Genomic DNA, 114387 nt, shown 5'->3' on the forward strand with positions numbered 1-114387 from the left:
CCCGTCGAGGAGCGCGGTGAGGGCGGCGAGCCGTACGTCGATGTCCTGGTCACGGGTCTCGACCAGGCCGTCGGTGTAGAGGACCAGGGAGTCGCCCGGCCGGAAGGGGACCTCCACGGTCTCGAACGGGACGCCGCCGACGCCGAGCGGCGCGCCGGTCGGCAGGTCGAGGAGGCGGGGCAGGCCGCCGGCGGGGACGAGCACGGGCGGCGGATGCCCGGCGTTGGAGATGCGGCAGGTGGCGCTGTCCGGGTCGTACACGGCGTACAGGCAGGTGGCCATCTCGTTCAGACCGGCGACCGTGCGGTCCAGCTCGGTGAGCACCACCGACGGCGCGAGGCCGAGCCCGGCGAGGGTACGGGCCGCGGTGCGCACCTGCCCCATGGTCGCGGCGGCGTTGATGCCGCTGCCCATGACGTCGCCCACCACCAGGGCGGTCCTGTCGCCTCCGGGGCCTTCGGCCCGCGTGCCACCGGGCAGCGGGATGGCGTCGAACCAGTCCCCGCCGACCTCGACCGCCGCCGAGGCGGGCTGGTAGCGGTAGGCGGCGTCGAGGCCGTGCAGCCGGGTCGGGCCCTGCGGCAGCAGGTGCCGCTGGAGGGCGAGCGCGGTCCGCTGCTGATGCCGGTACCAGCGCGCGTTGTCGATGGCGACCGCCGCGCGGGCGGCGAGCTCCACGGCGAGCAGCACGTCGTCCCGGTCGAACGGCACGGGGTTGCGCGCCCGCTTCAGGTCGAGCACGCCGAGCACCACCCCGCGGGCGCGCAGCGGCACCGCGAGATACGAGTGGACGCCCGCCTGGCGCAGCAGCCCGGCGGCGGTCGCATCGCGGGCGATGTGCGCCAGATCGGCGTCGGTGACGTGCGCGACGAGCACCGGGCGGCCGGTGCGCGCGCATCGGGTGACCAGCCGCTCGGCACCGTACCGAGCGGGATTCCCGACCGGGTCGGCGGCCTCGCGGGCCGGGGTCGGGTACGCGGTCTCCACGGCGAGCGCCTGGAACACGGCCGGCCCCGAGGTGCCCGTCCCGCCCGGCCGGGGACCGGTGAGGACGTCCTCCAGGACGTCGACCGCAGCGATGTCGGCGAACTCGGGCACCACAAGCTCCGCCAGCTCGTGCGCGGTCAGATCCAGGTCGAGGGTGGTGCCGACCCGCTCGGAGGCGTCCGCGATCACCGCGAGCCGGTTCCTGGCGCGGGTCGCCGCCCGCTCCGCCCGGTACTGCTCGGTGACGTCCACGACGGCGGCGGCGACCCCGACGACCCGCCGCCCGGTGGTCTCCAGGCGGTAGAGGGACACCGACCAGACCGCCTCGGTCTCGTCCGCGTCAGGGCGGTCAGGGCGGTCAGGGTGGCCGGGATGGCCGGGGCGGTCCGGTCGGTCCGGACCCCGTGCCACGTCCTGATCCGCGTCCCGCACGGTGTCCTGCACGGCGTCCCGCACCGCGCCGCGCACCGGGCCCCGCACCCGGCGGGACAGCACCGGCACCCCGGTCTCCAGGACCTCGCGCAGCGCCCGTTCCACGGCGGGGGCGTCGGGCGACGGCACCGCCTGGCCGAAGCCGTGCCCCAGATGCCCGGTGGCGGGCAGTCCGGTGATCCGTTCCAGGGCGGGGTTGACCAGGACGAACCTGAGGTCCAGGTCGAGCACGGCCAGGCCGATGGGGGAGTGGGCGACAAGGCGTGAGGAGAGCGCGAGGTCCTGCTCCACCCGGCGCACGGTCGCCCGGTCGGTGGCGAGCCCCAGCGCGTACGCCTGCCCCTGGTCGTCCTCCAGACGCGTGTTGCGGAACTCGACGGGGATCGTCCGCCCGTCCCGGTGCCTGATCGGAAAGACCCCGGCCCACGGTCCGCCGCCGCCCATCACCCCGGCGAACAGGGCGAGCACCTCGTCCCGGTGCGCCTCGGCGACCAGCAGGCTCACGGCCGGGCGGCCCAGCGCCTCGGCCGCCGAATAGCCGAACACGGTCTCCGCCTGCGGGCTCCACAGCACGATCCGGCCGCGGGCGTCGAGCACCACGGCGGCCACCCCGAGCACGTCGAGGAGTCCACCGGGCTCCATGGCGAACGCGCCGCTCACCGGAGCCGGGCCGCTCACCGGGGCCGGGCCGGCCGGCAGGTCCGCCGTGCTCATCCGGACCGCATCCCTCCTCCGCGTCGTCGCTCAGGGCCTGTCCGGGCCTGAAGTCTTCCGTGGTTTCCTCCATCATCCCGGCGGGGCATCCATCGCGCGACGCGTACGGCGCGCCGGGAGCGGGCGGGCGGCGCAGAGTGGGGTCGTGGACGTCGAGCTGATCACCCAGGAGCTGTACGGGCTGAAGCCCGCCGAGTTCGCCGCGGCGCGGGACGCGTACGTCGCCGAGGCACGCCGCCGGAAGGAGCCGGAGACGGCGAAGGCGATCGCGGCGCTGCGCCGGCCGGTGCTCGCGGCCTGGGCGGCGAACCTGCTGGCCCGGGAGCGGCCGGAGGAGGCGGAACGGTTCCTCGCCCTGGGCGAGACCCTCCGGGTGGCCCACCGCATGCTCGACGGCGAACGCCTCCGCGAGGCCGCCCGCAAGCAGCACCAGCTCGTCGCCACCCTCGCCCGCACGGCGGCCGACCTCGCCGCCGAGGCCGGTCAGCCGGTCAGCGACCCCGTGCTCCGCGAACTCGAACAGACCCTCCACGGCGTCCTCGCCCGCCCCGAGGTCGCCCGCGAATGGGCCCGGGGCCGCCTGGTCAAGGTCCCCGACGCCGCCGTCGACTTCACCGCCGTCGCCCCGGAGGAGGGCGCGATGCCCGCCCCGGGGCGGACACGGGAGGCCCGGCGCGAGGTGGAGCGGGAAGCGGAACGCGAGGCCGAACAGGAAGCGGAACGGCAGGCGGAGCGGGAAGCGGCCCGGAAGTCCGCCCGAGACGCGGCCCGGAAGGCCCGGGACGCTGCGGCGGCGCGGGTCGGGCAGGCGGAGGCGGAGGTCCGCCGCCTGGAGAACGCCCTGGAGACGGCGCGACGGGAGTCCACGCGCGCGGCGGAGGAGCTGGCCGCCCTGCCGGACCCCGACGAGGGGGAGACCTGATCCGAACCCCCGTCAACAACCACAGGGCGTACGCGATAGGTTCACGATGCTTTCACAACTGGAACGCCAGCGAGGAATCATGAGCCAGCAGTACCCCGGGCCGCAGCAGCCTTCCCACCCCTCCCAGCCGCCCGCCCCGTGGGGTCCGCCGCCGCCCCCGAAGAAGCGCCTGTCCACCGGCGCGATCATCGGCCTGTCGATCGGCGGCGTGTTCGCCTTCCTGGTGGTCCTCGGCGCCGCGGTGGGAGATCCGAAGCAGGACGACGGCAAGCCGGCCGCCAAGGAGGTGACGGCGAGCCCGACCACCACCCGCGCGCCCGCGCCCACGACCCCGCCCGCCACGACCACGGCACCGGCCACTCCCGCTCCCACCGCCACTCCCAGCAAGAAGCCGGAGACGGGGAAGCTGCCCAGCTTCGTCGGCAAGGGGCTCCAGTCCGCCCAGGACGAGGCCCAGTCCCTCGGCTTCTACGGACTCCGCTCGCACGACGCCCTCGGCCGGGACCGCCTCCAGGTCCTCGACCGCAACTGGAAGGTCTGCTCCCAGACCCCCGCCCCCGGCACCCACCCCACCGACGTCGTCATCGACTTCGGGACGGTCAAGCTGGAGGAGACCTGCCCCAAGAAGGACGTGGCGGCGCAGCCCGAGGCCGAAGCGGGCGGCACCATGCCGGACTTCAAGGGCAAGTCGGTGAACGTGGCCCGCGCCGCGCTCCCCGACAACGCGAGCATCACGGTCACCGACGCCGCCCAGGGCCGGATGGTCCTCATGGAGTCCAACTGGAAGGTGTGCACGCAGACCCCGGCGGCCGGAACGAGGATCGACGGCCGGCCGATCACCTTCAAGGCCGTGAAGTTCGAGGAGTCCTGCCCGTAAGGAGGCGGTGGGCGGGCGCCGCCGGATATTCGGTGGCGTCAATTCCCGTACGGACTACGGTGGGAACCACACAGCACCTCCCGGTGCGCAGGTCAACGGCTACTTCCTTCCAAGAAATCACGCCGTGGACCGCTTTCGATCTCGGGAGGCGCACAGCGCCGGGGTGCCCGGTGCGCAGGCGGGGGATACTTCCACTGTTAATGGGGCGGTCGCGGGTTCGAGTCCCGCCCGGCGCTTCGGGCGCCGGTAGCTCAGTCGGTAGAGCACCTTGGCTCCCCCGCCGATCAGATCTCGGGCACCCCGGCGCTGCCGTCGCCTTCCCTCCCATCCGCGAGGGGATTCCCCATGGCCCGCTTCAACGCGCGCGGCACCCGTCCGTCCGCCGCCTCGCCCGTGACCACCACGGGAGAGCGCACCCGGACGCACGAGGGTGCGAGCGCGCACCTCCGCGACGCGAAGAGCGAGCTGTTCCTGCTCGCCGTCGCCAACACCGTCGGCACCGACACCTTCTACGAGAAGGCCGGCGCCCGCGACGACCGCTACACCGCGCTCGTGCGGCGGCTCGCCGTCGAGGACCCGGCCTGGACCGCGGGCCTGCTGCGCTGGCTGCGCGGCGAGGGCAACATGCGGACCGCCTCGCTCGTCGGCGCCGCCGAGTTCGTCAAGGCACGGCTCGACGCGGGCTGCCCGACCCCGACGGCCCCCACCGGCGCCGGCGCCGACACCGACGTGTGGTCGAACCGCACCGTCGTCGCCTCCGTCCTGCGCCGCGCCGACGAGCCCGGCGAACTGCTCGGCTACTGGACCGCCCGGCACGGCCGCGCCCTCCCGAAGCCGGTGAAGCGCGGTGTCGCCGACGCCGTCCGCCGCCTGTACGACGAGCGCTCGCTGCTCAAGTACGACACCGAGTCCCGGGGTTACCGCTTCGGCGACGTCCTGGAGCTGGTCCACGCCGCTCCCGACCCGGCCAAGCCGTGGCAGGGCGAGCTGTTCCGGCACGCCATCGACCGCCGCCACGGCCGCGACGCCACCGTCCCCGAGCCCCTGGAGACCCTCGCCCTCCGCGCCCGCCTCATGGCGCTCCCCGTCACCGACCGGCGCGCCGTCCTCGCCGACCCCGCGCGCCGCGCCGAGCTCGCCCGTGCGGGCATGACCTGGGAGGCCCTGGCCGGCTGGCTGCAGGGCCCGATGGACGCGGCCGCCTGGGAGGCGGTCATTCCGTCCATGGGCCTGATGGCCCTCGTCCGCAACCTCCGGAACTTCGACAAGGCAGGCGTCTCCGACACCGTCGCCGAGCGGATCGCGGCCCGCCTCGCCGACCCCGACGAGGTCCGTGCCTCCCGTATGTTCCCGTTCCGGTTCTGGGCGGCGTACAAGGCGGCGCCCTCGCTGCGCTGGGGCCACGCCCTGGAGAAGGCCCTCGGGCACTCCCTCTCCGCCGTGCCCGCGCTCGGCGGCCGGACGCTGATCCTCATCGACCGCAGCCCCAGCATGTTCCCGGGCTACGGCTACTCGACCCCGAACCGCTCCGACATCAGCCTCGCCGAGCAGGCCGCCGTGTTCGGCGCCGCCCTCACGGTGCGCGCCGAGAACCCCACGCTCGTCGAGTTCGGGCAGCAGGCGCGCAAGGTGGACGTGCGGCGCGGGGACAGCGTGCTGCGCCTGGTCGACCGGTTCGGGCAGATCGGCGGCACCGACATCCCCTCGGCGGTCCGGCGGTTCTACGCCCGCCACGACCGGGTCGTGATCGTCACCGACGAGCAGACCCGGCCCGGCTGGCTCCCGTCGAACTGCCACGGCTACGGCGGCATGCCCGAGACCCCGATCGACGACCTGATCCCGAAGGACGTCCCCGTCTACATGTGGAACATGGCCGGTTACCGCGAGGCCGCGATGCCCTCCGGCGGCGCCGACCGCCACGCCCTCGGCGGTCTCACCGACGCCGCCTTCCGCATGATCCCGCTGCTCGACGCCGGCCGTGACGCCCAATGGCCCTGGGAGTAGCGGGGCGCAGGCGGGCGTCGGGGGAGCGGTCTCAGTAGCGGAGGGCGCCCGCGATGTGGCCCGCGCCCGCCAGTACCTCGTCCGGTACGAAGCGCACCTCGGCGCCCGTCTCCAGGGCCTGCTCGACGATCTCGTCGACCATGTCGTCGCGGGTGTCAGCCGTCGCGGCCTCGGCCGGTTCGAGGTGCCCGCCCTCGTCCCGGACCACCGTCCGGTAGTGCTCCTCGACGGCGAGCAGCCGGATGCGGCCGTCCTTCACGGCCTGCCACACCTCGTCGATGCCGCCCGCGAACTCGCGGCGGCCGCGCGCGGTGTCCAGCTCGGCGACGATCGTCGCCGTCGCGGCCGCCTCGCGTGCCGTGCGCAGCGGCTCGACGGCCTCGTGCACCGCGGAGTCCGGGCCGGCCGCGAGACCGCCGCGCTCGATCGTGAACATGTCGCGCGACAGCGGCCCGAGCTCGGACAGCGCGGCGAGCGCGGCCGACGACCCGATCACGTACAGCGGACGCGACTCGGACGCGAGGACCGTCCGCGTCCGCTCGTACGCCTCACGCAGGAACTGCCGGGTCGCCTCGTCCTGGAAGGTGCTGGGGACGTCGCCGATCTGCTCCTTGCGCTCGACGTCCGGGTCCTCCAGGCTGCGGGTCAGCGGGAAGCCGTCGGCGGTGTGCTCGTCGGTGCGTTCCGGGTCGCCGTTCCACAGCGACACCCGGTCGGCGGACACGGCGAGCGCCCAGTACGGCTGCTCGGCGGCGTGCGCGGCCACCAGGTTGCGGGTGAGGAAGGTGTCGGCCAGGACCACCCGCTCGGGCACGGCGCGCGCCACCGACCACACATGGTGCTCACCCTCGGCCACGAAGATCACCAGACCGTCCTCCGCGTGGCGGAGGTCGACCTCGCCCACCGCCCGGCGCAGCCGGTCGACGAGCTCCCTCCGCCGCTCGCGCGAGATCGCGGGGTCGTCCTGCACCGCCTTCTCCGCCTCGGCGAGCAGATTGCGCAGCCGCACCGGGTCCTGGGCGTTGTCCGGCTCCCGGCGATACGTCGGCATCAGGAGCGAGACGGCGGGGTACGGGCGCGGCTGCCGCAGCTTCGCGAGCACGTCCGGGGTGAGCACGGGGTCCATGACATGACCTTCCTGACGCTGTGCGGCGGCGGGGCGGACGGGTCGGGCCACGCGTGCTTCCTGGACCGCGCGGCCGGGTCCGCGCACTGGACGCGGCCACCTCCGTCGCCCCGGTCGGGCGCTCCGCCGGTCCGGCGGGAGCACCCGGCACGTGGGCGCGAAAGGGGCCCACAGAGGACCATCCTGGCGCCAAGCCCGCCGTTCCGCGACTCGTCGCTCACGCCGCGCACACCGTCAGCGGCCTGTGAACGCCCAGGACTCGATGTCGCGATAGCGGATCGGTCCCGGCCCGCGGCCGAAGTTGCTGCCCACCAGATGCAGCCGCGCGGCCGGCCAGCGGCGGCCGGTGAACCCGGCGAGCGCGGCCGCCGTCCCGGTCACCGGCCCGGTGTCCCCACGCCGGGCGCGCGCCAGGGTCAGATGCGGGTTGAGCGGCCGGTCCTCGAACGGGATCCCGCACGCCTTGACCACCGCCCGTACGTCGGCGGCCAGCAGGCGCAGCCCCGCCACGTCCCCGTCGACACCGCTCCACAGCACCCGCTCGTCGAAGTGCCCGCCGCCGCTCAGACCCAGTTCGAGCGGCGGGCGAGAGGCGGCCAGCTCGGCCAGCGGCGCCCGCAGCGGCGGTACGGCGTCCACCGGCAGCTCGCCGAGGAACGCCAGGGTGATGTGCCAGTCCTCGATGCGGTTCCAGCGCAGGGAGGGGTACGCCTCCAGGGCGGGGCGCAGCTCCCGCGCGAGCTCGTCCTTCGCGTCGTCGGGCGGGGCGAGGGCGATGAACACGCGGGTGGTCGCGGCGGGGGCCTCGCCGACGGGCGCCCGGCCGGTCGCGTCGAGGGGCGCGTCGGTCGTCACGTCGCGGGGCTCGTCCAGAGGCAGATCACTCACGCCGCTCTTCGTACCTCATCCGGGGGTGTTCGGTCACCTTCGAACACCTCCGGACCCGGACACCCGGCCGCGCGTTTCGGCGGGCGCCGGCGCCGACCACGCCGAACCGGTCGCCGTCCTCGTACCGCCGGGCTGGCACCCCGTCGAGGAACTTCCGATGGAGGCGGCTGCCGGTGTGCCCCTGGCACGGCAGCACCTTCCGGCTCGTCGACGCGAGGCTCGTCGACGGACGCCTCGAAGCCCGGCTCCGCACCCCGTGAGCCGCGCCGCGGTGTCACAATCCCGGCCGCCGTCTCGTCGTACTGCCGAATCCGGAACAAGGAACCGCGACACGTCCGGTCAGTACGACGCACCCGCACAGAGGAGACCTCGCATGCCGGCAGCCGGGAACACCCGCCACACCGAGACGCTCGCCCGCTTCCACGCCGCCGTGAACAGCGGCGACATCGACGTCATCGCGAAGGCGATCGACGAGTTCGTCGCGCCCGACGTGGACTTCGTCGCACCGGTACCGATGGGCGCGACCGGTCCCGAGGCCCTGAAGCGGGTGTGGGAGGCCCTGCTCAAGGCCTTTCCCGACATCCACGTGACCCTTGAGGACACGGTCGCGGAGGGCGACAGGGTGGCCGCCAGGAACACGGTGACCGGCACGCACCTGGGCCCGTACCAGGGGCTGCCGCCCACCGGGAGGAGCGTCCGCTACGGCGAGATGTTCATGTTCCGCTTCGAGGACGGCCGGATCGCCGAGCTGAGGGGCGTCGTCGACGTCCTCACCCTGCTGCGCCAGCTCGGCGCCGGACCGGCCTGACGCAGGCGGGGTGCCTCGCGCGCTTGCCTCGGCACCGGTACGCGTGATCGGATGGGCGCAGCATCGCGTGCCGGTGACGGTCTGCGTCAGGCATGGAGGTGCGGAATCGAAGGGATCGCCACCTGTGGCTCCCCACGACATCTTCCGTAGTACGAGCGACGCCGGCGAAGCCGACCGGGACGACCGGGTCCTCGCCCTCCGCCGGGAACTCCACCGGGCCCATGAGGAACTCGCCCGCCGCATCCGTGAGATCAGGACACACATCGGCGGCCGCCGGCTCACCGACGACGTCCTGCTGACCCACTGCCTGGCCTTCTGCACCGCCCTGACGAACCATCACGAGGGCGAGGACCGGGGCATGTTCGCCCAACTGCTCCGCGAGCGCCCCGAGCTCGCCCCGACCATCGACAAGCTCGTCGAGGACCACACCCTCATCACCGGGATCCTCGCCCGGGTCCGCACCCTCGCCGACACCGCCGCCGGGACGCCCGATCCCGATCTGGAGGCGATCGGAGGGGAGTTGGACGGCCTTGGGGCGATCATGGAGTCCCACTTCCGCTACGAGGAACGCGCGATCGGCGCGGCCCTCGACGGCGCCGTCCCGGACACGGACTGGCCCGGGGCCGTCTTCGGCTTCCAGGCGGCGTCCCCGCGGTGACCGGGCGGGGGAGCCGGGTGTGGTTCCTCCCGCAGGGGTCCGGCCGGGCCGGTGGACCGGCCCGGCCGGGCGCCCGCCCGGGTGCCCGGCCGCGGGTGCCGCTCGCGCCCGAGAAATCCCGTGCGGTCCGGAGCCCCGCTGTTAGACTGGTGGACCCTGATCTTTCGACGAGGAGCACAGACATGGTGGTGGACGACGACATCTCCGGGTGATACCCGGACCCGGCAGACCACCGGCCCGCGTACCGACGCGCACGCCGGAGTGGTCTCTTCGTCGTCCCCCTTTCTTCCCTGTCTTCCCGAGGGCTGACAGGCAGGCCCGCCTCCCCCGAGCGTCACCGCCGGGGTCGAGGCGGCGCCCGCCCGCCCCCCGTACCGAGAGGTCGCCAGCATGTCCGGTGCTTCCGTCGTCTGCTCCAACCTGTCCTTCTCCTGGCCCGACGACACCCCCGTCTTCCAGGACCTGTCCTTCACCCTCGGCACCGGCCGCACCGGACTCGTCGCCCCCAACGGCAGCGGCAAGAGCACCCTGCTCAGGCTGGTCGCCGGCGAACTGCGCCCCACCGGGGGCGGCGTCCTCGTCGACGGCACCCTCGGCCACCTGCCGCAGAGCCTTCCGCTCACCACCGGCCTGACCGTCGCGCAGGTGCTCGGCGTCGACGCGATCATCCGGGCCATCGACGCCGTCGAGGCCGGGGACGTCGACGAGCGGCACTTCACCACCATCGGCGACGACTGGGACATCGAGGAGCGCACCCACGCGCAGCTCGACCGACTCGGCCTCGGCGGCCTCGCCCTCGACCGCGTCCTCGACACCCTCAGCGGCGGCCAGATCATCTCCCTCGGCCTCGCCGCCCAGCTCTTGCGGCGCCCCGACGTGCTGCTCCTCGACGAGCCCACCAACAACCTCGACCTCGACGCCCGGCACAAGCTCTACGACGTCCTCGACGCCTTCGACGGCTGTCTGTTCCTCGTCAGCCACGACCGCGCCCTGCTCGACCGGGTCGACCGCATCGCCGAACTCGACCGGGGACAACTCCACCTCTACGGTGGCACGTTCACCGCGTACGAGGAGGCCGTACGGGCCGAGCGCGAGGTCGCCGAGAAGAACGTCCGCAACGCCGAACAGGAACTCAAGCGCGAGAAGCGGGAGATGCAGCAGGCCCGCGAACGCGCCGAACGGCGCCAGAGCAACGCCGCGCGCAACCTCAAGAACGCCGGACTGCCCCGGATCTTCGCCGGCACCATGAAGCGCGGTGCCGAGGAGTCCGCCGGGCGGGCCGGACAGCTGCACGCGGCCCGCGTCGGCGAGGCGAAGTCCCGCCTGGACGAGGCCGAGCGCGCCCTCCGCCCGGAGCAGCGCCTCACCCTCGACCTGCCCGACACCCGGGTGCCCGCCGGCCGCACCCTCTTCCACGGCGAGGAGCTCCGCGTCCGCCTCGGCGACCGCGAGGTCTTCGCCGCCCCCGGTGTCGACCTCGACATCCGCGGCCCCGAACGCATCGCCCTGACGGGTCCCAACGGCGCCGGCAAGAGCACCCTGCTGCGTCTCCTCGACGGCGCCCTCGACCCCGACGGCGGCAGGATCACCCGCGCCGACGGCCGCGTCGCGTACCTCTCCCAGCGCCTCGACCTGCTCGACCCGGACCGCAGCGTCGCCGAGAACTTCGCCGCCCACGCCCCCGAACGCCCCGAGGCCGAGCGGATGAACCTGCTGGCCCGGTTCCTCTTCCGCGGCGCCCGCGCCCACCTGCCCGTCGGCGTCCTCTCCGGCGGCGAACGCCTCCGCGCCACCCTGGCCTGCGTCCTGTGCGCCGACCCCGCCCCCCACCTCCTGCTCCTCGACGAGCCGACCAACAACCTCGACCTGGACAGCGTCGCCCAGCTGGAGGGAGCCCTGAACTCCTACCAGGGCGCCTTCCTCGTGGTCAGCCACGACGAGCGCTTCCTGCGCGAGATCGGCGTCGACCGCCGGCTGCGCCTGGCCGACGGCGAGCTCAAGGAGACGGCCGCGCCGGGGAAGTAGCAGCCGTCCCACGTCACCGCCCCTTGGGCCGTCCGGGTGGCCGGCCGCGCGTGTTCGTTCGGAGGCTTCGGCGTTCTCGGGGCCGTCTTCTACGGTCGCCCGGAGGCAGAAAGGAACCCGATGAGCGCCATCAGCCTCGGTCAGGCCACCGTTCTCGGCATCGTCGAGGGCATCACCGAATTCCTGCCCATCTCCTCCACCGGGCATCTGAAGATCGCCGAGGGGCTGATGGGCATCCCGGTCGACGACCCGGCGGTGGTCGGCTTCTCGGCGGTGATCCAGGTCGGCGCGATCGCCGCCGTCCTCGTCTACTTCTTCAAGGACATCGTCCGCATCGCCACCGCCTGGGTGCGCGGCCTCGCGGACAAGGAGGAGCGCTACCACCACGACTACAAGTTCGCCTGGTGGATCATCTTCGCGACGATCCCCATCGTGGTGGTGGGCCTGGCGGCCAAGCCGCTGATCGACGGCCCGCTCGCCTCCCTGTGGGTGGTCGCCGCCTCGCTCATCGTCGGCAGTGGGGTGATGTGGGCGGCCGACCGGATGGGCCGGCACAAGCGCGGCGAGGACGACACGGACCTCAGGGACGCGATGCTGGTGGGCGGTTCGCAGATCCTCGCCCTGCTCTTCCCCGGCTTCTCGCGCTCCGGCGCCACGATGTCCACCGCCCTGATGCTGGACCTCGACCGGGTCGCCGCCACCCGTCTGTCCTTCTTCCTCGGCATCCCCGCGCTCACCGGCGCCGGTGTCTACGAACTCAAGGACGCCGTCGGCACCGGCGCGGGCACCGGCCCGCTGATCGTCGGCACGGCCGTCTCCTTCGTGGTGGCGTACGCGTCGATCGCCTGGCTGCTGAAGTACGTGGCCCAGCACTCCTTCAACGCGTTCGTGATCTACCGCCTGGTGGTGGGCGTCCTCCTCCTGGGCCTCCTGACGACGGGCGTCCTCTCCGCCTGAGCCTCCGGCCGGCGGGCCCCCGCGGCGGAGCTGCGGGGGTTCTTCGACGGGGCGTTCGGGGCGCTCGGGAGGGTGCTGCACGGACAGCAGGTCGCGCCGGAGAGCACCGCGTTCGGGCTCCGCACCGAGCTCAACTGGACGGCCGCGCGCTGACGACGGTCGCGACGGGCCCGAGGAAGCGGATGTGCGGGCGCCCGTCCGGGTCCGGACGGGAGACGTCGGCGCGCACGCCGTAGACCTCGGCGATCAGCTCCTTCGTCAGCACCTGCGCCGGCGGGCCGCTCGCCACCACCCGGCCCGCCCGCAGCACCACCAGATGGTCGCAGTACATCGCCGCCAGGTTCAGATCGTGCAGCGCGATCACGCTGGTCAGGCCGAGCCCGCCGAGCAGGGCGAGCAGGTCCAACTGGTGCTGGATGTCCAGGTGGTTGGTGGGCTCGTCGAGCAGCAGTTCACGCGGCTCCTGGGCGAGCGCCCGGGCGATCTGCACGCGCTGGCGCTCACCGCCCGACAACGTGCGCCACGCCCGGTCCGCCCGGTCGGCGAGCCCGGTGCGGGCCAGCGCCGAGCGTACCGCCGTCTCGTCGCCCGCCGAGGCCGGCGCCCACGCCCGGCGGTGCGGGACGCGCCCGAGCCGTACGACCTCCGACACCGTCAGATCGACCTGTGTGTCGGCGTGCTGCTCGACGGTGGCGAGCCGCCGCGCGACGGCCCCGCGGGGCAGCCCGGCCAGCGGATCGCCGTCAAGCGTCACCACCCCGGCGTCCGGCGCGAGCACCCCCGCGAGGATCCGCAGCAGCGTGGACTTCCCCGAACCGTTCGGCCCGAGCAGCCCGGTGACCTCCCCGGGGCGGGGCGCCAGGCCCACCCCGTCGAGCAGCACGGCACCGCCGGCCGTCCGCGACACCCCCTCGGCCCGCAGTCCCTGCCCCGTCACCGGGTCGCCCCCCTCGCCCGGTACAGGACGAGGACGAACGCCGGCACACCCACCAGCGAGGTCACCACGCCCACCGGCACCTCCTGCGGATCGAGCACGGTACGGGCCAGGGTGTCCGCCCACACCAGGAAGACCGCCCCCGCGAGCGCCGTCAGCGGCAGCAGGCGCGCATGCCCGGGCCCGGCGAGCATGCGTACGGCGTGCGGCAGGACCAGGCCGACGAAGCCGATCGCCCCGGCCGACGAGACCAGCGCGGCCGTCAGGAGCGCCGTCACGCACAGCAGCACCACCCGGGTCCGGGCCACCGAGACGCCGAGCGAGGCCGCCGCGTCCTCGCCGAACGCGAAGGCGTCCAGGGTTCGCGCGTACCCGCCGCAGATCAGCAGCGCCGCGGCGAGCACGGCCGCGCAGACCACGACATCCGTCCACCCCGCCCCCGTCAGCGAGCCCAGCAGCCAGAACAGCACGCCCCGTGTCGTCTCCGCGTCCGCCGCCGTCATCACGACGAACGACGTCAGCGCGGAGAAGAGCTGCATCGCGGCCACCCCGGCGAGCACCACCCGGTCCGTCGACCCGCCGAGGACATGGCTGAGGAACAGCACCAGCGCGAAGGAGAGCACCGCGCCCACGAACGCACCGCCGGTCACCGACACGGCGCCCCCGCCCACCCCGAGGACGACGACCGCGACCGCGCCCGTCGACGCGCCCGAGGACACCCCGAGCACGAAGGGATCGGCGAGCGGATTGCGCAGCAGCGACTGCATCACCGCGCCGCAGACGGCAAGTCCCGCACCGCACACGGCGGCGAGCAGCGTACGGGGCAGGCGCAGGTTCCAGACGATGCCGTCCCGGATCGGGCTCAGAACCGCCGTGTCCCCCGTGCCCAGATGTGTGACGAGCACCGACCACACATCGGCCACGGAGATGTCCGCCGGGCCGATCGTGATCGCGGCGGCCACCGACACGCACAGCAGCGCCAGCCCGCCCGTTCCCGAGAGGACGGCGACGCGGCTCACTTGGCGAGCCCGTACGCCCGCAACGCCGCCGCGACCTTCTCGACGCCCTCGACCGTCCGCACGGTCGGGTTCATCGCCTGGCCGCTGAGGATCACGTACCGCTTCCCCTTCACCGCCGTCATGTTCTTCGTGACCGGATGCGACTCCAGGAACTCGATCTTCTTCGCGGCACTCTCCGCCGACTGCGCCTTCCGCGTCAGATCGGCGATCACCAGCACATCGGGATCGCGGTCGGCGACCGTCTCCCAATTGATCTGCGGCCACTCCTCCTTGGTGTCGTCGAAGACGTTCCGCACCCCGAGGGTGGTGCTGACGATCCCGGGCGCGCCGCAGCACCCGGCCATGTACGGACCCTGCGAGTCCGAGAACCAGTAGAGGACGGACGCGCCGCCGAAGTCCGCGCCGGCGCGGGCCTTCACCACGCGTGCCTTCAGCTCGCCGATCAGCTTCTCGCCGCGCTCCGGCACGCCGAACACCCGCGCCAGGTCACGGATCTCCCGGTACACCGTCTCCATCGTCAGCGGCCGGGTCCGGACGCCGTCGCCGTCCCCGCTGTTGTCCTTGTCGACGCAGTCGGTGGGGGAGAGATACGTGGGGACGCCCAGCTGGGCGAAGCGCTCGCGCGGCGCCACGCCGCCCTTGCCGAGGGTGTAGAGGAAGGAGGCGCTGACGAAGTCCGGCTCGGTGTCGAGCACGTTCTCGAAGGAGGGGTAGCGGTCGGCGAGCCGGGGTACGGAGGCGTTCGCCTTCTCCAGGCCCTTCAGGACCGGGTCCGTCCAGGTCGCCGTGCCCACCATCCGGTCGGCGAGGCCGAGCGACAGCAGGATCTCGGCCGAACCCTGGTCGAGCGCCACGGCCCGGCGCGGCGGCGCGGTGAAGGTGACCCGCTGCCCGCAGTTCTCCAGGGTGACCGGATAGCCGGCCTTGGCATCCCCCTTGGCGGAAGAGCCGGACGATCCGGCGGACCCGGACGGTCCGGGGGCGGCCGGGTCGCCGGTGCCGCAGCCGGCGGCCAGCACGGCCCCGGTCACGAGCAGCACGGCGGAACGAAGGGCACGGGCGGGGAGTGCGAGGGGCACGCGGGAATCCTCTGCGTCCACGGCTCATACGCGGAGCCTGTCGTAGGTCATCCCCGGACGACGTCGGTACCGTGCCGGGGCCGCCAGCAGGTCTTCGGACTCGGGGTCACTCGGACGGAACGCCTTCCCGGGTCGTACGCCGTACGTCGCACGTCATGCGTGACCGCACGTGACGCGGCTGCCCCAGTGGCCGATGCCCCGCCCGTCACCCTCACCGCTGCGCGTCAGCTCCGGATTCCCACCGGATTCCCTGACCCGTGCACAGGACGGCCGCTCACGCGGAGTCCGTGCGGAGGTACGACTGGCCCGGGCAAACTACCACAGGGCGATCATGGTCCGGGCGGCCGGTCCGCCCCGTCCGGCCCCGCCCCGCCGAGCCCCGGAGCGCCCCACACCGGGAACCACCGCTCCATGTCCGGCTCCAGTGCCAGGTCGCCCGCGAGCAGCGCCCTGACCTGCAACTCCAGCGCGTTGTCGCGGGTCTCGGCACGATCCGGACGCGGTGCGAAGGGATAGAAGGTGCCGCGCTTGTAGAGGTAGACGAGCGCCAGGTCGCGCGCCCGGTGTTCGCCGGCCCCGGGCGCGCGGAACGCGGTCAGGGAGCAGAGCAGATTCGGCCCGAAGCCCGCCTCCTCAAGCAGCGAATTGACCGCGTGCAGGTCGTTGACCAGCGTGATCAGGTCCTCGGCGGGGCGGCGGACGGTGAGCCAGGTGTAGCCGTACGCGTCCGGGGTGTACGTCACGGGCGCCGTGCCGCCCGTCGCGCCGGGCGGCCCCGCCGCCCCCGCCGCGTCGAGCAGCTCCCGTACCTCCTCCTTCAACCGCGCGAAGGCCCCGCCCTCCACCGCCGCGAAACACACCGACCCCGCGCCCGTCGGCACGAAGCCGGTGCCCGCCTGGAGGGTGAGGGCCGCGGCCGGAAGCCCGAAGAGCCGGTCGAGATCCGGCCGTACCGGCCGGCTGCGCCCGAGGATGCTGTCGAGGAGTCCCACCGCCGTGCCGCCTCCCGCCTCACGCCTCGCCGAGCTGCGCCGAGATCCGCGCCAGCTGTTCGAGCCGCTGCTCCAGGGTGGGGTGGCTGGAGAGCAGCCGGCTCAGGCTCTCCTTCGAGGAGAACGCCGGCGCGAACCAGAAGGCGTTGTACGGCTCCGCCTTGCGCAGGTCCTTCGTCGGGATCCGGGCCATCTCGCCGCTCACCTTGGTGAGCGCGGACGCCAGCGCCGACGGGCGGCCGGTGAGCAGTGCGGCGGCCCGGTCCGCGGCCAGCTCGCGGTAGCGGGAGAGCACCCGGGTGAGGAGGAAGCTCACGATGTACACGGCCGCGCTGACGACCGGCACGAGGAGCACGGCGACGCCCATCGCGCTGTCCCGGCTGCGCCCGAGGCCGCTGTAGAGCGCGACGCGGGTCATCACCCCGGCGAGGACACCGAGGAAGGAGGCGATCGTCATGACCGCGACGTCGCGGTGCGCCACGTGCGACATCTCGTGCGCGAGGACCCCCTCCAGCTCCTCCGGCTCCAGGCGCCGCAGCAGGCCCGTCGTCACGCAGACCAGCGCGGTCTTCTCGCCGCGCCCGGTGGCGAACGCGTTCGGCACGTCGCTCTCCGCGATCGCCACCTTCGGCTTCGGCATGTCGGCGAGCGCGCAGATCCGGTCGACGGTGCCGTGCAGCTCCGGTGCCTGCTCGCGGGTCACCTCGCGCGCGCCCATGCCGAGCGCGGCGATCTTGTCGCTGAACCAGAACTGCCCGACGAACAGCGCGCCCGTGATCAGCAGGATGATCGGCCAGGACCCGCGCAGCAGCACGAGCAGGACGCCGACGAACACCACGTAGAGGAGGCCGATCAGGAACATCGTCGTCGCCATGCGCGTCGCGAGCCCCCGGTCGGGGGCGTAGCGCGAGCGGGACGAGGACCGTGTTCTGGCCATGCGCGCACCCTCTTCCCGGAGCGGACGGAACCGGCCGTGCCCGAGCCGGGCCGGCCTTCCGCCCCTCTCCTGCCAGTGTGCTCCCCCGCCCGCGGGAACGGCCGCCCCGCCCGTACGTGGACGCGCACGACTCGTGGGGGCGCCGTGTTTCGGCCGTCCGGCAGTTTCCGCACGTCGCTTTCGCCGTACCGGAGACGGGGCGGCCGGGTCCGCGCTACCGTGGTGGTGGGCCCGGCCTCGCACCTCCCCCGTGTGCGACGGCCGGGCCCACCTGTGTCGCGTGCGACCGGGACGGCCGGTGTCAGTGCCAGGGGTTACGGTCGCGGGCATGGTCGAAGACGATGCCCTCCGCGCCACCCGCGAGGCCTACGACACCGCCGCACCCGTGTACGCGGAGCTGTTCCGGGATTCGCTGCGGGACAGTCCGCTGGACCGCGCGATGCTGAGCGCCTTCGCCGAGGCGGTCGGCGCCGGCGGAGGACACGTGGCGGACCTCGGTTGCGGGCCCGGACACGTCACCGCTCATCTCGCGGAGGCGGGGCTGGCGGCGTTCGGTGTGGACGCCTCGCCCGCGATGATCGGGCTGGCCCGGGAGGCCCATCCGGGGCTTCGGTTCGAGGTGGGGTCGATGAGCGCGCTCGACCTCGCCGACGGCGCCCTCGGCGGCATCCTGTCGCGGTGGTCCATCATCCACACGCCGCCGCGGGAAGTCCCCGCCGTTCTCGCCGAGTTCCACCGCGTGCTGGCCCCGGGGGGCCACCTCCTCCTCGGCTTCTGGGCCACCGACGATTCCGCCCCGGCCCTGGTCTCCGACCACGCGGTCGCACCCGCCTACCGCTGGTCGCCCGACCGACTCGCCGAGATGCTCCGCGAGTCCGGGATCGCGGAGGTCGCCCGCATGGTGCGGGCGCCCCAGCCCACCGACCGGCGCCAGTTCCCGGAGGTCCATCTGCTCGCCCGTAAGAACTAGGCCGTGTCTTTCGGGCTCGCCCCGGATCGGCCTGGGCCCGGTTACCCGTCCGCGCCGCCGCCCATGAGCACCCACGCCTCGCCGGGCCGCCGGGGGCGGCTGTGGACCAGGCGCAGGCGCGGCACGGCCCGCTCGTCCTCCGCCTCGACGAGGACGTGGCCCCGCGCGTGCAGCCGGTGGGTGCGGGCCCGGACGCCGTCGCGGCGGGTGACCGCCTCCTCGTCCAGGCGCAGGTCGAGACGGACCGCGGCCTCGGGGACCGCGCCGCCGTAGATCGGGCCGAGGCGCTGGACGCGTGCCACGAAGGCGGCGGCCTCGCCCGTGAGGCCGATGGGGAGCGCGCCCGCGTCCTGCGGCGGGATGAACCAGGTGTCGTACACGACGCCCGGCGGGTCCAGTTCCTTCAGGCGGTACTCCAGCCCGTCCCGGCCCGGCTCCTGTCGCCCCATCGGGTCCCTCGCTCTCCGTGTCGTGATGCCCACCACGACAATGACGCGCCGACGCCCGCGCGCGAGCCCCGGCCGGGGGCGCACAGGCGCACGTCGCGGCGCCCGGGGTGCGTGCGCCCGCCGACCGGGACCGGCCCGGGCCCCTGCCGGGCCATTGCCTTCGCTTCAGCTCATTGCAACAGTGCTTCTCTCTCGTTGCGTTCGACGGCAGCGTCATTGCATCAATTTCCTGCTCTTGACCTGGTGTTGCGTGGTTTCGATGATTGACCGATCTCTGAACGCAACGTAGCTTTCGGGATGTTCAAACACGTCATGTCGCGAGCTGAGGAGTGGCCATGAGTGAATCCCCGCAGACCTTCACGACGCCTACGACGCGTCAGCCGGGCTGTCCCTTCGACCCGCCGGCCGAGCTGACCGAGGCCCGTCGCCAGGGCCCCATCAGCCCCTTCACCCACATCGGCGGCAAGGCCGGCTGGCTCGTCACCGGCCACGACCTGGTCCGGTCCGTCCTGGCCGATCCGCGGTTCAGCGCGCGCAAGGACCTCCTGAACGTGGTCGACTTCGAGATCCCGCCGGCGCCGCCCGGCGAGTTCCTGCTGATGGACGATCCGGAGCACAGCCGCTACCGCAAGCCGCTGGTGAGCCGGTTCACCGCACGCCGGATGCGGCTGCTGAGCGAGCGCATCGAGCAGATCACCGCCGAGTGCCTGGACGCGATGGAGGCGGCCGGGCCGACGGCGGACCTCGTGACCGCGTTCGGCAAGCCCATCCCCACGATCGTCATCTGCGAGATCCTCGGCGTCCCGTACGAGGACCGCGCCTCCTTCCAGGAGCAGATCGACACCTTCATGGGCGGGGAGACCAGCGACGAGGACCTGATCGCCGCGTACACGGCGACCCAGGAGTACCTCGCGGAGCTCGTCGCCGCCAAGCGCGCGCACCCCACCGACGACGTGCTCAGCGAGCTCACCGAGACCGACCTGACCGACGAGGAGCTGAAGGGGATCTCGCTGATCCTCCTCGCCGCCGGGTTCGACACCACCGCGAACATGCTCTCCCTCGGCACCTTCGCCCTGCTCCAGCACCCGGACCAGCTCGCCGCGCTGCGCGAGGACCCGACGCTGATCGACCAGGCGGTGGAGGAACTCCTCCGCTACCTCAGCGTCGCCAAGTCCTTCATGCGGACGGCCCTGGAGGACGTCGAGCTCGGCGGGCAGACCGTCAAGGCCGGCACGACCGTGCTCCTCGCGTACAACACCGCCAACCGCGACCCCGAGCGCTTCGCCGACCCCCACGTCCTCGACATCCGCCGCAAGCCCGTCCCCGGCGGCCACCTCGCCTTCGGCCACGGCATCCACCTCTGCCTCGGCCAGCAGCTCGCCCGCATCGAGATGCGGGCCGCCTTCACCGCCCTCCTCGACCGCTTCCCGACCCTGCGCCTCGCCGTCCCCGCCGAAGAGGTCGTACTGCGCCCGGAGACGGCCGACATCTACGGCGTGAAGAGCCTCCCGGTCACCTGGGACGTCTGACCGGGCACCCCGCCCAGCGGCCCCCCCCGTGGCACAGTGGCCGTATGTGCGGCCGATACGCCTCCACCCGGAGTCCCCAGGACCTGACCCGGCTCTTCGACGTGACCGAGTGGCGCCCCGAGGAGACGCTCGCGCCCAGCTGGAACGTCGCGCCCACCGACCCCGTGTACGCCGTCCTCGAACGGACCGCCCGCCACGGCGGCGACGAGGGGGAGGTGCGGCGCGAGCTGAGGGCGCTGCGCTGGGGGCTCGTACCGTCGTGGGCGAAGGACGCCAAGGGCGGGGCGCGGATGATCAACGCGCGGGTGGAGACCGTGCACGAGAAGCCCGCGTACCGGAAGGCCTTCGCCAAGCGGCGCTGTCTGCTGCCCGCCGACGGCTTCTACGAGTGGGACCCCGTCAAGGACGAGAAGACCGGAAAGGTCCGCAAACAGCCGTACTTCATCCACCCCGCGGACGACACGGTGATGGCGCTCGCGGGCCTCTACGAGTACTGGCGCGACCCCGACGTCGCGGACGACGACGACCCCGGCGCCTGGCTCATGACCTGCACCGTCATCACCACCGAGGCCACCGACGAGGCCGGCCGGGTGCACCCCCGCATGCCGCTCGCCCTCACCCCCGACCACTACGACACCTGGCTCGACCCGCACCACCAGGACACCCACGACCTGCGCGCCCTGCTCACCAGCCCCGCCGACGGGCGCCTCGACGCACTCGCCGTCTCCCCGGCCGTCAACAACGTCCGCAACAACGGCCCGCACCTCCTCGACCCGGCCGGCTGACCGACCCTCAGACCCGCGGCCGATCGGCCCGATGATCCATGTCACTGCCCCGGGACCTTCAGACCGCGGCCCCGCACCCCGTAGCGTGACGGAGACGAACCGGCCGCTCGCCGAGTGCGACGCGGGTGCGCCCACGGCCACGAGGTGAAGGGATCACGGATGTTCCGCAAGGTGCTGGTGGCCAACCGCGGGGAGATCGCGATTCGCGCGTTCCGCGCCGGCTACGAACTGGGGGCGCGCACCGTCGCCGTCTTCCCGCACGAGGACCGCAACTCGCTGCACCGGCTGAAGGCCGACGAGGCGTACGAGATCGGGGAGCCCGGGCATCCCGTACGGGCCTACCTCTCCGTGGAGGAGATCATCCGGGCGGCCCGGAAGGCCGGCGCCGACGCCGTCTACCCGGGCTACGGCTTCCTCTCCGAGAACCCCGAACTCGCCCGCGCCTGCGAGGAGGCGGGCATCACGTTCGTCGGGCCGTCCGTGCAGACCCTGGAGCTGACCGGCAACAAGGCCCGCGCCGTCGCCGCCGCCCGCGCGGCCGGCGTACCCGTGCTCGGCTCCTCCGCGCCCTCCACCGACGTCGACGAACTCGTCGCCGCCGCCGAGGAGATCGGCTTCCCGGTCTTCGTCAAGGCCGTCGCCGGCGGCGGTGGCCGCGGCATGCGCCGCGTCGAGGACCGTGCCGCGCTGCGCGAGTCCATCGAGGCGGCGGCCCGCGAGGCCGAGTCCGCGTTCGGCGACGCCACCGTCTTCCTGGAGAAGGCCGTCGTCGACCCCCGCCACATCGAGGTGCAGATCCTCGCCGACGGCGAGGGCGACGTCATCCACCTCTACGAGCGCGACTGCTCGGTCCAGCGCCGCCACCAGAAGGTCATCGAGCTCGCGCCCGCCCCGAACCTCGACCCGGCCGTCCGGCAGCGCATCTGCGAGGACGCCGTCCGCTTCGCCCGCACCATCGGCTACCGCAACGCGGGCACCGTCGAGTTCCTCCTCGACCGCGAGGGCAACCACGTCTTCATCGAGATGAACCCGCGCATCCAGGTCGAGCACACGGTGACCGAGGAGGTCACCGACATCGACCTCGTACAGGCGCAGCTCCGCATCGCCGCCGGCGAGACCCTCGCCGACCTCGGCCTCGCCCAGGAGTCGGTGGTGCTGCGCGGCGCCGCCCTGCAGTGCCGGATCACCACCGAGGACCCCGCCAACGGCTTCCGCCCCGACACCGGCATGATCAGCGCCTACCGCTCGCCGGGCGGCTCCGGCATCCGCCTCGACGGCGGCACCACCCACGCCGGCACCGAGGTCAGCGCCCACTTCGACTCCATGCTGGTCAAACTGACCTGCCGGGGCCGGGACTTCCGCGCCGCCGTCGGCCGCGCCCGGCGCGCCGTCGCCGAGTTCCGCATCCGCGGCGTCTCCACCAACATCCCCTTCCTGCAGGCCGTCCTCGACGACCCGGACTTCCAGGCCGGGCAGGTCACCACCGCCTTCATCGAGCAGCGCCCGCACCTGCTCACCGCCCGCCACTCCGCCGACCGCGGCACCAAGCTCCTCACGTACCTCGCCGACATCACCGTCAACAAGCCGCACGGCCCCCGGCCCGAGTTGATCGCCCCGACCGCCAAGCTGCCCCGGCTCCCCGCCGGCACACAGGCCGGAGGATCCCGACCCGGCGCCCCGGCCGCGCCGCCCGCCGGCTCCAAGCAGCGGCTCACCGCCCTCGGCCCCGAGGGCTTCGCCCGCGGCCTGCGCGAGTCGCCGACCATCGGCGTCACCGACACCACCTTCCGCGACGCCCACCAGTCGCTCCTCGCCACCCGGGTGCGCACCAAGGACCTGCTCGCCGTCGCCCCCGCCGTCGCACACACCCTGCCGCAGCTGCTCTCCCTCGAATGCTGGGGCGGCGCCACCTACGACGTCGCGCTCCGCTTCCTCGCCGAGGACCCCTGGGAGCGGCTCGCCGCCCTGCGCGAAGCCGTACCGAACATCTGCCTGCAGATGCTCCTCCGCGGCCGCAACACCGTGGGCTACACCCCGTACCCCACCGAGGTGACCGACGCCTTCGTGCAGGAGGCCGCCGCCACCGGCATCGACATCTTCCGCATCTTCGACGCGCTCAACGACGTACGGCAGATGCGGCCCGCCATCGACGCCGTGCGCGAGACCGGCACCGCCGTCGCCGAGGTCGCGCTCTGCTACACCGCCGACCTCTCCGACCCGTCGGAGCGCCTCTACACCCTCGACTACTACCTGCGGCTCGCCGAGCAGATCGTCGAGGCCGGCGCCCACGTCCTGGCCGTCAAGGACATGGCCGGTCTCCTGCGCGCCCCCGCCGCGGCCACCCTGGTCTCCGCGCTGCGCCGGGAGTTCGACCTGCCGGTGCACCTGCACACCCACGACACGGCGGGCGGCCAGCTCGCCACGTACCTCGCGGCGATCCAGGCCGGGGCCGACGCCGTCGACGGCGCCGTGGCCTCCATGGCCGGCACCACCTCGCAGCCCTCGCTGTCCGCGATCGTCGCCGCGACCGACCACTCCGACCGGCCCACCGGACTCGACCTGCAGGCCGTCGGCGACCTGGAGCCGTACTGGGAGACCGTCCGCCGGATCTACGCCCCCTTCGAGGCCGGCCTCGACGCGCCGACCGGGCGCGTCTACCACCACGAGATCCCCGGCGGCCAGCTCTCCAACCTGCGCACCCAGGCCGTCGCCCTCGGCCTCGGCGACCGCTTCGAGGACGTCGAGACCACCTACGCCGCCGCCGACCGGATGCTCGGCCGGCTCGTCAAGGTCACCCCCTCCTCCAAGGTCGTCGGCGACCTCGCCCTGCACCTCGTCGGCGCCGGCGTCGCCCCCGAGGACTTCGAGGCGGCACCCGAGCGCTTCGACATCCCCGACTCCGTCGTCGGCTTCCTCCACGGAGAACTCGGCACCCCGCCCGGCGGCTGGCCGGAACCCTTCCGCACCAAGGCCCTCCAGGGCCGCGCCGGACCCAAGCCCATGCAGGACCTCGGCGCCGACGACCGCGAGGGCCTCGCCAAGGACCGCCGCGCCACGCTCAACCGCCTGCTGTTCCCCGGCCCCACCAAGGCGTACGAGGCACACCGCCAGGCGTACGGCGACACCAGCGTCCTCGACAGCAAGGACTTCTTCTACGGGCTGCGCCCCGGCAAGGAGTACGCCGTCGACTTCGGCCCCGGCGTGCGCCTGCTCATCGGGCTCGAGGCGATCGGCGAGGCCGACGAACGCGGCATGCGCACCGTCCTGTCCACCCTGAACGGACAGCTCCGCCCCATCCAGGTCCGCGACCAGGCCGCCGCGGCCGACCTCCCGGTCACCGAGAAGGCCGACCGCGCCAACCCCGCCCATGTGGCGGCCCCGTTCGCGGGCGTCGTCACCCTGGCCGTCGCCGAGGGCGACGAGGTCGAGGCCGGGGCGACCGTCGCCACCATCGAGGCCATGAAGATGGAGGCCTCCATCACCGCCCCGAGGAGCGGCCGGGTGTCCCGGCTCGCCATCACCCGCATCCAGCAGGTGGAGGGCGGCGACCTGCTCGTCGAACTCGCCTGACCGGGGCGCTCCTACCCGGCCGCGCGCAGCGAAAGCACGTACGTCGCGGTCAGCGCGACGCCCGGGTCCTCGTCCCCGGCAAGGTCCGCCAGGGCGCGGGAGGTCGTGTCGCCGGGGACGCCCGCGAGGGCCTGGGTCAGACGGCGGCGCGTGGACGGGTCGGGGCCGCCGCGGGACAGGCGGTCGAGGAGCCCGGTCGCGATCCGGTCCGCCACGCCCGGATCGGCCGCCAACGTGCTCAGGGCGTCGGCCGCGTCCCCGTCGTTGCGCCCCTCGACGACCATGTCGACCAGCGTCGGGACCGCGTCGGCGTCCCCCCGCGCGCCGAGGGCCAGGGCCGCGTACCCGCGCACCACGACGTCCTGGTGGCCGAGCGCGCCCGCCAGCAGCTCGCTCGCCGTGTCGCCCGGGAGCTCCGCCAGGGAGCGGACGGCCCGCTTCCGTACGGCGGCGGAGGGCGCGCCCAGGCCCTGCGCGAGGAGCACCGCACCCCGCTCCCCGCCCGACTGGGCCAGCGCCCAGCGCAGCGCCCCGGCCACGTTCGGATCCGGCTCGCCGAGCACGGCCTCGACCAGTGCCTCCACCGGTACGGGCACCTCCTCGACCGCCGAGAACGCCGCGCGCTGCCGCGCCCCCGGGCTCGGCGACCGCAGCGCCTGCAACAACGCGACGGTCTGCAGCACGTCCTCCCAGCCGGCGGGCTCCGCGGCGCCGATCCGGCGCAGCCGGGTGAGGAGTTCCGTCTCCGCCGCGATCCGCTCCTCGGTCCGGCGGACAAGGTCCGCGACGAGTTCCGCCGGCGCGAAGCCGGGGTCGTCGAGCGCCCGCCCGACATCGCGCAGCGAAAGCCCCAGGGACCGCAGGCTCTCGATGTGGAAGACCCGCCGGATGTTCTCGTCGGAGTACTCCCGGTAGCCCGTGCCGCTGCGCCCCGTCGGCCGCACCAGGCCCAGCGACTCGTAATGCCGCAGCATCCGCGCGCTGACCCCCGAGCGTCGCGCGACCTCACCGATCCGCACGGCCTACCGCCCCTCCTCGCCTGCCACGCCCAGGGCCACGACCCGCTTCGCCTCCTCGATCGCGAACTCGAAACCGGCGTCCGGGTCCCGCCACAACCGCTCCGTGGCCAGCGCGTGCGTCCGCACGTGCGGGTCCGGATGCGTCGTCGCGGCGCCCACGGCCGGCAGCATCACCTCCCCGAGCGCGATCAGGGCCCGGCTCAGGCTCAGCCGCGTCTCGCGCGCGCCGCGCCCGAGCTGCCCCGCCAACACTACGGCCAGCGCGCCCTCCTCACCCTGAGGCACGAGCACCACCGCCGCCCGCCAGGCGCAGCGCGCCACCTCGTCGTCGGCGTCGGCGAGCAGCGCGGGCGTGATCACCGGCCAGGCCCGCCGGTCCCCGATCTTGGACAGCGTGTGCAGCGCCTGGCTCCGCGCCCGCGCCCGCCCCGAGCGGACCTCGGCCACGAGCAGCGGGACCGTCGCCGACGCCGCGTGCCGGGTGAGCGCCCACGTCAGCATCTCCCGCACCTGGAACTCGGGCTCCACCGCACACCGTTCGACGAGCGCGCCGACGTACGCCGGGTCCGGGGTCGTGCCGATCGCGAGCGCCGCTCTCAGGCGCATGGACGCGCCCGCGTGCTCCAGTCCGCGCAGCACCGCCCGGTCCGGGTTGTTCGTGGTCATCAGGCCACCTCCCGCACCGCAGTGAAGACCTTGTCACCGTGTCAAGGTCAAGCGGAGCCGGGACCGTCGCGGGAACCGCCGAGGGGGTGGGCGGACTCTGGATGGGAGTAGACCCTCCGACAAAGGAAGACCCCGTGATCACGCTGACCAAGGAAGACGGCCCGGCAGACCTCGACGGTCCATCGGCAGCGGCTACGACCAGACCGGCCACGGCGCCGGCCACGACGCCCGGCAAGGTCAGGCAGGGCGACGAGCACGCCCTGACGCGCCTCGCGGTCAGCACGTGGGCGTGACGGTCCGGCGAGAGGTACGGGGGTCGGGGTGAGCCGGGTGCTCTATGACGAGCAGTCGTGGAATCCGCTGGCGCGGACGGTCCGGCTGACCGAGGACGGACTGCGCAGGGGAGGCCGGACCACGGCCCTGGGCGAGCTGAACCTCGCGGCCATGGCCGAGGCGTATCAGCGCGGCCGCTGGCTCGGCGGCGGAGGCGCCGAACGCCCGCTGGACCGGCTGCCCCAGGGCGCCGGCGCGGTCCCGGTCACCCGGGTGACCGGCACCAGCAAGCCGGTGAAGGTCCGCCGGGCGGCCGAGTTCGCCCGCGAACTGGGCGAACTGGCCCTGCGGCACAGCGGCGGTCCGGAGGGCGTGGGCGCCCTCGCGAGCCGCGCCTGGGCCGAAGGCGTACCGCTGTGGATCGCCCGGCGGCACACGCAGGGTCCCGCCGGGCCGATCACCGTCGCCGTGGACCGGCGGCTCGTGCGCGTCGACGTGTGGGGGCCACGCGCTCCGGTCGTACGGATCCGGGCGCCGCGCGGCTTCCACCGCGACGAGGCAGACCCGGCCAAGGGCCTGCGCCTGACCGTCGGCGAGGCCACGGCCGGTCTCGCCCTGCGGAAGAGGCTCCGCAAGTCGAGGAGTTCGGTGGACGTCCGGCTGCCGGGCGGCCCGCACTGGACGCTGCGCCGCGACGGCTCGGCGAGTTCCTGGCTGCTGCGCGACGACCGGCGCGTCGCCCTGCTGACCCGGCCCCCGCGCCGCCCCGCCGTCGAACCGGGCTCGCTGCTGCTGCCCCTCGCCCCGGTCCGGTACGAGAGCACCGACCCGCTGGACGCCGTCATGGCCCAGGTCTTCGCCGTCGCCTTCGGCCTCGGCGACACCACCGGTCTGGCCCGCTTCCGCTCCGAACGGCGGGTCGCGGACGGCGCCGAGCCGGTCGTCACCGACGCCGACTGGGACCGCTCCTGGTTCAGCAACCTGGGCAGCGGCAGCGACGACAACGAGCCCGGCGGAGGCGACGGCTGGGGCTCGGACGGCGGCGACGGCGCAGGAGGAGACGGCGGCGGAGACGGCGGGGGCGGCGGCGACTAGGGCCGCACACCGGCCCGTCCGGCCAGGCGCCGCGTCAGGCGAGGTGGTCGGCGATCAGCGCCGCGAACTCCTCCTCACCGAGCACCCGCGTGCCGAGCTGCTCGGCCTTGGCGAGCTTCGACCCGGCGCCCTCGCCCGCGACGAGGATGGTCGTCTTCTTCGACACGCTTCCGGAGGCCGTCCCGCCCGCACGCTCGATGAGCTCGTTCATCTCGTTGCGATTGCGGCCGGCCAGCCGCCCGTGCATACCGCCCGTGACGACGACCGCCTCGCCCGCGAGCGGCTTGCCCTTCGACTCGTCCGCGCCGTCGGCCTCGGGCTCGACCATGTTCACCCCGGCCGCGACCAGCTTGTCGATCACCGGACCCAGGGCGGCTATGTGGGCCGCGATCTTCGGGGCGTTGGCACCGGGAAGCTTCTTCACCTCCGCCAACTCCTCCGGGGTCGCCGCCCGGACGGCCTCCATCGTGCCGAAGTGCCGGGCGATCTCCCGCGACAGCGTCCGCCCGGTCCGCACCACCCCGAGCGCGCAGAACACCCGGTGCAGCGGCTGCTCCTTCGCCTGCGCGAGCCGGCCGAGCAGCGACTCGGCGCGCTTGTCGCTGCCGGTGGCTTCGGCGAGCTGGTCGCGGGTGAGGAAGAACAGATCGGCCACGTCGTCCACGAGACCGGCCTCGACCAGCGCCTCCAGATAGGTCACGCCCAGGCCGTCGATGTCGAGCTGGTCACGGCCCACCGCGTACCGCAGCGCGGGCAGCCGCCCGCACCCGCCGCTCGCCCCGCCCGCGCACTCCCAGCGCTCGCCGGACGTGTCGATGTCCCCGCCGCATCCCGGGCACACCTCGGGCAGCACGATGTCGGTCTCCTCGCCGGTGCGCAGCGCCACCACCGGCGCCTCCACACGCGGGATGACGTCCCCCGCCTTGTACAGCACGACCGTGTCGCCCACCTTCAGGCCGGTGTTCCGGATGAAGGCCGGGTTGTGCAGCGTCGCGTACGTGACGGTGCTGCCGTCCACCTCGACGGGCTCCAGCACGGCGCGCGGCGCGATGTGCCCGGTGCGGCCGATGTTCCACTCCACGGCGAGCAGCCTGGTCCGCGCCTCCACCGGCGGCAGCTTGTACGCGATGGCCCAGTGCGGGTGGCGCGTACCGGAACCGGCGGCGTCCTGCTCGGCGTGGTCGTTCGCCTTGATCACCACCCCGTCGATCCCGAACGGCAGGTCCGCCCGCGCCCGCTGTATCTCCTCGACCCGCGCCTGCGCCTCGGCGAGCGTGCCGTACACGCGCAGCCCGATGTCGGTGGCCGTCGTCGTCTGCACGCCCAGGGCCGCGACCCGCGCCATGACGGCCTCGTGGCTCGCGCCCGCCCCCGCGACGAAAGCGGAACCGTCCAGCTCCACCGCCCCGTACGCGAAGAAGGTCGTCTCGATGGTGTAGGGCCGGTCCTTGGCCCGCAGCGTGCCGGCCGTGCCGTTGCGCGGGTTGGAGAAGGGCTTCGCGTTGTGCGCGGCCCGAATCTCGTTCGCCCGCTCGAACTGCTCGCGGGTCAGCAGCACTTCACCTCGTATCTCCACGGTCGCCCCGCCCGGCACCTCGGTCGGCAGACCCACGATCGAACCGATCGCATGGCTCAGGTCCTCGCCCTGCGCACCGTCCCCACGTCCCACGAGCTGCACGAGCCGCCCGTCCCGGTACCGCGCCGCCATCGCCGCCCCGTCGAGCTTCGGCTCCACCGCGTACCCGCCCGCCACCGGACGGTCGATCCGGCGGGCCAGCGAGGCGTCCCACTTCACCAGCCCCTCGGCGTCGAAGACGTTGTCCAGCGACAGCATGGCCACGGTGTGCGCCACCTCGCCCGCCGGCGCCACGCCCCCGCCGACCTTCCCGGTCGGCGAGTCCGCACGCACCTGATCGGGGTGCGCCAGCTCGTACCCGGCGATGCCGCGGGCCAGCGCGTCGTAGGAAGCGTCGTCGAGCGTCGTCTCCCCGTCCGCGTAGTAGGCGGCGCTCGCGGCGAGGGCCTGCTCGACCGCACGGTCGTAGGCGGCGCGGTCGGTCAGCGAAAGGGCGGGTACGGCAGTCGTCGTCATGCCTTCGATACTGACGCAGGGGTCTGACAACGGGCTCCCGGCCGGGGACGGGGGCACCCCCGCCCGGCTGTCCGGGCGGCGGTGGCGCCAGTGCGCCGCGGCGCCGAACCGGGCGTGCGTCCGTACCCGAAGTCTCCGTACGACGACTGCCCGTCGGGCGCGGCAGACGTCACCGCGTCAGCCCACGGGCTCCGGCAGCTCCAGCAGTTCCGCGCAGGCCTGTTCGCAGTCGCGGCAGGCCTCCGCGCAGATCCGGCAGTGCTCGTGCCGGTCCCCGTGCCGCTCGCACTCGTCGGCGCACGCGGCGCACACGGTGCGGCAGGCGACGAGCACGGACCGGACGACGTCGCCGTTCCGGACGGTCAGCCGGGTCAGGACGGCCGCCGTGGCCGTGCACAGGTCCGCGCAGTCGAGGTCCGTACGGACGGCCGCGGCCAGGGAGCGGATCTCGCTCTCGGCGAGGCAGGCGTCGGCGCACGCCGTGGACGCCTGGGCGCAGGCCATGCATCGCTCGACGCACCGGCTCAGGGCGTCGGCGTCGGCCGGCGCGATGGGGCCGACGGGATGGATGTTGAGCATGCCGCGAACGGCGGTCTCCATGACACACCTCCACTGGACGGCGAATCCCCGCCCTGGGCCTTCCCCGCTCCGTGCGCCTACCCGGCCCGACCGCCGCCACGCACGGGCCGCCGCACCTCCTGCCCGCCGGTGCGGCCGGTCATTCGTGCGGCAGGAGGACGACCGGCGCCGGGCTGTGGTGGAGGACACCGTGGGCCACGCTGCCGATGTGGGTGCTCAGCGGGGAGCGGCGGATGCGACGGCCGATGACCACGAGGGAGGCGTGTGCGGCGGTGCGGACGAGTTCGGGGCCGGCCGAGCCGAGCACCACGCGGTCGGTCACGGGGACGCCCGGGTACCTGGCGCGCCAGGGGAGGAGCTGGTCGTCGAGCGAGCGCTGGATCTCGGGGGTCACGGCCGGCCGGACGTCCGGGACCATCGACGGGCCGAGCCCGGCGAAGGGCGGCAGCTGCTGGACGTACGTCACGTGCAGCGGGCTGCCGCGACGCGCGGCCTCCTCGAAGGCGAACCCCAGCAGGCCCTCGGCCGGCTGACGCACGTCCACGCCGACCGACACCGGGCCGTCCGGCGGCGCCGGCGGGTCTCCCGCGCGGACCAGGACGACGGGCCGCTCGACCAGGCCCGCCACCGTCATGCCGACCGAGCCCAGGAAGTATCCGGCCACGGCGCCGAGCGCGCGTGAGCCGAGGACCAGCAGGTCGGCGTCGTCGGCGGCGGTGACCAGGCCGGGCACGGCGTCGCCGGGCAGCAGCTCGGTCGTGACCGACAGGCCCGGCCGCCGTTCGCGCAGGGCCGCCGACGTACGGGCGAGCAGATCCTCGGCCCAGGACTCGACGGGCTCGCGCGCCACGAAGGGCACGAGGGCGTCCGGCGACGGCACCAGCACATGCACCAGACGCACCGCCGCGCCGCGCAGCACCGCCTCGTCCGCCGCCCACGCGGCGGCGGACTCCGCCTGCTCCGTACCGTCCAAGCCGACCACGATGCTCCGCGTCACGTCCGGTCACCTCCTGTGGACCCACTCCTTCCATCATTCGCGCCACCACCGCCACGGGCCACCGGGGCCGACCGGCCCTATCCCTCGTGCCCGGCCGGTGCGAGGGTGGCAGCGTGGAGGTGGCGGCAGACCACCTCACGCGGCGGAAGGCGGTGGGCGCGATGGGATCGCCTCTGGGGACGGAGCCCCCGGTCACAGCACCTCTGGTGGTGGGAGTCGACGGTTCCGACGCCAGTCTCGCGGCGCTCGACTGGGCCGTCGACGAGGCCGCGCGCCACCGGCTGCCCCTCCGGGTCGTCCATGCCTCGCTCTGGGAGCGGTACGAGGGCGTGGAGCCGGCCGACTCCACGCACCGCCCCTCCGGGCAGGTGCTCGCCGAGAGCATCGTCGCCGCCGCGGCCGACCGCGCCCGGCTCCGCGCGCCCGGGGTCGCCGTCACCACCGACGTCCTCGCCGAGGACCCGGCGGGCGCCCTGCTCCGGGAGGGCCAGGACGCCACGCTCCTCGTCGTCGGCTCCCGGGGACGCGGCGCGTTCAAGGACCTGCTCCTCGGCTCCGTGGGCCTCGTCGTGGCGGCCCGCTCGGCCGGGCCGGTCGTCGTCGTCCGCGGTGACCGGTACGCCCTGGACAGCCGCCACGGACGGGTGCTGCTCGGCGTCGGAGAGCACGACGTGGACTCGCCGGCCGTGCGGTTCGCCTTCCGGGAGGCGGCCGTACGCGGTGCCGAGCTCGACGTCGTACGGACCTGGCAGCACCGCTCCCACGAACCGGCCGCCCACCCGCTGCTCACCGGCGAGGGCGGCGTGCTGGCCGAGCACGAGGCCTCCGACCTGCTCGACAAGGCGCTCGACGCGGTGGCCCGCGAACACCCGGACGTCCGGCTCCGCAGGACCACGGCCGAGGGCCATGCCCACCGCGTCCTCACCGAACGGTCCGCGGCCGCCGACCTGCTGGTCGTCGGTGCGCGTCGCCGTGACGGGCTCGTCGGCCTGGAACTCGGCAGGGTCGCCCACCGCGCCCTGCACCACGCGGCGTGCCCCGTCGCCGTCGTACCGCAGCGGCGACCGCACACCGCCGAGGAGTCACTGGACTGAGCCTCGGCAGTCCGCTCCCGGACGCACCACCGCGGAGGGACGAGGAGGGAGAACCATGAGCGGCGACAGAGAGACGGAGAACGGGCAACCCGCCCGGCCGGAGCTCGGCAACGTCGTGGTCGGCATCGACGGTTCCCCGGCCGCGCGGACGGCCGCGCTCTGGGCCGCCGCCGAGGCCGCCCGCCGCGGCCGCACCCTGCATCTGGTGCACGCGGCCGACACCGACCGGCGTGCCCTGTTCGCCGACGCGGAGACGATCCAGACGGTGCGCGAGGTCGGCCGTGACCTGCTGACCGACACCGCCGAGGCGGTGCGGGAACGATTCCCCGACCTCTCCGTGAGCCGGGAGCTCGGCCGCCAGGAACCGGTCTCCGGGCTGCTCGCGGCCGCCGGGCGGAACGGGACGATCGTCGTCGGTCACCGCGGACTCGGCGGATTCGCCACGCTGATGCTCGGCTCCGTCGGCCTGGGCGTGGCGGCCCGCGCCGACGTGCCCGTGATCGTCGTACGCGGGGAGGACGAGCGCCCCGAGACGGGTACGGTCCTCGCGGCCGTGCACGACCCCTCGGACCTGGGGTGGCTGCTGCTCGCCGCCGCCGAGGCCGAGGCCCGCAAGGCGTCCCTGCGGCTGGAGAGCGTGTGGAACGTGTTCGCCCACGTCGGCAGGGTCGCCACCATGCTGGACGACCTCGACGGGATCGCCCGGCGCCGGGTCCGGGAGGCGAAGGAGCTGGCCGACCGCGTCCGGCGGGCCCACCCCGGCCTGAACGTCACGCACCACGTGGAGACGGGCACGAGCACCCCCGGAATCCTGATCGAGGCGAGCCGCGGCGCCGACCTGCTCGTGATGGGCCGCGGCGGCCGGCCGCTCGGCCTCGGGCCCGCGCTCGGGAGGGTCGCGCACGCCCTGATCCACCACGCCCACTGCCCGGTCGAGATCGTCCCGCACACCTTCCCGGCCTCGGGCCCGGGCCCCACGGCCACGGACCACGACGACGGTCCGGCCTAGCGTTCAGTCCGTCGCCGGCCGCCGGCCCGCCGTCCCCGTCCGCGCCTCGATCCGGTGCCGGACGACCGTCGTCAGGACCGTGAGCCGCGTCGACGCCGTGGGCACCGGCGGCACCGGGTCCGTGATGCGGCGGGCCTCCTCCGGGAGCGCGGCGAGATCGGACTCGAAGCGGGCCCGGGCGGCGGCCGGTGTGTCGGGCGGATCGATCCGCAGACCGCCCCGCATCACCGTGCGCAGCAGGGGCTCCGTGCCCTCGGGCGGCTCCTCGTTCGCCAGGCCGATGACATCGCGAAGCCCGGGGCCGCGGAAGACCTGCTTGGGTCCGGGGGCCGTCACCTTCGCCGCGGACAGCTTCATCACCGGCCGCCCGTCGTACTCGACGAGCTTGTACGCCGCGTCCAGATACGGGGCGTCGGCGGCCGTGCCCACCTTCGACCCCACCGCGTACGCGTCGATCGGCGCCCCCTCCCGTACGAGCCGGTCGACGGCGTACTCGTCCAGGCCGCCGCTCGCGATGATCCGCACCTCGCCGAGCCCCGCCGCGTCCAGCGCGGCCCGCGCCCGGGCCGCCTGCGCCCCCAGGTCACCGCTGTCGAGCCGGATCCCGCACCCGGCGCCGAGGCCCAGGTCGGCGAAGATCCGGGCGGCCGTCGCCACCCCGCGATCGGTGTCGTACGTGTCGACGAGGAAGGTCACCGGACCCGGATGCGTGCGGGCGAAGGCCCGGAACGCCGCCTCCTCGGAGGGGAAGGCCTCGACGTACGAGTGGGCCATCGTGCCCGCCGCCGGGATGCCCCAGCGGTGGGCGGCGGCGACGTTGCTGGTGCCGGCGAAGCCGACGAGCCCGCACAGCCGCGCCACCCGCAGACCGGCCTCCGGCCCGTGCGTCCGGCGCAGCGAGAAGTCCACCAGCGGCCGCCCGGCCCCGGCGAGCACGCACCGGGCCGCCTTGGACGCGATCGCCGTCTGGTGCACCACGAGGGACAGCAGGTGCGTCTCGACGAGCTGTGCCTGCGGCAGCGGCGCGGTCACCTCCAGGAGCGGTTCGCCCGCGAACACCAGCCGCCCCTCGGGCACGGCACGCACCTCGCCGTCGAAGGAGAGACCGCGCAGCGGCTCCAGGTCCGCCACGGGCCGCCGCAGCACCTCGGCGAACTCCTCGACGTCGGCGCGGCCCACCCGGTAGCGGGAGAGGAGCTCCAGGACCGGTTCGAGACCGGCCGCGACGAGGAAGCCCCGGCCCGGCGGCAGGTCGCGCACGAAGAGGCTGAACGTGGCCGGCGCCCGCATGTCCTCCCGCAGGTAGGACAGCGCCATGGTGACCTCGTACAGGTCGGTGGACGTCACCTCGGACATGTATCGAGGATGCGCGGCCGGCCGGCGCCGCGCACGGCGACGGGTCGGCGAGCGGCATCCCGGGGCCGGCCTACCCGCCAGGCCGCGCGGTCAGCTCGCTCCGTACGTCCACCACACCCTCCACGGTCCGGGCGAGCCGCGCCGCCATGGGAATGAGCGCGCTGTCGCGGACCTCGCCGGAGAGGGTGACGACGCCCGCGTCGACGCGGACGGCGACCCGGTCGCGGGAGAGCGGGAAGAGGTGCTCGACGACGTCCCTGCGGACCTCCGCGGCCAGCTCCTCGTCCGTGCGCAGGAAGACCTTGAGGAGGTCGGCGCGGCTCACGATCCCCAGGATCGTGCCGTGCTCGTCGACGACCGGCAGCCGCTTCACCCGGTGGGCGGCCATCAGGCGGGCGGCGCGGGGGAGCGAGGCCTCGGGGCCCACGGTGACGGCGGGGGAGGTCATCAGGTCCTTCGCCCGGCGCGATCCGGCCTTGGCGGTGGCCTCAAGGCGGTGCAGCTGCTCGACGAGGCCGAGGCGGTGGTCGCGGAACTCCTCCTTGAGGAGCAGATCCGCCTCCGAGACGATGCCGACGACCCGGCCCTCGCCCGCGAGGACGGGCACGGCGGTGATCTTCCACCGCTCCATGGCGGCGACGATCTCCTTGAAGTCCGCGTCCGACTGCACGGCGACGACCCTTCTGGTCATCACGTCGGCCACGGTGAACGGCTGCGTGGTCATGGCACTCTCCTCACCGGCCGAGCGGTCGACGCCGGGGCAGGGGAAACGACGGAGCTGGGAAAGCGACGGAGCTGGGAATGCGACGGGGCGGGGAACGGTGGGGCAGCGGGGCCTCAGGGCGGTCAGCGGATCAGGACGGCCTCCCCGGAGCGCGGCACGACGGCCGTCCAGCCCAGCTCGCGGTCGATGCGCTCGCGCAGCGCCTCGGAGGCGGCCGGCTCGCCGTGCACCAGGTAGGTGGTGTGCGGGGCGGGCGCGCCGCGCAGCCAGCCGAGGATCTGCTCCGCGTCGGCGTGCGCCGAGAAGTGCGGCACGTCGGCGACCTCGGCGCGCACGGGTACGTACTGGCCGAACATCTTCAGGGCGCGCGCCCCGTCCACCAGGTCCCGCGCCCGGCTGCCCGCCGCGGCGAATCCGACCACGACGACCGAGTTGCGCGGGTCGGGCAGGAGCCGGCGCAGATGGTGCAGGACACGGCCGCCGGTGGCCATGCCGGCCGAGGAGACGATGACGGCGGGGCCGGGCACGCTGTTGATCTCGATGGACTCCTGCACGGTCCGTGCGGCGAGGAACGGGGCCGGGCTCAGCGCCGCCGCTCCCGCGGCCAGGATCTCCGGCCGCAGCTCGGCGGACCGCTCGCGCACCGCGTCCTGGTACACGTCGAGCGCGGCCAGGGCCATCGGACTGTCCACGTACACGGGTACGGACCGGGGCAGGACACCCGTCTCGCGCAGCCGGGTCAGCTCGTGCAGGACCACCTCGGTCCGGTCGATCGCGAAGGCCGGTACGACGACGGTGCCGCCCCGCGCCACGGTACGGGAGATCACGTCCGCGAAGGCCGAGCGGCCCGACTCCTGGTCGTGGTGGCGGTCGCCGTACGTCGACTCCATGAGCAGCACGTCCGCGCCCGAGAACGGCTCCGGCGGCAGCAGCAGCGGATGCCCCGGACGCCCGAGGTCCCCGGACACGGCGAGGCTGTGCCCGTCCTCCAGGGTCAGCCGGGCCCAGGCCGAACCGAGGATGTGGCCGGCGTGGTGCAGCGTCAGCCGGTTGCCGCCGGTGATCTCCACGTCCGCGCCGACCGGGACCGGGTCGAGGAAGGCCAGCGTCTTGTCGACGTCGGTGTCGTCGTACAGCGGCTTGGCCGGACGGTGCTTGGACCAGCCGTGCTCGTTGGCGTGCCGGGCCGCCTCCGTCTGCAGCCGGGCGCTGTCGCGCAGCACGATCTCGGCGAGGCGCGCGGTGTGCGGGCTGGTGAGGATCGGGCCCCGGAAGCCCTGCCGGACCAGTCGGGGCAGATAGCCGCAGTGGTCCAGGTGCGCATGGGTGACCACGACGGCGTCGATGTCGGCGGCGTCGCGCGCGAACCGCTCCCAGTTGCGCCGGCGCAGCTGGGCGAAGCCCTGGAAGAGCCCGCAGTCGACGAGGATCCGCGCCCGGTCGCTCTCCACCAGGAACTTGCTGCCGGTGACCGTGCCCACCCCGCCCAGGAAGCTGAGCAGGGCCGGCCGCGGCGAGCCGCTCCGGGAGCCGGAGTCCGAGTCGGACCCGGACTCGGTGAAGGCGCCGGTGGCGGTGTCGGCGGGGGCGCCGGCGGGGGCGGGCTTCGGGGCTGCGGTGGACATGGCCGGAACTCCTCGGGGTCGGAAGGTGGCAGGCGACGCACCGTGCGTCAGGTGAACGACAGGACCTCGTCGACCGGGCGGCGCGGCGTGGCCCGGCCACGGGGGCCGTAGCCCAGGCGGATGACCATGTGCACGAAGCCGGTGGTGGAGCCGGGGTCACGGGCGACGGAGCGCAGTTCCGGCCATTCGAGGGGCTGGGACATGAGGGAGGTCGACAGCCCGTCGAGGGTGGCGCGGAGCAGGACCCGCTGCATGGCCTGCCCGGCCTTCAGCCAGTCCGCCGGGGTGTCCTCGACCGTGCCGAGGAGCACGATCTGCGGGCTCCTCTCGAAGCGCGCCGACTCGCGGCCCGGGACGGGCCGGTGGTCGCCGAAGTCGCGCACCGGGGAGGTCACGTCGTACTGCCGGGGGCCGAGCGCGTACGAGGGGATGCCCTCGGTCCGGAGGTCCGCACCGCCCGCGTGCGCACCGCCCGTGTGCGCGCCCTCCGTCTTCTCGCCGCCGGCGCGCTCGCCGTCCGAGGCCTTGCCGTCCGGGGCCTCGCGGTCCGTGCCCTCGTCCTCCAGGCCGGTGCGCACCCACGCCTTGATCTCGCCGCGCACGTCCGGGGCGGCGGCCTCGAAGCGCGCCGAGTCCTGGACGAGGTCGAGCACCGTGTCGGCGTGCCAGGCACCCGGCACCACCAGGCGGCAGCCCTCCAGGAACGCGGCCGAGCGGAGTCCGTCGAGGATCTCCGGCGGGACGCGTTCGTCGGTGAACGGGAACCGGCTGGTGTGCCGTTCCCGGAGCGCGGGACGGAGCGCGGCCAGTTCGTCGTCGTGCTCGATGACCGTGGCGGCGATCCGCACGTCGGCGAGGTGCCAGGGATCGCCCGGGTCGGGCAGCAGCCGCACGACGGCGTGCCGTCCCCGATGGGCGGCGGCCACCCGCAGGTTGAAGAGGGCGGCGCCGCAGCCGAGGTGGAGCGCGCGGTGGTTCGGGTCCTCGGCCGGCATGGCCCGCGCGGGATCCCCGTACAGCTCGACGGTCCCGGTGTCCGTCCGGTGGACGAATCTCCACGGCTGCGCGTTGTGCATCGACGGTGCGGTGACGGCGTCCTCGATCAGCGACGTCATGAGCGCGCGGGTCGGAGCGGTGGTGGACACGGTTCCTCCTGACGGTGAGGCCACCGAAGAACGTCGGCGTCGGGAGCGGGCGGGCCGGGGGCGGGCGGCGGCAGGGGACCCGTCGTCCGCCTCATCACCGTGCCTCCTCCACGGGCATTCGGCCAACGGGCGGTGCCGTGCCACCACGGTCCGTCGCCGGGCCCCCTTCCCGGGAGGGCCGAACGGTCCCCGGGACACGGACCGAGAGGGCCCTGTCCTGGCCCCGCCGGCCCTCCGGCCGCCCGCCCGGCGCGTGCCACGGTGGAAACGTCGACCTTCGCGCTCCAGGAGGACCACCATGGACGGAACCACCGACCGCCCGGGATCGGCCCCCGGCCCCCGCTCGGGCTCCGGTCCCGGTCCCGGTCCCGGACGGATCGTCGTCGGTGTGGACGGATCGCCGTCCGCGGACGCGGCGGCCGCCTGGGCCGCGCGGGAAGCCGAGCTGTGGCACACCGGTCTGTGCGTCGTGCACGCCACGGACACCAGCGCCCTCTACCTGCGCCCGGAGGAGACGGAACGGATCCGCCGCACCGGACGGGAGCTCCTCGACCGGGTGGCCGCGACGGTCACGGCGCGCCACCCCGAGGTGCCCGTCGTCACGGAGCTCGACGACGGAACGGCCCCTGCCGCGCTGCGCGCCGCGGCGGCGCTGACCGGCATGATCGTCGTCGGGCACCGCGGTCTCGGCGGGTTCTCCTCCCTGGTGCTCGGCTCGGTCGGACTCGAACTCGCGGGCGCCGCCACCGCCCCGGTGGTCGTGATCCGCGACGGCGAGCAGCCGCGTCGGCCGGCCGCCTCGGACAACGCCGCCGGGCCCGCCGGGCCCGCCGGGCCCGCCGAAGTCGCCGAACCCGTCGAGGCCGGTGCCGTCCTCGCGGCCGTCCGGGACGTGAACGACGAGGGCTGCGCGCGGGCGGCGGCCCGCGAGGCCCTGCTGCGCAAGGTGCCGCTGCGCCTGCTCCACGTATGGAGCACCACGCCCTACCTGGGCGGCCTCCGCACCCCCGCCGTCGAAGCGCAGGTGCGGCCCCTGACCGGGATGGCGGCCTCGCTCCGGGCGGAGTTCCCGGACCTCACGGTGGACACCGCCGGCGAGAAGGGCCGCAGTGTCGCCGGAGCGCTCGTCGAGGCGTCACGGCACGCCGACCTCCTGGTCGTCGGCGGCCGGCGGGCCCCGGGCTATCTCGGTCCGACGCTCGGCAGGACGACGCTCGGCCTGCTGCAGCACGCCCACTGCCCCGTGGAACTCATCCCCCGGCACGGTTCCGAAACCGGCCCCGGCGCCGCCCTCGGAGCCGTACTGGAACAGGCACGCGCCCACGGCAGCACCTCATGACCGTGACGACCCGGCCGGGCGCCGGTGCGGGCGCCTCGGCATGAATGCCCCGGGCATCCGGATTACGGTGAAGGCGGGCGTGACGGGCACGACGGGCGGTCCGCACGACCGACCGGACCGGACCGGAGGTGCCGATGGGCCGCGAGGACAGTGCCGCGCCGGACGCCCGCGAGCACGGTGCCGCGCCGGACGCCCGTGCGCGGCTGCCCCGGCTGCGGCTCGACGAACTCCTCGACGAGCTCCAGTCCCGGATCGACGAGGTCCGGGGCACGCGTGACCGGCTGAACGGACTGCTCGAAGCCGTCATGTCGGTCGGGCGTGAGCTCGACCTGCCGCACGTGCTGCGCGGCATCGTGGAGGCGGCTGTCACCCTGGTCGACGCCGAGTACGGCGCCCTGGGCGTGATCGGCGACGACCGGAGGCTGTCCGCGTTCCTGCCCGTCGGCATCGACGATGAACTGCGGGAGCGGATCGGCACGCTGCCGTCCGGGCACGGCATCCTGGGCGAGCTGATCCGCCGTCCCGAGCCGCTGCGGCTCTCGGAGCTGTCGGAGCACCCCGCCGCGTACGGCTTCCCGCCCCACCACCCGCCGATGCACTCGTTCCTGGGCGTGCCGATCCGGGTCCGCGACGAGGTGTTCGGCAATCTCTACCTCACCGAGAAACGGGGCGGGGCGGACTTCGACGCCGAGGACGAGGCCGTCGTCACCACCCTCGCCGTCGCCGCCGGCATCGCCATCGAGAACGCGCGGCTGTACGAGGAGGGCCGGCTGCGGCAGCGCTGGCTGGCCGCCGGCTCCGACGTCACCAGCGCCCTGCTGTCCGGCGCGGCCGAGACCGAGGTCCTCGACGGCCTCCTGGAGCGGGCGGTGGACATCTCCGGAGCCGACCTCGGGCTCTTCCAACTCATCGGCGGAAAAGGAGAGCTGACGGGCACGCTGGCCGTCGGTCACGGCGCCGGTGCCCATCGCGGCTTCGTACGGTCCGAGGTCGACGGGACCCTCGCGGGCGCCGCGCTCCACGGGGGCGGCGACGGTCTCGTCACCCTGTCCGACGTCGCGAGCGACGCCCGGATCACCGTGCGGCCCGAACGCTGGGACGGCTTCGGCCCGGCGGTGGCCGTCACCGTCGGCACCGAGCAGCGCCTCAGCGGCGTGCTGATCCTGGCCCGGCGCACCGGCCGGCCGGTCTTCAGCGGGGCCGAGATCGGTGCCCTGCCAGGCTTCGCCGGACAGGTGGCGCTCGCCCTGGAACTCGCCGACCGGCGCCGTTCCGCCGAACAGGTGAGTCTTCTGGAGGACCGCGACCGGATCGCCCGCGACCTGCACGACCTGGCCATCCAGCGGCTGTTCGCCACGGGGATGACGCTGCAGAGCGCCCGCCGCTTCGTCGAGCACCCGGAGGCGGTGGACCGGCTGTCCCGAGCGGTCGACGACCTGGACGCCACCATCAAGATCATCCGCTCGACCATCTTCGGCCTCCGCGAGCGCGACCCCGCCGGCCGGACCCCGAAACTCCGCGAGCGCGTCGTCCGGGCCGTCGAGGCGGCCGCCGGCACCCTCGGCTTCGCCCCCGCGCTGCGCATGGAGGGTCTGCTCGACACCGAGGTGCCGGACGCGACGGCGGACGAGGTCCTCGCGGTCGTCGGCGAGGCCCTCACCAACGTCGCCCGCCACGCCCGCGCCCGCCATGCCGAGGTCGCGGTCGTCGCCGAGGGCGGCACGCTCGCCGTGACGGTGAGCGACGACGGCATCGGCATCCCGCCCGGCGGCTCCCGCAGCGGCCTGCGCAACCTCGCCGAACGCGCCGCCCGCCTGGGCGGCGAGCTCACGATCCACGCCCGCCCGGAACCGGGCCGCGGCACCGTCCTCGACTGGCGCGTCCCGCTCCGGAAGGCCGAGAAGACCTAGTCGGCGCCGCCCCAGGTGCCGGACCGCCGGTCCACGGCCTCACCCCCATGCCCGTGTCCGTGTCCGTGCCCGTGCCCGTGCCCGGGTCCGTGATCCTGCTCGTTCTGGTGCTCGCGGTCGCGGTCATGGTCGTGCTCGCGCTCGTGCGCCTCGGCGGCGATCACGGCGGCCTGTACCCGCCGCTCCACCCCCAGCTTCCCCAGCAGCCGCGAGATGTGGTTCTTGACCGTCTTCTCCGAGAGGTAGAGCCGCCCCGCGATCTGCCGGTTGGTGAGCCCCTCGCCGATCAGATCGAGTACGGAGCGTTCCCGCTCGGACAGGCCGGCGAGCCGTTCGTCCTCCGCGGGCCTGGCCGTCTCGGGGGCGCGCAGCGAGTCCATCAGGCGCGCGGTGGTCGCCGGGTCGAGCATCGACTGGCCGGTCGCCACGGTCCGGATCGCCGCGACCAGGTCCGAGCCCTTGATCTGCTTCAGCACATAGCCGGCGGCGCCGGCCATGATCGCGTCGATCAACGCGTCCTCGTCGTCGAACGAGGTGAGCATCAGGCACGCGAGCCCCGGCATCCGCGAGCGCAGCTCACGGCACACGGTGATCCCGTCGCCGTCCGGCAGCCGCACGTCGAGCACGGCCACGTCCGGCCGCAGCGCCGGACCCCTGGCCACGGCCTGGTCGGCCGTCCCGGCCTCACCGACCACCTGGAGATCGGGCTCGTCGTCGATCAGGTCCCGCAGCCCCCGGCGGACGACCTCGTGGTCGTCCACGAGGAACACACGGGTCGCCGTCGTGGCCGCCGCCGGCTGATCGCTCATGGGTGCCCCCTGCGCTCGCTGGGTTCCTTGCCCGCTCCTACAGGCTTCCACCTTTCCCAAGGATGTGCTGTCAGGCGAGGAAGGCGGCGGCCCGTTCGCCAGGGGCGGAGGATGTCACGACGGGTGATGTGACATGGGTCACATCACCCGACTGTCACGTCCGGCGAGGGCCGGCTGTCCCATGAGCGTCACCGGCACCGAGGCCGGTGCGCGACCCAGGGAGTACGTGATGGACAACGGCCACCGCATCGTCGTTCTCGGCGCCGGCTACACCGGCATGTTCACGGCCATCCGGCTGGCGCACCGGACCCGCCGCGACGGTGTGAGCATCACCCTTGTGAACCCTTCGAGCCGCTTCGTCGAGCGGCTGCGGATGCACCAGATCGCCGCCGGGCAGGAACTGCCCCACCACCGGATCGCCGACCTGCTCGACGGCACCGGCGTCACCTTCGTGCAGGGCGCCGCCACCGTCATCGACGCCGACGCGCGCCGCGTCACCCTCGACGGCGCGGCCGCCTCCCTCCCGTACGACACGCTCGTGTACGCGCTGGGCAGCGCGACCGACACCGGCAAGGTCCCCGGCGCCGAGACCCACGCGTACACCCTCGACAGCCCCGAGACCGCCGGACGTCTCGCCGCGCGGCTCGCGGAGGTCGCCGCGGCCGGCGGCACCGTCACCGTCTGCGGTGCCGGGCTGACCGGGATCGAGGCGGCCGCGGAGATCGCCGAGGCCCGTCCGGGGCTGAAGGTCACCCTGGTCGGCACCGAGGAGCCGGGCGCCATGATGGGGGAGAAGGCCCGCGCCTACCTGCACCGCGCGCTCGACCGCCTCGGCGTCACCCGCGAGACCGGCGTCCGGGTCGCCAAGGTGCTGCCCGCGGCCGTCGAGCTCGCGGACGGGCGGACGCTCCGCTCCGACGTCTGCCTGTGGACCGCGGGCGTCAAGGTCTCCCCGCTGGCCGCCGACGCCGGGATCGCCACCGACGCCCACGGGCTGATCCTCACCGACGCCACGCTGCGCTCGGTCTCCCACCCGGAGATCCACGCCGTGGGCGACGCGGCGGCCGTACGGCTCGCCTACGGGCAGCTGCACGGCTCCTGCCAGAGCGGGCTGCCGACCGCGCAGTACACCGCCGACACGATCGCGCGGCTGGTGCGCGGCAAGTCCGTGAAGCCGTTCCGCTTCGGCTACTTCCACCAGCCGGTCAGCCTGGGCCGGCGGGACGCCGTCATCCAGTTCACCAAGGCCGACTTCACCCCGGCGGGCATGCGCCTCACCGGGCGCGGCGCCGTCGCGTACAAGGAACTGGTCAGCGGCAGCCCGCTGTTCGCGTACCGCTGCAGCAAGCGCGTGAACGTCTCCACCATCGTCTCCAAGGGCGGCCGCGCCACCCGCGAGCCCGCGGCGTGAACGCCACCGGGAGCACCGCCGCCGGCGCCGTCGCCGCGGACCGGTCCTTGCCGCCCGCGGCGCCGCACTGCCAGCATGACCCGGTGATCGACAACGGCGCCGGGCAGGACCAGGACCAGGACCAGGACCGGAACATGGACCAGGGTCAGGGTCAGGGCCAGGGTCAGGACCCGTATCTCGCGCACCGCAGGCTGCTGTTCGCCACCGCCTATCGCATGCTGGGGAGCGTCGGCGACGCGGAGGACGTGCTGCAGGACGCCTGGCTGAAGTGGAGCACCGTCGACCGCGGCACGGTCGACCATCCCAAGGCGTATCTGGTGCGCACGGTCACCAACCTCTCCCTGAACCGCCTCACCTCCGCGCGCGCCGCCCGCGAGACCTATGTCGGCCCGTGGCTCCCCGAACCCCTGCTGACGTCCCCGGACATCGCCTCGGAGGCCGAAGTGGCCGACTCCGTCTCGACCGCCATGCTCGTGGTCCTGGAAACCCTCAGCCCCGTCGAGCGCGCCGTGTTCCTGCTCCGGGAGGTCTTCGGCTACTCACACGCGGAGATCGCCGAGACCCTCGAACGGCCCGAGGCCACGGTCCGTCAGATCGCCCACCGCGCCCGTGCGCACGTCCAGGCCCGCCGCCCCCGCTTCGACGCCGACCCCGACCGGCGGCGACGGGTCACCGACCGGTTCCTGGCGGCCTGCTCGGGCGGCGACCTGAACGCCATGATGGAACTGCTCGCCCCCGACGTGACCGCCTGGTCCGACGGCGGCGGCAAGGTCACCGCCGCCCGCCGCCCGCTGTACGGCATCGACCACGTGGCCCGCTGGCTCCTGGGCTTCCTGGCCAAGCCCGAGCTCGCCGAACTGCGCATGGAGCCCGCCGTCGTCAACGGCGAGCTCGGCGTCCTGGCCACGCTCGGCGGACACACCGTCGGCGCCCTCTCCTTCGACATCGCCGACGACCGCATCCACCACCTGCGCTTCCAGGTCAATCCCGACAAGCTCGGCGGGCTGACTCCGGAGAACGGTCTGACCGCTCTCTGAGGCGCCGGAACGCCGCCCCGCCGGAGGGGAGCAGCAGCGCGGTCGAGGCCTTGGCCGTCACCGACCAGGCGGACAGCGTGCGGGCGACCCGCTCGGGTGCGGTGCGGGTGAGGCGGTAGGTGGCGGAGACGGGGTTGAAGACCGCGCAGCAGAAGACGAGGCCGAGCTCGACGCCGATCCGACGGGCAGGCCTTCCTGCCCCACGCCCGGGAGCTGCTGCGTGTCGCCGACCGGGCCGTCGCCTCCGTGCGCACCGACCGGCGTCCGCTGCGCGTCGACGCGATCAACTCGCGCGGCGCGGCGTCGGGGCTGCTGCGCGGATTCCACCGCACGCACCCCGACATCGAGCTCGACGTCGTGATGCTGTTCGACGTCGACACGGCCGTCGCCGCCATCCGGTCCGGCACGATCGACGCGTCCTTCCGCGCCGTCGCCGCGCCCGGCCGCTCCCTGCCCGAGGACATCGCGTCCGTACGCGTCCTCGACGAGCCGCTCCAGCTGCTCACCGGCCCCGCCCACGCACTGGCCGCCGCCCGTTCGGTGCCGCTCGCCGAGCTGGCCGGCCACCGCATCTGGATGCCCGACCCGACCGCCGTCCACCCGCACTCGCTCCTCTGGCACCGCGACAATCCGCACCCGGCCCTGCCCGCCCTGCGTGCCCATCCCGCGACGACGGCACCAGGGCACGACGCCCCGGGCACGTGGGTGCCGGACTGGGTGCTGCCGTAGTGATGTGGAAAGCCCCGAACCCGCCCTCGCCGCCTCGGATCTGCACGTGGTGATGTGCCGTGCGCTGTGCGCCTTTACCTGTACGCGGTGCTGAGCTGCGCTGTTCAGAGGGGAATCGAACCCCCGCGTTGCCCTTCACGCGCCAAGAAAGGGGCCGGAAAACCGCCGGCCCTCGGTGTGTGCACGCCTCCGAAGCAGCTACCTGCTCCACATCGTTCCGGTCTGCCGGACCGCTCAGTCCAGCAGATCGACCTCCCAGTTCGTGCGCTGGATCCGCACGTCGACCTCGCGGATCTCCCGGGCGAGCGCGTCCGCCTGGGCGCGCAGGTCGGCGACCGGAAGCGCGGAGAGCATCAGCAGCTCGGACCGGAGCTGGCGGCCGTATCCCCGCTCGCCCTTGCCGGCCGCCGCGTCCGCCGCCGCGGTGACCACGGAGTGGCGCAGCCGCAGGACGTCCCGGCGCGCGAGCGCGTCGGTGAGGGTGCCGTCCGGGCCCATCTCCACGGTGGCGTTGGTCCGGTTGATCCGCCGGATCAGCGATTCCAGGGCCTCCAGCACCTCACCGGCCTCGGCAAGCAGCTGGGCCGCGTCCTCGGCGGGTGTCTCGCCCTCCTGGTACCTGGCGTTGTCGACGACGCGCGCCCGCAGCTGTTCCACGCGGCGCGTCGCCTCCGCACGTTCCGCCAGCGCCTCGGCAAGCTTCACGGTCCCCGCCTCCCCTTTCGCATGAGCCCGCCCGAGTATACGAGCGTGAACCGGCTCCCAACCTGAAGGGGGTTCCGACGGCTATCGAACTCGCATGCGAATTCGGTTATGATCACCCCAGCAAGGCCGTAGCGCAGAGGTCGTCGCGCCCACGCATCGAGCTGGAGGACGTCGGTTCGAATCCGACCGGTCTTGCGCCTACTTGATGTCGGCGTCACCGAGGGCGCCGACGACGTGAAGGTCGAAGCGGAACGCCGGTCCCCGGCGCCAGACCGGTGGAGTGGTGATGGCCCAGCCGACAACGCCCGTACGCTGCCCGGCGATCGAGCACCCCGACCTGCCTCCGGCCGACCCCGCGCTGTTCGCGCCGCTGCTCGACCGCCTCGCGGACGAGCGCGCGGTCACCGGCGACGAGAACTTCCCGCTCGGCACCCTGCGCGCCGACGGCCGGGTCGACCTGTGCAAGCAGGGTCTGGGGCCCGGCGGCGCCGCCCGCCTCGTCCCCGCGGCCCTCGCCTCCCCGCACGCCGCGCATCTGCTGCTCGGCACCAACTCCCTCGGCGACGAGGGCGTACGCACCCTGGCCGCGGCCCTCGCCGACACGCGCCGCACCGGCGCCGCTCACCGGGTACACACCCTCTACCTCGGCTGCAACCGCATCGGCCCGGCCGGAGTCACCGCCCTCGCCGAGGCGCTCGCCGACGACACCACCGTCCGCGCCCTGTGGCTCAAGCGGAACCCCGTCGGCCCGGCCGGCGCCCGCACCCTCGCCGGGCTGCTGCGGCGCAACACCGCGCTGCGCACCCTCGACCTGGTCAACTCCGGCATCGGAGCGGAGGGTGTACGCGTCCTCCTCGACGCCCTCCTGGACCGCGCCGCCCCGCTCGAACGCCTCTTCCTCGGCGGCAACGGCCTCTCCGCCGCCGACGCCCCGCTGCTTGCCGCGCTCGTCCGCGACGCCGGGGTCCGGGAGCTGTACGTCCCGGCCAACCACCTCGGCGACGCCGGCACCGCGGTCCTCGCCGCCGCGACCGACGCCACCCGCCCCGTCCGGCTCGGCCTCGGCGGCAACGGCATCGGCCCGGCCGGCGCCCGGGCCCTCGCGGACGCCCTCGACGGCATCGACACCCTCGACCTCGGCCGCACCATGTCCGAGCGCAGCCTCGGCGCCCCCGGCAACACCACCGGCGACGACGGCGCCCACGCGCTCGCCGCGGCCCTGCCCGGCAGCCCGCTGCGCCGCCTCGAACTACGTCACACCGGCCTCACCGGCCGCGGTGCGAAGACCCTGCTCGCCGCGCTCGACGACGCCCACCGCCTCGAATACGTGGGCCTCGGCCCCGGCCTGCCCCGCCGGGTCAAGCGCTCCTTCACCGAGCGGCTCCGCCCGTCCCGCCCCACCCACCCCGACCTGCGCGCGATCGGCAGCCTCTACCGATGACCCCGCCCATGCCCCTGCCGCCCGGGGCCCTCTCGCCCGCCGACGCCTCCGCCTGGACCCGGATCCGGCGCTTCGCCGTGCCCGGCTGGATGATCGAACGCGCCACCGAGGCCCGGCTCGCCGGGGACTGGCGGGCGGCCTGCGCCGCGGCCGCCGTCGACGTCCCCGACGACCTCGACCCCGAGCGCGTCGCCGAACGGCACGGCCCCGAGGTCGCCGCCCGACTGGCCGACGACCTGCGCCACTTCGCCCCCGACCTGCTGCGCTGGCACTTTCCGCGCACCCTGGGCGGCCACACCACGTTCGCCGTCGGCCGACGGGTCGTTCTCGCCGGCTACGGAACAGACGGACCCGTCCTGTCCGTCACCAACCTGCCGATGCTGGAAGGACCGCAGCGGCTCCGCCTCGACCTGGGTCCGGCCCGCCGGGCCGACACCCTCCACGGGGTGACGTACCTCCAGGAGGACTGGACCGCCGCCCGCCGCTTCTGGGACGCCCGCCGTTCCGCCGAACTGCGCCTGAGCGCCGGTCCGGTCGCCACCGGCAGGCTGCCCTTCCTGCACCCGGACGGCACCCCGCTCACTTCGGACGAACTGCCCGACACGGACCCGGGCCCGAGCGCCGACCCGGCCACCCGCGCAGAGTGGATCGCCGTTCTGCACTCCCGAGGGGAGCACGTCGAGGCCTACGCCGCCGCCGGACTCGACCTCGACCGCACGCCCGTGCCCCCGAGGACCCGGTCCCGGTACACCTACCCGGAGCTCGACGTCGCCGGGCTCGTGACGCACGGCGCCCTGGACCTCAGCCGCCTCGCTCCCGAACTCCGCCTGCTGTGGAACGCCGGACGGGGTACGAGCTTCCGCCTGCCCGTGCACTGGCGCGGCGAACTGTGGACCACCCTCGACGTCACGGACGCCGACGCCCCGGTCGTACGGATCGCGGGCCGCGAGCGCGGCCAGGACGACGCCGTCCCGTTCCTGCCCTCGTACATCCGGCAGCACCTCCCCGACATCCAACTGCTGCGCGAGGGACGGATCCGGCCCGAGGCGCTGCACCCGCTGGTGACCGCCGCGCTGTTCCCCGAAGCGGCACCCGCCACCGGCCCGGCCGGCCCGCGCGCGGCCGAACCGGTTCGGGTCCGCTGCGGCGGTGTCTGGCACGAGGTCGTCTCCAGGGACGGGGTCCTTGACGTCCCGCACACGCGAGAGGAGCAGCAGCGCGAACAGGCCCTGCGCGCCTTCGGCGGCACCATCTCCGGCTGTTTCGCCACCCAACTGGCCTGGACGACGGGTGAGGGGCGGCTGCCCCGGGCCCTGCAGGCCCAGCGGCGCGAGCTGTTCGAGTACGTCCAGCACGGCGACATCCCCGCGGTCATGGCCCTCCTCGACGCCGGCTGGGACCCGCACGTCCGCGACCGCCGGGGGCGCGGCCTGCTGCACCTCCTGCACCTGCTCGACCACCGGGAGCTGCTGCCGCGGCTGCTGGCCGCCGGGCTCGACCTGAACGCGCGCGACAGGGCGGGGGTCACGCCGCTCCAGGTCGCCGTCGCCCAGCAGGGCTCGCCCGCGCTGGTGCGGGACCTCCTGGACGCCGGTGCCCGTATCGACGTCGTCGACGAGATGGGACTCTCCCTCGCCCAGGTGATCCGCCAATACCAGCGGAGGGACCTGGCCTTCCTGCGCCGCCGTGTGCTGAAGGAGTATCCGGGGCTGGGCTCCGACTGGTTCGAGGGCTACATGGACGAGCGGAGCAGGGACGAGGATCCGGGCTGGGACGAGGAGCCCGAGCCGGACCAGCACCAGGACCAGGACGAGGACCAGGACCAGGACCTGGACCGGGGGCAGGCTCAGGAACCGGATCCGTTCGGCGACGCCGACCCCTTCGACAAGGACGAGGACGCCTCCGTATGACCACCGCCTCCACCGCGCCCCGCGCCGGCTCCGTCCCCGCCCCGCTCGCCGCGGCCGACGCCCTCAACGCGCGCCTCCGCGTCACCCGCACCGAGGCCTCCGGCAACCCGCAACTGGAAGCCCTCGCCCTGGCCGTGACGGCCAATCAGCCCGTGCTGCTCTGGGGCGAGCCCGGCATCGGCAAGTCCGCCGGCATGCGGCAGCTCGCCGACGCCCTCGGCGTCGAACTCGAGACCGTCGTCGCCAGCGTCCACGAGCCCTCCGACTTCGCCGGACTGCCGATCGTCGGAGACGACCCGGCCACCACCGGCGTGCCGATGGCCCCGCCGGACTGGGCCGTCCGGCTCGCCGAGACCGGCCACGGCCTGCTCTTCTTCGACGAGCTCTCCTCGGCGCCGCCCGCCGTGCAGGCCGCCCTGCTGCGGGTCGTCCTCGAACGCCGCGTCGGCAGCCTCACCCTGCCCGAGTCGGTACGTGTCGTCGCCGCCGCCAACCCGCCCTCCAGCGCCGCCGACGGCTGGCACCTCAGCCCGCCGCTCGCCAACCGCTTCGTCCACCTCGACTGGACCCACGACCCGCGCACCGTCGCCCGCGGCATGGCGGGCACCTGGCCCGAGACCGCCCTGCCGACCGTCGACCCGGCGCGTGTCTCCGGCGCCGTCGCCCGCGCCCGCGGTGTGATCTCCGGCTTCCTCACCGCCCGCCCCGGCCTCGTGCACCACCTGCCGAAGGAGGCCGAGGGCCGAGGTCGCGCCTGGCCGTCCCCGCGCTCCTGGGAGGCGGCGCTGCGGCTGCTCGCCACCGGGTACGCGTCCGGCGCCGGGCAGCAGGCCACGGCGGCCGCCGTCATCGGCGCCGTCGGCGAGGCCGCCGGCATCGAGCTGCTCTCGTACCTGGAGAACCTCGACCTGCCCGACCCCGACAAGGTCCTCGCCGACCCGTCCGCCTTCGCGCTGCCCGAACGCGGCGACCGCCAACTGGCCTTCCTCATCGCCGTCGTCGCCGCCGTGCAGAGCGAACCCACCCGCCCGCGCTGGGAGGCCGGCTGGGAGGTCCTCGCCAAGGCCGTCGACGCGGGAGTCCCCGACGTCGCCGCCCGCGCCGCCCGCGACCTCGCCGTCATGCGCGAGCCCGACTGGCCCATCCCGCCCGGCATCGACGCCTTCCTGGAACTCCTCCAGCTCGCCGGCGCCCTGCCCGGCGCGCGCTGACCGGCGCCGACGACGTGACCGCGACCCGTGGGGGAGCTGCCGTACCGGACGAAGCCGTACCGGAGCTCGACCGCGCCAAGCTGCTCGCCGCGCGCTACAAGGCCGCCGAGGCCCGCCCGTATCTCGCCTCCGCCCTCTACGCCCTGACGATCGTTCCCAGCCGCGCGGTCCGCACCATGGCCGTCGACCGGCACTGGCGCTGCTACGTCTCACCCGCCTTCGTCGAGGCCACCACCATCGAGGAACTGGCCGGTGTGTGGATCCACGAGTCGGCCCACCTCCTGCGCGACCACCACGGCCGGGCGGAGCGACTGCCCGCGGCCGACCAGCGCGACCGGCTGCGGATCAACATCGCCCAGGACTGCGAGATCAACGACGACCTGCTCGCCGACGGACTGCGCCTGCCCGAAGGGCGCATGGAGCCACGCCTCTTCGGCCTGCCCGTCGGCGGACTCTTCGAGGAGTACGTGCCGGGGATCCCCGCCACCCCGCCACACGCGCTCGACTGCGGCTCCGGCGCGCACGGCGTCCCGGCCCCCTGGGACCTCGGGCAGGGCGGCGCCGACGCCGCCGGCGGGCTCAGCCCCGTCGAGGCCGAGGCCCTGCGCCGCCAGACCGCCGAGGCGATCCGCGCCCACCAGCGCTCCCGCGGCTCGGTCCCGGGCGGCTGGCGCCGCTGGGCCGAACAGACCCTCGAACCGGTCGTCGACTGGCGCAAGGCGCTCACCGGAGCCGTCCGCGAGGCCGCCGCGTGGGCGGGCGGCGCGGTCGACTACACCTACCGGCGCCCCTCGCGCCGTACCCCCGCGCTCGGCGGCCGGGTCGTGCTGCCCAGCCTGCGCCGTCCGCTGCCGCGGGTCGCCGTCGTCGTCGACACGTCCGGCTCGATGGGCGACGACGACCTCGCCTCGGCCCTCGCGGAGGTCACGGGTGTGCTGCGCGAGGTCGGCATCGGCGGCAACCGGGTCGCCGTCCTCGCCTGCGACGCCGACGTGCAGGCCGTCGCCCGGGTCACCGCCGTCGACCAGGTCGAACTCGCCGGCGGTGGCGGCACCGACATGACCGTCGGCATCCGCGCCGCACTCGCCGCGCCCGAGCCCCCGCAGATCGTGGTCGTCCTGACCGACGGTTACACGCCCTGGCCAGAGGAGCCCGTCGGCTGCCGGCTGATCGTCGCCCTGATCGGACCGGCCGCGCCCGAGCCCCCGGCCTGGGCGGAGACCGTACGGATCACCCCGGGCTGACCGTCGGCCGACGGTCAGTCGAGGCAGAACTCGTTGCCCTCGATGTCCTGCATGTTGATGCACGACTCGTTCACTCCGTCGGCGTGCAGCACGCGCAGGCACGTCGCGCCGAGCGCGACCAGGCGGTCGCACTCGGCCTGGAGCGTCGCCAGGCGCTCCTCACCCACGAGCCCGGTACCGACCCGTACGTCGAGATGCACCCGGTTCTTGACCACCTTGCCCTCGGGCACGCGCTGGAACAGCACCCGCGGGCCCACACCGGTGGGATCGCTGCACGCGAAATACCGGGTCTCGTCCTCGGTCGGCCCGGAGGCGTTGAACGCGTCCCACGAGGCGAACCCCTCCGGCGGCGGGGGAAGGACGTATCCCAGCACCTCACACCAGAAGGCGGCGAGGCGCTGCGGTTCCGCGCAGTCGACGGTGACCTGGAATTCCTTGATCGATGCCATCCGCGCACCGTAGCAGCGGGGACTCGGTCGCTCATTCTGTTTTCCGACACCCGAACGGGTGCGCGATCATGGGCGGATGGACGCTCGTTTCCTCGGCATCGCCGAGCTGACCGAAACCCCGTCGACGGCCGTCGTGATCGACGTCATGCGCGCGTATACGGTGGCCGCCTGGGCCTTCGCCCGGGGCGCGGAGAGGATCGTCCTCGCCCAGTCGCTGAACGACGCCCTGGCGCTCAAGGCCCGCCACCCCGAGTGGGTGGCCCTCAAGGACGGCGCCCCGGCGCCCGGCTTCGACGCCGTCAACTCCCCGGCCCTGCTGCGCTCCGCCGACCTCGGCGGACGCACCGTCGTGCAGAAGACCACGGCGGGCACGGTCGGCGCCCTCGCGGTCAAGGACGCGTCACTCGTGCTGTGCGCCGCCTTCGTGGTGGCCGAGGCGACGGCCCGGCTGCTGCGGGCCCGCGAGTGCGCCGGCGTCACCTTCGTGGTCACCGGCGAGGACGGCCGCGCCGAGGAAGACCTCGCCTGCGCCCAGTACATCGCCCGGCGAACCACCGGCCCCGGCCCGGACCCGGCCGACTTCCTCCGCCGAGCCCGCGAGTCGCGCGCCGCCGCCGAACTGGCACAGGGCATCCGCGAGGGCGCCCACCCCGACGACGTCGCCCTCTGCCTCGAACTCGACCGCTTCCCCTTCGCCATGGCGGCGGCCCAGGAGGACGGCCTCACGGTCCTGCGCCCGTACGCCGTGCCGACCTGATCGGCATGAGGGGGTGCGGGACAAATCGGCGTTCAGACAAGGGAGTTGCCGAGGTACTGCGATACGTTGGAGGCGTGACCGACATCGAATCGCGTATCGACACGTCCCGGCCGCACACCGCCCGGATCTGGAACTACTGGACCGGCGGGAAGGACAACTATCCGGTCGACCGGGAGGCGGGGGACCGGATTCGGGAGTTGCATCCCGGGATCGGGGAGTACGCGAAGGCGGACCGGCTGTTTCTGGGGCGGGCCGTGCGGTATCTGGCCGGGGAGCGGGGGATCCGGCAGTTCCTGGACATCGGGACGGGGCTGCCGAGCTCCGACAACACGCACGAGGTCGCCCAGCGCATCGCGCCCGAGGCACGGGTCGTGTACGTGGACAACGACCCGCTCGTCCTCGCGCACGCCCGGGCCCTGCTCGTCGGAACGCCCGAGGGGCGCACCGACTACCTGGACGCCGACCTGCGGGACGTCGACACGATCCTGGGCGCCGCGGCGAAGACGCTGGACCTCTCGCAGCCGGTCGCGCTGATGCTGCTCGGGGTCGTCATCTTCGTGGAGGACGACGAGGAGTCGTACGCGATCGTCCGCCGCCTCATGGACGCGCTCGCCCCCGGCAGCCATCTCGTCCTGTCCCACACGGTCACCCACCCCGACATGCCGGACGTCGACGCGGCGGTGGCGTTCTGGAACGAACACGGCACCCCGAGGCTCACCCAGCGCACCCCCGAGGCGATCGCGCGCTACTTCGACGGCCTGGAGCTGCTCGACCCCGGGGTGGTGTCCTGCTCGGCGTGGCGGCCGGAGACGGCGGCGCCGGACGTCGCGATGTACGCGGGCGTCGGACGCAGGTGATGCTCCGGCGCCGTTGATGACGTGCTCGAACTGGCCGTTGCCGCCGAGCGAGACGGTGAGCAGGCCGTGGAACCTCACGCCGGGCTTCACCGGGGCCTTGAAGCCGTGGTCCTGACGGATCGTCGGGTCGAGGTCGTGGTAGCAGTAGCTGCCGAGGCCCCAGCCCTCGTGGGTGGTGACGGAGTCGTCGACGCGGCGCCTGCGGCGCGAGACCACCCGGCCGCGGGCCGGGGCCCGCGTCTCGGGTGGGGGCAGGGGGTCAGCCGTTCTGCGCCCGGTGGGCGCGGATGATGTCGGCGTACCGCCGGCCGCTCGTCTTCACGGTCCGGCGCTGGGTGGCGTAGTCGACGTGGACGAGCCCGAAGCGCTTGTCGTAGCCGTAGGCCCACTCGAAGTTGTCGAGCAGGGACCAGGCGTAGTACCCGGCCAGCGGGGCGCCCTTGCGCAGCGCGCGGGCGCAGGCCGAGAGGTGCTGCTCCAGGTAGCGGGTGCGGTCCGGGTCGTGCACCTCGCCGTCGGGGCCGACGATGTCGGGGAAGGCCGAGCCGTTCTCGGTGACGTACATCCTCCGCACGCCGTAGTCCTGGGTGAGGCGGAGCAGGAAGGCCTCCAGGCCGCCGGCGTCGATCTGCCAGTCCATACCGGTGCGCGGCACGTCGGGCAGGCGCACGGCACGGGCGTGGGGGACGGGCCCGGCCGGGTCGTCGGCGACGGTCTCGGGGAAGTAGTAGTTGAGGCCGTGCCAGTCGAGCGGGGCCGAGATCAGCTCCAGGTCGCCGGGCTGCTCCGGCAGCTCCACCCCGTACAGCTCGCGCATGTCGGCGGGGAAGCCGCGCCCGTACACCGGGTCGAGCCACCAGCGGTTGCTGTGCCCGTCGGCGCGGCGGGCGGCGGCGATGTCCTCGGGGCGGGTGGAGGCCGGGGTGATGGTGGAGTGGTTGGTGACCAGGCCGACCTGGGCGCCGGGGGCGGCGGCGCGGACCGCCGCGGTGGCGAGACCGTGGCCGAGGAGCAGGTGGTACGAGGCGCGGACGGCGGCCGTCAGGTCCGTGAGGCCCGGCGCCATCCGGCCCTCCAGGTGCCCGATCCAGGCCGAGCAGAGCGGCTCGTTGAGGGTGGCCCACCGGGTGACCCGGTCGCCGAGTCGGCCCGCGACGACGCCGGCGTGGTCGGCGAGGCGCTCGGCGGTCTCGCGGACCGTCCAGCCGCCGCGGTCCTGCAGCGCCTGCGGCAGGTCCCAGTGGTAGAGGGTGACGTTGGGGGTGATGCCGGCGTCGAGGAGGCCGTCGACGAGCCGGTCGTAGAAGTCGAGCCCGGCCCGGTTGACGGGTCCGTCGCCGCCCGGGACGACGCGGGGCCAGGCGACGGACATCCGGTACGTGTCGGTGCCGAGCTCCTTCATCAGGGCGATGTCCTCGGGCCAGCGGTGGTAGTGGTCGCAGGCCGTGTCGCCGTGGTCGCCGTTGTCGATCGCGCCGGGGACGCGGGAGAAGGTGTCCCAGATGGAGGGGGCGCGGCCGTCCTCGGCGACGGCGCCCTCGATCTGGTAGGCGGAGGTGGCCGTGCCCCAGGTGAAGCCGGCGGGGAAGGCCGCCAGGTCGAGCGTGCCGTGGTCGGTGGAGTGGGAGTCTGACAACGGGAACCTCTTCGTGACGAGCGGCCGGGGGCCGGCGACGGGAGCGTCGGACGCTGCGGGGCGGGTCACTTGACCGCGCCCGCGGTCAGGCCGGCGACGAGATAGCGCTGCAGGAGCAGGAACCCGGCGACGACGGGCACGCTCACCACGAGGGAGGCGGCCATCACCTGGTTCCAGTAGACGTCGTTCTGCGAGGCGTAGCCCTGGAGGCCGACGGCGAGGGTGCGGGTGGTGTCGTTGGTCATGACGGAGGCGAAGAGGACCTCGCCCCAGGCGGTCATGAAGGCGTAGACGGCGACGGCGACGATGCCGGGCAGGGCGGCGGGCACGATCACCCGGAAGAGCGCCCCGACCGGGCCGCAGCCGTCGACCTTGGCGGCCTCGTCGAGCTCGCGGGGGATCGAGTCGAAGTATCCCGTGAGCATCCAGAGGGAGAAGGGCAGCGAGAAGGTCAGATAGGTGAGGATCAGGCCCTCGCGCGAGCCGAAGAGGGCGATGCCGGTGGCGTTGCCGATGTTGACGTAGATGAGGAAGAGCGGCAGCAGGAAGAGGATGCCGGGGAACATCTGCGTCGACAGGACGGTGACGGTGAAGACGCGCTTGCCCCGGAAGTCGTAACGGCTGACGGCGTACGCGGCGAAGATCGCCACGGCCACGGAGAGGACGGTCGCCGCGCCCGCCACGGCCAGGGAGTTCAGGAAGTAGTCGGCGAGCGGGACGGTGTCCCAGATGTCGAGGTACGGGCGGAGCGTGAGCCCGGACGGGATCCACTCGAACCTGCCCGACACGTCCTCCAGGGGCTTCAGGGAGCTGGAGATCATCACGTACAGCGGCAGCAGCACGAAGCCGGTGAGCAGGGTGAGGAAGATCCGCCGGGTCCAGAGGAAGGAGCGGGGGGCGGCCATGGGGGAGCGGGGGGCGCGCTCAGGCATCGGAGGCCTTCCTTCCCCGGGTGGTGAGCAGGAGGTAGCCGCCCGTGACGAGGAGCAGGAAGAGCAGGAGCAGCACGGACATCGCCGATCCGGTGCCGAAGTTCCACGTGAGGAAGGACGACTGGTAGATGTGCAGGGAGATCAGGTCCGCCGCTTCGGGCGCCGCCTTGCCGAAGAGCACGAAGGGCGTGTTGAAGTCGTTGAAGGTCCACAGGAAGAGGACCAGGACGAGGACCTGGTTGACCTGGCGCAGGGACGGCAGGGTGATGTGGCGGATCTGCTTCCACACGCCGGCCCCGTCGAGGGCGGCCGCCTCGTACATGTCCCGGGGGATGTTCTGCAGACCGGCCATGACGGTCAGGAAGGCGAAGGGCCAGCCCTTCCACACGGAGACGGTGAGCAGGGCCCAGAAGCTGTTGTCGCCGAGGAGCCAGAAGGCGGGGCTGTCGCCGATGCCGAGCTGGTCGTGTAGCACGTGGTTGATCAGGCCGTTGTCCCGCTGGAACATGAACGCCCAGGTGATGACGGCGGCGTAGACCGGCAGGGCGTAGGGGACGAGGAAGAGGGTCCGCAGGAGGCCGCGGCCGCGGAAGTTCTCCTGGAGGAAGACGGCGGCGGCCGTGCCGAGGAACCAGCACAGGGCGACCGACGCCAGGGTGAACAGGCAGGTGGTGAAGAAGGACCTCAGCAGGTCCTGGCCGACGGGCGCGTCGAAGTCGATCGAGACGCGGTAGTTGTCGAGGCCGGCCCAGGGCGCGGACGACCAGTCCCGGATGAAGAACTGGGTGAGCTCCTTGAAGCTCATGCCGATGCCCATGAGCATCGGGACGAGGTGGACGAGGAGTTCGAGGACGAGCGCGGGGAGCAGCAGCAGGTACGGGAGGGCGATGCGGCGGCGCCCGGAGCGGCGCTGTGCGGGCGCCGCTCCGGGTCCGGCCGTGCGCACCGCGCGCTCACGTGGCCGAGTGACGGCGGTCTGGGTCATGTCCGGTGCTGCCTACTTCTTCGGCATCTGCTGCTGGGCCTTGTCGAGCTTGGCCTTCACGGACTCGGTGGTGACGGGCCGGCCGGCGGCGGCGTCGGCGAAGAGGTCCTTCACGGCGGTGCCGACGACGGTCTCGAACTGTGACTCCTCGGGGACCTGCGGCAGGGCGGAGGCGCTCTTGGCGAGCGTCTCGCGGATGACCGCGAGCGAGGCCGTGTTGAAGGCGGGGTCCTCCTGCGCGGCCTTGACCGGGGGGATGGAGCCGTAGGTCTTGTTGAGGAGGACCTGCTCCTCGTCGCTGGTCATGAACTTCACGAACTTCAGCGCGCCGTCGAGGTTCTTGGTGTTCTTGAAGACGGAGATGTTGATGCCGGCGACCATGGAGTTGGTCTGGGCGCCCTGGCCGGGGGTGCCGGAGGCGACGGGGGCCGGGACGACGCCCCACTGGTCCTCGGACATGCCCTGGGCGGCGAAGGTCTGCTGGGGGGTCTGCCACAGGACCATGCCGGTGCGGTTCTTGGCGAAGTCGGACAGCGACTGGTTCTGGGCGTACTCGGCGTTGCCGGGCGCGACGATCCTGGCGCCGGCCATCAGGTCGACGTACTGCTTGACGGCGGCGACGGCCCCCTCGGAGGTGAAGTCGGCCTTGCCGTCGGGGGTGAAGAAGTCGGCGCCGTGCTGCTTGCCGAGCACGAAGACCTGGTGGATGTTGTTGGACAGGTTGGCGCCCTCGACGCCGATGCCCCACCTGCCGTCCTTGCTGAGCTTCCTGCCGGCGGCCTCGACCTCGGCCCAGGTGGTCGGCGGCTTCGCTATGCCCGCGTCGGCGAACATCTTCTTGTTGTAGTAGAGCGCGTAGGCCATGGAGTAGAGCGGGACGGCGGCCGGGTCCTTGCCCGGGGCGCCGGTGGCGCCGAGGGCGGAGTCGACGAAGCGCTCCTTGCCGCCGATCGTGCCGAGGTTCTTCGCGTCCCAGGGCAGCAGGGCGCCGGTGGACTGGAGCGAGGAACTCCAGGTGTTGCCGATGTTGAGGACGTCGGGGCCCTGGCCGGAGGTGGTGGCGGTGAGGATCCGGTTGAGCAGGTCGGACCAGGGGATGACCTCCAGCTTGACCTTGATGCCGGTCTGCTTCTCGAACTTGTCGAGCTCGGGCTGGAGGACCTTCTTGTCGGCCTCCAGGCTGGTGCCCTGGTTCGTGGCCCAGTAGGTGAGCGTCTTCGGCTGGGAGTTGGAGCCGCCCGAACCGTCGGCGGTGCCGCCGCCGCAGGCGGTGGCGGCGAGGACGAGGGCGAGCGTGACGGCACCGGTGACGGCGGCTCTGCTTGTGCGCATGGCTCCAGGGCCCTTTCAGGGACGACGGGAGGTCCGACACCGCGGGCGGTCCCGGCCGCCTCCGGTGACGGGGCTTAATTTAGGATGTGAGTTAAACCTCATGAGAAGGTCGCGTCAAGGCCTGGAATGCGGGTATGTTGCACCGAAGGACTTCAGAGACGGGAACCCACGTGCACGCGACAAGTGGCCGTACGGTGCGTGACCTGCGGCGCGAGAACCGCACCGCCGTACTGCGGAGGCTGTACTTCGACGGACCGATGAGCCGCCTCATGCTCGCGCCCGCGACCGGGCTCAGCTCCGGCTCCGTCAGCAACGTGGTCTCCGAACTCGTCGCCGAGGGACTCGTCGAGGAGGCCGGCAGCGTCGACTCGGCCGGCGGACGCCCCCAGACCCTGCTCCGGATCAGCCCCGACAGCGGCCGCATGATCGGCGTCGACGTCGGCGAGACCCGCGTCCGCGTCGAGCTCTTCGATCTCACCCTCGCCGAACTCGCCCGTACGGACCGGGCGTTGCCCAGTCGCGGGCCGCGCACCTCCCGCTACGACGTGGACCTGGTCGTCGCCCATGTCCGCGACGGCATCGCGGAGGTGCTGCGGGAGGCCGACGTGGCCCCCGACCGGCTCCTCGGCGTGGGCGTCGGCGTCCCCGGCATCGTCGCCCACACCGCCGACGACGGTGCCGTCGTCCACGGACAGACCGTCGGCTGGGACGCCGTCCCCTTCGAACGCCTCCTGCGCCGGACCGTGGACCTCCCCGCCACCGTCCCCTACCGGATCGACAACGGCGCCAAGACCCTCGGCCAGGCCGAGATGCGGTTCGGCGCCGGGCGCGGCGCCCGCAGCGCCGTCACCGTCCTCTTCGGCTCCGGCGTCGGCGCCTGTGTCGTCACCGACCCCCTCGGAGCCGGGCGCGCCCTCGAATGGGGCCACCTCACCGTCGACGTCCGGGGGCGCCGCTGCCGCTGCGGCGCCCGGGGCTGCCTGGAGGCGTACGCGGGAGCCGAGGCCCTGCTCGCCCGCTGGCGCGAGGCGGGCGGTACCCCGCCGGCGGACGCCGACGAGGAGACCGCCCTCACCGCCCTGCTCGCCGCCGCCCACCCCGCCGACCCGGACACCGCCCCCGATGCCACCGCCCTCGCCGTCCTCGAAGAGACCGCCGAGTACCTCGGCGCGGGCTTCGCCGACCTCATCAACCTCTTCCAGCCCGAACGGATCCTCGTCGGCGGCTGGGCCGGTCTCCAGCTCGGCGCCCGCTTCCTCGACACCGTCACCCGGTACGCGACCGAGTACGCCCTGCGCCATCCCGCGAGCCGCACCAGCGTGGGCCTCGGCACCCTGGGCCCCGAGGCGGTCACGGTCGGCGCGGCCCTTCTGCCGCTGGACGACTTCTTCGCCCGGGGCGGCCGCCGCCCCGAGACCACCCCGACCGTGCCGGCGCCCGCCTGGCGGACGGCGCTCGCGGACCGCGTCACCCCCTGACACCGCGGGCGAGGCCGAGGGCGTCGACGCCGGGCGCGCCCGGCTCCGGAGCCCCGCCGGCGGGGCCGCCGAGAACGCCGGCGCGACGAACCGGAAGGTTCGCGCCCATACTGAGGAGGACGGCAGCCGTCCCGGGGCGCGCAGGTACGGGAATCGGGGTGGCGATGCACGAGGTGCCCTTCGAGGAAGTGACCGCCGGCGCGGCCCGGGACGCGGGCGGATGGCTGGGGGCCCTGCCCGTCGCCGTGGTCGCCACCGGCGCGGACGGGACGATCGTCCGCTGGGACCACGCGGCGGAGGACCTGCTCGGCTACACCCCGCACGAGGTGCTCGGCCGGCACATCGCCGACCTGCTCCACCCCGGCGCCGACCGCAGCCTCGGCCGCTCGCTCTGGGAGGGCGCGGCCACCGGGCGCGGGGTCATGGGCGTGGTGACCGCCTGGCACAAGGAGGGGCACCCGCTGGACCTGGAGATCTGGGCGTGCCCCGTGCCGGCCCGGCACCGGGGCGGCACGACGGTCCTCGTCTTCGCCGCCGAGGCGGAGGCCGCACGCCGTATCCGCGGCTCGTCGGCCGTGTGGGACGGACTGTTCTCCCGGTCCCCGGTCGGCATCGCGGTCCTCGACACCCAGCTGCGGTTCCTCCGCGTCAACCCGGCCCTGGAGGCCATGAACGGCCTTCCGCAGGCCGCGCACATCGGGCGCCGGCTGGTCGAGATCCTCCCCGACGTCAACGCCGCGGACATGGAACGGTCCATGCGCCGGGCCCTGGAGGAGGGCAGGCCCGTCCTGGACTCCCGGCGTACCGGACGCACCCCGGCCGACCCGGACCACGACCATGTGTGGTCGGGCTCCTACGTCCGGCTCGAGGACGCCGACGGACGTCCGATCGGGGTGGCCGCCACTCTGATCGACATCACCACCAAGGAACAGGCACAGCTCGCGGCCGAAGCGGGCCGGCGCCACCTCGCCCTGGTCAACGAGGCCACCCTCAAGATCGGCACCAGCCTGGATCTGGAGCGCACCGCACAGGAACTCGCCGACGTCGCCGTTCCCGACCTCGCGGACGCGGTCACCGTCGACGTCCTGGAGACCCTGGTCGACGGCGGCGAGCTCGGAGGCGGCCTGGTCGGCGGAGCCACGCTGCGCCGGCTGGCCAAGGCGCCGCTCGCCGGCTCGCCCGTCACCGAGGTCCTCGTCCCGCTGGGACGCACTCTCACCTTTCCCGCCAACGCGCCGTACACCCGGGCGCTCGGCGCACGCCGTCCGTTCACCGTCGCCGAGTTCGACGAAGCGGCCATCGCCCCGGCGGCAGTCCACTCCTCCGCTCCCGCGGAGCTGCTCAGGCGGGGCGTGCACTCCTTCGTGATGGTCCCGCTGCTCGCCCGCGGCGTGGTGCTCGGCCTGGCCACCTTCTACCGGACCCGGCCCGTCGGCCCGTTCACCGAGGACGAGGTCGACCTGGCCGGCGAACTGGCGGCCCGCGCCGCCGTCTGCCTCGACAACGCGCGCCTCTACAGCCGTGAACACGACACCGCCGCCGTCCTGCAGCGCAGCATGCTGCCCCAGCACATCAGCCCGCCGCCGGGGATCGAGGTCGCCCACCGCTATCTGCCCGCCAGCGACGTCAACGAGGTCGGCGGCGACTGGTACGACGTCATCACCCTGGACGGCGGCAGAGCCGCCCTGGTCATCGGCGACGTGATGGGCCACGGCACGGTCGCCGCGGCGGTGATGGGACGGCTCGCCGCGAGCGTCAGGGCCCTCGCCCGTCTCGACCTCTCGCCCGAGGAACTGCTGTACCAGCTGGAGGCCGCCCTCAACGACCTCGCCGAGCCGATGCTCGCGACCTTCCTGTGCGTCGTGGTCGACCCGGCCACCGGCCTGTGCCGCATCACCCGCGCCGGTCACCCGCCCCCCGCCGCCGTCACGCCCGACGGCACCGTTCGCCTGCTCGACGTGCCGCCGGGCCTTCCGCTGGGCGTCGGCGGCATCCGCTTCACGACCACCGAGGTCACGCTGCCCCTCGGCAGTCTCCTCGTCCTGTACACCGACGGCCTCGTCGAGGCCCGCAACAGCGACATCGACGCCCGCCTCACCGAGCTGACCGGCCTCCTCGCCGAGCCCGCACCGTCCCTGACCGGTCTCTGCGACCGCCTGCTCACCCACCTCGTCCCGGCCTCCGCGGACGACGACATCGCGCTCCTCGTGGCCCGTATCAACACGCCGCCCGGGGCCGCGGGCACCGATTCCTCCCCCTGACCGGAGGCGGCCGAAGACCTGGAGGCCCGGGACGGCCCGTCCCGTCTTGGGCCGTTCGGCCCCTCTGTGCGACCGCTTGGGCACTGACCAGCGCGACCGGTCGGAGGGAGAGTGGGGACAGGAGGAACCGGACAGGAGAAGCGCGACGGGGGCAGCACGACAGGAGAGAACGATGACCGGACACAGGGTGGAACGCAGGCGCAGCCTCCTCCCCGCCGCGATCCCCGCCGACCGGGTCGACGCCTCGTACGCGAACGGGATCCTCACCGTCCGTGTCCCCACGCCCGAGGAGAACGGAACCGTGCGGACCATCCCCGTGAAGCGTACGGAGCGAGGGGCCCGGGCCCACCGCATCGGGGACGAACTCACCGACACCGCCCCTGGCACCGACACCGCCCCCGGCACCGGGGCCGACTGAGCCCGGCCCTGCCCCGTCCGGCGCACCACTCCGCCCGAGGGACGCCCGCCATGAACCGTCACGAGACCCCGGACCCGGACCACCCCGCCGCGCCGCTGCCCGGCGCGACGCCCGTCGCGAAGGCCGTCGTCGTCCTGGTGCTGTCGCTCGCCCTGATCTGCGGGGCGGTGGCCGCCGGCGTCCTCTGGAACGCCGGCGTGAGCGCCGACCGCGAGCTCGCCCTCCACCGCCACCGGGTCACGGCCACCACCACCGAGCCGGCCCAGGACCCGCCCGGCGCCGCCCGCTACGGCGCGGCCCCCCGGGCCGTCGCCCACGCCGTCTGGTCCTACCCGAAGGACGTCGACCGCTCCGGGACCGTCGACGTCCCGCCCCGGACGCCCCGAGGACAGCGGGTCCCCCTCTGGGTCGACGACACCGGCACCCCCGCCCGACCGCCGGGCGGCGCCGCGGAACGCGCGCTGACCTCGGTCTCCGGCGGCACCGTGGCGGCCGGCGCGGTCGCGGCCTGCGGGGCCGGCGCGCTGCTGCTCGTACGCCGCCGGGCCCGGGACCGCCGGTACGCCGCGTGGGAGCGCGAATGGGAACAGGTCGAACCGCTGTGGTCCGGCCGGCTGCGGCGCGGCGGCCCCGGGACCGGCGACGGCTGAGCGGGCCGGTCTCGGTGCGCTCGCCCGGGTGCTCCCGGTTGCGGCGCCGCCGGTTCGCGAAACCCTGGAAGAGAAGGCAGTCGACAAGGATCCGGGGTGACACCGTGAGCGGACCCGCGCCCTCCGCCCCGCCGCCGCGCGCCGTCGTCTTCGACACCGACGGGGTGCTGCTCGACTCGGCCAGGGTCCACGCGGCCGCCTGGAAGGCCGCCTTCGACCCCTGTCTGGCCGCCCGCACACGCGGCGGCGACGCGCAGCCGCCCTTCGACGCCGAGACCGAGTACCGCCGGTTCGTCGACGGGAGGTCCCGCCACGACGGGGCGGCGGCACTCCTGTCCGCCCGGGGCCTCGGCCTCCCCGAGGGGACGCCCGCCGATCCGCCCGGCTGCGACACCGTCTGGGCGATCGCCGCACGCAAGGAGAGGGCCTTCCGGGACCTGGTGGGGGCGCAGGGCGTGCCGGTCTTCCCGGACGCGGCGCCCGCCCTCGACGCGCTGCGCGCCGCGCGCGTCCCCTGCGCCGCCGTGTCGGCCTCCCGGCACGCCCGGGAGCTGCTCAGGGCCTCCGGCCTCGCCGGGCTGCTGCCCGTCATCGTGGACGGCGAGACCGCCGCCGGACTCGGTCTGGCCGGAAAGCCGGACCCCGCCCTGTTCCTGCACGCCGCCGCCCTCCTCGGGAGCCGTCCGGCCGACGCCGCGGTGGTCGAGGACGCGCTCGCCGGGGTCAGGGCGGCCCGCCGGGGGAGGTTCGGCCTCGTCGTCGGTCTCGACCGCACCCCGGACGCGAGCATGACCGGCCCGCTCCGCGAACAGGGCGCCGACCTCACGGTCGCCGATCTGACGCTGCTGGTCCGCGGCGTCTGGGGCGGGCGGGCGTGACCGCGGGCTGGAGCCTGCGCTACGACCGGTACGAGCCGGAGCGCGAGCGGCTCGTCGAGGCGCTCTGCGCGCTGGGCAACGGCCGCTTCGCCACCCGGGGCTCCGCGCCCGAGTGTCCGGCCGGCGCCACCCACTACCCGGGCACCTACCTGGCCGGCTGCTACGACCGCAGCGCCTCGGTCGTCGCGGGTGAGCGGGTGGAGAACGAGGACCTGGTCAACCTGCCGAACTGGACGCTGCTGCGCTACCGCTGCCTGCCGGACGACGGGCCGCCCGGCGAGTGGCTGACCCCCGCCTCCGGGGACCTGCGCCACTACGAGGTACGGCTCGACCTGCGCGGCGGAGTGCTCACACGGAGCCTGTTCTTCCAGGACGCCGAAGGGCGCGGGCTGCGCGTGGGCCACACCCGGATCGTCCACATGGGAGACCCCTGGCTCGCGGCACAGCGCACGCTGTTCCGCGCGTACGGGTGGAGCGGTGCCGTCGAGGTCGAGTCCGTCCTCGACGGCGCCGTCACGAACGCCGGCGTGGAGCGCTACCGGCACCTGGAGGGACGGCACCTCACCGGCCACCGGACCGGCTTCGAACCCGGCGGGGTCGCCTGGCTCACCTGCCGTACGACCGACCCGGGCCTCCTCGTCGCCCTCGCGGTCCGCACCGTCGTCCACCCCGACCGCACCGTCCGGGAGGCGTCCACGCCGACCGGGACCGTCCAGACGGTGCTCCTGCCCGTCGGCCACCACCGCTCGGCGAGCCTCGTGAAGACCCTGTCCCTGCGCACGTCGACGGACCGGCCCGCCGCCGAGCCCTGTGCGGCCGCCTGCGGCGAGGCGGCCCGCGCCCCGTCGTTCCCGCGGCTGGTCGCCACCCACCGGGCCTCCTGGGAAGGGCTCTGGCAGCAGGGGGAGTTGCACGTCCCCGGGGAGGCGGGCCGCATCCTCCGGCTGCACCTCTTCCATCTGCTGCAGACGCTCTCCCCGCACACCGCGGAGCTCGACGTGGGCGTCCCGGCGCGCGGTCTGCACGGCGAGGCCTACCGGGGCCACGTCTTCTGGGACGAGCTGTTCGTGCTGCCCTACCTCGACCTGCACTTCCCCGAGGTCGCCCGGTCCCTCCTCCGGTACCGGCACCGCCGGCTCCCGGCCGCACGCGAGGCGGCCCGCCTGGCCGGCGGCGTCGGGGCCATGTACCCGTGGCAGAGCGCGAGTTCGGGCCGGGAGGAGACCCAGGAACTGCACCTCAACCCACGCTCGGGCCGCTGGCTGCCCGACGTCACCCGGCTCCAGCGGCATGTGGGGTCGGCCGTCGCGTACAACGTCTGGCGGTACGCCCAGGCCACCGGCGACCTCGGCTTCCTGCACTCCGCCGGGGCCGAGATGCTCCTTGAGGTCGCCCGGTTCTGGGCGGGCTCGGCCGCGCTCGACCCGGCGCTCGGCCGCTACCGGATCCGCGGGGTGGTCGGCCCGGACGAGTACCACGACGCCTACCCCGGCACATCGGCCCCGGGCATCGACGACAACGCCTACACCAACGCGACCGCCGCCTGGGTGCTCGCCCGGGGACTCGACCTCCTCGACGGACTGCCCGCCGCCCGCCGCTCGGAGCTGCGCGAACGACTGGCCCTCGACGACACCGAGCTCGACCGCTGGCAGGACGTGTCCCGCCGTCTGTACCTGCCCTTCCACCGGGGCGTGGTGAGCCAGTTCGAGGGATACGGGGAGCTGACGGAGCTCGACTGGGACGCGTACCGCGCCCGGTACGGCGACATCCGCCGCCTCGACCGGATCCTGGAGGCGGAGGGCGACACGGTCAACCGCTACCAGGCGTCGAAACAGGCGGACACCCTCATGCTCGGCTACCTCTTCCGGCCCGAGGAGCTGCGCGGCCTGTTCGCCCGGCTCGACTACCGCCTGGACGACGAGATCTGGCGCGCGACCGTCGCGTACTACCTGCGCCGCACCAGCCACGGATCCACGCTCAGCAGCCTCGTCCACGGCTGGGTGCTCGCCCGGCAGCAGGGCGCCGACGCCTGGCGGTACTGCGAGGAGGCGCTCCTCGGCGATGTGGCCGACGTCCAGGGCGGCACCACCGGCGAGGGCATCCACCTCGGGGCGATGGCGGGGACGATCGACCTGGTGCAGCGCGGGATCACCGGCCTCGAAGCGGGCTCGGAGGGCCTCCGGGTCGCGCCGGTGACCCTGCGGGAGCTTCCGCGCTTCGCGTTCACCCTCTGCGCCGGCGGTCATCGCGGGGTGCGGGTACGGGTGCTGCCCGGGCGACTGGCCGTGCGCGTCCCGGCCGGGCCCTCGGCGCCGCTCACCGTCATGCTTCCGGGAGATCGGCGGTTCACCGTCACACCCGGGGAGGAGCGCTGGTTCCGCCTGTGACCCGGGGCTGTCTCCGGGGCCCGGGGCTCCTCCCCGTGGCCGCGTACGGTCAGGCGGTCGGTCAGCGGGTCAGCTCCTCGGCCAGGAGGTCCATCAGCAGGCCGTCGTGCCAGGTGCCGTCGGGGCCGCGCTCGTACCGCCGCATGACTCCGACGGGCCGGAAGCCGACCTTCGTGTAGCAGCGGATCGCGGCGGCGTTGTCGGCCGCGGGGTCGATGACCAGACGGTGGTAGCCGCGGTCGTCGACGAGGTGGCGGGCCAGTGTGCGTACGGCGTCGGTGCCCAGGCCGCCGTCGTGCACGGCGGGATCGAGGAAGACGTCGATACCGGCGTGCCGGTAGTCCGGATCCTCCTCGGAGTACCACTGGATCATGCCGATGATCCGCTCCTGGTGGAGAACGGTGAAGGCGTGGCTGTCGGGGTCCTGGAGGTCGGCGGCGATCTCGGCCTCCAGGTCCTCCCCGCCCTGCCACCGTGCCCGGACCTCGGGAGTGTCGCGGATGGCGGCCAAGGCGCGGATGTCCCCGGTGGCGGTGGGGCGGAGGACGACGAGGGCACCCTGCAGCACGGTCATGCCCCCGGACACTACGCGCCTCGCAGTCGGTGCCGACCCAGGACTCGGAATGGTGCCCCGGTGGATGCCCGGACGGCGAACTATGGTGTCCCACCACATACGCGGGTGACCTGCGTGTTTCTACGGTGTGGCGACACGTACACGTCCCCGTCATCCCGCTCGGAAGTGGTGCACATGGCCGCCGCAACACACGCTCCCACGCCCCCCGGCTCCCTCAAGCGCATCGTCGCCGCCAGCCTCATCGGCACGACCATCGAGTGGTACGACTTCTTCCTCTACGGGTCGGCCGCCGCCCTGGTGTTCAACAAGCTCTTCTTCCCCGAGTCCGACCCGCTGGTCGGGACGCTGCTTTCGTTCCTGACGTACGCCGTCGGGTTCGCCGCCCGGCCGCTCGGGGCGCTCGTGTTCGGGCACTACGGGGACCGGCTCGGGCGCAAGAAGCTGCTCGTGCTCAGCCTGCTGATGATGGGCGGGGCGACGTTCGCGATCGGACTGCTGCCCACGCACGCGACCGTGGGCTCCGCCGCGCCCGTGCTGCTCACCGTGCTGCGGCTCGTCCAGGGCTTCGCGCTCGGCGGGGAGTGGGGCGGGGCCGTACTGCTCGTGTCCGAGCACGGGGACGCGAAGCGGCGCGGGTTCTGGGCCTCCTGGCCGCAGACCGGCGCGCCGGCCGGGCAGTTGCTCGCGACCGGGGTGCTGTCCGCGCTGACCGCGCTGCTCTCGGACGCCGCCTTCACCTCGTGGGGCTGGCGGGTGCCGTTCCTGCTGTCCGGCGTGCTCGTGATGGTCGGCCTGTGGATCCGGCTCTCCGTCGACGAGTCGCCCGTCTTCAAGGCCGCGCTCGCCGCCGCCGAGGAGCGCAACGCTGCCGCCGCGCCGGCCGAGAAGACGCCGCTGGTCGCCGTCCTCAGGCACCACTGGCGCGACGTGCTGATCGCCATGGGCGCCCGCATGGCCGAGAACATCAGCTACTACGTCATCACCGCCTTCATCCTCGTCTACGCCACCACCCAGGTCGGCCTCTCCAAGCAGACCGCCCTCAACGCCGTCCTCATCGGCTCCGCGATCCACTTCGCGGTCATCCCGCTCTGGGGCGCGCTGTCCGACCGCATCGGGCGCCGGCCCGTCTACCTCGTCGGCGCCGTCGGCGTCGGCCTGTGGATGTTCCCCTTCTTCGCCCTCATCGACCAGGACTCCTTCGGCAGCCTGCTGCTCGCCGTCACGGTCGGCCTGATCCTGCACGGCGCCATGTACGCCCCGCAGGCGGCCTTCTTCTCCGAGATGTTCGCGACCCGGATGCGCTACTCCGGCGCCTCCATCGGCGCCCAGTTCTCCTCGGTCGCCGCCGGCGCCCCCGCGCCGCTGATCGCCGTCGCACTGCTCGACGAGTACGACAGCTCGACCCCGATCGCCCTCTACGTGATCGCCGCCGCGCTCCTCACGGTCGTCGCCGTCGCCTGCGCCCGAGAGACCCGGCACCGCGACCTCGCCGACGTCACCGACTCGGCGCCCCGTGCCGCCACCGCCGACTCGGTCCGCGTCGAGGCCTAGGGGGTGTCTCGTTCGTGATGGGCGGACATGCGAGAGGGCCCCGCTCTGCCGAGCGGGGCCCTCTCGACGTCACCTCAGGTGCCGGGTGAAGAACTCCGCCGCGGCGTCACCCGCGTACCGCGGGACGCCGGTGTGCCCGCCCATGTTGGCGTGCAGGGACTTCTCGTCGGAGCCGAAGGCGTCGAAGAGGTCCAGGGACGCCTGCCGGTCGTTCCCCTCGTCGTCCCACTGCAGCAGGACGTGCAGCGGGATGGTGACCCGGCGGGCCTCCTCGAACATGACGCGGGGCACGAGGCTGCCGGCGAAGAGGACGGCGGCCGCGACGCGCGGCTCGACCACCGCGAGGCGGACGCCGATGGAGATGATTCCCCCCGAGTACCCGACCGGGCCGCCGATCCCGGGCAGCGCGAGGAGGGCGTCGAGGGCGGACCGCCATTCCGGGACCGCCTGGTCGACGAGGGGCAGGACCAGGGCGTCGATGATCTCGTCGCCGACCGATTCGCCGGCCTCCATGGCCCGGCGCAGGTCGGCGCGGGCCCGGTCGGTGGCGGGCAGGCGCGGCCGGTCGCCGCTGCCGGGGAGCTCGATGGTGGCCGCGGAGAAGCCGTCCGCCGCGGCCTGCCGGGCCCGCGCCACCAGCCGGGGGTACATCCTGCCCAGTCCGAGCGGGGGGTGGCCGAGCAGGATCAGCGGCACCGGTGCGGACGTGGACGCCGATGCGGGCGTCCACAGGATGCCGGGGATGTCGCCGAGGGTGAACTCGCGCTCCACGACGCCGTCGTCGAGTCGCCGTTCGGAGGTGAAGTGCATGGTCGTGCCTTTCGGGAATGCGCTGGGCGGCGCTCCCGGACGACGACCTATCGCCCGACCGTGACCCCGGAGGAGAGCACCCATGTCGATACTGCGTTCACGGGTACCACCTCCTCGTTCTCTCGCACGGCCGCCTGAAAGCTAGCAGCGACGGCCGCGCTCGGCCAACGGGTTTCTCGCTCCCGGCCAAGTTCCGGAAGAGACGGCCTAGTCGCAGGTCACCTTGTCCCGCGGCGTGTAGTGCGTGTGGAAGGTCTCCCGCTTGACCTCCGTGCCGCCGTTCTTGAACACCCGGTCGACATTGATGTCGAAGCCCTCCAGCGGCTCCTGCACCTCGCACTTGTCCGCGAGCTTGCCCTTGCGCTCACCGGGCGGCGTGATGTTCGTGCGCGGGCCCGCGACCGCCTCGACCGAGTCGTACCTCTTCGTGCCGAGGAAGCTCACCGTCACCGACGAGTCCGTCGAACTCGCCTTGATGTAGATCGGCTTGCCCGTGTCGTTGCGGAACCTCAGGTCCAGCGTGCCCCACGCCACCGTGGCCTCCCGGCCGGCCGGGTAGCGCTCGATGTAGAAGGAGTGGGCGCCGTGCTCGATCGGGTGGACGCCGGCGAAGAACAGCGCGTTGTAGACCGTGGTCGCGACCGCCGAGACACCGCCCCCGGGGGCCTTCTGGTACTGACCGTCCATGATCATGGTGCCGTCGACGAAGCCGTTCGCCTCGGTGCGCTCGCCGACGGTGCGGTTGAAGCTCCACACCTCGCCCGGCCGCACGACGGAGCCGTTGATCAGCTCGACCGCCCGGCCGATGTTGGTCGTGCGGTACGGCGCGGTCGGGAAGTTCACCGTGAAGGTCGACATCTGCTCGGTGATGCCGAGCCGCGCCAGCGACTCCGCCGACACCTTGGGCTGCGTCACGGTGGTGGCGACCGCCGCCGTACGGGCCGCGGCGCCCTGCCTGGTGAGCAGCGGCCGTACGGCGCGGCCCAGGGCGTCCGAGGAGACCTGGCGGCCGGGGCGGCCGTCCTGCTCCACCACGACCTTGCCGCCCCGCACGCCGAGGCGCCCCTCGACCGGGCCGCCGGTGAAGTCGTGCAGCGGGCGTGCCACGTCCGGGTCCCGCAGCAGGGACTTCGCGTCCAGGGCCGGGGTGAGCCGGCCGTTCTCGGCCTTCACGTCCAGGTGGTCGCCGAGGGTGGTGGCGGCGATCGACAGGCGCTTGTCGTCCGAGGTGAGGGTGACGGGGCCCGACATGGCGGGGTCCGCGAACTCCTTCACGAAGCGGGAGACCTCGGCGGCCCCCACCTTCGGGTGGGTCACGGAGACCGGGAGCACCACGGGCGCCGCGGCGCCGCCGCCGGCCCCGGGGTAGGCGGCGCGCAGCGCGTCGACGGCCTTGTCGGTGTCCAGGGCGCGCCCGTCCTGCGCCTGGGTGACGACCGGCCGGCCGTCCTTGAAGGAGACGGCGCCCTCGCGGACGGTGCGGTCCTGCTGCTTCGCGGTGGCGGCGAGCGCGGCCCTGGCCTTCGTACCGTCGAAGGAGACGACCGGTGCGACGTCCCGGCTGCCGGAGGAGAAGAGCCGGCCGATCACGGTGAGCGGGTCGCGGGACGGGTCGGCGGCGCGGTCCGCGGTGGCGGCCACGTCGACGGTCAGGCCGGCCGCGGCCGGATCGACGGTGGTCGTGGTGTCGCCGACGGCGACCCGTACCGGGTCCTTCCAGGCGGCGGGGGCGGCGTCGGTGAGCCGGGCGGCGGCCTCGGCGCGGCTCAGCCCGCCGATGTCGATCCCGTCGACCCGCGTGCCCTCGGAGATGTCGTCCCCGGCGACGGCGAGTCCCGCCACGTACAGTCCTCCGGCGGCGGCCGCGACCACGCCGGTCGCGATCGCCGCCTTGCGTATGCGGCCGCGGCGCCCGTTCGGGCCCGCGGCGGTGTGGTCGGTCGTGGAGCGGCGCACACACCCTCCCGGTGCGGTCAGGAAGTCAGGGGGAACCCCCGGTGGGACGCCGCCGGCCGGTGCCTGTACCGGAGCGTGCCGGAACCGTGGCCGGGCGTCCCGCGCTCGGGGGTATCCCTCGACGGTACGCCCATCCGGGGGATAGATCCAGATAGTCCCTTTTGTTCTCCGGGTGACGCTCCTCTCACTCCTCGGGAACTAAGGTGGATCGGTGCCCACGTCTCCGATCGGTCCCCAGTCCGTCGACCGCGCGCTCGCCCTCCTCGACGCCGTCGCGGACGCCGACCGGCCCGTCGCCGCCAAGACGCTGGCCCGGACCCTCGGCTGCGCCCTGTCGACCGTCTACCACCTCACCGGGCCGCTGATCGCCCGCGGCCACCTGGCCCGCACCCCCGAGGGCTACGTCCCCGGCCCCCGCGTCCCCGCCCTGCACCGCGCCTACCAGCGCCACCACGGCCTCGGCGCCCCGGTCGCCGAACTGCTCGGACAGCTGCGCCGCAGCGCCGACGCCGTCGCCTACTTCACCGCCTACCGCGACGGCCGGATCACCGTCGTCGACACCACCGCGCCGGTCACCGACACCGCCCACCCCTTCGCCCCCGGACCCGAGGCCCGCGCCCACGCCACCGCGCACGGCAAGGCCCTGCTCGCCGAACTGCCCCGGGCCGCCCGCCGCCGCTACCTCGACGCCCACGGCATGGCCCGCTTCACCGACCGGACGATCACCAGCCCGGAGCGCTTCGAGGCCGAGCTCGCCCGGGTCCGCGACCGGGGCTTCGCCGTCTCGGTGGGCGAGGCGGACCCCGCGTACACCTGTCTGGCCACCGCCCTGCCGCCGCTGCCCGGCGGCGACGGGACGGTGCGGGCGCTGTCCGTGTCGCTGCCCACCGCCGACTTCCGGCACCGGCACGGCGAGCTGCGCGCCGCCCTCGCCCGCGCCGTCCCTCTCTTCACGGCGAGCTTTCCGACCCTGCCGGAATCCTGAACCACACGAGTGGCCGCGGGCCCGGCCGCGCCGCACGATGAGCGCATGATCTTCATCGCCGTACGCTTCACCGTCCGCCCCGAGCACGCCGACGGCTGGCTCGACCGCGTCGCCGACTTCACCCGCGCCACCCGCGAGGAGCCCGGCAACCTCTTCTTCGACTGGTCGCGCAGCGTCGACGACCCGAACCGCTTCGTGCTCCTGGAGGCCTTCGCCGACACCGAGGCCGGCGCCGCGCACGTCGCCTCCGCGCACTTCAAGGCCGGACTCGCCACCATGGGCGAGGCCGTCGCCGCCACCCCGGAGATCATCAACGTCGAGGTGCCGCAGCAGGGCTGGGGCGCGATGGCCGAGCTCGCGCGCTGACGGCGGAGCCCGTCCTGCGGGTGCGGCGCCCTGCCGCACCCGCAAGACTGGACGGACACGACCTCCCGTCGGATCGGGGCGTCCGCCATGCCGCTGCGACAGCCGTCCGCGCCACTGCGCCGCTGGACCGTGCTGTACGTCCTCTTCGTCGCCGGCGTGACCGTCGCCTATCTGCAGATCCCGTCCTGGCACACCGCGCTGTGGGCCCTCATCGGACTCAGCGGCGTCGCCGCCATCCTCACCGGCGTCCATCTGCACCGGCCCGCCCGCCGCTGGCCCTGGCTGGTGCTCGCCGCCGCCAACCTCACCTTCGTCTGCGGCGACACCGCCTACAACGTCCTGGAGGACTTCTTCCACCAGGACCGGCCCTTCCCCTCCGTGGCCGACGCCTTCTACCTCGCCACCTACCCGCTCTTCGCGCTCGGGCTCTACGGCTTCATCCGGCGCCGCGCCGCCGGCCGCGACCTCGCCGTCGCCCTCGACGCGCTGATCCTGACCTCCGGCCTCGCCCTGCTGTCCTGGGTCAACCTGATCACCCCGCTCGCCACCTCCCCCGACATGTCGTGGATCGAGCGCGCGATCTCCATCGCCTATCCGCTCGGCGACGTCCTGATGCTCGCCATGCTCGCCCGGCTGCTGGTCCCCGGCGGCCTGCGGTCCCGCAGTGTGCAGCTGCTCACCCTCGGCACCTGCGGCATCCTCTTCTCCGACGTCGTCTACGGCGTGCAGCAGATGAACGGCACCTGGCAGGTCGGCACCCCCTGGGACCTCGGCTGGGTGGTCTTCTTCACCGCCTGGGGCCTGGCCGCCCTGCACCCCTCGATGACCGGCCTGACCGACCTCGCGCCCGAACCCACCGCCGGGATCGCGCAACGGCGCCTGGCGCTGCTCGCCCTCGCCTCCCTCATCGCCCCCGGACTGCTGCTCTTCCAGTCACTGCGCAGCGACCCGGACCGGGACACCGGCGTCATCGCGATCTTCTCCGCGCTGATGTTCCTGCTCGTCCTCGTCCGGCTGTGGGGCATGATGGCCGACCACCGCAGGGCCGAGGCCCGCGAGCGCAGCCTCCGGATCGCCTCGGCCTCCCTGGTCGCGGCGCTCAGCCCGCGCGAGGTCGCCGCCGCCGTCGAGACCGCCACCACCACCCTCTTCGGGCCCGCCACCCCGCACCACACCATGCTGCTCGCCCGCGACCGGCGCGGCCGGCTCGCCGCCGTGCCCACCGGCCGGTGCCCCTGGAACGTCCAGACCGCGGAACTCGCCGCACCCGACGGCCCGCCCTGGCCGGATCTCCTCGCCGAGGGCAGCCGGCTGCTGCCGGCCGAACGCCTCGCCCCCGCCCTCGCCGGCGCCGTCGCCCCCGAGACCCACGCCCTGCTGTGCCCGCTCGCCCTCCAGGCCCCGGCCGCCGGCGAACCGCTGCTCGGCGCGCTGCTGCTGGCCGGCACCGAGAAGAAGCTGATCGAGATCGCCGGACCCGCCCAGTCCCTCGCCTCGCAGGCCGCACTCGCCCTGGAACGCTTCGGACTGAGCGAGGAGGTCAGCCGGCGGACCAGCGAGGCCTACTTCCGCACCCTGGTGCACAACACCTCGGACGTCATCCTGATCGTCGACGACGACGACACCGTCCGCTACGCCAGCCCGTCCGCGGAGAACATGTTCGGCCGTTCCCTGCTGCCCGGCACCCCGCTCGTCGAACTCCTCGCCCCCGGCGACGCCGCCGGCGCCCTGCGGATCCTCGCCGGCGTGCGCTCCCGCGGCCATCTGGACGCCCGCGACGACTGGAAGCTGCTGCACGGCGGCGCCGCCGACCTGGAGGTCGAGGTCCGGTGCAGCAACCTGCGCGCCGAGCAGACCGTCCACGGCCTGGTGCTGACCCTCCGGGACGTCACCGAACAGCGCAAACTGGAGCGCGAGCTCACCCACCGCGCCTTCCACGACTCGCTCACCGGACTGCCCAACCGGGTGCTGCTGCTCGAACGCATCGAGCGCGCCCTGCTGCGCGGCCGCCGCGAATCCACCCTCACCTGCATGCTCTTCGTCGACCTCGACGACTTCAAGGTCGTCAACGACACCATGGGCCACTCCGTCGGCGACGAACTCCTGGTCGCCGTCGCCCGCCGGCTCACCGCCGTGCTGCGCCTCACCGACACCGCCGCCCGGCTCGGCGGAGACGAGTTCGCCGTGCTCATCGAGGGCGCCCACGACCCCGGCGACGCCGAGGCGCTCGCCGCCGAGATCGTGCACACCCTCAGCCAGCCCTTCCACCTCACCGACGGCGCCGTGTCCGTCTCCACCAGCGTCGGCGTCGCGACCGTCCTCGACAGCGCGCACGCCGAGGAACTCCTCGGCCACGCCGACCTCGCGCTGTACGCGGCGAAGGCCGCCGGCAAGAAGCGGTGGCGGCGCTTCCGGCCCGAGCTGCACTCGCGGCTGGTCGCCCGTCACGAACTCCAGGCCGGCATGGACACCGCCATCGCCGACCACGCCTTCGCGCTGCGCTACCAGCCCATCGTGCAGGTCGACGACGCCACCCTGGCCGGCTTCGAGGCACTGATCCGCTGGCCGCACGCCCGCCGCGGCATGGTCCCGCCCGACCAGTTCATCACCCTCGCCGAGGAGAGCGGCCACATCATGCCGCTCGGCGCCTGGGTGCTCGACCACGCCGCCCGCGAGATCTCCCGCTGGCAGCGCGACCACCCCCGCACCCCGCCGCTGCGCGCCAGCGTCAACGTCTCCGCCCGCCAGTTCCGCGACCCCGGCCTGCTCGACGTCGTACGGCGCACCCTGCGCTCCTCCGGTCTCGCTCCCGGCTCGCTGGTCCTGGAGCTCACCGAGTCGGTGCTGATGCGCGGCGACGAGCAGATCGGCACCACCATGCGGGCCCTGAAGGACCTCGGAGTGTCCATCGCCATCGACGACTTCGGCACCGGCTTCTCCTCGCTCAGCTATCTGCGCGAGTTCCCCATCGACCTGCTCAAGGTCGACAAGTCCTTCATCGACGACATCACCACGGACCGGCAGCAGGTCGCCCTCGTCGAGGGCATCGTCCGCATCGCCGAGGTCCTCGGCCTCCAGGTCGTCGCCGAGGGCATCGAGAACGAGGACCAGCGCGCCCTGCTCGCCGACATGGGCTGCCGTTACGGCCAGGGCTTCCTCTTCGCCCGGCCCATGACCGCCCACCAGGCCGAGACCTTCCTGCACCGCGCCCCCGCCCGGCCCACCCGCATCGCCCGCACGGTGCGGGCCGCGCGGGCGGCCCGGGAGTCCCGTACCGGAGAGGGCACGAGCACCGCCGCGGCCGGGCAGGACGCCGCCTCCCGGGCCGCCCGGCTCGACCTGCGCTGGCGCGACCTGGAACGGCTCAAGCGCACCAGCCCCATGTGCGACGCCGTCATCGACGCCGTCGACGGACGCCGGCTGCGGGTCGGCGACCACTGGCTGGTCGACTTCGCCTCCTGCAACTACCTCGGCTTCGACCTCGACCCCGAGATCATGGACGCCATCGACCCACAGGTCCGCACCTGGGGCACCCACCCCAGCTGGTCGCGGCTGATCGGCAGCCCCCGCCTCTACCCGCGCATCGAGGAACGCCTCACCGCCCTCCTCGGCGCCCCCGACACCCTGCTCCTGCCGACCATCACCCTCATCCACCAGTCGGTCATCCCGCTGCTCGCCGCCGGCGGCGAGGTCTTCGTCGAGGCCACCGCCCACCGCACCATCTACGACGGCTGCGTCGTCGCCCGCGCCCAGGGCGCCCGGCTGCACCGCTTCCGCTCCGACCGGCCGTGGGAGCTCGACACCCTGCTGCGCGAGACACCCGCCGGAGCCACCCGGCTCGTCTGCATGGACGGCGTCAACAGCATGACCGGCAACTTCCCCGACCTGAGCGGAGTCGCCCGGATCTGCCGCCGCCACGGCGCCCTGCTGTACGTGGACGACGCGCACGGCTTCGGCGTCATCGGCGAACGCGGCCCCGGCGAGACCAGCCCCTACGGCTCGCGCGGCAACAGCCTGGTCCGGCACCTCGGCGAGAGCTACGACGGCCTCGTCCTCGTCGGCGGCTTCTCCAAGGCGTACTCCTCGCTGCTCGCCTTCCTCGCCGTGCCGCCCCGCCTCAAGGACCACCTCAAGGTGGCCGCCGCCCCCTACCTCTACTCCGGGCCGTCCCCGACCGCCTCGCTCGCCACCGCCCTGGCGGGCCTGGACGTCAACGAGCGGCGCGGCGACGCGATCCGGGCCGATCTGCACCGCAAGACCGCCCGGGTCCTCGACCACGTCCGCGGCCTCGGCATCGCCACCCCCAACACCGACGGGCTGCCCATCGTGGAGATCCCGCTCGGCGACGCCGCCGACCTGGAGGCCGTCGCCGGCTTTCTCTGGGAACGCGGCATCTACGTCACCCTCGCCAGCTATCCGCTCGTACCGCGCGACCGGGTCGGCTTCCGGCTCCAGATCACCGCCGCCAACACCGACGAGGAGATCGAGCAGCTCAACGACACCCTCACCGCGGTGTCGCGGCGCTTCGCGCTCCAGCGGCAGGTCCCCACCGGCCCCGGCGCCGTCCCGGCCGGCCGGCCCCCGGAGCCCCGGTGACCGGCCGCGGCACCGCCGCCGTACGCCGGAACCGGGACGCGGACTGGGACGCCTGGCCCGTCGCCGCCTACCTGGCCGAGAACTACCGACAGGTGCACCCCTGCGACCGGGGCGTCATCCACCACCACTCCGTCTTCTACCGGCAGTTCGAGCCCGGCGCCCTCGCCCGCACCCTCGAACTCGGCGCCGGACCGAACCTCTACCCGCTGATGCTCGCCGCCGGCGCCAGCCGCCGCATCGACGCCCTCGAACCCGGCGCCGCGAGCCTCGACTACCTCCGGCGCCAGCTGACCCACGGCCCGGAGGACAGCTGGCAGTCCTTCTACGCCCTCGCGCGCGCCCTCGACCCCGCCCTGCCCGCCACCCTCGCCGAGGCCCTGACCCGCGTCCACGTGCTGCCCGGCGACGCCGCCGGTCTCCCCGAAGGGCGGTACGACGCCGCCTCCATGAACTTCGTCGCCGAGAGCGTCACGGAGGACCGCGCCGAGTTCACCGTCCTGTGCGACACCTTCGTCCGCGCCGTCCGCCCCGGCGGCCGCCTGGTCGCCGCGTTCATGGAACGCATGCCCAGCTACCGCATCGGCGGCGGTCCCGTGTGGCCCGCCTGCCCGGTCGACGAGACCGCGCTGCGCGCCGTGTTCACCCCGCGCACCACCGCCCTGCGGATCTCCCGGCTCGCCAAGGACCGCACCCTGCCCGAGTACGGCGACACCGGCATCCTGCTCCTCACCGCCGAGCGGCCCGCTGCCTGACCATCGCCGCGTAGTCCGCGAGCGACGAACCCGGCGTGCCGTCGTACAGACTGCGGTCGAAGGCCCACATCAGATCGCCGAGCCGGCACGAGTCGAACTGGTGGAACGCCGCCGCCATCACCTCCGGCCCGTACGCCGCCACCTGCTGGCCGGCGCTCTCCCCGTCGATCCGCCCGAAGCCCTCGGCGCGCGCCACCGCCACCACATAGCGGGTCGACGACCAGGCCCGCAGCGTCGCGTCGGAGGCCGTCCCCACCCGGCTCGGATCGTCCGGCCGGCAGCCGTTGTCCGAGGGCCGGCCGGTGCCGTCGACCAGGGCCGTGGTCACGACGCGGACCTGCTCGCCGTGGTCGAGCAGCCCGAGGGTACGGAAGAAGCCGACGCCCCGGCCGACCAGTCCGATCGCCCGGGTGCCGTCCAGACGCGCGGCGACCGCCGCCGCGTAGTCGGACGGATAGAAACCCGCCCCCGGCACGAGGACCTTCACCCGCCCGTGGTGCCCAAGCCCGGCGAGCAACTCGATCTCCCAGTTCACCGCGTCGGCGAGGGAGTTCAGATACCAGTCGTACCAGCGGGCCACCTGGTCCTCGGTGAAGGGCGCTCCCCGGTACGTGCGCTCCCCGGGCCGCCAGCCGGGATACGGGCTCGCCGCCTGGGCGTGCCGGTCGTAGGCCCAGAACTCGCCGGTGTCCCGCCCGCCCGACAGCGCCCGCGGATACGCGAACTCGCCGTTCTCGTCGATCCCGAGCCGGACCGTCCACACCCGGTCGAGCCCGATCCGCTCCCGCACCCGCGCCACGTACGCGGCGACCTCGCCGCGCACCGGGTCGCTGAACACCACATTGGGGACGGCCGTGCTGCGCTCGCCGAACTGGTTCACCCACACCGACTCCGGATGGGCGCTCGCCAGCCACCGCGGCGGGTGGTTGAGCCCGAGCCCCGCCTCCACCTTGAGACCCGCGTCCAGGAAGGCCCGCAACCGGCCTCGTACCTCCCGCGCGTACGCGTCGTCGTACACCCCGCGCTCCGGCTCGAACCGGCTCCAGTCCACCTGCAGATGCGCGACCCGCAGCCCCTGCGCGTACTCCTCGGCCGCCCGCTCCGGTGCCGTCTGGAGTGTCCCGAACAGGTGCGGTCCGGGCGGCGGCCCGTCGCGGCGCAGGGTGCCGAACGCAGCCGCCACCAACGAGAACAACACCACCGCCGAGGCCAGGCCGAGCAGCACGGGCCGCCGTACCCGGGACCCGTGCGCCCGGGTCACGACAGCAGCTCCCGGTACAGCGCCGCGTAGTGCGCGGCGAACCGCTCGGGACCGAAGTGCTCCTCCACCGCCGCCCGGCCCCGCTCGGCGAGCACGTCCCAGGACCGCGGCTGGTCGAGCAGCCACACCAGCTGCTGACCGGTCCGCCGGGCGTCGCCCGCCGGCGCGCGCAGCACCGCGTTGCCGAAGTCGGCGAACTGCGGCAGGTCGCTGAGGATCGCCGGCCGCCCGGTGGCCAGCGCCTGCAGCACCGTCAGCGGGATGTCCGCCTTCCCGCCGATCGACTCCGGCGGGAACAGCAGCACGTGCGCCGCCGCGATCAGGCCCGCCATGTCGTCCACATAGCCCCGCACCTCGACGTCCCGCAGCCCCGCCGCCCCGGCCCGCTCGCGCAGCGCCTCCTCCAGGGCGTGCCGGTCCTGCCCGGGCCGCCCGCGCATCGCGAGCACCAGCCGGAACACGGCGCCCGCCCGGGCCGCCTCCGCCGCCGCGTCCACGGCGACCTCCGCGCCGCCGTCCGGGTCGTGATGCCCCGCGAACAGCACCAGCGGCAGCCCGGCCGGCCGGGGCCGGGACGGCCAGTGCTCCAGCGGGATCATCGGCGGGATCACCCGTACGTCCCCGAAGTCCGCGGCCCGCAGCCGCCGCGCCATCGACTCCGACAGGGCGACCGTGGTGCCGAGCGGCCGGGTACGGGGAAGCAGCCGCGGGTCCATCACACCCGGCACCGTGTGCACCACCGGCCGGGCCCCGAGCAGCAGCGGCCGCAGCCACGAGAACGCCGGGAAGGTCCGGCCGATCGTCAGGAAGGCGTGCACCAGGTCGCAGCGCCGCGCGTGCACCGCCCCGGCGAGCGCCGACTGCGCCCGCTCGGGCACATGCGGCACACCGTCCCGGGACAGGATCCGCACCGGGTGCCCGCCGTGCGCGGCCGGCGGGGGCCGGCCGCGCCGGTGCGGCCACTGGGCGAACCAGGTGAACTCCACGTCGGGCAGCGCCCCGAGCACGTCCGAGGCGAGCCGCACGTCGGCCCCGTCCGCCCCGTCCAGCGGGCTGCTGGTCAGGAGCAGGACGCGCGGGCGGCGCGGGGTCGTGCTCATCGCGGGCCGCCCGGCACCGGCCCCGGCGGCGGCAGCTCGTACAGCGCGAGCGTGCCGTAGGTGTGGCCGTCGACGGCGAACAGCAGCCGGGCGTCCCGCGTCAGCTGTCGCACCTCGGCGGGTGTGGACCGGCCGTAGCCCTGGTCGATCACCTTCCACGGGACGATCGCGTACCGGGCCTGGTGCACGGCCCGTTCACCGGGCGAGACCCAGTTCCCGAGCCGGTAGGTGTCCTCGAAGGTCCAGTAGCTGACGCCCCGGGTACGGGCGCCGTCGACCGTGACGATGCCGCTGCCGGGCGGCACGTGCGTGCGCAGATAGGCGTCCAGCCTCACGAAGCCGTCGTCGGGCGTGCCGCGCTCCCGCGCGTACACCGTGGCCGGCACCGCGAGCACCGCGACCAGGCCCGCGACCACCGTGGCCCGCAGCGCGGGCCGGCCGCGCGGCACCGGCACGGTCACCGAGAGCGCCACCAGGTTCGGCACGAACAGCAGGTACAGCGCCTGCTCCTCCAGGGTGCCGATGCCGAGCGCGTACGCCAGGGTGAGGATCGCCGAGGCGTGGAACAGCACCAGGAGGCGGTACACCGGCTCGCGTCGGCGCAGCAGCAGGACCAGCGCCACCGGGGTCAGGAGCAGCAGCAGATACGTGGTGGCGTAGCCGGGGAGCTCGGCGGCCAGCCGGCCCGGGAGCGAGGGCGTGCCCGGCGCGTTGAACCCGGTCTCCTGCACGATCCCGAGCAGCCGGCGCAGGCCGTGCGTCTTCTCGTCCCAGAACTCCGCGCCGTGCCCGAAACCCGCCACGAGCGCCACATAGACGCCGTACGGGACGACCGAGGCGGCGAGTGCCGTCGCGGTCAGCCGGCGCGGCATGCCCCAGCCCAGGGCGAGCGCCGCGAGCAGCGGAAGCACCGTGATCAGCGCCGAGTGGTCCTTCGTCAGGACCGCGAGGCCGAGCAGCAGCCCGCCGAGCAGCGCCCGGGCACGGACACGGGCGCGGGCCCGCGGCGGCGGATCGGCCCGGCACAGCGGTACGAGCACCAGGACACCCGCGAGCACCCACACCATCGTCTCCGTCTCCAGGAGCACCCGGTCGTTCTGCCGGATGCAGAACTGGTCCAGGGCGAAGAGGAGTCCGGCGACCAGGCCCGCCGGGCGCGAGCGGACCCGCGCCACCAGCGCCACCAGGAGCGCCGCCGTCACCCCGGCGAGCAGCGCGTTCAGCACCCGTAGCGAGTGCACCTCGGCGAGCACGTCCTGATGGGTGCCGACCAGCTTCATCCAGCCGGCCTCCAGATAGAAGAAGCCGGGCGGATGCAGGAAGAACAGGCCCTCGGAGGTGCCGGGGAAGCCGCCCCGTGCGGCGCCGCGCCCCAGCTCCTGGTAGATCACCTCGTCCACGAAGACGTCGCCGGCCCGGCTCACGTTCACCAGGCGCAGCACCACCGTCAGGACCGCCACCCCCAGGGCGTACACGGCGGTCGGCACCGGGCGCAGCCGGCGGCGCGGTGCACCGACGGGCGGCCCGGGCGGCTCGGGCGGTTCCTGCGCACGGTCGGCCGCGCGGGCGGCGGAGGCACCGGAGAGGGTCATGACGCACCTCCCGACGGACGGTCCGGGGCGTCCCCCACCACCCCGGCGGGAACCAGATAGACCTCGGGGACGCGCGGCACCGTCCCGTCCGGGAACAGCGCCCCGACCTGCGTCCGATAGCCCCGCACCAGCTCCGCCTTGGCGTCGAGCCCGCGCGTGAAGGGCAACTCCGTGGCGGCGAGCGGACCGGTGAACGCCGGATCGGGAGCCGCCCGCAGGTTGTACGGGAAATCGCTGTAGAACACGGCCGGAAGGCCGCTCAGCACGGCGGCCGTGCGCACCAGGACATGGTCCGCGTGACCGCCCACGCCCAGCGGCGCGAGCAGCACGCCCTGCCCCGGCGCGAGCAGCTCCCGCACCGTGTCCGTGACCCGGCGCAGCGTCTCCGCGTCCCGCGGTGCGACCCGGCCGCGCGCCAGGTGCAGCCGGTAGGTCGGGTACACATGCCCGATCTCGGGCACCAGCCGGGCCGCCCGCCGGCGCCACGTCGCCGGCTCCGCGTCCCGGCGGAACAGCCCGTCCACGAAGCCCGCGTGGAAACGTGTCACGCCGAGCCGCCCCAGCACCGCCGCGTCCTCGGCGCGCCGCGCCGCGTACAGCTCCTCGGCGTCCACCGCGTCGGTCTGCCGCAGGAACCGGCGGGCCGACAGCGTGTACGGCGGGGGCGCGGCCTCCGTGAACACGGTCATCACCGTCACCGCCGTCCGGTCGGCGAGCCGGCGCAGCAGCGCCCCGCAGGACAGCACGGCGTCGTCGGGGTGCGGCGAGAGCACGAGGACCTCACCGGTCCCGGCCAGCGCGGTCAGGGCGGCCAGCGCGGACGGCGCCGCGGAGGGAGCCGTCTCCACAGGCGATGCGGGCGCCGCGGTCGGCGGGGTCAGGGGCCGGTCTGCCATGGCACTCTCCGATCCTTCCGCGGCCGCCGCGCCCCGGCGGGGCCTTCCACGAGCCGCCGGGTCAGCGCCAGATAGCGGCCCGTCATCTCGTCCCAGGTGTAGTGCTGCGCGGCGAGCCCGGCCTGTCGCCCCAGCCGGCAGCGCAGCGCCGGATCCGTCGCCAGCGCCCGCATCCGCTCCCCGAACGCCGCCGTGTCGAACGGCGCCACCGCCACGTCCCCGCCGCCGCGCATCCAGCGCAGCGCCGGCAGGTCGAAGTGCAGCACCGGCTTCCCGTACGACATCCCCTCCAGGGCGACCAGACCGAAGGTCTCGTGCCGCGAGGGCAGCACCAGGAACGCGCTGTCCCGCAGCAGCCGCCGCTTCAGCTCCTCGTCGGCGTACCCCACCACCCGCACCCCGAGGCCCCGCCCCGAGAGCAGCTGCCGGAGCCTGCGCTCCTCGGCCGGGGTGCCGGCGCCCGCGAGCACCAGCTCCATCGGCGGCCGGGCCGTCTCGTACGCGTCGAGCAGCAGGTCGATCCCCTTGGTCCAGATGTCGATCCGCCCCAGGAAGAGGATCGAGTCGCCGCTGCCGAGCCGGGCGTCGTCGAGCTGACGCTGCTCCACCCCGTTGGCGATCACCTGCACGTCGGCGCGCGGGCTGAGCCGCCGCACCGCCGAGGCGTCCGCCTCGTTGAGCACCACGATGTGCCGGTAGCAGCGCATCCCGATCCGCTCCACCACGAAGAACGGCAGGTGGTAGCGGCGCCACAGGGCCTCCGCACTGCGCCCCTGGTCGATCCCGACCACCGGCGCCCGGGACACCAGCGGCAGGAAGCTCGTCGAGAACGGCGGGGTGAAGGACTCCAGCCACACGTCGTGCGGGAGCCGACGCGCCACGAACGGCAGCAGCCCGAGGAACAGCAGCTGACCGGCGCGCGGCCCGGCCCGGCACACCGGGAGGCGCACATGACGGATGCCGTGCCGCCACACGCTGCCGCCGGACCGGCCGGCCGTCACCACGGTGACCTCGTAGTGCTCGGCGAGCCGCCGGGCCAGCTTCTCCACCACCAGCGCGCCGCCGCCCCGGTAGTCGGAGTTCTCCGCGTCGTCGTAGACGGACACCACGACCCGCTCGCGCCGCCGCGGACCGGTCGGCCGCGGCGTCGGCCGCACCGCGCCGAGCACCTGCTCCAGCGCCTCGCCCGCGACCTCCGCCGGGGGGCTCTCTCCGTCGATCCGGACCACCCGGGGCAGCCGCGCCGCCCAGCCGCGGTGCCGCGCCCACCAGGCGGCGGGGGAGCCGGTGCGATGCTCCCAGCCGCGCTCGGCGAGGGTGTCCGGCAAGGTGTCCGGCAGCAGCGTCAGGTCGTAGCCCTCGGCGGTCCTGGCGAAGCGCCGGGTGGCGCCCCGGTCCGGCGGCAGACCGAACTTCACCAGCCCGTCCAGCGGGCCGCGGTCGGTCAGCACGACCACCGGGCGGCCCCGCGCCACCGCCGAGACCGCCCGGCGGGCCAGTGCGATCCGCAGGTCGAGCTCGCCCGCGTCGAGGTACGCGTGGGCACGGCGGAACCACGATCCCCGGCGCTCGGGACACGCGGTCCGCCGGGCCCACCCGCCCGCCCCCGTCCCGCCCGGCTCCTCCTCCCTCACCCCCGGGGGAACCGGGAACCAGCGGCAGAGCACACACCCGTAGCAGTGGACGGTCGCCACCGCGAAGCCCCGCTGCCGCAGCAGCCCGGCCAGCGCCCGCACCAGGGACGACTTCCCCGTGTGGTCGGGGCCGGACACCGCGACGAGCAGCGGGGGCCGCGGCCCGGCCTCCCGGCCGGAGTCCGGGGGAGCGCCGTTCAGCAACCTGGTCATGGCTCCCGCCTCCGTACGCGCTTGGCGACCACGAGCGGCACCCGCAGCGAGGCCTCACGGGCCGCGGTCCGCACCCGCCCCCGGCCGAGCAGATGCCCCGAGTGCTCCGCGCCGACCCGCAGCGAGGTGCCCACCGGCAGCGGCAGCGGAAGGGGCACCGGCTCGCCGCGGTCGAGCCGCTCCATCGCGGCCAGCGCGGTCGCGAGCGCCCGGTCGCCGCCGGCCGCCCAGCCCTCCCGGGCCGCCTCACGGCGGGCCTCGGCGACCACGGCGGGGCTCAGCAGCTCGCGCAGTGCGAGCAGTTCGGACAGATCGAGCGTCAGATTCTGGAAGAGGGCGTGGGCCAGCCAGATCCGCAGCCGGTCGGCAGGACACGGCACCAGCCAGGCGGCCGGCCCGTCGCCGTCCGGGGGACCGGCCGAGGGGGCCGGGCGGGCGCGGGCGAACAGCCGGTCGGTCGGCACCACCGGGACCCCGAACCACGAGACGGCGGTGTGCAGATGGGCCGCCGGCCCGCTCACCGGATCGAGCAGCACCTTGGTGGAGCGCTCCAGCCAGTACGACTCGCGGCGCACGTACCAGCCCGTGAGGGCCCGCTGCGCCTGCCGCCAGCGCCCGGTGGGCACCACCAGGTCGAAGTTGCCGTACACGTAGTCGCCCGACAGATCCGCCTTGATGAGCACGGCGGGGATGCCGGCGGCCCGCAGCCGGGCGGTCGACTCGGTCAGATTGCGCCGGAACAGCCCGGTCGCCGCCGCCACCTCGGCCCGGGTCGCGGCCAGCCGCTCCGGGTACGCGCGGGCGAGGACGCCCTCGACCTGGTTGCGCCGGGCCACGGCGAGCGCGCCGAGCAGCTCGGCGTCCGTGGCGGGCCCGGGCCGCCCGCGCCACACCGCGTCCACGAGAAGACGTACACAGCGCCGCTCGTCCGGTGGTGGGGGGAGGGGGCGTACGGGGACGGGCGCGGGGTCCGGCTCCGGCAGCGGGGCGTCGCCCGTCGGTTCGCTGCGGCGGCCGAAGAACCTCCACAGCGCCGCCCCGGCGACCACGACGGCGGCGCACAGCCACGCCACCGGCAGCGGCCGCAGCGCCACCAGGCCGCCCGCCACGGCCAGGAACCACAGGGGCCGGACGCCCAGCCCCGGCCGCGCGCGTGGGGCGCCGAAGCCGTGGCGCCGGGCGTGGCGCGCGGCGAGCAGCAGCAGGGCCGCCAGGGTGCCGCACAGGCCGCCGACCGCCGTCCCGAGGACGCCCGCCGCCGCCCAGCCGGCCGCGAGCCCCGTCACGTAGAGCACCAGTCCGGCCAGCAGCGGTCCCAGGCAGGCGTAGTCGTTGACCGCCTGGCAGAACGTCACGAGCAGGGCGAGCGCGCCGAGCGCGAGACCCGCGACGGCCGTCAGCGCGAGGAGCGTGCCGACCTGGGCGTACCCGGCGGGGAAGACCCGGTCCAGGACGGCCTGCGGCACGGTGGCGGCCACGGCGGTCAGCGGCACGGCCACCGTCAGGTACATGCGCAGCGCGTCGCCGGCGAGCGGGGTGCCGGCGCGGCGCCGGGACAGCGCGGGCAGGAAGGCGATGGAGACGGCGCCCGCGAGGAAGAGCGGGACCCGGCCGATCATCACGGCGGCCTGGTAACTCGCGGCCGCCGCCCGGTCGGTGGGCAGCACGGCCACGAGGATCACGTCGACGGCCGCCATCATCGCCACCACGCCCTGCAGCGAGGCGACCCCGACGGCCCGCCGCCACAGCGCGCGGTCGGCCGTGGCGGACAGCCAGGGACTGCCCGTGCGTCCGCCGTGGAAGCGGCGCGGCCGGAAGAAGACGTACGGCAGCACGGCGATGCCGAAGGCCGCCAGCGCGCCGGTCGGTCCGAGGTCGAGCACGGCGACGAGGAGGAGCCCCACCACCAGCTTCAGGACCGCCTCGGCCGTGGTCACCAGACCGAGCGTGCGCAGCCGTTCGGTGCCCTGCAGCCAGCCTGCGCTGACCCGGGTCACATAGATGAGGAAGGTCGAGGCGGCGATGACGAGTGTGGTGCTCGCACCGGCGAACCGGGCGGCGACGCCGCCGACCGCGAGCGCGGCGACCAGCCCGCCCGCGACACCGGTGACGATCGCGAACCGCACCGCCTCGCCCCGCTCGGCCTCCGACCGCGCCCGCGCCAGCGCCTGCGCCAGCATCCACGGCACGGTCACCACGGCGACCGCCGCCGCGCACACCACCAGCCCCTGCCCGGCCGCGAACACCGCGTACGCGCCGACGTCGAGGAGGCGGGTGAGTGCCAGCGCGTACCCGTAGTTGAGAACGCCGACCAGCACCGCACCCGTAGCGATCCACCGCGCCCCGTGCACCGCCGTGACCTCGTCCGGCAGGACGGCGGCGCGACGGGCGAGCGGCTCGGCGGTCATGACCGGCCCTCCGGGGAGAGCGGCCGGGACCCGGATGCGGGGGCCGGGCGGGCCCCATCGGCGGGCGGCCCGGCCGGGCTCCGGCTCCCGCCGGGCGCGGCGTTCGGGAGGATGCCGGGCTTCGGGGCCGGGCTCCGGTCCGTGGCGGACTCCGCCTCCGGGCCCCGGCCGGTGGCGGGTTCGGTTGTCGCACCCCGGTCCGTGGCGGGTGCCGCCGTCGGCCGGCGGCCCGTCTGCGGTGCCGCGGCCCGGTACGGCCCCGGCGGTCCCGGGTCCCTCCCCGCTTGCGGGGTCCCCCGCCCGCCCCGCTCCGTGAGGCGCCGGGACGGCCCGCCCACCAGGACGTCCCGGGCGCCGGCCAGGGAGACGGCCGCGTCGTGGACCCCGAGGCGGGCGAGGGCGGCGAGGGCCTGGACCTCGTCGCAGCCGTGGAGCAGCACCTGGAAGGCGTCGCCCTCGCGGGTCCACGTGTCGGTCTGGCGCAGGGCCTCGGCGGCCACCCGTTCCGTGGCCTCGGCGTCGGGGGCGGTGAACCGGCCCAGGACGGCGAGGTCGTTGGCGCCCCGGCGGGAGCGGCGGTGCCGGTGCACCCGGCGGAGCTCCTCCAGGACCACCTCGGCGAGCCGTTCCGCGCTGGCGTCCCAGGAGAACGCCTCGGCCCAGGCGCGGCAGCGGGCCGCCGTGAGCTCGCGGGCGGCCGGGTCGGCGAGTTCGGCGAGCGCGGCGGCCACGCCGTCCGCGAGGTCGGCCGACGGGTCGAGCAGCCGCCCGTTGACACCGGGCTGGATCGCGTCGCGCAGGCCGGGCACGTCGTAGGCGAGGGCGGGGGTGCCGACCGCGTTCGCCTCGATCACGGTCAGGCCCCAGCCCTCCGCGACCGAGGGCACCACGGTCAGCCACGCCCGGTGGAACAGCTCCGCGCGCCGCGCGTCGCTCACATGCCCGTGGAAGACCACGGCGGACGCCACGCCGAGTGCGGTCGCGAGCTCGCGCAGCGCGGGCAGTTCGGGACCGTCGCCGCACAGGTCGAGCCGCAGCGCCGGGAACCGGCGCAGCAGCGCGGGCAGCGCCCGCAGCAGCAGGTCCACCCGCTTCTGCGGCATGAGACGGCTCACGACGGTGAGCGCGGGCGTGGTGCTGCGCGCCCCGGCCGGCTCCGCGGGAGCTCCGGCGGGCCGTCCGTTGGGCACGATGTGCAGCGGGTTGCCGAAGCCGAGGGCGCGGCGCGCGCCCTCCCGGGTGGAGGGGGAGACCACGACGATCGGCCGGCCCCGGTAGACGCGCCGGCTGACCTGCTTCTCCAGGAGCCGGCCGAGTGTGTTCAGCGGCCAGTGGAAGCGCAGGTCGAACTGGTCCTGGTGCACGTGGTGGATGACGCACACGTCGGCGGTCCAGCGCGGGGTGAAGAGCGGGGAGAAGAACGGGATGCCGTTCTGGAAGTCGACGACGGCGTCGTACGCGTGCCGGTTGCGCAGCAGGTGCGCCGCGGTCGCCGCGTACACACCGAAGGTGCCGCCGGCGCGCACGATCCGCAGGCCGTCGCGGTACTCGCGGGCGGGCGCGCCGGGGTAGCGGGCGGAGACGAAGGTGAGGTGCGCGCCGGCCGCCGAGAAGCGGCGGGCGATCTCGTGCGCGTACGCCTCGGCGCCGCCGGCCTCCGGGTGCCACGGGTCGCGCCAGTTGAGGAAGGCGATGTCGAGGAGGGCGATCCGGGCGAGCGCGCCGTCCGCACCGTGGCGTACGGCGGTGGGCGACGGGGTCGGGGCGGCGCTGGTCACGGTCCTCACCTGGCCAGCGAGATGCGCAGCAGGTCGGCCATGGACCGCAGCCCGTCGCGGCGCGCCGAGAAGGTGGAGCCCGCCTGGTCGGTCCAGTCGACCGGCACCTCGACCACGTCCCGGCCGGCCTTGACGACGTGCGCGAGGAGTTCGACGTCGAAGGCGAAGCCGTCGATGCGGCAGTCGCGCACGATCTCCCGGGCGAGCGGGCCGGGGAAGAACTTGAACCCGCACTGGGTGTCGGCGATCTCCGGCAGCGTCAGATGCGCGAGCGTACGGAACAGGGCCCCGCCGCCGCGCCGCAGGGCGCCCTGTTCGACGGCCAGACGGGCGCCGGGGGCGTGCCGCGAGGCGATCACGGCGCCGTGGCCGCGCCGCAGCAGCTCCATCACCCGGTCCAGGGTCTCGACGGGCGTGGCGTTGTCGGCGTCGGCGAAGCCGAGGTACGTGGCGGCGGAGGTCTCGATGCCGCGCCGCACGGCCGCGCCCTTGCCCCGGTCGCCGCAGCCGATGATGTGCAGGCCCACGGCCCGCCCCATGGCCGAGGCCGCGAACCGGTCCAGGCAGTCCGGGGTGCCGTCCACGCTGTTGTTGTCGACGACGACCACGGCCGAGGTCCACGGGCGGCGGGCGAGGAAGCGCAGCGCCGCGGCGACGGTGGCGGGCAGCCGCTCGCGCTCGTTGAAGGCCGGGATGATCAGCTCGAGTTCGACCGGCGGCCGGGTCAGCGAGCGGGGCAGCGGGGCATGGGCGGGGGCGGTCGTCATCGCGCCTCGCCTCCTCGGGGGAAGGCGCGGCGCGCGGGTCGCGCGGGTCGCGCGGGGATGCGGCGGAGCGGTGCCGGGGCGCTCATCTGCGCGGGAACGGGCAGGGGCGCAGAGGTCCGCGAACCGGCCCGCACCGGCACCCCGGGACGCCCGGACACACGGGTGCTACGGGTGCTGCGGGGCGGGGCGCCGTCGTGCGGGTCGGTACGGGTGCCGCCGCGGCCGGTCCGGTGGGCCGCTGGGCCGGCCGGGCTCGCCGACCGCCGGCGGCCGCCCCCGGTACGGGTGCGGACCGCGCGGCCGCGTCGGCGGCGTGCGGCCGTGCGGGGCCGGTGGATCCCGGAGCGCCGGCGGCCGGGCCGGGCCGCGTCGCGCACGCGGTCGGAGGCACGCCGGGCGGGGTGGGCCGGGTGCCCGGGACGCGTCGTGTCGGCGGCCGGGCCGTGCGGGGTGGGGTGCTCGCCGGGGGAGCGGCGGCAGGTCTCGGCGGGCCAGTCGGTCACCCGGCGCAACGGATGCGGGGCGGGTGCCACCGGCACTCGGCTGATGGGGAGGGAGGTCATGACGCGCCTCTTCCGACAACCGACCCTGCCGAGGGTCTGCGGTGCGTTGCCACGTGCAATGCACTGACTTCCTGGCTTAGCACCCGAGATCCCGATAGTCAACCCACATCAGCCCAAGTCGGCCCAAGTACTGTGAAATGTCCGTTCGATACGTTCATCCGGCGCGGATGCGCAGGGCGGGCCGGAACCGCGACAGCGCGTTGTGCGGGCGCTCGTCGAGCAGGGTGCGCAGAATACGGCTGCCGTCGCGGACCGTGTGGGGGTGCGAAGGGCCGTGGTGGGACGGGAGTTCGAGGCTCGGCACCTCGGCCACCCGCAGCCCGTAGTGCAGGGCGTGGGTGACGAGTTCGGCGCCGAGTTCCACGCGGTCCGCGCGCAGGTCGAGCAGCCCGAGGAACTCCCGCCGGAAGGCGCAGAACCCGAACCAGAGATCGGTGAGCCGCTGCCCGTACAGCTGCCGGGCGAGCCGCAGCAGCGCGCGGTGGCCGAGCCGCCGCGGCAGCGGATAGGCGGCGCTGTCGCCGCCCGCGATGAACCGCGAACCCTTCACGAAGTCGAATCCGCTGTCCAGATAGTGCAGGTAGTGCGGGATCTCCCGGGGCGACATGCTGCCGTCCGCCCCCATCAGGACCAGGTGGTCGCCGGTGGCCGCGAGGAGCCCGGCGTGCGGGACGTCGCCCGCGGCACAGTCCCAGGGGCCGAGCCGGCGCACCGCCACCCCCGCCGGCGCCGTCCGCCCGGACACCGCCGGACCCCCGCCGACCAGCACGACCTCCCGTACGGCGGGCGGGAGACGGTCGAACATCCACTCCGGGTCGCGGTCGCCGGGCCGCATCGCGACCACCAGGCTCGCCGTGGGGCCCGGGGCGGCCGGGGCGCGGTCCGTGGCCCGGCGCATCGGATGCGGTTCCCTGCTTGTGGCACACATGGGGCGCCCTCCGGATCTCCGCGGGGACCCTCCCAGGATCGAGCGCGGGCGGCAGCCGGGTCAAGGACGGCCGGCAAGGGTATGCGGGCGGCGGCGAAATCATCTGCGCGGTCCGGCGCGGCGCGTTCCTCCGTCATCCGGCCCCCCCCTGCGTTCTCGGCGCCGCGGGAATACAATCCCGACATGGCAGGGCGAATAGAGGACTACGCCCTCATCGGCGATCTGGAGACCGCGGCCCTCGTCGGGCGGGACGGCTCGATCGACTGGTGGTGCGCCCCGCGCTTCGACTCACCCGCCTGTCTGGCCGCACTCCTGGGCGACCCCTGCCACGGCCGTTTCGTCCTCGCCCCGGCCGGCAACCGGGTCTGCAACCGCCGGAGTTACCGCGGCGACACCCTCGTCCTCGACTCCGTCTGGGAGTCCGTCGACGGCACCGTCCGCGTCACCGACTTCATGCCGCCCCGTCAGCAGGGCCCGAGGATCGTCCGGATCGTCGAGGGCATCGCCGGACGGGTCGACATCCGGGGCGAGTTGGCGGTCCGCTTCGACCACGGCAGCGTCCGCCCCTGGACGTACGCCCTCGACCGGCGCACCGTCGCCTGCGTCGCCGGTCCCGACGCGACCCGGCTGACCTGCGGTCCCGGCGCCGGCGAACCGGACGTCGCCCCCGACCGTACGAGCCTCGCCTTCCCCGTCGCCGCCGGACAGCGGGTCGCCTTCGTGCTCGGCTGGCATCCCTCCCACGCCCCCGCGCCGCCCGCGCCCGACGTGCCCGCCGCCCTCGACCAGACCCTCGCCTTCTGGAACGACTGGGCCGCCGGGCTGCGTTACGAGGGTCCCGCCCGCGAGGCCGTCATCCGCTCCCTGATCACCCTCAAGGCCCTCACCTACGAACCCACGGGCGGTGTCATCGCCGCCGCCACCGCCTCCCTGCCCGAGTGCATCGGCGGACGCCGCAACTGGGACTACCGCTTCTGCTGGCTGCGCGACTCCACCTTCACGCTGTCCTGCCTGCTGCGCAGCGGCTACCGCCGCGAGGCCCTGGCCTGGACGGACTGGCTGGTGCGCGCCGCCGCCGGCGACCCCGCCGACCTCCAGCCGCTGTACGGGGTCGCCGGGCAGCGCCGGCTGCCCGAGACGGACGCCGACTGGCTGCCCGGTTACGAGAGTTCACGACCCGTCAGATTCGGCAACGCGGCCGTCGACCAGTTCCAGCTCGACATCTACGGCGAGGTCCTCAACACCGTCTACTCGGCGGTCCGGGCCGGCGTGCCCTTCGACGCGCATCTGTGGGCCCTGATGGCGGCGCTCCTCGAATACGTCGGCAGGCACTGGCGCGAACCCGACGAAGGCATCTGGGAAGTCCGCGGCCCCCGGCGTCAGTTCGTCCACTCCAAGGTGATGTCCTGGGTCGCCGCCGACCGCGCGCTGCGCCTCGCCCGGGTCGCCGGACTGCGCGGCTCCGTCCGCCGCTGGCAGGCTCTGAGGGCCGAACTGCGCAACGAGGTCTGCCGGTTCGGCTGGAGCGAGGCGCGCGGCTCCTTCACCCAGTACTACGGCAGCCGACGGGTCGACGCGACCGCCCTGCTCATCCCGCGCCTCGGCTTCCTGCCCGCCGACGACCCCCGCGTCCTCGGCACCGTCAGCGCCATGGCCGGCCTCGGCGACCGGGGCTTCCTGCGCCGCTACGACGAGGTCGGCAACGGCGAGGTGCACGAGATCGACGGCCTCGACGGCGCCGAAGGTGCCTTCCTCGCCTGCACCTTCTGGTACGCCGACGCGCTCGCCCTCACCGGCCGCCCCGCCGAGGCCAGAACCGCCTTCGAGCGCGTCCTCGACGTGCGCAACGACGTCGGCCTGCTCGCCGAGGAATGGGACCCCGCCACCGGCCGCCAGCTCGGCAACATGCCCCAGGCCCTCAGCCACGTCGCCCTCGTCAACACCGCCTTCACCCTCGACGGCACCCGCCGCCGCGAGCGGACCACGGCCAGGACGACGGCCAGGACCACCGCACGTACCACCGCACGCGCCGCCGCCCGGACCACCGCACGCCCCGCCGCCACGGTGTGACCTCATCCGACCCCCGGCGTGTCGTTCGGGTGCCTCCAGCGGGCGGACCCGGCGCCGCCGGGGTCGAATCGAGGCATGGCACCCTTCGACAGGCCCCGTACCGGCGGTTCCCCAGCCGGCATCGCCGCAGGCGACACCTGGTGGTACGCCGCCGTCGCCGGTGAGGCCGCCGGATCGTTCAGCGCCCGTATCCGCATACGCATGCGGCGCGCCTGCCTCGCCGCCGTCCTCCTGCTCACCGTCGCCTACGCCGGGCTCGTGCTCACCACGACCGGCCGGCGCTGGGCAGACGCGGCCCTCGCCGGCCGGCGCGCCGACCCGGCCGTCGCCCGCCTCCTGCGCGAGCACCCCACGCTCCAGGGCCTCGGCACCCTCTCGCTCCTCCTCGCCGTGCTGCTGCTCGTCGCCGTCGGCGTGCTCCGCAAGCGGTACGCGCACCTCGGCGCCGCCCTCGGCACCGTCGCCGTCGCCCTGCTCGCCGCCGAACTCCTCCAGCGCTACGCGCCGGGCCCTCGCTACCTCGACGCCGCCGGCGTCGCCGTCCCCGGCGGCTTCCCCAGCAGCCCCGCCGTCCTCGCCGCGGGCCTCGCCCTCGGCCTCACGCTCGTCGTGCCCCACCGGCTGCGCGCCGTCGCCGTCGGACTCGGCACCCTGTGGGCCGTCGCCCTCGGCGCGTACTCCATCGCCTCCGGACGCCACCGCCCCGGCGACGTCATCGCCGCCGACCTGCTCGTGCTCGCCGCCTTCGCCGCACTCGTCGCCCTGCTCGCCCGCAAGGGCAAGGTCCGGCCCGCGCCCCGGCGCGGCCTGCCGCCCCAGCGGCTCCTCGTCACCGTGCCCCTCGTGCTGCTCGCCCTCGGCGGGCTCGCCGCCGGCGCGTATCTGCTCGGCGACTGCCTGCCCGCCGCCACCGGCCCGCTCCCCGCCGAGCTGCCCCGGACCGCCCACCGCTGCGGCCAGGCGCTCGCCGCCGGCACCGGCGCCGCCGTCGCCCTCGTCCTGCTCGGGCTGCTCCGCCACGTCGATCTGGACCCCGGCACCGCGTCGTACCGGATCACGCACCCCGTGGACGAGGACCCCTTTTCCGAGGAGCCCGATCACGAGATATCTTGATGTCGAGCAATCTTGCAGACGCAGACGCAGACGTGGAGCGGAGCACACCCGGTGACTGACTCGACCATCATCTACACGCACACTGACGAGGCGCCCGCCCTGGCGACCTACTCGTTCCTGCCCGTGATCCAGGCCTACGCCTCGACCGCCGGCGTGAACGTCGAGACGCGTGACATCTCCCTGGCCGGGCGCATCATCGCCTCCTTCCCGGAGCGTCTCCAGGAAGGCCAGCGGATCGCCGACGCCCTCGCCGAGCTCGGCGATCTGGCCAAGACGCCCGAGGCCAACATCATCAAGCTGCCGAACGTCTCGGCCTCCATCCCGCAGCTGAAGGCCGCGATCGCCGAGCTCCAGGCCCAGGGCTACGCCCTCCCGGACTACCCGGACGACCCGCGGAGCGACGAGGACAAGGACGTCCGCGCCCGCTACGACAAGATCAAGGGCTCGGCCGTCAACCCGGTCCTGCGCGAGGGCAACTCCGACCGCCGCGCCCCCGGCGCCGTGAAGAACTACGCCAAGACCCACCCGCACCGCATGGGCGTCTGGACCCCCGAGTCCAAGACCAACGTCGCCACCATGGGCGCGGACGACTTCGCCACCACCGAGAAGTCCGCCGTCATCGCCGAGGACACCACCCTCCGCTTCGAGCACGTCGCCACCGACGGCACCGTGACCGAGCTGCGCGAGCCGCTGAAGGTCATCGCCGGTGAGGTCGTCGACGCCGCCGTGCTGCGCGCCGCCGCGCTGGACACCTTCCTCGCCGAGCAGGTCGCCCGCGCCAAGGCCGAGGGCGTGCTCTTCTCCGTGCACCTCAAGGCCACCATGATGAAGGTCTCCGACCCGATCATCTTCGGCCACGTCGTGCGCGCCTTCTTCCCGCAGACCTTCGCCAAGTACGGCGAGGTGCTCGCCGGCGCCGGCCTGTCCGCGAACGACGGCCTCGGCACCGTCTTCAAGGGCCTGGAGTCCCTCCCGCACGGCCTCGGCGAGGAGATCAAGGCCTCCTTCGACGCCGAGATCGCCGCGGGTCCGGCCCTCGCCATGGTCGACTCCGACAAGGGCATCACCAACCTGCACGTGCCGTCCGACGTCATCGTCGACGCCTCGATGCCCGCCATGATCCGCACCTCCGGCCACATGTGGGGCCCGGACGGCCAGGAGGCCGACACCCTCGCCGTCCTCCCGGACAGCTCCTACTCCGGCGTCTACCAGGCCGTCATCGAGGACTGCCGCGCCCACGGCGCCTTCGACCCGTCGACCATGGGCTCCGTCCCGAACGTCGGCCTCATGGCGCAGAAGGCCGAGGAGTACGGCTCCCACGACAAGACCTTCGAGATCGCCGCGGCCGGCACCGTCCGCCTCGTCGACGCCGCCGGCACCACGGTCCTGGAGCAGGAGGTCGCCGAGGGCGACATCTTCCGCTCCTGCCAGGCCAAGGACCTGCCCATCCAGGACTGGGTCAAGCTCGCCGTCACCCGCGCCCGCGCCACCGGCGCCCCGGCCGTCTTCTGGCTGGACGAGAACCGCGGCCACGACGCCCAGATCATCGCCAAGGTCAAGCAGTACCTGCCGGAGCACGACACCGAGGGCCTGGACATCCAGATCATGTCCCCGGTCGAGGCCACGAAGTTCTCCCTGGAGCGCATCCGCCGCGGCGAGGACACCATCTCGGTCACCGGCAACGTCCTGCGCGACTACCTGACCGACCTCTTCCCGATCCTGGAGCTGGGCACCAGCGCCAAGATGCTCTCGGTCGTCCCGCTGATGGCGGGCGGCGGCCTCTTCGAGACCGGCGCCGGCGGCTCCGCCCCGAAGCACGTCCAGCAGCTGGTCAAGGAGAACTACCTGCGCTGGGACTCGCTCGGCGAGTTCTTCGCCCTGGCCGCCTCCTTCGAGTTCCTGGCCACCAGCACGGGCAACACCCGCGCCCAGGTCCTCGCCGACACGCTGGACCGCGCCACCGGCACCTTCCTCAACGAGGACAAGTCGCCGACCCGTCGCCTCGGCGGCATCGACAACCGCGGCAGCCACTTCTACCTGGCCATGTACTGGGCCCAGGAGCTCGCCAAGCAGACCGAGGACGCGGAGCTCGCCAAGGCCTTCGCCCCGGTCGCCGAGACGCTCACCGCGAACGAGCAGAAGATCGTCGACGAGCTGATCGCCGTCCAGGGCTCCCCGGCCGACCTCGGCGGCTACTACCAGCCCGACCCGGCCAAGGCCGCAGCCGTGATGCGCCCGTCCGCCACGTTCAACGAGGCCATCGCCTCCCTCGCCTGAACCCCGCGGTGACAGGTTTCGCCCCGGCCGGAAGCTTTCCGGCCGGGGCGGTCCTGTCGGTGGCGCATCCGCGGCCCCGGTGTGAGTCTGGACAGATGAGCTGGGCATCATGGACGACCGCCGGTGTCTACACCGGGCGTGGCGGGGTGCTGACCGACGAGGGCGGTGTCGTCACGGGCGATCTGACCGTGCACACCACCTATGCCGACGGCGAGGCACGTGTGGCCGTGCAGTACAGCGGCGCTTCCGACTGGTTCACCATGTCGGGCAGTCCGGTTCCCTGCGGATCGGAGGAGGAGAGCCGCGACCTGCACGACGCGGTCGTGGCAGCCGTACGGGAAGGGGGCGGGGCCACCGTGCCCTCCCTGCCGTACCTGTCGCCCTAGGGAGCCGGGCCCCGGCGCGGGGCCCGGCCTCGTGGCGCGTGCGAGAAATGTGTTATCCGGACCGCTCCCGGCGGTCTCCTGACCGCGGACCGCATCCGGCGGCCGGCGCTGCGGGGGACGCAGCGGGCGACGAGGGAGCACAGCACACATGCACAGCGACGAGCACCGCACCGCCGCACTCGTCGAGGCGGCGCGGACGGGTGACGCGCGCGCCGGCGACGAACTCGTACGGGCCTTCCTGCCGCTCGTCTACAACATCGTGGGCCGCGCCCTCGACGGGCACGCCGACGTGGACGACCTGGTCCAGGAGACGATGGTGCGCGCCCTCGACGGGCTGCCCGCGCTCCGCGACCCGGCCCGCTTCCGGTCCTGGCTGGTCGCCATCGCGATGAACCGGATACGGCACCGCTGGCGCGAGCGTCAGCAGGCGCCGCTGCCCGGCCTGGACCGGGCCGCGACGCTCGCCGACCCGGCCGGCGACTTCACCGAGCTCGCCATCCTGCGGCTCGGCCTCACCGGCCAGCGCCGCGAGGTCGCCGAGGCCACCCGCTGGCTCGACGAGGCCGACCGCGAGGTGCTCTCCCTGTGGTGGCTGGAAGCCGCCGGAGAGCTGACCCGCGCCGAGCTCGCCGCCGCCCTCGACGTGCCGCCCCGGCACGCCGCCGTCCGCGTGCAGCGCATGAAGGAACGCCTGGAGAGCGGGCGCGCGATCGTCCGGGCGCTCGCCGCCGTGCCGCCCTGTCCCGGCCTCGCCGACACCACCGCCCGCTGGGACGGCGCGCCCTCCCCGCTGTGGCGCAAACGCCTGGCCCGGCACCTCGACGGCTGCCCCCACTGCGCCCCCACCCGCGCCGGCCTCGCCCCGGCCGAGGGCCTGCTCGTGGGCCTGGCCCTGGTGCCGCCGCTGCTTGTCTGGGCGGGCCGGGGGAGCGCGGGTCCGGCGCTGGGGACGGTGGCCGCGGCGACGTCCGCGCCGGGGGGCGGCGCGGGACCCGGTACCGAGCCGGGGGCCGGAGCCGGGAGTGGGTCCGGGACGGGAGTCGAGGGTGGGACCGGGTCCGGGGCCGGTCCCGGGACCGGGGCCCGTCCCGGGCTGCTCGTCGGCGGCGGCGCGGTCGTCGCCCTCGGCGCCGCCCTGGTCCTGCTGGTGCCCGGCGGCCCGAGCGACCGCGCGCTCGCCCGCCCGCCGGCCCCGGCGCCTTCCACCCCCGCGGCGACGCGCAGCATGGTGCCGCCGCCCCGGGCCACGTCCACCCCGACACCGTCGCCCACACCGACCCGCACCCGGGTGCCGCGGGCGACCACCGAGGAGCAGGTCACCACACTCGTCAACCGGCACCGGGCCGAGGCGGGCTGCGGGCCGCTCCGGATCGACCCGCGGCTCTCGGCCGTCGCCCGCACCTTCGGCGCGGACATGGCCGAGCGCCGCTACCTCGCCCATACCGACCCCGAGGGCACCGACTCGGGCACCCGGCTGACCGCCGAGGGCTACGACTGGAGTGCCTGGGCGGAGAACCTGGCCCGGGGCCAGGACGGGCCGGCCGCCGTCGTCGCCGACTGGATGGCCGACCCGCCGCACCGCGCGAACCTCCTGGACTGCCGCTACCGGCACACCGGCGTCGCCGCCGTGCCGGGCCGCGACGGCACCGTCTGGGTGCAGGAGCTCGGCACGCCGCTACGGCCCTGACCCGGGCCGTGGCCCTGTCCTGCCAGATCAGCGGGTCACCGGGTCAGCGGGTCAGAGGATCAGCGGCCGGAGGCGAAGTCCTGCACCCACCACGGCCCGTTGCCCGTGAGGTTGACCCCCACCCCGATGTCCTCGAAGGAGCAGTTGAGGATGTTCTCGCGGTGCGCCGCGCTGTTCATCCACTCGTCCACGGCCTGCGCGGCCGAGTGCGGTCCCCGGTGGATGTTCTCGCCCCAGGCCGACCAGGCGTAGCCGGCCGCCCTGATCCGGTCGCCCGCGTTCCGCCCGTCCCGGCCCGCGTGGGCGTAGTAGTTGCGTGCGGCCATGTCGTCCGCGTGGCGCTGGGCCGCGGTCCGCAGCTTGGGATCGGACCGCAGCGGACCGCAACCCGCCTTCCTCCGTTCGGCGTTGACGAGCTGTACCACCTGCGTGACGTCCTGCCCGGCCCCCGCGGCGCCCGCGGCCTCCGGGGCGGCCCGGACGGCCGCCGCCGGGGCCGCGCTCACGACCGGGCGGGCACCGGCCGGCCGGGCCTGGCCGGCCGCGTACACCCCGGTGAGCACCGTGAGCGCGGCGGCCAGCGTGCCGGCGGCCGTCACCGCCGTACGGAAGGAGGGCCTGGACCTGTCGTACGCGTCGTGCTGCATGGAGCTCCGCTCTCTCGTCCGTCGATGCCGACGGCGGTCGTCACGGCGGTCATACTGTCCGGCCGGAGAGAGCGCGACACCACTCGTCAATCCTGTGCGTCAACCTCCTGCGGCACCACCGCGACCGGGCACGGCGCGAGGTGCAGCGCCGCGTGGGCCACCGAGCCGATGCGCGGGCCGATCGCGCCGCGCCGGGCGCGCCGGCCGACGACGAGCAGCTGGGCCGTGCCGGCCCCGGACAGCAGCACCTGACCGGCGCTGCCCAGCTCCACGTGCTCGGTCACCGGCACCTCGGGGAATCGCTCCCGCCACGGGGCCAGGGCCTCGCGCAGCGCCTTCTCCTCGTACGGCTCGAGCCCGCCGGCCTCGTCGGCGAGCGCGAGCGAACCCGGGCTGAACGCGAACAGCGGCGGCAGGCTCCAGGCCCGCACCGCCCGCACCGAGGCCCCGCGCGCGGCCGCCGCCTCGAAGGCGAAGCGCAGCGTCGCCGCGCTGTCCTCCGGCGCGCCGTGCTGGCCGACCAGGACCTCCCCGGCCGACGGCTCGACCGGCTCGCCGTCGCGGCTGCGCACCGAGACCACCGGGACCGTGGAGGCGGCGATGACCTGCTGCCCGTACGAGCCGAGCAGGAAGCCCGCGAGGGCACCGTGGCCGCGCGAGCCGAGGGCGAGCAGCTCGGCCCGTTCGAGGGTGCCGAGCAGCGCGGCGACCGGGGTGTCGCCGATCAGCTCGGTGGTCAGCGCGACATCCGGGAAACGCTCCGCGACCTGCGCACCCGCCGTGCTCAGCACCTCGCGCGCGGCCTTCAGCTGATCGGTCGGGTCCTGGACCAGCGGGATGTCGAGCGGCTCCCAGCGCCAGGCGTGCACGAGCCGCAGCGGAAGATCCCGGTGCAGGGCCTCCCGCGCGGCCCACTCCGCCGCGGCCAGGCTCTCCGGGGACCCGTCCACTCCCGCGACGATCTCACGACTCATCAGGCTGCCTCCGTCATCGTCTCGACGTGCGGCCCGCCGCCGCCCGGCGGACCCGCTGACTCCAGCTTGGGCCCATGGCCCGCCTCCTGGCAGGGCCGGACGTCCCGACCCGCCGTGCCGTCCGACCCACGACGCCCGGCCGGCGCCCTCAGGGCGTGTCCGGCGGATCATGGTCGGGTCCGGGAACCACCGCCTACGCCGGAAGAGTGAGCCTCGCGTGCGTCCCGTTCAGGTAGTGGTCGCCGATGTCGCGCAGGCCGTGGTCGGGCGGGACCGGGGCGGTGAGGGCGCGGGCGTTGCGCCAGAAGCGGTCGAGGCCGGGGGTGGTGGCCGGGGCGACGAGTTGGAGCACCTGGGCGGTGATCTCCAGGGCCGCCCGGTGCGCGACCGTCTCGGCCGCGGCGACGAGCACGGCGATGTCGGAGCGCTCCTCGACGCCGAGGACGCGCTCGGCGAGCAGCCAGCGCGCGCGGGCGTCGGTCGCGCGCCCGACCACCGCGGCCGCGGTGTGCGCGGACGTCGCCGGCTCCCCGTAGGCGCGCAGCAGATACGGGTCGTCACCGGCCGTCGGGTCCGTGTCCGGCCGCGCCGTGGCCTTGCCGGCCCGGCTCACGTCGCGGGCCTCGGCGAGGGCGGCCTCGGCGAGGCCGAGCGCCACGTGCACGAGGAGCAGCCGGAGGGCGAGCGGGGCGAGGGTCGCGTAGGGGGTGACGGCGTGCTCGTCCCGGGGGAGGGCGCCGAGCACGTGCCCGGAGCCGACCGGCAGCCGTGCGAAGGCGACGGTGCCCGCGCCGGCGAGCCGCTGGCCCACGCGTTCGGCGCACGGCTCGGTGGTCACAGCCGGGTGCGCCGGGTCCACGAGGACCAGGAGCAGGTCGCCCGTCTCCGTACAGCGCGCCCCGACGACGAGCCGGTCGGCGACCGTGACACCCGAGGCGAAGGCGCCCCGCCCGTCGAGCAGGTACCCGCCGCAGCCCGCCGGGGTGAGGGCGAGCCCGGGGCGGCCGGGCTCCGGACGAGGCGGCTCGACGGCGCCCGCGAGCAGCCAGCGATCCTTGGCGGTACGGAAGTCGAGCGAGCGCGGCCCGGGCGCGGTGAGCAGAGCGGGCAGTCCGGCCTCCTGGAGCCGGGCGAGCTCGTCGTACGGGGCCGGACCGGCCCGGTCCCTGGCGACGGCGTCCGCGGCCAGGTCGTCGGCGACCTCATGGGTGACGCGGGGCCCGATCGCGTCGTCGGCGCGGCGGTCGGCGGGCGGGCCCCCGGCCGGCGCGGAGGCGGTGCGCGGTGCGGACTTCGTTCCAGAGGGTCCCGCCCGGGCCCCAACAGGCGTCCGCATCACGGACGATGGAGTCTCGGAGAGCGAGATCACGGAGAGCGAGATCACGGAGGGCGGCGCGCGGGTGCCGGACCGCCTCGTCAGGGGTTGGTCCAGGCCTCCGGGTCCTCCGCGAGCGCCACCACCTCGGGCGGCAGCTGCGCGGAGGCGAGCTCGGCCAGCGAGACGCCGTCGAGCACTTGGCGCACGTTCGCCCGCAGCGCGATCCACAGAGTGAGCAGGGACTCGGCCGGGCCGGAGTACGAGAGCTCCGGCGGCCGGACCCCGCGCACCGACACCAACGGCCCCTCCACGCAGCGGATCACGTCCGCAACGGAGATGTCCTCGGCCGGCTTCGCCAGCCAGTAGCCGCCGTTGCCGCCGCGCTGGCTCTGCACCAGGCCACCCTTGCGCATGTCGCCGAGGATGCCCTCCAGGAACTTGTGCGAGATCCCCTGGCACTCGGCGATCGCCTCGGCCTTCACCGGCCCGGCGTCCCGGGCCGCGGCGAGCTGGAGGGCGGCCCGCACCGCGTAGTCGGCCCTGGCTGAAATGCGCATACGCGCATTATGCCTATGCGCGCCCCCTCGCCTCACCGTGCTCCGGGCGCCGCCTTCCCGGCCCTTCCACGCACGGCCGCCGCCGCTCCCGGGCTCGGGAGCGGGAAGCCCGAGCGAACAGGTACGCGCACCGCCGGGGCCGCCCTGCGGATCGTCCACCGGGCGGCCGCCCGCGCCCGCTGAAGGGGCTCAGCCGAAGCGGCGGCCGGCCAGCGGCTCGGTCGCGTCGCCGCCCCCGGCCCGTACCCCGCGCAGGAACGCCTCCAGGGCCTCCACCGACGTCCTGGCCGGCGCCCAGCCCAGCTCGCGGCGGGCCCGGTCGGTCGCGAGCAGCGGCAGCCGGAGCACCGCGTCGAGCAGCCCCGGCTCGGCCGGCGCCACCCGCATCCGCCAGGCCGCCGACAGGGCACCGCGCACCGCCGGGACCGGCACCCGCACCGGCCGCGCCCCGAACAGGGCGCCGAGCACCTCGGCGTCCACCACCGGATCGGCGGCCAGATTGAACGCGCCCCGCACATCGCGCACCAGCGCCCGTACGTACGCGTCCGCCGCGTCGTCCGTGTGCAGCGTCTGGAAGCGCAGCCCGGGCAGCTCCGGCAGCAAGGGCAGCAGATCCGGGCGGAACAGCTGCCCCGGCACCCAGCGGCCCGCGAAGATCCGCCGCTGCTCGCTCGCCGACTCCTCCTTGAAGAGGAAGGCCGGCCGCATCCGCACCACCCGGGTCTGCGGATGGTCCCGTTCGAAGGTGTCCAGAAGGCGCTCCACGTACGCCTTCTCGCGGGTGTACGCGGCACCCGGCCAGCCGTGCGTCGGCCAGGACTCCGACACCGGCGCGCCGTTGCCCGGCCCGGGGGAGTAGGCGCCGACCGACGAGGCGCACACCAGGACCGGCACCCGCGCCGCGGCCACCGCGTCGAGCAACCGCACCGTGCCGAGCGCGTTGGTGCGCCAGGTCGTCACCGGATCGTGCGTCGGCCCGAACCGCCAGGCCAGGTGCACCACCGCGTCCGCGTCCGCCACGTACTGCGCGAGCCGTGGCTCGTCGCCCTCCAGGGACAGGTCGACCTCCGCCCAGTCGGTGCGCTCCAGAGCGAGCCCCGGCCGGCGGCGGGAGAGGCCGAGCACCGAACCGACCCGGGGCTCGCGCACCAGGGCGCGCACCACACTCGTCCCCACGTTCCCGGTGGCGCCGGTGACCACCACGCGCAGCCGCTCGCTCGGGTTCATGTCTCGACCTTCCGCCATTCCCGGGGCCCGCGCACCCGGGCGAGCCGCCTGCGGTGACGGAAGGTGACGGCATCGCTCGCGCGGGTGACCGAGTGACCCCACCATGGGGGAATCACGGGGGGCCAGGCCCGTACAGGAGGACCGGATGCTGCTCCCCGACCGCAACACGATCGACCGTCTGCTGCGCAGTTACCGCACGCAGGAACGGCTGGTCCTGGCCCGGCCGCACGACCTGGCGGCGCGCCGGCGGTTCGAGGACACGGCGTACACGCTGTGCGTCCTCATGGGGGAGCGCACCGCGGGCGCGGCCGTGCGGGCCGCCGAGCGGTACACGGCGCCACGCGTGCCGCTGATGAAGGTGGGCGGTTCGGCGCGGAGCGGCGGGGTAACCGCCGATTAGCACCACGGGCGACGGCCCGAACAGGTCCGACGACGGGTGGACCGGACGGATCGGACGGATCGGACGGACCGGACGGCCCGACGGACTGGACGGACCAAGGGCGGCGCGGCGGGAGGTGTCGACGATGGACGGCGCGCGGCTCTCGCCTCGCGAGCGGCGGATCCTGGCGGAGATCGAGGAGGATCTCGCCGCGGACTCCGGGTTCGCCCGGTCCCTCGGGGCCGGCCGCACCCGGCTGCGGGCCCGCCTCGGATCGGGGCGGTTCGCCGGGCCCGTGGCGGCCCTGCTCGGCCCGGTGGCGGTGGTGCTCCTCGTGGTCGCCGTCGCGACCGGGGCCACGGCCCTCGTCTGGGCCTTCGCCGCCGCGTGGGTGCTCACCCTGCTGTGCCTGCTCCGGCTGCTCGTGCGCTGGTCGCGCCGCCATCTGACCGGCGACGAACGGCCGCGCCCGGACGAGCGGGACGCCTGAGGTCAGGCACCCCCGGGGGCGCCGCCGGAGCGTGGGAAGCGGGCCCGTACGGCGTCCACGCAGGTGTCGCGCGAGACCGGGCCGCCGAAACGGAGCCGGTCGTAGGGCGCGAAGTCCGGTTCGAGCGCGTCCAGATCGTCCACCAGGACATGCAGCTCCTCACGCCACCGCGGCACGTCCGGCCGGGGGGCCGCGAGCGCCGCGCCGATCGCCGCCGTCAGCTCGGCCTTGTGCCGGATCGCCGCCGGAGTGACGTGGTGCAGACACACGTACTGGCCGCTGATGTACGCCTGCCACTCCTCCTCGCCCTCGGCCGCGTCCGCCCAGTGCGCCGTGAACCAGGCCCGCAGCCGCTCCGGCCCGCCCGCCCGTGCCGCGAGCTCGAACAGATCGCCCGGCACCATCTCCGTACCGTCCGAGCGCAGATAGCCCGGCAACGGCAGCAGTCCGTCGAGCATCTGCCGCCGTACCTCGTCCGCGTCCCGGCCGAGCGCGGCGCACAGCCGCTCAAGGGGCACGAACTGCCCGTCCACATAGGCGTCGTCCTCGGCCGTCATCGGATGGACCCCGTTCACCGCCCGGAACCGGTCCGCCACCTGCGCCGCGTACGTGTCGTCCGTCCGCATCCCCACTTCGCACTCCTCCCGGCGGGCCGCGCGGGGATCTCCCGGGCGGCCCTGCGGACACGCTAGGCGCCGGACCGTACGGCGCCCGCCGAACCGTGCCCGACGAGCCGGGGGCCGGGCGCCTCGGGTCAGTTGCCGCGGGCGCCGAAGCGGCGCCACAGCCAGAGCGAGAGCGCCCCACCGAGCGCCGCCCCGACCAGGGCGAGCGGCAGACCCGCCGCGGTGCCGGACGGCGCCGCGTCCGTGGCGGCCGTACGGGCGGCGGCGCCGTGCGCACCGCCACTCGCGGCCGCCCGGCGCAGCGGGTCCTCCGCCTGCGGGCCGGCCTGGGCGCGGACGACGGGCCGCTGCCCGGCCTGCGCCGAGCGGGCGGACTCACGGGCCGCGGGCTGCAGCGAGCCCACCGGCCGCACCTTCCCTGCCGCCGCGAAGCCCCAGTCGAGCAGCTCCCTGGCCTCCTCGTACACCGCGAGACCGCCGCCGCCCTGCGGGTTCATCACCGACACCACCAGCGTCCGCGAGCCGCGCTCGGCCGCCGCGATCAGGGTGTTGCCGGCGTTGCTCGTGTAGCCGTTCTTCACCCCGATGAGACCCGGATAGCGGTCCACCCCGCTCTCGCCGGTCAGCAGCCGGTTGGTGTTGGCGATCCCGAACGACCAGGAGCCGGCCGGGAAGTCCGCGTAGCGGGTCGAGCAGTAGCGGGTGAACTGCGGGTCCTGCACTCCGGCCCGGCCGAAGACCGCCAGGTCGTACGCGGAGGAGACCTGGCCCGGCGCGTCGTAGCCGTCCGGGGAGACCACGTGCGTGTCACGGGCACCCAGGGCGCGGGCCTTCTCCTGCATCTTCCGGGCCATCGCCTTCCAGCCGCCGTTCATCGAGGCGAGCACGTGCACGGCGTCGTTCCCGGAGCTGAGGAACACCCCGTTCCACAGGTCCGACACCTTGTAGGTGTAGCCCTCCTTCACCCCCACGAGGCTGCTGCCCTCTCCGATGCCGGTCAGCTCGGCGTCGGCGACCGTGTGCCGTTCGTCCGGGCCGTGGTCCGGCAGCGCCGTCAGCGCGAACAGCGTCTTCAGGGTGCTGGCGGGCGGCAGCGGCTTGTGTGCGTTGCGGGCCGCCAGAACATCACCCGTGGAGACGTCCGCCACCACCCAGGAGAGCGCGGTCGGGGACGGCACCGCCGGCGCGCCCCGCAGGGGCTGCACCTGTGTGCCGGGGCGTCCGAGCCGCGCGGGGTCGACGAAGTGCCGGGCCGGCGGGGTGGGCTCGGCGCGCCCGCCGAGGGCGCCGAGCGGCGCGCGGACCTGGGCGGAGAGCGGCGCGGCGGCCGGCGCGGCGAGGGCCGCCGAGGCGTACGGGACCGGCAGGGCGAGCAGCAGCGCCGCGGCACCGGCGGCGGTATGACGGACAGCTGGCGTGACGATCATTCAGCCACCGTAGGAACACCGCCCCCTGCCCGCAGGGCGGAGTGCGCCGACCGGCGTAGCGCGGCGTGTCGGACGGCGGCGCGTCGCCGGAGCGGGAGCGGGAGCGGGGCGGTCCGGTACGGGTGCGATGCGGCCCCCGCGCCCGCCCGGCCGGGTTGTCGGTGCGGGCGTGGCCGCCGCACAGGCGGTGCACACCTGACCGTACAACTCCATACGGAAGCAGCCGGGTTGAACCTAGGATCTGACCGTTCGTGCCAGGACCCGACCGCAACCGGTCCCGTCCCTCCCGCCCGCAGTCAGGAGCGCCCACCCTTGAACACCCCGCACACCGCCCCCGACGGCAGGCCTCCGCACCGCCTTGACCCGGCCGGCGGCTGCCCGCACGCGGACAACGCCCGGCTGCTCGCCCAGGGCGCGGTGACCCCCGTGCTGCTCCCCGGCGACCTCGAGGGCATGGCGGTGCTCGGTCACGAAGCCCTGCGCGACTTCGTCTCCCACCCCGACGTCGCCAAGGGCGCCCGGCACTTCACCGCGCTCGCCGAGGGCCGCATACCCGAGGGCTGGCCGCTGCGCACCTTCGCCACCGTGCAGGGCATGACCACCGCCGACGACGCCGACCACCGGCGGCTGCGCTCCCTGGTCAGCAAGGCCTTCACCCCGCGCCGGATCGAGGAACTGCGCCCGCGCGTCGAGGCCGTGACCGCCACCCTGCTCGACGGACTCGACGCGGCCGCCCGCGCCGGCGACGGCGTCGCCGACCTGCGCCGCCACTACGCCCTGCCGCTGCCGCTCGGCGTCATCTGCGAGCTCCTCGGCGTGGCCGACGAGCACCAGGACCGGCTGCACCACCTCTCCAGCCAGGTGGTCGCCACCGACATCGGCCCCGAGCAGGCCGTCGCCGCCAACCGCGAACTGGTCGGACTCCTCGCCGCCATCGCCGCCGACAAGGCCGGCGCCCCCGGCGACGACCTCATCAGCGCCCTCATCGCCGCCCGCGACGAGGGCGGCGACCGGCTCGACCAGGCCGAACTGATCGGCACCCTGGTGCTGCTGATCATCGCGGGCCACGAGACCACCCTGAACCTCGTCACCAACGCCGTACGCGCCCTGTGCGGGCACCCCGAGCAGCTCGCGCACGTCCGCGAGGGCCGCGCGGACTGGGCCGACGTGGTCGAGGAGACCCTGCGCTGGGACAGCCCGGTCAGCTACTTCCCGTTCCGCTACCCCGTCCGCGACCTCGTCGTCGACGGCACCCTGATCCCGCGCGGCACTCCTGTGCTCGCCGGCTACTCGGCGGCGGGCCGCGACCCCCAGGCGTACGGCCCCGACGCCGACCGCTTCGACGTCACCCGCGGACAGGCCGTCAAGCACCTCTCGCTCGGGCACGGGCCGCACTACTGCCTGGGCGCGCCGCTCGCCCGCATGGAGGCCACCCTCGCCCTGGAGGCGCTCTTCACCCGCTTCCCGGACCTCGGCCTCGCGGTCCCCGAGGCCGAACTGACCCGGCACGCCAGCTTCGTCGGCAACAGCGTGCGTGCCCTGCCCGTCCGGCTCGGCTGACCGGCGCCCGGCACCCGGCCGCGGCCCCGCGCGGGCCCCTCACGCGGTCCTTCCCCGTTCCGCCGCGGGGGAGGCCCGCAAGGCCGCGACCAGGCGCAGCAGATGCGCCTCGTTCCCCGCGAGACCCGCCTCCCGCAGCGCCGCGTCCGCCTCCGCCATCGGATGCGTCAGCATCGCCGCCGCGTACGGCTCGAGGCGCGGGTCGGACAACACGGCCTGGGTGGACTCGAGCAGCCGGAGATAGGCCTGCGCTGCGGCACGCTCGCGGCCGGTGACGGTCGTCATGTCGGGCTCCCTCTCGACGGTCTGAGCCTGTCTCGTCCCACCCTCTCGCACGGGTCTGACAATCGGGGTGAGGCGGCCGCCGAGCCCGCCCGATCAGGCCCCGGCAAGGTGCGCGGCGAGCCGTTCGAGGAACACGCGTTGCCCCGCCACGAGCAGTGGTTCGGCCTCGGACAGCCCGAACCAGCCGACCCGGTCGATCTCCGGGAACTCCTTCAGCACGCCCGAACCGCGCGGCCACTCCATGGTGAAGGTGCCCGGCACCACCCGCCCCGGATCGAGATCCGCCTCCACCGCCCAGACGGTGACGAGCTTTCCGTTGCGCTGCCGGTTCTCGCCGAGCGCGAGCCACGCGCCGTCCGGCGCGGGCAGTCCCAGCTCCTCGGCGAACTCCCGGCGCGCCGCGTCCTCCGGCGCCTCGTCGGGCTCGTACTCGCCCTTGGGGATCGACCAGGCGGCCTCGGAACGCGCGGCCCAGAAGGGGCCGCCCATATGGCCGATGAGCACCTGCGGGCCGCCGCCGTCCGAGGTGCGGCGGAAGAGCAGGAGTCCGGCGCTGCGCTTGTCGGGCATACCGCCCAGTGTGGCGGAGCCGGCCCGCCCGCACACCCCCGCCTCGGGTCCCGCCACGCCGCACGCGGATCCGATACGTCGGAAATCTTTGACGCGTCGGAGAATCCCGACGTATCGTGGGGCCATGCCCACCGACGTGTTCGGCGTGCTGGCCAGTCCGGTGCGCCGCAGACTGCTGGAAACCCTCCGCGCGGGGCCGCGCTCGACCGGCGAACTGGCCGGGATGTTCGCGCTCGGCCGCCCCGCCGTCTCCGAACACCTGGCGGTCCTCAAGACCGCCGGCCTGGTCCGCGAGGAGCCGCGCGGCCGGCACCGCTACTACCACCTCAGGGCCGCGGGCCTCGAAGAGGTCAGCGACTGGCTGCACCCCTTCGAGCACTACTGGAAACAGCGCCTGGACGCCCTGGCCGACCTGCTGGACGAGGAGAACGACACATGACCGACCAGCCCGCCACCGACACCATCGACCTCGCGAAGTTCCTGCCGCACCCGCCCGCCGCGGTCTGGGCCGCCCTCACCGACCCGGTGCTGCACGCCCGCTGGTGGGCGGCCGCCGACATCAAGCCGGTCGTCGGCCACCGCTTCACCCTCGACATGGGCAACTGGGGCCTGCAGCCCTGCGAGGTCACCGAGGTCGCCCCCGAACGCCTCCTCGCCTACCGCTTCGCCGAGGGCACCCTCGACACCACGATCACCTGGCGCCTCGCCCCCGAGGGCCGCGGCACCCGTCTCTTCCTCACCCACGCGGGCTTCGACCTCGACTCGCCCATGGGGCGCCAGGCCCTGGAGGGCATGGGCGAGGGCTGGCCCCACCTCCTGGACGGCCTCGCCGCCCTCCTCGACGAAACGGCCTGATCAGCCGGACGCGGGCCCGGCGTGCGCCCGGCAGAAGGCCCGCACCGCCGCCGTGAAGGCCTCCGGCGCCTCCAGGTTGCTCATGTGGCCCACCGCCGGGATCACCACCAGCTCGGCCTGCGGGATGGCGTCCTGGAAGGCGTGGGCGACGCCCAGCGGAGAGCGGGCGTCCAGCTCGCCCCAGAGCAGCAGGGTCGGCACCGAGATCCGGGGCAGCAGGTCGGTCTCGTCGGCCTCGGCCATCAGGGAGAGCTGCGCGGCCATGCTCTCCGGCCGCACGTCCCGGTTCATGGCGTCGAGCACCGCCGCGAACCGCTCGGGCGGGCCGTCGGCGTACAGGCCCGGCAGCGTCGGGTCGAACTCCTGCCGGGGCGCCGCGAGCATCCGCCGCGCCCCCTCGACCCGCGCCGCGACCTCCTCGGGCGGCAGCGAGCCCTTCCACCCGGCGTATGTGTCGACCATCAGCAGCGACCGCACCAGGTCCGGCCGCGAGCGGTACAGCTCCAGGACCACCGTCCCGCCCCAGGAGAGTCCCGCCACCTGCGCGGGCCCGAGCCCCACGTCCTCGATCACGGCGGCGAGAGCGCCCGCGAAGTCCGCGAGCCCGAACCCGGCCGGCAGTGCGCCGGACCGCCCGGAGCCCGGCTCGTCCCAGGCGACCACCGTGAACTCGTCCGCCAGCGCCTCCATCTGAGGCTCCCACATCCGCGCGTCGAGCCCGGCCCCGTGCACGAGCACCAGGAGCGGCCCCCGCCCCGCCCGCGTATAGGCGACATCGACGCCGCCGGCGTGTACGACAGTCATGCACCCAGGCTAGGCCTCGGCTGCCTGTGTCGCCTCGCGCCGGGCGACGACAATGGCGCCGAGAGCGCTCTCCGCCGAGGTCAGCGTCATCCGCGCCTCCACCGCGAAGCCGGCGCCGGCGAGCCGCTCCGCCAGCCGCTCGGGCTCGCGGAGGTGGACGTGCAGGCGCATGGGGTGGCCGCCGTACCCCTCCGTCTTCAGCCGGGTCTCGTCGCCCGCGTGGAACGCGAGGAGCAGCGGGCCGGCGGGGCGCAGGACGCGGTGGAAGTGGGCGAGCGTGCGGTCGAGCTCCGCCTCCGGGACATGGATCAGCGAGTACCAGGCGACCAGGCCCGCCATCGACGCGTCGGGCAGGTCGAGCTCGGTCATCGAACCTACCCGGAAGTCCAGTCCGGGGTGCTCCCCGCGGGCCACGTCGATCATCGCGGGGGACAGGTCGATGCCCAGGACGTCCAGGCCGAGTCCGTGCAGATGCGCGGTGATCCGCCCCGGCCCGCACCCCAGGTCCCCGACCGGCCCGCCCCCGGCGGCCCGCACCGAGTCCGCGAAGAGCGCGAGCATCGCCCGCTCGTAGGGCGTCCGGTCGAGGAGGCCGCGCACCAGGTCGGCGTAGTCGGCGGCCACCGTGTCGTACGAGGCGCGGGTGTCGGCGAGCCAGTCCTGCTCGGGGTTCAGGGCGTTGTCCACTCCGAGAGGCTACGGCGTCAGCGTCAGCGTCAGCGTCACCGGACCGCCCGCCCGGTCCGCGTCCGGTGCCCACACCGCCGGGTGCCGGAGCGAGCGGTGCGGTTCGAGGAGGGCCGGGAGCCGGCGCTCGTGGAGCAGGCGCCCGTCCTGGCGGACCGTCAGAACAGGCTGTGCAAGCCGCGCTTCCGGGCGCAGCAGCAGAGTGGGGGCGGGGGCCGCGGGGCGGAGGCGGCTAGGGGTCAGCCAGCGCAGCGCGCCCTCGGGCCGCAGCGCGAGGCCCGGCTGCGGCCAGGGCGCGCCCGCCAGGTGGGCGAGGACCGCGTCGGCCACCGCACGGCCCTCCGCCGCCGCCACCGTGCCCGGCTCCACACCGCGCAGCAGATTGCCCGCCGCGAACACCCCGGGAACGGCGGTGCGCAGCGCGCCGTCGACCGACGGACCCCGGGTCGCCGGGTCGAGCGACACCCCGCCCGCTCGGGCGAGTTCGTGGTCCGGCAGCCAGTCTCCGGTGAACACCACGGTGTCGCAGCGCAGCAGTGCGGTGCGTCCGTCGGCGCCCCGCACCAGGACCCCCGACAGGCGGCCCCGGCCGACGAGTTCGAGCACGGTCGCGCCGCGCAGCACCGGGCCGGGCAGCCACGGCCCGTACGGCCGGTCGGCGACGACCGCGGCCACCGGCACCCTGGCCCGGCGCAGGGTGCGCACCGCGTGCCGGGCGATCGGGTCGGAGCCGACGACGACCGCACGACGCCCGATCCGCTCCCGCCGTAGCCCGAACAGCTCGACGGACTGCTGGAGTTCGCCGGTGCTGAGCACCCCGGCGGGGCGCGAGCCGGGTACGAGCCGGGCGCTGCGCGGCCGCTCACGCGCGCCGGTGGCGAGGACCACGGCCCGCGCGGTGACCTCCTCGGGGCCGGTGGGCGCGGTGACCTCCAGGGTGAGCGGTCCGGCCCAGCCGGTCGCGCCGACGCCGGTACGGAGCACGGCTCCGGCCCGCTCCGCCGCGCGCACCGCCCGGCGGGAGAACGCGGGCCCGGTCAGCCCGTCGAAGCCGCCGCGCGCGCAGTGCCGCGGCACCCCGCCCGCCGCCCGCTCCCGCTCCAGGACCTCCACCCGGCCCGCGCCGGCCGCCGCGAGCCGCGCCGCAGCGGCCAGGCCGGCCGGGCCCGCGCCCACGATCAGCACGTCGACCGAACGGTTCACCGAGGTCACCGCACACCCTCCTCGAAGAGCGCCCGCACCGTCGCCCCGCAGGAGAAGCCCTGGCAGCGCCCGGCCCGTGCCCGGGTCCTGCGCCGCAGCCCGTCCAGGGAGGCGGGTGGCACGGTGGAGGCGAGCGCGTCGCGGATCTCGCCCAGGGTGACCCGCTCGCAGTGGCAGACGAGCGTGCCGTAGGCCGGATCGCGGGCGATGAGTCCGGCGTCGCGGTACGGGCGGGGGAGGGCCTCGCCGAGGTTCGGCATCCGCACCGGGGCGAGCGGCCGCTCCGGGCCGAGCTCCAGGCCCGCGTCGGCGAGCAGACCGACCGTGTGGCGGCCGAGGGCGAGCGAGGCGGTGAGTCCGGTGGAGCGGATGCCGCCCACGGTCACGTACCGCAGCTCGGGGTGGGCGGCGATCCGGTAGTCCTCGGCGCCGGTCGCCGCCCGCAGCCCCGCGTACACGGCGGTGACCTCCTCGTTCAGGAGCGCGGGCAGGATCCGCCCGCCCTGGGCCCGCAGGGCCGCGAGCCCCTCGGCGGTCGAGCCGGTCGCGGTCTTGTCGGGCAGGTCCTCGGCGGTCGGCCCGAGCAGCACGTTGCCGTACACCGTCGGCGCGATCAGCACCCCCTTGCCGAGGGGGCCCGGCACCGGCAGCAGGATGTGCCGGACCAGCGGGCGGGCGAACTTGTCGAAGACGAGGAGCTGGCCGCGCCGCGGGGTGACCGTGAAGTCCTCGCGCCCGAGCAGCGCGTCGAAGACGTCCGCGTACAGGCCGCAGGCGTTGACCAGGAAGCGGGTGCGCAGCACCCCGCGCCGGGTGACGAGCCGGTGCGGGGCGCCGCCGTCACCGGTGCGCACCTTCTCCACCGGGCAGTTGAGGTGCAGGTCGACCCCGGAGCGCACGGCCTGGGTGACGTAGGCGAGCGGAGTGGTCCACGGGCAGACGATCGACTCGCCCGGCACGTCGAGCGCGCCGAGCGCACCAGAGCCCAAGTGCGGTTCGCGGGCGTAGAGTTCGGTGGCCGTGAGCGGCCGGGTGCGGTGATGCCCGTTCCGTACGGCCTTGGCGGCGAGCTCGGGCAGGGTCGCCAGCTGCTGCTCGTCCCAGGCGACGAGCAGGGCGCCCACGGGCTCGACCGGGATGCCGGTCTCGTCGGCGTACGCGGCGAGCAACTGCCCGCCCTCGCGCACCAGTCGGCCTTCGAGGGAGCCGGGCACGGCGTCGAAACCGGTGTGCAGGATCGCGGTGTTGGCCTTCGAGCTGCCCTCGCCGATGTCCCCGCTCGCCTCCACGAGCGCCACCCGCAGGGAGTGGTGGGCCAGTTCACGGGCGATGGCGCAGCCGACGACACCCGCGCCGACCACGGTGACGTCGTACGCGCCGTTGGGCGCCGAGGTGTCCGGGAGCACCCCCCTT

Annotated in this window: 96 protein-coding genes, 1 tRNA gene, 5 pseudogenes and 1 riboswitch (2 of these 103 cut by a window edge); of the genes and pseudogenes, 49 read left to right on the forward strand and 53 right to left on the reverse strand. The window is 74.5% G+C overall.

Features of this window, described 5'->3' with window-relative positions; all coding sequences use genetic code 11:
- Positions 1 to 2061: the 5' portion of a SpoIIE family protein phosphatase gene (locus AB0M18_RS08305; protein WP_365756233.1), read on the reverse strand. 156 nt of this gene lie to the left of the window's left edge; 2061 of the gene's 2217 nt are visible here — the first part of the coding sequence; its start codon is at positions 2059 to 2061; the stop codon falls past the left edge of the window.
- Between the two features lie 217 nt (positions 2062 to 2278).
- Here AB0M18_RS08305 and AB0M18_RS08310 point away from each other — a divergent pair, with 217 nt between their 5' ends.
- From AB0M18_RS08310 to AB0M18_RS08325, 4 genes are all read left to right on the forward strand, one after another.
- Positions 2279 to 3055 carry a hypothetical protein gene (locus AB0M18_RS08310; protein ID WP_365756019.1) on the forward strand — a complete coding sequence of 259 codons (777 nt, stop codon included), beginning with the start codon at positions 2279 to 2281 and terminating at the stop codon, positions 3053 to 3055.
- Between the two features lie 79 nt (positions 3056 to 3134).
- Positions 3135 to 3932 (forward strand): hypothetical protein, encoded by a 798-nt coding sequence (locus AB0M18_RS08315; protein ID WP_365756020.1) that lies wholly within the window; start codon positions 3135 to 3137, stop codon positions 3930 to 3932.
- A 155-nt stretch (positions 3933 to 4087) separates the two neighbouring features.
- Positions 4088 to 4168, forward strand: a tRNA-OTHER gene (locus AB0M18_RS08320).
- 109 nt (positions 4169 to 4277) lie between these two features.
- Positions 4278 to 5936, forward strand: coding sequence for a TROVE domain-containing protein (locus tag AB0M18_RS08325; RefSeq protein WP_365756021.1), 1659 nt, complete (start codon positions 4278 to 4280; stop codon positions 5934 to 5936).
- A 31-nt stretch (positions 5937 to 5967) separates the two neighbouring features.
- Here AB0M18_RS08325 and AB0M18_RS08330 read toward each other — a convergent pair whose 3' ends face one another.
- Together AB0M18_RS08330 and thpR are read right to left on the reverse strand one after the other, a co-directional pair.
- Positions 5968 to 7062 carry a chemotaxis protein gene (locus AB0M18_RS08330; protein ID WP_365756234.1) on the reverse strand — a complete coding sequence of 365 codons (1095 nt, stop codon included), beginning with the start codon at positions 7060 to 7062 and terminating at the stop codon, positions 5968 to 5970.
- Positions 7063 to 7296: 234 nt separating this feature from the next.
- The gene (gene thpR, locus AB0M18_RS08335) at positions 7297 to 7845 is read right to left on the reverse strand and encodes an RNA 2',3'-cyclic phosphodiesterase (protein ID WP_365756235.1); all 549 of its coding nucleotides are present in this window, start codon (positions 7843 to 7845) and stop codon (positions 7297 to 7299) included.
- A 478-nt stretch (positions 7846 to 8323) separates the two neighbouring features.
- Between thpR and AB0M18_RS08340 the strand changes: the two genes are divergently transcribed.
- From AB0M18_RS08340 to AB0M18_RS08355, 4 genes are all read left to right on the forward strand, one after another.
- Positions 8324 to 8758, forward strand: coding sequence for an ester cyclase (locus AB0M18_RS08340; protein WP_365756022.1), 435 nt, complete (start codon positions 8324 to 8326; stop codon positions 8756 to 8758).
- 124 nt (positions 8759 to 8882) lie between these two features.
- Positions 8883 to 9416: a hemerythrin domain-containing protein gene (locus AB0M18_RS08345; RefSeq protein WP_365756023.1), complete on the forward strand. Its 534-nt coding sequence runs from the start codon at positions 8883 to 8885 to the stop codon at positions 9414 to 9416.
- A 390-nt stretch (positions 9417 to 9806) separates the two neighbouring features.
- Positions 9807 to 11441 carry an ABC-F family ATP-binding cassette domain-containing protein gene (locus tag AB0M18_RS08350; protein WP_365756024.1) on the forward strand — a complete coding sequence of 545 codons (1635 nt, stop codon included), beginning with the start codon at positions 9807 to 9809 and terminating at the stop codon, positions 11439 to 11441.
- 120 nt (positions 11442 to 11561) lie between these two features.
- Complete coding sequence (locus AB0M18_RS08355; RefSeq protein WP_365756025.1) at positions 11562 to 12398, forward strand: undecaprenyl-diphosphate phosphatase; 837 nt, start codon at positions 11562 to 11564, stop codon at positions 12396 to 12398.
- A 130-nt stretch (positions 12399 to 12528) separates the two neighbouring features.
- Here AB0M18_RS08355 and AB0M18_RS08360 read toward each other — a convergent pair whose 3' ends face one another.
- The 5 genes from AB0M18_RS08360 to htpX all read right to left on the reverse strand — a co-directional run bounded on the left by AB0M18_RS08360 (position 12529) and on the right by htpX (position 17359).
- Positions 12529 to 13335, reverse strand: a complete 807-nt coding sequence (locus tag AB0M18_RS08360) for an ABC transporter ATP-binding protein (RefSeq protein ID WP_365756026.1) — start codon at positions 13333 to 13335, stop codon at positions 12529 to 12531.
- Complete coding sequence (locus tag AB0M18_RS08365) at positions 13332 to 14351, reverse strand: iron chelate uptake ABC transporter family permease subunit (RefSeq protein WP_365756027.1); 1020 nt, start codon at positions 14349 to 14351, stop codon at positions 13332 to 13334. Before AB0M18_RS08365 ends, AB0M18_RS08360 begins: the two co-directional genes overlap by 4 nt.
- Positions 14348 to 15430, reverse strand: a complete 1083-nt coding sequence (locus tag AB0M18_RS08370) for an ABC transporter substrate-binding protein (RefSeq protein WP_365756028.1) — start codon at positions 15428 to 15430, stop codon at positions 14348 to 14350. Before AB0M18_RS08370 ends, AB0M18_RS08365 begins: the two co-directional genes overlap by 4 nt.
- Positions 15431 to 15518: 88 nt before the next feature.
- A riboswitch (cobalamin riboswitch) is annotated at positions 15519 to 15682 on the reverse strand.
- A gap of 77 nt (positions 15683 to 15759) precedes the next feature.
- Positions 15760 to 16422, reverse strand: a complete 663-nt coding sequence (locus AB0M18_RS08375) for a hypothetical protein (RefSeq protein ID WP_365756029.1) — start codon at positions 16420 to 16422, stop codon at positions 15760 to 15762.
- 19 nt (positions 16423 to 16441) lie between these two features.
- The gene (gene htpX, locus AB0M18_RS08380; RefSeq protein ID WP_365756030.1) at positions 16442 to 17359 is read right to left on the reverse strand and encodes a zinc metalloprotease HtpX; all 918 of its coding nucleotides are present in this window, start codon (positions 17357 to 17359) and stop codon (positions 16442 to 16444) included.
- Between the two features lie 328 nt (positions 17360 to 17687).
- Between htpX and AB0M18_RS08385 the strand changes: the two genes are divergently transcribed.
- Positions 17688 to 18329 carry a class I SAM-dependent methyltransferase gene (locus AB0M18_RS08385; RefSeq protein WP_365756031.1) on the forward strand — a complete coding sequence of 214 codons (642 nt, stop codon included), beginning with the start codon at positions 17688 to 17690 and terminating at the stop codon, positions 18327 to 18329.
- 41 nt (positions 18330 to 18370) lie between these two features.
- On the opposite strand, the gene AB0M18_RS08390 is transcribed toward AB0M18_RS08385, so the two are convergent.
- The gene (locus AB0M18_RS08390; RefSeq protein WP_365756033.1) at positions 18371 to 18778 is read right to left on the reverse strand and encodes a hypothetical protein; all 408 of its coding nucleotides are present in this window, start codon (positions 18776 to 18778) and stop codon (positions 18371 to 18373) included.
- A 335-nt stretch (positions 18779 to 19113) separates the two neighbouring features.
- Between AB0M18_RS08390 and AB0M18_RS08395 the strand changes: the two genes are divergently transcribed.
- The 3 genes from AB0M18_RS08395 to AB0M18_RS08405 all read left to right on the forward strand — a co-directional run bounded on the left by AB0M18_RS08395 (position 19114) and on the right by AB0M18_RS08405 (position 24662).
- On the forward strand, positions 19114 to 20307 hold the full coding sequence (locus AB0M18_RS08395) for a cytochrome P450 (protein ID WP_365756034.1): 1194 nt from the start codon (positions 19114 to 19116) through the stop codon (positions 20305 to 20307).
- A gap of 44 nt (positions 20308 to 20351) precedes the next feature.
- Positions 20352 to 21092, forward strand: a complete 741-nt coding sequence (locus tag AB0M18_RS08400; RefSeq protein WP_365756035.1) for an SOS response-associated peptidase — start codon at positions 20352 to 20354, stop codon at positions 21090 to 21092.
- Between the two features lie 159 nt (positions 21093 to 21251).
- Positions 21252 to 24662, forward strand: a complete 3411-nt coding sequence (locus AB0M18_RS08405; RefSeq protein ID WP_365756036.1) for a pyruvate carboxylase — start codon at positions 21252 to 21254, stop codon at positions 24660 to 24662.
- Positions 24663 to 24673: 11 nt separating this feature from the next.
- Here AB0M18_RS08405 and AB0M18_RS08410 read toward each other — a convergent pair whose 3' ends face one another.
- Together AB0M18_RS08410 and AB0M18_RS08415 are read right to left on the reverse strand one after the other, a co-directional pair.
- Positions 24674 to 25681, reverse strand: coding sequence for a HEAT repeat domain-containing protein (locus AB0M18_RS08410; protein WP_365756037.1), 1008 nt, complete (start codon positions 25679 to 25681; stop codon positions 24674 to 24676).
- A gap of 3 nt (positions 25682 to 25684) precedes the next feature.
- Positions 25685 to 26347, reverse strand: coding sequence for a HEAT repeat domain-containing protein (locus tag AB0M18_RS08415; protein WP_365756038.1), 663 nt, complete (start codon positions 26345 to 26347; stop codon positions 25685 to 25687).
- Between the two features lie 134 nt (positions 26348 to 26481).
- On the opposite strand from AB0M18_RS08415, the gene AB0M18_RS08420 reads away from it, so the two are divergent.
- Positions 26482 to 26640, forward strand: a complete 159-nt coding sequence (locus tag AB0M18_RS08420) for a hypothetical protein (RefSeq protein WP_365756039.1) — start codon at positions 26482 to 26484, stop codon at positions 26638 to 26640.
- A gap of 37 nt (positions 26641 to 26677) precedes the next feature.
- Positions 26678 to 27715 carry a hypothetical protein gene (locus AB0M18_RS08425; protein ID WP_365756040.1) on the forward strand — a complete coding sequence of 346 codons (1038 nt, stop codon included), beginning with the start codon at positions 26678 to 26680 and terminating at the stop codon, positions 27713 to 27715.
- 34 nt (positions 27716 to 27749) lie between these two features.
- Here AB0M18_RS08425 and ligA read toward each other — a convergent pair whose 3' ends face one another.
- From ligA to AB0M18_RS08440, 3 genes are all read right to left on the reverse strand, one after another.
- Positions 27750 to 29807 (reverse strand): NAD-dependent DNA ligase LigA, encoded by a 2058-nt coding sequence (gene ligA / locus AB0M18_RS08430; protein WP_365756041.1) that lies wholly within the window; start codon positions 29805 to 29807, stop codon positions 27750 to 27752.
- Positions 29808 to 29984: 177 nt separating this feature from the next.
- Entirely contained in the window at positions 29985 to 30407 is a 423-nt protein-coding gene (locus tag AB0M18_RS08435; protein ID WP_365756042.1) for a four-helix bundle copper-binding protein, read from the reverse strand.
- A gap of 118 nt (positions 30408 to 30525) precedes the next feature.
- Positions 30526 to 31383: a universal stress protein gene (locus tag AB0M18_RS08440; protein ID WP_365756043.1), complete on the reverse strand. Its 858-nt coding sequence runs from the start codon at positions 31381 to 31383 to the stop codon at positions 30526 to 30528.
- Between the two features lie 161 nt (positions 31384 to 31544).
- Between AB0M18_RS08440 and AB0M18_RS08445 the strand changes: the two genes are divergently transcribed.
- A complete protein-coding gene (locus tag AB0M18_RS08445) occupies positions 31545 to 32477 on the forward strand; it encodes a universal stress protein (protein ID WP_365756044.1) in 933 nt (310 codons plus the stop codon).
- A 55-nt stretch (positions 32478 to 32532) separates the two neighbouring features.
- Positions 32533 to 33486, forward strand: coding sequence for a universal stress protein (locus AB0M18_RS08450; RefSeq protein ID WP_365756045.1), 954 nt, complete (start codon positions 32533 to 32535; stop codon positions 33484 to 33486).
- Between the two features lie 3 nt (positions 33487 to 33489).
- On the opposite strand, the gene AB0M18_RS08455 is transcribed toward AB0M18_RS08450, so the two are convergent.
- The 4 genes from AB0M18_RS08455 to AB0M18_RS08470 all read right to left on the reverse strand — a co-directional run bounded on the left by AB0M18_RS08455 (position 33490) and on the right by AB0M18_RS08470 (position 38336).
- On the reverse strand, positions 33490 to 34842 hold the full coding sequence (locus AB0M18_RS08455; RefSeq protein WP_365756046.1) for a nicotinate phosphoribosyltransferase: 1353 nt from the start codon (positions 34840 to 34842) through the stop codon (positions 33490 to 33492).
- Positions 34843 to 34912: 70 nt separating this feature from the next.
- Positions 34913 to 35566 (reverse strand): CBS domain-containing protein, encoded by a 654-nt coding sequence (locus tag AB0M18_RS08460; RefSeq protein WP_365756047.1) that lies wholly within the window; start codon positions 35564 to 35566, stop codon positions 34913 to 34915.
- 122 nt (positions 35567 to 35688) lie between these two features.
- Positions 35689 to 37191 (reverse strand): MBL fold metallo-hydrolase, encoded by a 1503-nt coding sequence (locus AB0M18_RS08465; RefSeq protein ID WP_365756048.1) that lies wholly within the window; start codon positions 37189 to 37191, stop codon positions 35689 to 35691.
- A 47-nt stretch (positions 37192 to 37238) separates the two neighbouring features.
- Positions 37239 to 38336 carry a nitroreductase family protein gene (locus tag AB0M18_RS08470; protein WP_365756049.1) on the reverse strand — a complete coding sequence of 366 codons (1098 nt, stop codon included), beginning with the start codon at positions 38334 to 38336 and terminating at the stop codon, positions 37239 to 37241.
- Between the two features lie 298 nt (positions 38337 to 38634).
- On the opposite strand from AB0M18_RS08470, the gene AB0M18_RS08475 reads away from it, so the two are divergent.
- Together AB0M18_RS08475 and AB0M18_RS08480 are read left to right on the forward strand one after the other, a co-directional pair.
- Positions 38635 to 39675, forward strand: coding sequence for a universal stress protein (locus tag AB0M18_RS08475; RefSeq protein WP_365756050.1), 1041 nt, complete (start codon positions 38635 to 38637; stop codon positions 39673 to 39675).
- Positions 39676 to 39809: 134 nt separating this feature from the next.
- Positions 39810 to 41585 (forward strand): GAF domain-containing protein, encoded by a 1776-nt coding sequence (locus tag AB0M18_RS08480; RefSeq protein ID WP_365756051.1) that lies wholly within the window; start codon positions 39810 to 39812, stop codon positions 41583 to 41585.
- 134 nt (positions 41586 to 41719) lie between these two features.
- Here the strand turns inward: AB0M18_RS08480 and AB0M18_RS08485 are convergent.
- Positions 41720 to 42394 (reverse strand): annotated as a pseudogene (locus AB0M18_RS08485) (response regulator transcription factor); the annotation flags it as partial.
- A gap of 181 nt (positions 42395 to 42575) precedes the next feature.
- Here AB0M18_RS08485 and AB0M18_RS08490 point away from each other — a divergent pair.
- Both AB0M18_RS08490 and AB0M18_RS08495 read left to right on the forward strand, forming a co-directional pair.
- Positions 42576 to 43805: an FAD-dependent oxidoreductase gene (locus tag AB0M18_RS08490; RefSeq protein WP_365756052.1), complete on the forward strand. Its 1230-nt coding sequence runs from the start codon at positions 42576 to 42578 to the stop codon at positions 43803 to 43805.
- A 134-nt stretch (positions 43806 to 43939) separates the two neighbouring features.
- Entirely contained in the window at positions 43940 to 44842 is a 903-nt protein-coding gene (locus AB0M18_RS08495) for an RNA polymerase sigma-70 factor (protein ID WP_365756236.1), read from the forward strand.
- A 31-nt stretch (positions 44843 to 44873) separates the two neighbouring features.
- On the opposite strand, the pseudogene AB0M18_RS08500 reads toward AB0M18_RS08495, so the two are convergent.
- Positions 44874 to 45020 (reverse strand): annotated as a pseudogene (locus tag AB0M18_RS08500) (MFS transporter); the annotation flags it as partial.
- Between the two features lie 2 nt (positions 45021 to 45022).
- Between AB0M18_RS08500 and AB0M18_RS08505 the strand changes: the two are divergent.
- Positions 45023 to 45571 (forward strand): annotated as a pseudogene (locus tag AB0M18_RS08505) (LysR substrate-binding domain-containing protein); the annotation flags it as partial.
- 234 nt (positions 45572 to 45805) lie between these two features.
- Here the strand turns inward: AB0M18_RS08505 and AB0M18_RS08510 are convergent.
- On the reverse strand, positions 45806 to 46276 hold the full coding sequence (locus tag AB0M18_RS08510; protein WP_365756053.1) for a DIP1984 family protein: 471 nt from the start codon (positions 46274 to 46276) through the stop codon (positions 45806 to 45808).
- A gap of 122 nt (positions 46277 to 46398) precedes the next feature.
- Between AB0M18_RS08510 and AB0M18_RS08515 the strand changes: the two are divergent.
- From AB0M18_RS08515 to AB0M18_RS08535, 5 genes and pseudogenes are all read left to right on the forward strand, one after another.
- Positions 46399 to 46471: pseudogene (locus AB0M18_RS08515) on the forward strand.
- Between the two features lie 91 nt (positions 46472 to 46562).
- Complete coding sequence (locus AB0M18_RS08520; protein WP_365756054.1) at positions 46563 to 47717, forward strand: gala protein; 1155 nt, start codon at positions 46563 to 46565, stop codon at positions 47715 to 47717.
- The gene (locus AB0M18_RS08525) at positions 47714 to 49627 is read left to right on the forward strand and encodes an ankyrin repeat domain-containing protein (protein ID WP_365756055.1); all 1914 of its coding nucleotides are present in this window, start codon (positions 47714 to 47716) and stop codon (positions 49625 to 49627) included. Before AB0M18_RS08520 ends, AB0M18_RS08525 begins: the two co-directional genes overlap by 4 nt.
- Positions 49624 to 50838, forward strand: a complete 1215-nt coding sequence (locus AB0M18_RS08530) for an AAA family ATPase (protein WP_365756056.1) — start codon at positions 49624 to 49626, stop codon at positions 50836 to 50838. Before AB0M18_RS08525 ends, AB0M18_RS08530 begins: the two co-directional genes overlap by 4 nt.
- A 14-nt stretch (positions 50839 to 50852) precedes the next feature.
- On the forward strand, positions 50853 to 52082 hold the full coding sequence (locus tag AB0M18_RS08535; protein WP_365756057.1) for a VWA-like domain-containing protein: 1230 nt from the start codon (positions 50853 to 50855) through the stop codon (positions 52080 to 52082).
- Positions 52083 to 52096: 14 nt separating this feature from the next.
- Here the strand turns inward: AB0M18_RS08535 and AB0M18_RS08540 are convergent, their stop codons facing one another.
- Positions 52097 to 52531 (reverse strand): VOC family protein, encoded by a 435-nt coding sequence (locus tag AB0M18_RS08540; protein WP_365756058.1) that lies wholly within the window; start codon positions 52529 to 52531, stop codon positions 52097 to 52099.
- A gap of 76 nt (positions 52532 to 52607) precedes the next feature.
- Between AB0M18_RS08540 and AB0M18_RS08545 the strand changes: the two genes are divergently transcribed.
- Both AB0M18_RS08545 and AB0M18_RS08550 read left to right on the forward strand, forming a co-directional pair.
- Entirely contained in the window at positions 52608 to 53288 is a 681-nt protein-coding gene (locus AB0M18_RS08545; protein ID WP_365756059.1) for a 2-phosphosulfolactate phosphatase, read from the forward strand.
- Between the two features lie 74 nt (positions 53289 to 53362).
- The gene (locus AB0M18_RS08550) at positions 53363 to 54145 is read left to right on the forward strand and encodes an SAM-dependent methyltransferase (RefSeq protein WP_365756060.1); all 783 of its coding nucleotides are present in this window, start codon (positions 53363 to 53365) and stop codon (positions 54143 to 54145) included.
- A 12-nt stretch (positions 54146 to 54157) separates the two neighbouring features.
- Here AB0M18_RS08550 and AB0M18_RS08555 read toward each other — a convergent pair.
- The 5 genes and pseudogenes from AB0M18_RS08555 to AB0M18_RS08575 form a co-directional block, all read right to left on the reverse strand.
- Positions 54158 to 54340, reverse strand: a pseudogene (locus tag AB0M18_RS08555) (coagulation factor 5/8 type domain-containing protein); the annotation flags it as partial.
- A gap of 64 nt (positions 54341 to 54404) precedes the next feature.
- Positions 54405 to 55781: a GH1 family beta-glucosidase gene (locus tag AB0M18_RS08560; RefSeq protein WP_365756061.1), complete on the reverse strand. Its 1377-nt coding sequence runs from the start codon at positions 55779 to 55781 to the stop codon at positions 54405 to 54407.
- Positions 55782 to 55846: 65 nt separating this feature from the next.
- Entirely contained in the window at positions 55847 to 56686 is an 840-nt protein-coding gene (locus tag AB0M18_RS08565) for a carbohydrate ABC transporter permease (RefSeq protein WP_365756237.1), read from the reverse strand.
- A gap of 19 nt (positions 56687 to 56705) precedes the next feature.
- Complete coding sequence (locus AB0M18_RS08570; protein ID WP_365756062.1) at positions 56706 to 57698, reverse strand: sugar ABC transporter permease; 993 nt, start codon at positions 57696 to 57698, stop codon at positions 56706 to 56708.
- 12 nt (positions 57699 to 57710) lie between these two features.
- Positions 57711 to 59030: an extracellular solute-binding protein gene (locus tag AB0M18_RS08575; RefSeq protein WP_365756063.1), complete on the reverse strand. Its 1320-nt coding sequence runs from the start codon at positions 59028 to 59030 to the stop codon at positions 57711 to 57713.
- Between the two features lie 170 nt (positions 59031 to 59200).
- Here AB0M18_RS08575 and AB0M18_RS08580 point away from each other — a divergent pair, with 170 nt between their 5' ends.
- From AB0M18_RS08580 to AB0M18_RS08605, 6 genes are all read left to right on the forward strand, one after another.
- Positions 59201 to 60508 (forward strand): ROK family protein, encoded by a 1308-nt coding sequence (locus tag AB0M18_RS08580; protein WP_365756064.1) that lies wholly within the window; start codon positions 59201 to 59203, stop codon positions 60506 to 60508.
- Positions 60509 to 60672: 164 nt separating this feature from the next.
- Positions 60673 to 62769 carry a SpoIIE family protein phosphatase gene (locus AB0M18_RS08585; RefSeq protein WP_365756238.1) on the forward strand — a complete coding sequence of 699 codons (2097 nt, stop codon included), beginning with the start codon at positions 60673 to 60675 and terminating at the stop codon, positions 62767 to 62769.
- A 76-nt stretch (positions 62770 to 62845) separates the two neighbouring features.
- Complete coding sequence (locus AB0M18_RS08590; protein WP_365756065.1) at positions 62846 to 63187, forward strand: Hsp20 family protein; 342 nt, start codon at positions 62846 to 62848, stop codon at positions 63185 to 63187.
- A 50-nt stretch (positions 63188 to 63237) separates the two neighbouring features.
- Entirely contained in the window at positions 63238 to 63837 is a 600-nt protein-coding gene (locus tag AB0M18_RS08595) for a hypothetical protein (protein ID WP_365756066.1), read from the forward strand.
- Positions 63838 to 63941: 104 nt separating this feature from the next.
- Positions 63942 to 64715 (forward strand): HAD-IA family hydrolase, encoded by a 774-nt coding sequence (locus tag AB0M18_RS08600; RefSeq protein WP_365756067.1) that lies wholly within the window; start codon positions 63942 to 63944, stop codon positions 64713 to 64715.
- On the forward strand, positions 64712 to 67102 hold the full coding sequence (locus tag AB0M18_RS08605) for a glycoside hydrolase family 65 protein (protein WP_365756068.1): 2391 nt from the start codon (positions 64712 to 64714) through the stop codon (positions 67100 to 67102). Before AB0M18_RS08600 ends, AB0M18_RS08605 begins: the two co-directional genes overlap by 4 nt.
- Positions 67103 to 67163: 61 nt before the next feature.
- Here AB0M18_RS08605 and AB0M18_RS08610 read toward each other — a convergent pair whose 3' ends face one another.
- On the reverse strand, positions 67164 to 67676 hold the full coding sequence (locus AB0M18_RS08610) for a GNAT family protein (protein ID WP_365756069.1): 513 nt from the start codon (positions 67674 to 67676) through the stop codon (positions 67164 to 67166).
- A 174-nt stretch (positions 67677 to 67850) separates the two neighbouring features.
- Between AB0M18_RS08610 and AB0M18_RS08615 the strand changes: the two genes are divergently transcribed.
- Positions 67851 to 69227: an MFS transporter gene (locus tag AB0M18_RS08615; protein WP_365756070.1), complete on the forward strand. Its 1377-nt coding sequence runs from the start codon at positions 67851 to 67853 to the stop codon at positions 69225 to 69227.
- Between the two features lie 69 nt (positions 69228 to 69296).
- Here AB0M18_RS08615 and AB0M18_RS08620 read toward each other — a convergent pair whose 3' ends face one another.
- Together AB0M18_RS08620 and AB0M18_RS08625 are read right to left on the reverse strand one after the other, a co-directional pair.
- Complete coding sequence (locus AB0M18_RS08620) at positions 69297 to 70037, reverse strand: alpha/beta hydrolase (protein ID WP_365756071.1); 741 nt, start codon at positions 70035 to 70037, stop codon at positions 69297 to 69299.
- A 207-nt stretch (positions 70038 to 70244) separates the two neighbouring features.
- Positions 70245 to 71993, reverse strand: coding sequence for a VanW family protein (locus AB0M18_RS08625; protein ID WP_365756072.1), 1749 nt, complete (start codon positions 71991 to 71993; stop codon positions 70245 to 70247).
- 211 nt (positions 71994 to 72204) lie between these two features.
- Between AB0M18_RS08625 and AB0M18_RS08630 the strand changes: the two genes are divergently transcribed.
- The 4 genes from AB0M18_RS08630 (at position 72205) to AB0M18_RS08645 (ending at position 78692) form a co-directional block, all read left to right on the forward strand.
- On the forward strand, positions 72205 to 72978 hold the full coding sequence (locus AB0M18_RS08630) for an IclR family transcriptional regulator C-terminal domain-containing protein (protein WP_365756073.1): 774 nt from the start codon (positions 72205 to 72207) through the stop codon (positions 72976 to 72978).
- 45 nt (positions 72979 to 73023) lie between these two features.
- Entirely contained in the window at positions 73024 to 73344 is a 321-nt protein-coding gene (locus AB0M18_RS08635) for a putative quinol monooxygenase (protein ID WP_365756074.1), read from the forward strand.
- Positions 73345 to 73431: 87 nt separating this feature from the next.
- The gene (locus AB0M18_RS08640; protein WP_365756075.1) at positions 73432 to 77940 is read left to right on the forward strand and encodes an aminotransferase class I/II-fold pyridoxal phosphate-dependent enzyme; all 4509 of its coding nucleotides are present in this window, start codon (positions 73432 to 73434) and stop codon (positions 77938 to 77940) included.
- Positions 77937 to 78692: a class I SAM-dependent methyltransferase gene (locus AB0M18_RS08645; RefSeq protein WP_365756076.1), complete on the forward strand. Its 756-nt coding sequence runs from the start codon at positions 77937 to 77939 to the stop codon at positions 78690 to 78692. The genes AB0M18_RS08640 and AB0M18_RS08645 overlap by 4 nt, the downstream gene beginning before the upstream one ends.
- On the opposite strand, the gene AB0M18_RS08650 is transcribed toward AB0M18_RS08645, so the two are convergent.
- The 10 genes from AB0M18_RS08650 to AB0M18_RS08695 all read right to left on the reverse strand — a co-directional run bounded on the left by AB0M18_RS08650 (position 78667) and on the right by AB0M18_RS08695 (position 91802).
- Positions 78667 to 79953, reverse strand: coding sequence for a beta-galactosidase (locus AB0M18_RS08650; protein WP_365756077.1), 1287 nt, complete (start codon positions 79951 to 79953; stop codon positions 78667 to 78669). The two genes, AB0M18_RS08645 and AB0M18_RS08650, sit on opposite strands and share 26 nt — an antisense overlap.
- A complete protein-coding gene (locus AB0M18_RS08655; RefSeq protein WP_365756078.1) occupies positions 79950 to 81053 on the reverse strand; it encodes a glycosyltransferase family 4 protein in 1104 nt (367 codons plus the stop codon). The genes AB0M18_RS08650 and AB0M18_RS08655 overlap by 4 nt, the downstream gene beginning before the upstream one ends.
- Complete coding sequence (locus AB0M18_RS08660; protein ID WP_365756079.1) at positions 81050 to 82645, reverse strand: phospholipid carrier-dependent glycosyltransferase; 1596 nt, start codon at positions 82643 to 82645, stop codon at positions 81050 to 81052. The genes AB0M18_RS08655 and AB0M18_RS08660 overlap by 4 nt, the downstream gene beginning before the upstream one ends.
- Positions 82642 to 83541, reverse strand: coding sequence for a PIG-L family deacetylase (locus tag AB0M18_RS08665; RefSeq protein ID WP_365756080.1), 900 nt, complete (start codon positions 83539 to 83541; stop codon positions 82642 to 82644). Before AB0M18_RS08665 ends, AB0M18_RS08660 begins: the two co-directional genes overlap by 4 nt.
- Positions 83523 to 85388, reverse strand: a complete 1866-nt coding sequence (locus AB0M18_RS08670; protein ID WP_365756081.1) for a glycosyltransferase — start codon at positions 85386 to 85388, stop codon at positions 83523 to 83525. Before AB0M18_RS08670 ends, AB0M18_RS08665 begins: the two co-directional genes overlap by 19 nt.
- Positions 85385 to 87796, reverse strand: coding sequence for a hypothetical protein (locus AB0M18_RS08675; RefSeq protein WP_365756082.1), 2412 nt, complete (start codon positions 87794 to 87796; stop codon positions 85385 to 85387). The genes AB0M18_RS08670 and AB0M18_RS08675 overlap by 4 nt, the downstream gene beginning before the upstream one ends.
- Positions 87793 to 89574, reverse strand: coding sequence for a glycosyltransferase (locus tag AB0M18_RS08680; RefSeq protein WP_365756083.1), 1782 nt, complete (start codon positions 89572 to 89574; stop codon positions 87793 to 87795). The genes AB0M18_RS08675 and AB0M18_RS08680 overlap by 4 nt, the downstream gene beginning before the upstream one ends.
- 5 nt (positions 89575 to 89579) lie before the next feature.
- Positions 89580 to 90341: a glycosyltransferase gene (locus AB0M18_RS08685; RefSeq protein WP_365756084.1), complete on the reverse strand. Its 762-nt coding sequence runs from the start codon at positions 90339 to 90341 to the stop codon at positions 89580 to 89582.
- Entirely contained in the window at positions 90338 to 90904 is a 567-nt protein-coding gene (locus AB0M18_RS08690; RefSeq protein WP_365756085.1) for a hypothetical protein, read from the reverse strand. The genes AB0M18_RS08685 and AB0M18_RS08690 overlap by 4 nt, the downstream gene beginning before the upstream one ends.
- 154 nt (positions 90905 to 91058) lie before the next feature.
- The gene (locus AB0M18_RS08695; protein ID WP_365756086.1) at positions 91059 to 91802 is read right to left on the reverse strand and encodes a glycosyltransferase; all 744 of its coding nucleotides are present in this window, start codon (positions 91800 to 91802) and stop codon (positions 91059 to 91061) included.
- A gap of 213 nt (positions 91803 to 92015) precedes the next feature.
- On the opposite strand from AB0M18_RS08695, the gene AB0M18_RS08700 reads away from it, so the two are divergent.
- The 5 genes from AB0M18_RS08700 (at position 92016) to AB0M18_RS08720 (ending at position 99365) form a co-directional block, all read left to right on the forward strand.
- The gene (locus AB0M18_RS08700) at positions 92016 to 93902 is read left to right on the forward strand and encodes a glycoside hydrolase family 15 protein (RefSeq protein ID WP_365756087.1); all 1887 of its coding nucleotides are present in this window, start codon (positions 92016 to 92018) and stop codon (positions 93900 to 93902) included.
- A 75-nt stretch (positions 93903 to 93977) separates the two neighbouring features.
- Positions 93978 to 95015 (forward strand): phosphatase PAP2 family protein, encoded by a 1038-nt coding sequence (locus tag AB0M18_RS08705; RefSeq protein ID WP_365756088.1) that lies wholly within the window; start codon positions 93978 to 93980, stop codon positions 95013 to 95015.
- A gap of 51 nt (positions 95016 to 95066) precedes the next feature.
- A complete protein-coding gene (locus tag AB0M18_RS08710; protein WP_365756089.1) occupies positions 95067 to 97292 on the forward strand; it encodes an NADP-dependent isocitrate dehydrogenase in 2226 nt (741 codons plus the stop codon).
- A gap of 95 nt (positions 97293 to 97387) precedes the next feature.
- Positions 97388 to 97678 (forward strand): hypothetical protein, encoded by a 291-nt coding sequence (locus tag AB0M18_RS08715; protein ID WP_365756090.1) that lies wholly within the window; start codon positions 97388 to 97390, stop codon positions 97676 to 97678.
- A 148-nt stretch (positions 97679 to 97826) separates the two neighbouring features.
- The gene (locus AB0M18_RS08720) at positions 97827 to 99365 is read left to right on the forward strand and encodes a sigma-70 family RNA polymerase sigma factor (RefSeq protein WP_365756091.1); all 1539 of its coding nucleotides are present in this window, start codon (positions 97827 to 97829) and stop codon (positions 99363 to 99365) included.
- Positions 99366 to 99424: 59 nt separating this feature from the next.
- Here the strand turns inward: AB0M18_RS08720 and AB0M18_RS08725 are convergent, their stop codons facing one another.
- From AB0M18_RS08725 to AB0M18_RS08745, 5 genes are all read right to left on the reverse strand, one after another.
- A complete protein-coding gene (locus tag AB0M18_RS08725; protein ID WP_365756092.1) occupies positions 99425 to 100012 on the reverse strand; it encodes a CAP domain-containing protein in 588 nt (195 codons plus the stop codon).
- A gap of 86 nt (positions 100013 to 100098) precedes the next feature.
- Positions 100099 to 100986, reverse strand: a complete 888-nt coding sequence (locus tag AB0M18_RS08730) for a universal stress protein (protein ID WP_365756093.1) — start codon at positions 100984 to 100986, stop codon at positions 100099 to 100101.
- Positions 100987 to 101179: 193 nt separating this feature from the next.
- Complete coding sequence (locus AB0M18_RS08735) at positions 101180 to 102322, reverse strand: acyl-CoA dehydrogenase (RefSeq protein WP_365756094.1); 1143 nt, start codon at positions 102320 to 102322, stop codon at positions 101180 to 101182.
- An 80-nt stretch (positions 102323 to 102402) separates the two neighbouring features.
- Positions 102403 to 102861, reverse strand: coding sequence for an Rrf2 family transcriptional regulator (locus tag AB0M18_RS08740; RefSeq protein ID WP_365756095.1), 459 nt, complete (start codon positions 102859 to 102861; stop codon positions 102403 to 102405).
- Between the two features lie 189 nt (positions 102862 to 103050).
- Complete coding sequence (locus AB0M18_RS08745; protein WP_365756096.1) at positions 103051 to 104088, reverse strand: NAD-dependent epimerase/dehydratase family protein; 1038 nt, start codon at positions 104086 to 104088, stop codon at positions 103051 to 103053.
- A gap of 145 nt (positions 104089 to 104233) precedes the next feature.
- On the opposite strand from AB0M18_RS08745, the gene AB0M18_RS08750 reads away from it, so the two are divergent.
- Both AB0M18_RS08750 and AB0M18_RS08755 read left to right on the forward strand, forming a co-directional pair.
- Positions 104234 to 104488 carry a DUF5133 domain-containing protein gene (locus AB0M18_RS08750; protein WP_365756097.1) on the forward strand — a complete coding sequence of 85 codons (255 nt, stop codon included), beginning with the start codon at positions 104234 to 104236 and terminating at the stop codon, positions 104486 to 104488.
- A gap of 124 nt (positions 104489 to 104612) precedes the next feature.
- Positions 104613 to 104957 (forward strand): DUF3040 domain-containing protein, encoded by a 345-nt coding sequence (locus AB0M18_RS08755; protein ID WP_365756098.1) that lies wholly within the window; start codon positions 104613 to 104615, stop codon positions 104955 to 104957.
- 2 nt (positions 104958 to 104959) lie between these two features.
- On the opposite strand, the gene AB0M18_RS08760 is transcribed toward AB0M18_RS08755, so the two are convergent.
- Both AB0M18_RS08760 and AB0M18_RS08765 read right to left on the reverse strand, forming a co-directional pair.
- Positions 104960 to 105583: a DUF6058 family natural product biosynthesis protein gene (locus AB0M18_RS08760; RefSeq protein WP_365756239.1), complete on the reverse strand. Its 624-nt coding sequence runs from the start codon at positions 105581 to 105583 to the stop codon at positions 104960 to 104962.
- A gap of 128 nt (positions 105584 to 105711) precedes the next feature.
- A complete protein-coding gene (locus AB0M18_RS08765) occupies positions 105712 to 107010 on the reverse strand; it encodes a serine hydrolase (RefSeq protein ID WP_365756099.1) in 1299 nt (432 codons plus the stop codon).
- Between the two features lie 312 nt (positions 107011 to 107322).
- On the opposite strand from AB0M18_RS08765, the gene AB0M18_RS08770 reads away from it, so the two are divergent.
- Positions 107323 to 108570, forward strand: coding sequence for a cytochrome P450 (locus AB0M18_RS08770; protein WP_365756100.1), 1248 nt, complete (start codon positions 107323 to 107325; stop codon positions 108568 to 108570).
- Positions 108571 to 108609: 39 nt separating this feature from the next.
- Here AB0M18_RS08770 and AB0M18_RS08775 read toward each other — a convergent pair whose 3' ends face one another.
- Both AB0M18_RS08775 and AB0M18_RS08780 read right to left on the reverse strand, forming a co-directional pair.
- Complete coding sequence (locus AB0M18_RS08775) at positions 108610 to 108855, reverse strand: hypothetical protein (protein WP_365756101.1); 246 nt, start codon at positions 108853 to 108855, stop codon at positions 108610 to 108612.
- 93 nt (positions 108856 to 108948) lie between these two features.
- Entirely contained in the window at positions 108949 to 109425 is a 477-nt protein-coding gene (locus AB0M18_RS08780) for an NUDIX domain-containing protein (protein WP_365756102.1), read from the reverse strand.
- 124 nt (positions 109426 to 109549) lie between these two features.
- Between AB0M18_RS08780 and AB0M18_RS08785 the strand changes: the two genes are divergently transcribed.
- The gene (locus tag AB0M18_RS08785) at positions 109550 to 109864 is read left to right on the forward strand and encodes a metalloregulator ArsR/SmtB family transcription factor (RefSeq protein ID WP_365756103.1); all 315 of its coding nucleotides are present in this window, start codon (positions 109550 to 109552) and stop codon (positions 109862 to 109864) included.
- Positions 109861 to 110280 carry an SRPBCC domain-containing protein gene (locus AB0M18_RS08790; protein ID WP_365756104.1) on the forward strand — a complete coding sequence of 140 codons (420 nt, stop codon included), beginning with the start codon at positions 109861 to 109863 and terminating at the stop codon, positions 110278 to 110280. The genes AB0M18_RS08785 and AB0M18_RS08790 overlap by 4 nt, the downstream gene beginning before the upstream one ends.
- Here AB0M18_RS08790 and AB0M18_RS08795 read toward each other — a convergent pair whose 3' ends face one another.
- The 4 genes in view from AB0M18_RS08795 to AB0M18_RS08810 are tightly spaced (at most 21 nt apart) and all read right to left on the reverse strand, a layout consistent with a single transcriptional unit that may run on beyond the window.
- On the reverse strand, positions 110281 to 111084 hold the full coding sequence (locus AB0M18_RS08795) for an alpha/beta hydrolase (protein ID WP_365756105.1): 804 nt from the start codon (positions 111082 to 111084) through the stop codon (positions 110281 to 110283).
- Positions 111085 to 111093: 9 nt separating this feature from the next.
- Positions 111094 to 111759, reverse strand: a complete 666-nt coding sequence (locus AB0M18_RS08800; protein WP_365756240.1) for a class I SAM-dependent methyltransferase — start codon at positions 111757 to 111759, stop codon at positions 111094 to 111096.
- A 21-nt stretch (positions 111760 to 111780) separates the two neighbouring features.
- On the reverse strand, positions 111781 to 112983 hold the full coding sequence (locus AB0M18_RS08805) for an FAD-dependent oxidoreductase (RefSeq protein WP_365756106.1): 1203 nt from the start codon (positions 112981 to 112983) through the stop codon (positions 111781 to 111783).
- Positions 112980 to 114387, reverse strand: partial view of an FAD-dependent oxidoreductase gene (locus AB0M18_RS08810; RefSeq protein WP_365756107.1) — the 3' portion only. 14 nt of this gene lie beyond the right edge of the window; 1408 of the gene's 1422 nt are visible here — the last part of the coding sequence; its start codon lies beyond the right edge, outside the window — the gene reads right to left on this strand; its stop codon occupies positions 112980 to 112982. The genes AB0M18_RS08805 and AB0M18_RS08810 overlap by 4 nt, the downstream gene beginning before the upstream one ends.

The sequence above is a fragment of the Streptomyces sp. NPDC051909 genome, from assembly GCF_040681095.1.
In the GTDB taxonomy this organism is placed as follows: Bacteria; Actinomycetota; Actinomycetes; order Streptomycetales; family Streptomycetaceae; genus Streptomyces.

Coding starts and splice junctions, on each gene's coding strand:
- AB0M18_RS08450 (WP_365756045.1), top strand. CDS start 32,533: ATGAGCGGCGACAGAGAGACGGAGAACGGGCAACCCGCCCGGCCGGAG.
- AB0M18_RS08355 (WP_365756025.1), top strand. CDS start 11,562: ATGAGCGCCATCAGCCTCGGTCAGGCCACCGTTCTCGGCATCGTCGAG.
- AB0M18_RS08350 (WP_365756024.1), top strand. CDS start 9,807: ATGTCCGGTGCTTCCGTCGTCTGCTCCAACCTGTCCTTCTCCTGGCCC.
- AB0M18_RS08615 (WP_365756070.1), top strand. CDS start 67,851: ATGGCCGCCGCAACACACGCTCCCACGCCCCCCGGCTCCCTCAAGCGC.
- AB0M18_RS08475 (WP_365756050.1), top strand. CDS start 38,635: ATGGACGGAACCACCGACCGCCCGGGATCGGCCCCCGGCCCCCGCTCG.
- AB0M18_RS08715 (WP_365756090.1), top strand. CDS start 97,388: ATGAGCTGGGCATCATGGACGACCGCCGGTGTCTACACCGGGCGTGGC.
- AB0M18_RS08390 (WP_365756033.1), bottom strand. CDS start 18,778: ATGGGGCGACAGGAGCCGGGCCGGGACGGGCTGGAGTACCGCCTGAAG.
- AB0M18_RS08780 (WP_365756102.1), bottom strand. CDS start 109,425: ATGCCCGACAAGCGCAGCGCCGGACTCCTGCTCTTCCGCCGCACCTCG.
- AB0M18_RS08545 (WP_365756059.1), top strand. CDS start 52,608: ATGGACGCTCGTTTCCTCGGCATCGCCGAGCTGACCGAAACCCCGTCG.
- AB0M18_RS08765 (WP_365756099.1), bottom strand. CDS start 107,010: ATGATCGTCACGCCAGCTGTCCGTCATACCGCCGCCGGTGCCGCGGCG.
- AB0M18_RS08665 (WP_365756080.1), bottom strand. CDS start 83,541: ATGGCAGACCGGCCCCTGACCCCGCCGACCGCGGCGCCCGCATCGCCT.
- AB0M18_RS08340 (WP_365756022.1), top strand. CDS start 8,324: ATGCCGGCAGCCGGGAACACCCGCCACACCGAGACGCTCGCCCGCTTC.
- AB0M18_RS08445 (WP_365756044.1), top strand. CDS start 31,545: ATGGGATCGCCTCTGGGGACGGAGCCCCCGGTCACAGCACCTCTGGTG.
- AB0M18_RS08415 (WP_365756038.1), bottom strand. CDS start 26,347: ATGACCACGAACAACCCGGACCGGGCGGTGCTGCGCGGACTGGAGCAC.
- AB0M18_RS08490 (WP_365756052.1), top strand. CDS start 42,576: ATGAGCGTCACCGGCACCGAGGCCGGTGCGCGACCCAGGGAGTACGTG.
- AB0M18_RS08785 (WP_365756103.1), top strand. CDS start 109,550: ATGCCCACCGACGTGTTCGGCGTGCTGGCCAGTCCGGTGCGCCGCAGA.
- AB0M18_RS08455 (WP_365756046.1), bottom strand. CDS start 34,842: ATGTCCGAGGTGACGTCCACCGACCTGTACGAGGTCACCATGGCGCTG.
- AB0M18_RS08675 (WP_365756082.1), bottom strand. CDS start 87,796: ATGACCGCCGAGCCGCTCGCCCGTCGCGCCGCCGTCCTGCCGGACGAG.
- AB0M18_RS08405 (WP_365756036.1), top strand. CDS start 21,252: ATGTTCCGCAAGGTGCTGGTGGCCAACCGCGGGGAGATCGCGATTCGC.
- AB0M18_RS08685 (WP_365756084.1), bottom strand. CDS start 90,341: ATGACGACCGCCCCCGCCCATGCCCCGCTGCCCCGCTCGCTGACCCGG.
- AB0M18_RS08705 (WP_365756088.1), top strand. CDS start 93,978: ATGGCACCCTTCGACAGGCCCCGTACCGGCGGTTCCCCAGCCGGCATC.
- AB0M18_RS08670 (WP_365756081.1), bottom strand. CDS start 85,388: ATGACCAGGTTGCTGAACGGCGCTCCCCCGGACTCCGGCCGGGAGGCC.
- AB0M18_RS08655 (WP_365756078.1), bottom strand. CDS start 81,053: ATGAGCACGACCCCGCGCCGCCCGCGCGTCCTGCTCCTGACCAGCAGC.
- AB0M18_RS08595 (WP_365756066.1), top strand. CDS start 63,238: ATGAACCGTCACGAGACCCCGGACCCGGACCACCCCGCCGCGCCGCTG.
- AB0M18_RS08565 (WP_365756237.1), bottom strand. CDS start 56,686: ATGGCCGCCCCCCGCTCCTTCCTCTGGACCCGGCGGATCTTCCTCACC.
- ligA (WP_365756041.1), bottom strand. CDS start 29,807: ATGACGACGACTGCCGTACCCGCCCTTTCGCTGACCGACCGCGCCGCC.
- AB0M18_RS08400 (WP_365756035.1), top strand. CDS start 20,352: ATGTGCGGCCGATACGCCTCCACCCGGAGTCCCCAGGACCTGACCCGG.
- AB0M18_RS08570 (WP_365756062.1), bottom strand. CDS start 57,698: ATGACCCAGACCGCCGTCACTCGGCCACGTGAGCGCGCGGTGCGCACG.
- AB0M18_RS08585 (WP_365756238.1), top strand. CDS start 60,673: ATGCACGAGGTGCCCTTCGAGGAAGTGACCGCCGGCGCGGCCCGGGAC.
- AB0M18_RS08530 (WP_365756056.1), top strand. CDS start 49,624: ATGACCACCGCCTCCACCGCGCCCCGCGCCGGCTCCGTCCCCGCCCCG.
- AB0M18_RS08385 (WP_365756031.1), top strand. CDS start 17,688: ATGGTCGAAGACGATGCCCTCCGCGCCACCCGCGAGGCCTACGACACC.
- AB0M18_RS08795 (WP_365756105.1), bottom strand. CDS start 111,084: ATGACTGTCGTACACGCCGGCGGCGTCGATGTCGCCTATACGCGGGCG.
- AB0M18_RS08700 (WP_365756087.1), top strand. CDS start 92,016: ATGGCAGGGCGAATAGAGGACTACGCCCTCATCGGCGATCTGGAGACC.
- AB0M18_RS08750 (WP_365756097.1), top strand. CDS start 104,234: ATGCTGCTCCCCGACCGCAACACGATCGACCGTCTGCTGCGCAGTTAC.
- AB0M18_RS08520 (WP_365756054.1), top strand. CDS start 46,563: ATGGCCCAGCCGACAACGCCCGTACGCTGCCCGGCGATCGAGCACCCC.
- AB0M18_RS08720 (WP_365756091.1), top strand. CDS start 97,827: ATGCACAGCGACGAGCACCGCACCGCCGCACTCGTCGAGGCGGCGCGG.
- AB0M18_RS08640 (WP_365756075.1), top strand. CDS start 73,432: ATGCCGCTGCGACAGCCGTCCGCGCCACTGCGCCGCTGGACCGTGCTG.
- AB0M18_RS08325 (WP_365756021.1), top strand. CDS start 4,278: ATGGCCCGCTTCAACGCGCGCGGCACCCGTCCGTCCGCCGCCTCGCCC.
- AB0M18_RS08790 (WP_365756104.1), top strand. CDS start 109,861: ATGACCGACCAGCCCGCCACCGACACCATCGACCTCGCGAAGTTCCTG.
- AB0M18_RS08495 (WP_365756236.1), top strand. CDS start 43,940: ATGGACCAGGGTCAGGGTCAGGGCCAGGGTCAGGACCCGTATCTCGCG.
- AB0M18_RS08740 (WP_365756095.1), bottom strand. CDS start 102,861: ATGCGCATTTCAGCCAGGGCCGACTACGCGGTGCGGGCCGCCCTCCAG.
- AB0M18_RS08465 (WP_365756048.1), bottom strand. CDS start 37,191: ATGTCCACCGCAGCCCCGAAGCCCGCCCCCGCCGGCGCCCCCGCCGAC.
- AB0M18_RS08315 (WP_365756020.1), top strand. CDS start 3,135: ATGAGCCAGCAGTACCCCGGGCCGCAGCAGCCTTCCCACCCCTCCCAG.
- AB0M18_RS08460 (WP_365756047.1), bottom strand. CDS start 35,566: ATGACCACGCAGCCGTTCACCGTGGCCGACGTGATGACCAGAAGGGTC.
- AB0M18_RS08540 (WP_365756058.1), bottom strand. CDS start 52,531: ATGGCATCGATCAAGGAATTCCAGGTCACCGTCGACTGCGCGGAACCG.
- AB0M18_RS08610 (WP_365756069.1), bottom strand. CDS start 67,676: ATGACCGTGCTGCAGGGTGCCCTCGTCGTCCTCCGCCCCACCGCCACC.
- AB0M18_RS08635 (WP_365756074.1), top strand. CDS start 73,024: ATGATCTTCATCGCCGTACGCTTCACCGTCCGCCCCGAGCACGCCGAC.
- htpX (WP_365756030.1), bottom strand. CDS start 17,359: ATGGCCAGAACACGGTCCTCGTCCCGCTCGCGCTACGCCCCCGACCGG.
- AB0M18_RS08760 (WP_365756239.1), bottom strand. CDS start 105,583: ATGCGGACGGACGACACGTACGCGGCGCAGGTGGCGGACCGGTTCCGG.
- AB0M18_RS08330 (WP_365756234.1), bottom strand. CDS start 7,062: ATGGACCCCGTGCTCACCCCGGACGTGCTCGCGAAGCTGCGGCAGCCG.
- AB0M18_RS08725 (WP_365756092.1), bottom strand. CDS start 100,012: ATGCAGCACGACGCGTACGACAGGTCCAGGCCCTCCTTCCGTACGGCG.
- AB0M18_RS08620 (WP_365756071.1), bottom strand. CDS start 70,037: ATGCACTTCACCTCCGAACGGCGACTCGACGACGGCGTCGTGGAGCGC.
- AB0M18_RS08435 (WP_365756042.1), bottom strand. CDS start 30,407: ATGGAGACCGCCGTTCGCGGCATGCTCAACATCCATCCCGTCGGCCCC.
- AB0M18_RS08575 (WP_365756063.1), bottom strand. CDS start 59,030: ATGCGCACAAGCAGAGCCGCCGTCACCGGTGCCGTCACGCTCGCCCTC.
- AB0M18_RS08480 (WP_365756051.1), top strand. CDS start 39,810: ATGGGCCGCGAGGACAGTGCCGCGCCGGACGCCCGCGAGCACGGTGCC.
- AB0M18_RS08690 (WP_365756085.1), bottom strand. CDS start 90,904: ATGACCTCCCTCCCCATCAGCCGAGTGCCGGTGGCACCCGCCCCGCAT.
- AB0M18_RS08395 (WP_365756034.1), top strand. CDS start 19,114: ATGAGTGAATCCCCGCAGACCTTCACGACGCCTACGACGCGTCAGCCG.
- AB0M18_RS08525 (WP_365756055.1), top strand. CDS start 47,714: ATGACCCCGCCCATGCCCCTGCCGCCCGGGGCCCTCTCGCCCGCCGAC.
- AB0M18_RS08745 (WP_365756096.1), bottom strand. CDS start 104,088: ATGAACCCGAGCGAGCGGCTGCGCGTGGTGGTCACCGGCGCCACCGGG.
- AB0M18_RS08695 (WP_365756086.1), bottom strand. CDS start 91,802: ATGCGCCGGGCCACGGACCGCGCCCCGGCCGCCCCGGGCCCCACGGCG.
- AB0M18_RS08660 (WP_365756079.1), bottom strand. CDS start 82,645: ATGACCCTCTCCGGTGCCTCCGCCGCCCGCGCGGCCGACCGTGCGCAG.
- AB0M18_RS08755 (WP_365756098.1), top strand. CDS start 104,613: ATGGACGGCGCGCGGCTCTCGCCTCGCGAGCGGCGGATCCTGGCGGAG.
- AB0M18_RS08775 (WP_365756101.1), bottom strand. CDS start 108,855: ATGACGACCGTCACCGGCCGCGAGCGTGCCGCAGCGCAGGCCTATCTC.
- AB0M18_RS08730 (WP_365756093.1), bottom strand. CDS start 100,986: ATGAGTCGTGAGATCGTCGCGGGAGTGGACGGGTCCCCGGAGAGCCTG.
- AB0M18_RS08735 (WP_365756094.1), bottom strand. CDS start 102,322: ATGCGGACGCCTGTTGGGGCCCGGGCGGGACCCTCTGGAACGAAGTCC.